Source organism: Pseudomonas tensinigenes (genome assembly GCF_014268445.2).
Lineage (GTDB): Bacteria > Pseudomonadota > Gammaproteobacteria > Pseudomonadales > Pseudomonadaceae > Aquipseudomonas > Aquipseudomonas tensinigenes.
On record NZ_CP077089.1, the window covers coordinates 4,429,079 to 4,543,907 of the forward strand.

Here is a 114,829-nt window from a genome sequence, read left to right on the forward strand (position 1 = left end):
TCGCGAGCAGGCTCGCTCCCACATTAGATTGTCATCACATTAAGTTTTGTCTCAGGCCTGCTTTTCGCGTAGCTCTTCGATGCTGATCTCTCGCATTCTGAATTTCTGAATCTTGCCCGTAACCGTCATCGGAAACTCTTCGACGAACTTGAAGTGCCGCGGCGTCTTGAAGTGCGCGATGCGCTCCTTGCACCAGGTTTGCAGTTCCAACTCCGAAGCGCTGTGGCCGGGATGAAATTTGATCCAGGCAACAATCTCCTCACCGTAGCGCGAGCACGGAATGCCGATCACCTGCACGTCCGCCACCGCCGGGTGGGTGAAGAAAAACTCTTCCAGCTCACGCGGATAAACGTTCTCGCCGCCACGGATGATCATGTCCTTGTTACGCCCGGCAATGTTGACGTAACCCTCCTCGTTCATGCTCGCCAGGTCGCCGGTGTGCATCCAGCCCGCCTCATCGATGGCTTCGGCGGTGGCCTGCGGATTGCTCCAGTAGCCGAGCATCACACTGTAACCACGAGTGCAGAGTTCGCCGATGGTGCCGCGCGGCACGAGGTTGCCGGCTTCGTCGATGATCTTGCTTTCCAGCTGTGGCTGGGTGCGGCCAACGGTGGTCACGCGTAATTCCAGTTCATCGTTTGGCCCGGTTTGCAGCGACACCGGGCTGGTTTCGGTCATGCCATACGCAATCTGCACTTCGCTCATGTGCATCTCGCTGATGACCCGGCGCATCACTTCGATCGGGCACGTCGCGCCGGCCATGATCCCGGTGCGCAAGCTCGACAGATCGAATTCGCCGCGCTGTGGCTGGTCGAGCATGGCGATGAACATGGTCGGCACGCCGTAGAGGCCGGTGGCTTTTTCTTCGGCGACGGTTTGCAGGGTCAGCAATGGATCGAAGGCGTCATTGGGATAAATCATCGTGCTGCCGTGGGTGATGCAGCCGAGGTTGCCCATGACCATGCCGAAACAGTGATACAGCGGCACCGGGATCACCAGACGATCGCGCGGCGTCAGGCCGATGCTTTCGCCGACCATATAACCGTTGTTGAGGATGTTGTAGTGACTGAGGGTCGCGCCCTTGGGGAAACCGGTGGTGCCGGAGGTGTATTGAATGTTCACCGGTTGATCGAAATGCAGGCTGTCGCTGCGTTCGTTTAGTTGTTCTTTGGAGACACTGGCCGCCATGTCGGCCAATTGCAACCACGGTAGGAAACCTGACGGTGGCTGCGCATCGAGGCTGATCACCCCGCGCAACTCGGGCAGACGTTCGCTGCGCAATTGGCCGATGGGTTGCTCGGCCAGTTCCGGCACCAGTCCCTGCAACATGCCGTGGTAGTTGGAGGACTTGAACGCCCCGGCGCAAACCAGCCATTGGCAGCCGGATTGCTTGAGCACGTATTCGAGTTCGGAGCTGCGGTAGGCCGGGTTGATGTTGACCAGGATCACGCCGATTTTTGCGGTGGCGACTTGCGTGATGCACCACTGCGCGCAGTTTGGCGCCCAGATGCCGAGCCGATCCCCCGCTTGCAAACCCAGAGCGAGCAGCGCTCTGGCATGCAGGTCCACCGCATCGGCCAGTTGTCGCCAGGAATAACGCAGTTGCTGATGGCGGACGACGAGCGCTTCGCCGTCGGGATACTGCGCGACGGTCTGGTCGAACTTCTGCCCGATGGTCATCGCCAGCAAGGCTTTGTCCTGAGAGCCACGGGTGTAGCTGCGCTGCGGGTTTGCACTGGATTGATCCATGACGACCCCTATTGTCTTTATTAGTGGGTTTTGCCGGATTTGACCCTGTGGGAGCGAGCCTGCTCGCGAAGAGGCCAGCGAATTCAACATCAACGTTGCCTGATCTGACGCTTTCGCGAGCAGGCTCGCTCCCACGAGGTCTGCTCCGTTTCAATCTTGAACTGTCCCTACTCTCGCTCAAGTTGACGTTAACGTAAAGGGTGATTGACAGCCATCCATCGCAGGCTTACGTTAACGTAAAGGTGAGAGCCGAGTGACCGCCCTCCCCACCCTACAAAAAAGCCAAAAGGTGACCCATGAGCTATCCATCCCTGAACTTCGCCCTCGGTGAAACCATCGACATGTTGCGCGATCAGGTGCAGTCCTTTGTCGCCAAGGAGATCGCCCCGCGCGCGGCGCAGATCGACAGCGACAACCTGTTCCCCGCCGACATGTGGCGCAAGTTCGGTGACATGGGCCTGCTCGGCATCACCGTCCCGGAAGAGTACGGCGGCGCGGGTCTGGGTTACCTCGCGCACGTGGTGGCGATGGAAGAAATCAGCCGCGGCTCGGCCTCGGTGGCGTTGTCCTACGGCGCGCACTCCAACCTCTGCGTCAACCAGATCAACCGCAACGGCAACCACGAACAGAAAACCAAGTATCTGCCCAAGTTGATCAGCGGCGAACACGTCGGCGCACTGGCGATGAGCGAGCCCAACGCCGGTTCCGACGTGGTCTCGATGAAGCTGCGCGCCGACAAGCGCGGTGACCGTTTCGTCCTAAACGGCAGCAAAACCTGGATCACCAACGGCCCTGACGCCAACACTTACGTGATCTACGCCAAGACCGACCTGGAAAAAGGCGCGCACGGCATCACCGCATTCATCGTCGAGCGCGACTGGAAAGGCTTCAGCCGCAGCAACAAGTTCGACAAGCTCGGCATGCGCGGCTCCAACACCTGCGAGCTGTTTTTCGATGACGTCGAAGTGCCGGAAGAAAACATCCTCGGCGTGCTCAACGGTGGCGTCAAAGTGTTGATGAGCGGCCTCGATTACGAGCGCGTCGTACTGTCCGGCGGCCCGACCGGGATCATGCAGTCGTGCATGGACCTGATCGTGCCGTACATCCACGACCGCAAACAGTTCGGCCAAAGCATCGGCGAGTTCCAGCTGATCCAGGGCAAAGTCGCCGACATGTACACCCAACTCAATGCCAGCCGCGCCTACCTCTATGCGGTAGCACAGGCTTGCGAGCGCGGCGAAACCACCCGTAAAGACGCCGCCGGGGTGATCCTCTACACCGCCGAGCGCGCCACACAAATGGCACTCGACGCGATCCAGATTCTCGGCGGCAACGGTTACATCAACGAATTCCCGGCTGGGCGCTTGCTGCGTGACGCCAAGCTGTACGAAATCGGCGCCGGCACCAGTGAGATCCGTCGCATGCTGATCGGTCGCGAACTGTTCAACGAAACCCGCTAAACGGAGCTGGCCATGGCTACCTTGCACACTCAGCTCAATCCTCGCTCGGCGGAGTTCGCCGCCAACAGCGCGGCGATGCTCAAACAGGTCGACGCCCTGCATACCCTGCTCGCCCAAGTGGCGCAGGGCGGCGGCGCGAAAGCCCAGGAACGCCATACCTCGCGCGGCAAACTGCTGCCGCGTGAGCGCATCAACCGTTTGCTCGATCCGGGCTCGCCGTTTCTGGAAATCAGCCAACTGGCCGCCCACGCGGTTTACGGCGAAGACGTGCCGGCGGCGGGTGTGATCGCCGGGATCGGCCGTGTCGAAGGTGTCGAGTGCATGATCGTCGCCAACGACGCAACGGTTAAGGGCGGTTCGTACTACCCGCTGACCGTGAAAAAACACCTGCGCGCGCAGACCATCGCGCAGCAGAATCGCCTGCCGTGCATCTATCTGGTGGACTCCGGTGGCGCCAACCTGCCGCGCCAGGATGAAGTGTTCCCGGACCGCGAGCACTTCGGGCGGATCTTCTTCAACCAGGCCAACATGAGCGCGATGGGCATTCCGCAGATCGCCGTGGTCATGGGCTCTTGCACTGCGGGTGGTGCTTACGTGCCGGCGATGGCGGATGAAGCGATCATGGTGCGCAATCAGGCGACGATTTTCCTTGCCGGCCCGCCGTTGGTGAAAGCTGCGACCGGTGAAGTGGTCAGTGCCGAGGATCTGGGCGGCGCCGATGTGCACTGCAAGATTTCCGGGGTCGCCGACCATTACGCCGAGAGCGACGAACACGCCCTCGCCCTCGCCCGCCGCAGCATCGCCAACCTTAACTGGCGCAAGCTCGGCGAAGTGCAGCAACGCACGCCGATTGCGCCGTTGTACGCCAGCGATGAGTTGTACGGCGTGGTCTCGGCCGACGCCAAGCAACCGTTCGACGTGCGCGAAGTGATTGCGCGACTGGTCGACGGTTCGGTGTTCGATGAATTCAAGGCTTTGTTCGGCACCACGCTGGTGTGTGGCTTTGCGCACCTGCACGGCTACCCGATCGCGATCCTGGCGAACAACGGCATCCTCTTCGCCGAAGCCGCGCAGAAAGGCGCGCACTTCATCGAACTGGCTTGTCAGCGCGGTATTCCGTTGCTGTTTTTGCAGAACATCACCGGTTTCATGGTCGGCCAGAAATACGAGGCCGGCGGCATCGCCAAGCACGGCGCGAAACTGGTAACGGCCGTGGCTTGCGCGAAAGTGCCGAAATTCACCGTGATCATCGGTGGCAGCTTCGGCGCCGGTAACTACGGCATGTGCGGCCGCGCATACGATCCGCGCTTCCTGTGGATGTGGCCGAACGCGCGCATTGGCGTGATGGGCGCCGAGCAGGCGGCGGGCGTGTTGGTGCAGGTCAAACGCGAGCAGGCGGAACGCAGCGGTCAGGCATTCAGTGCCGAGCAGGAAGCCGAGATCAAGCAACCGATCCTCGACCAATACGAAGAGCAGGGTCACCCCTACTATTCCAGCGCACGGCTGTGGGACGACGGCGTCATCGACCCGGCGCAGACCCGCGATGTGCTGGCCCTGGCCTTGTCCGCGTCGCTGAACGCGCCAATCGAACCGAGCCGCTTCGGCGTGTTCCGGATGTGATTTTTTGTGGGAGCGAGCCTACTCGCGAATACGGTTTGTCAGGTAGTGGAAATGTCGACTGATACAACGCTTTCGCGAGCAGGCTCGCTCCCACAGGAACCGTGGAGACGGATGAATATGAGTGACTTCAACACCCTCGAACTGCAAAGCGACCCACGCGGTTTCGCGACGCTGTGGCTCAACCGCGCGGAAAAGAACAACGCGTTCAACGCCGAGATGATCCGCGAGCTGATCCTCGCACTCGACAAGGTCGCCAGTGATGCCAGCCTGCGTTTCTTGCTGGTGCGTGGCCGTGGCAAGCATTTCAGCGCCGGCGCCGATCTGGCGTGGATGCAGCAATCGGCCGAGCTCGATTACCACACCAACCTCGACGACGCCCGCGAACTCGCGGAGCTGATGTACAACCTCGCCAAGCTGAAAATTCCCACAGTGGCCGTGGTGCAAGGTGCGGCGTTCGGTGGCGCGCTGGGGTTGATCAGTTGCTGTGACATGGCGATTGGCGCCGATGACGCGCAATTCTGCCTGTCGGAAGTGCGCATCGGCCTGGCGCCGGCGGTGATCAGTCCGTTCGTGGTGCAAGCCATTGGTGAGCGCGCGGCGCGTCGTTATGCGCTGAGCGCCGAACGTTTTGGCGGCCAACGCGCACGGGAAATCGGTTTGTTGTCCGAAAGCTATCCAGCCGCTGAACTTGATCAGCAAGTTGAACAGTGGATCAACAACCTGTTACTCAACAGCCCCGCCGCGATGCGCGCCAGCAAAGACTTGTTGCGCGAGGTCGGCAACGGTTCGCTGACCCCGGCGCTGCGCCGCTACACTGAAAATGCCATCGCCCGCATCCGCGTCAGCCCTGAAGGTCAGGAAGGCTTGCGCGCCTTTCTGCAAAAACGTCCGCCGAGCTGGCAAGCCGCAACCACCACCAAGGAGCCGCGTTGATGAGCGCACCTGTTCTCACCACCTTGCTGGTGGCCAACCGTGGCGAAATTGCTTGCCGTGTGATGCGTACCGCCAAAGCGTTGGGTCTGACCACCGTCGCCGTGCACAGCGCCACCGACCGCGAGGCGCGACACAGTCGTGAAGCGGATATTCGTGTCGATCTGGGTGGCAGCAAAGCGGCCGACAGTTATCTGCAAATCGACAAACTGATCGCGGCGGCCAAAGCCAGCGGCGCGCAGGCGATTCATCCGGGTTATGGCTTTCTGTCCGAGAACGCCGGGTTTGCACGCGCGATTGAAGCGGCCGGCCTGATTTTCCTCGGCCCACCCGCTTCGGCCATTGACGCGATGGGCAGCAAGTCCGCTGCCAAAGCGTTGATGGAAACCGCCGGTGTGCCGCTGGTGCCGGGTTATCACGGCGAAGCACAGGATCTGGACACCTTCCGCGATGCCTGCGAACGCATCGGTTATCCGGTGCTGCTCAAAGCCACGGCTGGCGGTGGCGGCAAAGGCATGAAAGTGGTCGAGGACGTCAGCCAACTGGCCGAAGCTCTGGCCTCGGCCCAGCGCGAAGCACAATCATCGTTCGGTGATTCGCGGATGCTGGTGGAGAAATACCTGCTCAAGCCACGTCACGTGGAAATCCAGGTGTTCGCCGATCAGCATGGCAATTGCCTGTACCTCAACGAACGGGATTGCTCGATCCAGCGTCGCCACCAAAAAGTCGTTGAAGAAGCGCCGGCCCCGGGCTTGTCCCCGGAACTGCGTCGCGCCATGGGCGAAGCAGCAGTGCGTTCGGCGCAGGCGATCGGTTATGTCGGCGCCGGTACGGTGGAGTTTCTGCTCGATGCGCGTGGCGAATTCTTCTTTATGGAGATGAACACGCGGTTGCAAGTCGAACACCCGGTGACCGAGGCCATCACCGGTCTCGATCTGGTTGCCTGGCAGATCCGCGTGGCGCGTGGTGAGGCATTGCCGATCACTCAGGAGCAAGTGCCGTTGAACGGCCATGCGATTGAAGTGCGCTTGTACGCCGAGGATCCTGCGAATGACTTTCTTCCGGCGACCGGGAGTCTGGCGTTGTATCGCGAATCGGCTGAAGGGCCTGGGCGCAGGGTCGATAGCGGGGTCGAAGAAGGCGATGAAATTTCGCCGTTCTACGACCCGATGCTCGGCAAGCTGATTGCCTGGGGTGAGGATCGTGAACAGGCGCGACTGCGTTTGCTGAGCATGCTCGACGAGTTTGCGATTGGCGGTTTGAAAACCAACATCAACTTTTTGCGGCGGATCATTGCGCACCCGGCGTTCGCAGCGGCGGAGCTGGATACCGGGTTTATTCCGCGTTATCAGGAGCAATTGCTACCCGCCCCGGGCACGTTGAGCGATGCCTTCTGGAGCGCGGCGGCGCAAGCGGTGGCGCAGAGTCTGCCGAAATTGGCGCGTCAGGATGATCCTGCTTCGCCATGGTCTATCAACACCGGACTGCGTGCGGGTCTACCACGGGAAATCACTCTGCATTTGAGTTGCGAGGGACAGGATCGAGCGCTGACGCTGAGTACCGATGATCACGCCAGACTGTCCGGCGAAGCACTCATCGTCGAGCATGACGGCGTACGTCGTACGTTGCGTGCGATCCGCCAAGGGGATTCGCTGTACCTGCAATGGGACGGCGAGTTGCGGCGCATCGAAACGTACGACCCGATCAGCGCTGTCGAAGCCAGTCACAGCCATCAGGGCGGCCTGACGGCGCCCATGAACGGCAGCATTGTCCGTGTGCTGGTCGAGGCCGGGCAATCGGTCGAAGCCGGCGCGCAACTGGTGGTGCTGGAAGCGATGAAGATGGAGCACAGTATTCGCGCGCCGCACGCCGGGGTGATCAAAGCCCTGTATTGCCAGGAAGGTGAAATGGTCGGCGAAGGCAGCGCTTTGGTTGAACTTGAAGAAATGTGAATGTGAGGATCGATCCTACGCCTGGCGAGGATCGATCTGACTAGTAACGCGCCGTTGCCTGAACCACAACACCGATGATTCGACATTCATCGGTCAGCAGCGCCTTTGGCCACGTCGGATTGAGCGGCACCAGGTAACGCTGGCCGCCCTCTTCGTCGAGTTTGCGAAAAATCGCTTCAGGGCTGTCGGGCCATTGGGCGATTACCAGTTTACCGGGCACCGCCTCGGCCGCCGGATCAACCAGAATCAGCATGCCTTCGGCGATGCTCTGGCCACTGGGAGCGGTCATCGAATCCCCCGTCACCGTCAGCCAGAACGCCGGGCCACGCGCGTGGTAATCCGTCAGTTCGAAACGCTGTTTACCTGATGCCTTGGCGTAGGACGCCGCATCGCTCTCGCGCACCTCGCAGGTCGTCTGCCAATCGCTGACCGGGTAACGGAAGTAAGGGTTGTACTTCTGCGCCAGCGGCATGTCGTCGTCAGATGTTATTTGCGGTTCCCGGATCACCAGCACCACTTCCAGAAAATCCATGCCCAGCGCTTGCAGCACGCGATTCATTTCCGTGATGCCGGGTTCGCGACGCTTGTTCAGCCAATGGCCGATCCCGCCCTGGGACATGCCGACGCGCTCTCCGAGCTCTGTTTGAGTGATTTTGAGTTCACTCATCTTGGCCTTGACCAACTCAATCCATTTATCCATGTGCGGCACCTTAGCGGACGCCCTGCGGGCTACAAAACACAAATTGTAGTATTTAAATTTTAGTAATGACTACAACACGTACTATCCTGAGGCTCACGGATTTCCCCTCAACAAGGAGTGCCCTTCATCATGAATATCAGCAGCAAAGACTTGCCCGATCTGCAAATGGACACCACTTTCAGCTCGCCTCAGGGCAATGCGGCAGCCCAGCGAGCGCTGGACTATTACTTGAAACCAGCTGTGTCAGAACCCGAAGTCGACGAACGTTTTTTCGATGTCAGGCGCCATCTGAGCGGCGAAGAAGCCTTGGTGCACGCCTCGGATCTGTTGCGCTGTGCCGCAGCCACGGCGTTCAAGGCAGCGGAAAACCTGCAAGGCGCGAGCCGCGACCTGGCCTTTTCAGTGGTGCACATGGTGGATATGGCGCGGGCGATGGTCGACCATTCGCTCGATGGCGATGAAGCGTGAGGAACGGAAATGCAGACGGACAGGAAAGAATTTTCCAATCGCGCAGATAAAAACATTTGACTTGCAAATGATAATGATTATTATTGCATGCAGCTGGTCGCGAGATCAGTCGATGGACCAGAGACCTTAGGTCGGTCTTCTGGACTATCTCCTCATCAGGCTAATCACGGTTTTTGACCCGGCTTTTTGCCGGGTCTTTTTTTGCCCGTTTTTCGGGCTTGTGGCTTCAGGCTAATGAAGTCTTCAGGTGTTGCAAATTCGATGGCGCGGATAATATCAAAAGAATATCGAATGACAAGCCAACCCCGGCCACATTGGGGCAAACTAATGACAATTAGCACTTGAGAATCAATCGCACACTCTCTAAGCTGCATCCGCGTCATGGAGGACGCCCCCCGCCACACCCCGCAATTCCCCTCGGTTTCAGCCCTGCCTGCGTGTACAGTAACTGCCATAAAAATCATATTCAGGAATCGATTATGACCGTGGCCAAATCTTCGTTCGACATCAGCGCCAACTTCGACAGCGGCAACATCCAAGTCATCGACATCAGCAATCCGCTCAATCCGGTTCTGGCCATTCGCCCGGATACCCGCAGCGCCCATTTCCAGTGGTTTCACTTCAAGGCCAGCGGTCTGCATGTCGGCCAGGAACACTGGTTCCGCCTTAACAACGCCAGCCAGTCCACATACAGCAAAGGCTGGCCCGGTTATCAGGCCGTAGCGTCCTACGATCACGTCAACTGGTTCCGCGTGCCGACCATTTTCGAAGGCGACTGTCTGCGTTTCTGCCTCGAAGCCACCCAGACCCATGCCTGGTTTGCCTATTTCGAACCCTACAGCCGTGACCGTCACGACTGGCTGATCGAGCAGGCGCTGAGCAAGGCCGGCACCGAACTATTGGCGACGGGTAAAAGTGTCGAAGGTCGTGACATTCAGTTGCTGCGCAAAGGCTCGGGCGCCGAAGGCCAGCGCAAAATCTGGATCATCGCTCAGCAACATCCCGGTGAGCACATGGCCGAATGGTTCATGGAAGGCGTGATCGAGCGCCTGGAAAGGCACGATGATCCGGTGCTGAACAAGCTGCTCACCAGTGCCGATCTGTACCTGGTGCCGAACATGAATCCGGACGGCGCGTTCCATGGCCATCTGCGCACCAACGCCATGGGCCAGGATTTGAACCGGGCCTGGCAGAACGCCAGCCAGGAGATCAGTCCCGAGGTGCTCTTCGTCCAGCAGCAAATGGAAAAGTACGGCGTCGATCTGTTCCTGGACGCCCATGGCGATGAAACCATTCCTCACGTATTCACCGCCGGCTGCGAAGGCAATCCGGGTTACACGCCGCGCATCGAGAAGCTCGAAGAGCACTTCCGCAATCACCTGAAACACACCACCAAAGACTTCCAGACCAAGTACGGCTACACCCGCGACGAACCAGGCCAGGCCAACATGACGTTGGCGTGCAACAGCGTCGGCCAGAAATACGACTGCCTGTCGTTGACCCTGGAAATGCCGTTCAAGGATCACGACGACCATCCCGACAAGGAAACCGGCTGGTCGGGCAAGCGCTCCAAACAGCTGGGCAAAGACGTGCTGACAACCATCGCTGACATGGTTGATACCCTGCGCTGATCCCCTCCTCCGTCCCTCAAGAGATCGCGGCTTGTCTGCGATCTTTTGCTTTCTGCCATTCGTACCTTCATGCAAACAGGTTGCAAAATAAAACCTGAATCAATACCGTGATCAAGGTTTTATTTTGAAACCTAAAAGGATGCGGGATATGAAACCTCTCAAAAGCAGCGTCGTTTTGCTTTTCTCTGTGGCCTGTGGGCTGGCCGTGGGTAACGTGTACTACGCCCAGCCGCTGCTGGACGCCATGGCTGAAGCGTTTGCCCTGTCGCCGGCGACCATCGGCATCGTCATCACCCTGACGCAAATCGGTTACGGCATCGGTCTGGTGTTACTGGTGCCCCTCGGCGATCTGCTCAACCGGCGCCGATTGATCGTCACTCAAACCCTGCTGTCGGCAGCGGCGTTGTTGATGATCGCGTTGGCGCCCAGCAGTGTCTGGTTGTTGCTCGGCATGACATTGACCGGGCTGCTCGCCGTAGTGACTCAGGTGCTGGTGGCTTACGCCGCAACACTTGCTGTCCCGGCACAACGCGGTCGCGTGGTCGGAGTGGTCACCAGCGGCATCGTCGTCGGCATCTTGCTGGCGCGCACGGTCGCTGGCGGCATGGCCGATTTGGCCGGGTGGCGAGCGATCTACTTCCTGTCTGCCGGGCTGACACTGTCGATGGCATTGCTGCTGTTTCGCGTTCTGCCCAAGCATGAATCCCCGCAGCCGGCGACTGGCTACATCGCACTGATCGCCTCGGTGTTCAGCCTGTTCAAAGAAGAACCAGTGTTGCGCCAACGCGCGACCCTCGCATTATTGACCTTTGCCAGCGCGATGGTGCTGTGGACGCCGATGGTATTGCCCTTAGCCGCCCCGCCACTGTCCTTATCGCACAGTGAAATCGGTCTGTTCGGACTGGCCGGCGCAGCGGGTGCGCTGGCCGCCGCACGGGCCGGGCATCTGGCTGATCGCGGCCTCGGCCAATGGGTCAGCGGACTTTCACTGTTGCTGATGCTTGCTTCGTGGCTGCCGATCGCCCTGACTCAATCTTCGCTGTGGGCATTGCTGCTCGGCGTAATCACCCTGGACCTGGGTCTGCAAGCCGTACACGTCACCAGCCAGAGCATGATCTACAGTGTGCGCCCCGAAGCGCAAAGCCGCCTCACCGCCGGTTACATGTTGTTTTACTCGATCGGCAGCGCGCTCGGCTCCATCGGCTCGACCGCGATGTACGCGTGGGCCGGCTGGATTGGCGTGTGCCTGCTCGGCGCGGGCATCAACGCCGTGGCGCTCGCGTACTGGTGGCTGACCCTGAAAAGCGGCGCACCGGCTCGATGCGCCACTCAAGCGGGTTAACTGCGATCGCGACCGCGCAACATGCTGTCGAGCACCTCGTCGCGGCGGATCCAGCCATGAAACAGCGCCGCCGCCAGGTGCAACAACACCGTCAGGAACAACAAATAAGCCAGATACCCGTGAGCCTTGCGCAGAAACGCAAACAACTGTGCATCGGCCGGAACAATCGCTGGCAACTGCAGCGTTGTACTGAGCATGACCGGCTCACCCGAAGCGCTGATCATCGCCCAACCGAGCAACGGCAACACCAGCATCAACGCGTACAGCAACAGATGCGAAGCCTTGGCCGCCAGCACTTGCCAACCCGGCAGATCCGCTGGCAGCGGTGGCTGGCGCGTAGTCAGTCGCACCAGCAAACGCACAATCACCAGCGCCAGAATCGCGATGCCCAAGGGTTTGTGCAAATGGATCAGCCATTCATGCCGCTCGGAAACCGAGGTGACCATGCCGGCGCCGATAAACAGCATGGCGATGATCATCAGCGCCATCAGCCAGTGCAGCAGTCGCGCCAACAGGGCGAAATGCGTCGGTTGAGTTCTCATGGGCGAGCCTCCTGTTTGGCAGCGGGCAACTGGCTGACTTCGCTGGTGCGACGCAGATAGGAATCGGCGTAACCGGCGGAACGCGCCGCGAGCAACGGGTCGTCGGAACCTTGAATCCCGGCCGGCAGCACCAGCGGGTCGTAGTTGATGTCACGGCATTCGCCGCTCAGTTGCGGCTGGGTCTTTTCCAGCACCAACGTGCCCGCATTCAACACCTTGCGCCCCTGGGGCCAGGTCTTGCTGGCGTCGTTCACCGGGTCCTCAGGATTGGCCAGAGTGATATTCAACTGAAAGCGCAGCGGCGCGGATGCCAAGCGTTGCACCAGATCCTTCTCGAGAAAATCGCCACCCTCAGGCGCACTGGCGCCCGCAGCATCGCGCGCCAACGGTGTCATGCTCCAGCGCACGGCCTGCTTTTTACCGCTGGCGTCGACCAGATAAAACGCGTTGACGCTGTTGTAGGTTTCGGTGGCGTAACTGGCCGACGGCTTGGCGGTTTTCACCCAGGTCAGAAACGGCACGGCTTCCGGGTGCGAGGCAAAGAATGCAGGCACCTTGCTCGGATCCGGTTTACCGGTGGCCGGATCCGGCGATTGCGCCTGCTGCAATTGATAAAACGCCTCAGGCGTACCGACTGGGAACACCGGCATGCTGTTCATCCCGGTGCGCCACTGCTGTCCATTGGCCTGGGTGAAACGCAGTGCCAAACTGCGAATCGGCACGCTGCTGTCCGGTGCGTACGGATTGCCCGCTGGCAGCGCGAAACGCCCGACCACCGGGGTCTGCGGTTCGTTGAACACCTGCGCAGTGGAAAACACTCGCGCCTCACCACTGCTTTCGAAATGCCCGATCACGCACACACCCTTAGCGTGATTACGCCGGAACCCCGGATGCACGCCGTTGTTCTTCTCCAGCACATCGACCAACGCTTTTGGCGTCAGGCGTTGTGGGTCAAAGTTGCCGTGAACGTAGGCAAACGCCCCGGCCACCGCGGCGACAACCACAGCAATGCCGCCCAGACGCAGAATCAGGCTCGCCGCACTCAGTGGCGGGCGCTGCGGCCCGCCGGGCGGTGCAGCATCGGGTGATGAACGATCAACCATGAAAAACTCCAGGGCCATCGGCCACAAGTAGGAAGAATCAGCAAGACGCACCTCGTCCGGGTTTATTCCACGCGACGGTATTTATTTTTCCGAACGTGGAATAACCTCCAGCGACGGGCGTCTCCCTAGTCCACAGCGTAGTGACTAGTAGAATTTCATGAGCGAATTCGACGAACAGTTGAGAGAAATCATTCCCAGATTGCGCCGCTTTGCCGTGTCACTGACACGCAACAGCAGCAGCGCCGACGATCTGGTGCAGGCCAGCCTTGAGCGGGCGCTGTCGAGTTGGGGCGACAAACGCGCCGACGGCGATTTGCGTGCCTGGTTGTTTGCGATCCTGTATCGGCAGTTTCTCGACGCCCATCGCCGCTCCCGACGCTACGCGCGGATGCTCGAATTCTTCACCGGTCGCGACGATGCCGAACCCTCGGCGGAGCGCACCGTCATTGCCCAGTCGACCCTGCAAGCCTTCGACCGTCTGCCCACCGAACAGCGCGCCTTGTTGCTGATGGTCTCGGTGGAAGGCCTTTCCTATAAAGAGGTCGCCGAGATTCTCGACGCCCCGATCGGCACCGTGATGTCGCGCCTGTCCCGCGCCCGCCAGGCCTTGCGCCAACTCAGCGACGGCGAAATCAGCAGCCCTTCTTTGCGGATACTCAAATGATCAGCCTGCCTCCCAACGAGCGTGACCTGCACGCGTATGTCGACCACCAACTCAGCGACGCCGACCGGCGTGTGCTGGACACCTGGCTAGCCAGTCACCCGGACGAAGCGGCGCAGGTGCGCGCCTGGCAACAGGATGCCCAACAATTGCGCGCGGCACTCAGCGGCGCGTTGCAGCAACCGGCCAATCCGGCGCTTGATCCGGCGATGATTCGCCAGCGCCGTCAGCGTCAGTCACGTCGTCATCTGGCCAGCGCGGCGGTGTTGCTGATCGCGGTCAGCGTCGGCGGATTCAGTGGCTGGCAGGCGCGGGAAATAACCCTTGTGCGCCCGTCCATGTTGCCGATGACCGATGCGTTGCAGGCCTATCGCCTGATTGCCCAGCAAGGCATGCTGCCGGCTGATTACAAGGTGGAGAGTGACGGCGACATGCAGCGTTGGCTCGATCGTTATTTCAACCGGGCCAGTCGTTTACCGGATCTGAAGGCGGCCGGGTTTGAACCGGTCAGCGGACGCTTGCTCAGCACTGACGAAGGCCCGGCAGCGATGGTGATGTATGAGGATGGCAGTGGGCACAAGGTGAGTTTCTATGTGCGCCCGCCGGGGCCGAAGAACACCTTTTTGCCGCGTGGAAGCCGCAGTGATGGCGACTTGCAGGCCGAGTACTGGTCGGGTGGCGGGTACAACTATGCGATGGTCAGCCCGGTCGATACACCGGCGGCGCAACAGCTCAAGCAATCGCTGCAATTCTGAGAGTTCCACCTCTCCCCTGTGGGAGCGAGCCTGCTCGCGAAGGCGCCAGATCAGTCGCATCGTTGCTGGATGACACACCGCATTCGCGAGCAGGCTCGCTCCCACAAGGGATCAGCGTCAGGCTCAGAAACCTACGTCCAAAACCACATTGTCCAGATAAGTACCGGCCGGCGGCGTGCTCTGGTCGGTGTAGATCTTCGCGTTGTAGTTGAAGATCTGGCTGCCCGTGCCCAGCCCGTTTCCCGGATTGACCTCGGCATCGGTACTCGCCCGCCGCGCCGTGCCGACACTGCCCCAGCGCGTGGTGCCGGCACTTTTGAAAATGTCGTAGGCCAGATAATTGCTCCCGGAAATCATCCGTCGCCGGCCGCCGACACTCACCGCGTTCTGCCCGTCACTTAACCCCACCGTGTAAGCACTGCCCTTGGTGCAGGCCAGATTGATCGTCTGTCCGGTCACCGGGGTAAAAGCGCTGACCACCGGCGCGCTGCCGAAGGCGATGTTCGGCGCAGTAATCGTGCAGTCGTTGGACACCGTCAGGTTCACCGTCAACGACGTCGTGCCGCTGGCGATATCGCGCCCGAGACAGATGGCACCGATGCCGATCCCCGAGCAGTAATTCCAGTTCCAGAAAATACTCAGGGTCTCGGTGTACACCCCGGCGGCAACGTTGCTGCCAATGGTTGTGCCGAGATAGAGCGGCACGGTTTTCGGCGTCGTACCGTTGAGCAGGCCCAGGGCATCGATGATGCCGTTGCGCGCAAAGTCATAGGCCGTGCCGCGCGTCAGCGGGTAGCTGGTGCTGTTGTTGGCGTAGATCGTGTAACTGATGACATCGCCGGTCGGCCCGACCAAACCACCTTGAGTCGAAGAAACAGTGCCCCAGAAGTGGTCGTTGCTGGTCAACAAGGACAGCAATGAACCGGTGCAACTCAAACCCGCATTCAATGTGGAACTGGGCTGCGAAGTCGTGCGCACCACAATCGAACTGAGCATACCGAACGCTGCGGGCGTGGTGCTGACCACCGAACACGCGGCCTGCACCGCCCCGGGTATAAGCAGTGCCAGACATAACAGCCATCGCCGGAACATCATTGGCACACCAACGGGCCAATCAACGGCACCTGATTTTGATTCAGATCGACGCTGAACTGCGCCTGACAGGTCTTGCCGTCGGCCAGCGTCACTTGCAACGAGTTCTGCGCCTGCAGGTTTTCCAGATACACCAGCCCATCCCAACCGACCACCGTCCGCGTGCCGCTCTGCTCATGCAGCACGCCCGCACCCAGCGGCAGTTCGCGCTGCTGCGGATCGACCAGCACGATGCTCGCGGCGATCACCCGAGACAGCGGAAACTCCAGCAAATAGCCGCTGCCACGCCGCACCGCGATGCGTTGTTCGACGTTGGGGCTGCGCACGTTGGCCGGCAGATTCAGTGGATCGATTTCATACTTGCCGCGGTAATAGGCACTGCTCCAAGGCACCAACAGGTGCCCATTCTTGTCAGTCTGACCGACCTGCTGGTTTTCGTAGCGCACCGGAATGTCGGCAAAACCATCGGTGCTGACCACCACAAACGCGTCGTCGATGCGGTTGGCAGCAAACACCTGACGGTCCATCCATACCAGCGAACCACTGGCATCGGCCCAACGGGTTTCGGCGTCGGAAGTGCCATAGACACCGGCCTGCAACTGCACCGATTGCAGACGCCAGGTGACGTCGGCCTGACGATAATCGGCGCCGTCACCCTTGGCGTAACCCAGATTGAAACCTACACCGCCCTCGGTCGGCACCGCGCGACTGTAGTTGACCCGCTGCTGGCTCTGCCCGGTTTTACTGCGATCGCTGCTGATCGCCAGGCTGCCGCGCAGATCGAACGGAATCACCAATTGCGCCTGCACCGCCCAGTTGCTGTCGCCGATCTCGCGGTTGGCCGACAAGTAGAAGCTGCTGCTGCGCCACAACGGTTTGCTCCAGCTGAGGTTGAGCAGCCGCGTGCGCGAATCATCCGCCGCGCGCACATCGAAGTAACCGGCGCCGAGACTGCCCCAGCGGTCGAGGTTGAGACTCAGCGTCGCCTGTTCGCTGCGCCGGCTAAGGCTGATATAGGGGCTGTCGACCACAGTCAGGTCGGCATATCGATCGTGGCGTTGCAGGCGTTGGTAGGAAAAGCTGAAACGCTGGTTGCTGTACTGATAACCGAGGCTGACCTGGTGACCGCCCTCGCCATCGAAACGGCTTTGGCTCAACGCACTGTTGAGCACACCAAAGTTACCGAGCTGCCAATTGCCACCGAGGCCGCCGAGTGTCAGCGAGTCGGCCGCTTCGGCATGGCTTTCCAGAGTGAAGCTATCGCTGACGCCATAGCGCAGGCTGCCGGAGGTGACACCCGGTCCGTAGTTGAAATCCTTCAAACCGTAGTCGCGACGCAACGTACCGGCGGCCACAGAAAAATCGCTCAAACCTTTTTGCAGCAAAGTGCTGGTGACATAGAACGGCACCGTGGTCGAAACTTGCCGACCGAGCGCATCAGTGGTCACTACGACGGCTTCGCCCGCACCGTTGATGAACGGAATATTGGTCAGCGTGTACGGCCCGGGCTGCAAATCTGCGCTGCTGGACTTGTAGCCATTGATGAACAGATCCACCGAGGACGGCACCGCCGCTTCACCGGCAAATTGCGGCAACGGATAAGTCACCAGATCCGGGCGCACCGCGAAATCCCGAGAGAACTGCACGCCGCCCAAACGCACCGAACTGCTCCACGGCAACGCACCGCTGATGACGTCACCGGCCTCGTAGGTGAGCATCCGCTCGTCATCGGAGTAACGCCAGGTGGTGTCGTAACGCAGGTAGCCGTTGTCCAGTGTGTTGAGCGAATCACCGGACAAGGTTTGCCGGTATTGCCCGGTGTTGGACAACGTGCCCCAGCTGTCGAACAGCCGCACTTCGTTCCACGCCGCCAGGTAAGTGCCAGCATCGTCGGTGTCATTGAGGTACAGGTCATAGTTGAACAACGCGCCGAAACTGCTCAGCGCCGGCGTTCGCGGATAGCTCTGGCGATTACCGATGAACTGTTCCGGTAGCCAGTCCGGCGGCACGTCCAGCAGCAAGCGTTGACCAACACTGTCGTAATCACTGTGCAGCCCCGCCAGGCTGTCGAGATCGACCTCGGTGCCGAGGCTGTCGGGCAGTTTCATGCCGGTTTCACTCAATGCCGTCGCCGGGACAAACAAGCGCCCGTCGCGCTGCTGCACCGCCACTACGCGCCCGGTATTCATCTGATTGAGCACCAATTCCAGAAACAACTGTGCATCACTCACGGCCTCCATGCCGCTGGGTGGCGGCGGCAGGTCGCCGGCCCCGGATGGTTGAACGAACATCAGGCAACACGCGCCGGTGATGAGCCACAACGGACGCTGAATACGACGAACCCGTCCTGGGCTCATACACGTTTTACGTCCGTCAATGGACTGAATCCTCCCTGATACCGCTTTAGCCGACGCCAGATGCCTGCGCTACGACTCACTCACTTGGCAGGTGTAATGCTCTGCACCTGCGGCGCGCCGTTCACCCGCACCTGCAACGCCGAATCACCGGCCAACGGCCCCGGTGCCGGCCAGCGCATTACCGCCCCCGGCAGCACGTACCCCAGCAGCCCTTCGGCCAGCGGTCTGCTCTGCCCGGCCTGTTTGATTGCCACGTCGGTCAACCGCGCATGCACTGCGCCCTGATTGCGCACTTCCACATAAGGCTTGCCGTCCACCGCCACCGTGCGCCAGCTCAACTGCGGCAGGCCGACACCTTTGGGATCGCGCGCGCGGGTGCTGTCTTCTTTGCTCCACAGCCCGGCGCCATAGGCAAACAGCGGTACCGAGTAACGCATCTGGAAGCGAATCGCCGCAGCGGTTTTTCCGCCGTCAGCGGTGGCTGGTTGCGCGGAGGGAATTTCGTCGATGATGATCCGGTAGGCCAGCTCCTGCCCCGGCGGTACGTCCTTGGTTCGCGTCAGGCGCACCAGTTGTTTCTGCCCCGGCTCGATTTTCGCCACCGGCGGGCTGCCGATCACGTCGCGCTGGTTCTGGTATTGCTCGGCGAAACCACTCTGGCTCCAGCCGAATACGCGGATCTGCAGATTGGCGGTTTCGCTGCCACGGTTTTCCAGCCACAGCGCACTGGCCTGCTGATCAGCCTCCAACACCGGATCGATCGGCCAGATCAGCACCGAACTCGCCGCTTGTGCCTGGCTTGCCCCAAGCATGACCATCGTCCACATCACACAGCGCACGAAAGAATGCCGTGACGTAACTGACCCCATAAACCTGCTCCTTGTCGGCCATTCAACTTCGCCTTACCACGACAGTTGCACCTGCAACACGTCGCTGTACGTCCCCCCAGGCTGATTGCCCGGCAATTGCACCTGACCGTAAATCGGCAGGCTGATGTTGTTCGCATCGCTGTAGGCCACCGCCACGCTCTGGCCAATGCCCAGGCTCTGGCTGTACGCCGCATCGCGAAACAGCGCATACGCCACCCGCGCACTGCCGCTGTTGACCTGCATGTGCCGGCCACTGCTGTTGTACTGGCCGCCATCAACGCTCATGTTCAGCGTTACGCCCGGCGTGCATTGCAGTTGCACCCCGCCGGTCAGCGCGACCTGCACGGTGCCGGTGGCCAGCGCCGAACGTGAACCGAAGTTCAGCCCGCCATAATTCGACACCCCGCCCACCACCAGACACCCGGCAGTGACCGTGGCACTGACCTGAAAGCTCTGGCTCGTCGCTGCGGTCAGCGGCAGCGGTGCACTGCCGGCACAGAGCAGGAGCAGCGCGGCACAGCCATGGCGGCGCATGGCATCAGAACGTCAGTTCAACAGCGACGGTGTCGGTGTACGTCCCCGCCGGCAAACCGGCCTTGCCCACCGCCTGACCGTAGATGTTCACCGTCTGCGCGACACCGGTGCTGGCGGCGAGATTGATCGTCCCGTCGATCGCCAGCAGTTGCGAGTGCCCGGCATCGGTGTACAAGTCGTACGGCACGTAATTGGCCACCCCGTCGTACAACGCTCGGGTGCCGCCCGGTGACATGCCGTCATGGGAACCGGCGCGCACCTTGACCGTCGGCGTAGTGCCGCTGGAGCAGAGAATCGACAGCGCCCCGCCACCACCGCCCAACACTTGCCCGGTGGCCGTGGTGAACAGGCTGTTGGCGGTGCCGAAGTTCAACGCACCGAAGTTCAGCCCGGTGGAACCGCCAGCGCCGTTGACCTGACAACTGCTGATCAGTATCAGGCTGGAAGTGATCTGGCCGGTGACCGTGGTGGCGGCGTTGGCACTGGAAACCAGCGCCAGGCCAAGCAACGACAAACCTATCCTTGATGCAAACGTACGCATGGTGTCCGTCCTCTACGGGGTTACCAGTCGAGCGTCACCGTCAGCGTGTCGGTATAGACACCTGCCGGTACCGCACGGGTATTCGCCACCACCGAGCCAAATACCGGAATGGGTATCTGCGCAGCGCTGGTGACAGCGAAATTGTGTTGCTGGCCGATGCTGTAGCTCCGGGCGCCGGAGGGATCGACGAACAGCTGATAGGGAAGAGTCTGGCGGCCGTTGCTCAGGCGCCGGGTATTGCCGTCACCGTGGGTGCCGCCGTCGATGGTGACGGTGAACCCGGTGACCGAGGGGTTGCAGGCGACGTTGAGCTTGCCGCTGCTGTCACCGTCGAGACTGGCCTTGATCGGTGCGTTCCAGGTGGGCCCCTGAAGGCCGAAATCGAGGGTGCCGAGGGCACTGACCGGACTGTCGGGAGTACTGGTGTTGGTGACTTCGCAGCCGGCAATCAGGATCAGCCGCGCATTGATCTGCCCACTGACCGCCGCTTGCGCCTCGTCTGCGAGCAATGCCAGCGTACCTGCCGCCACCACCATCCAGTGTTTTCCTGTCATCGCGACCGTCCCTGCTCCTTTACGCTGACTCAATCACCGCGCTCATCATTGAACGCCTTCCTTGTGCACCCGCGTCCACCGGTGCCTGTTGCCATCGCGATCACCAGGTGACCGTTACCTTGACCAGATCCGAATAACGCCCGACTCGCGGCACTTCGGCCAATCGCTCGATCCGCGCGTACAGTGGCAGCTCCACTGTGCCGCTGTCCGGCACCCGCCCGCTGACCGGCACATCCACCACCAGCGGCAGCCGTCGCGCCGCGTCCTGATACAAGCGGTACGGAATCGGTTTGCTGCCCGTCGAAGCGGCCATATAGCGGACTTCACCGACACCGCCATGCAAGCCACCGTCGACGCGCATCTGGTACGGCGTGTCCGGATTGCATTCCAGGCGTGGCAGGCGTTGATTGGTCAACGCGGCGGCCAATGGCCCGGCGGGGTCATCGAGGCGTGCGGTGCTGCCGAAGTCGAGCACACCCAGTTGCTCGATGCCGGCGTTACGCTGCTGGCCGACCAACTGGCAGCCGCGCTGCACATCGACGCGCACTTCAACCTGAAGATCTGCCGCATGAACAGGCGCAACGAGTGCCCCCAGCAGGCTCATGACCACATGTACATTCACTGCGCCGTTCCTTGTCAGTGATCACTTGCGACGTCGTTTCTGTGATTGAGGTTAGCAACGGTCGACGATTCCGCCAGTCGATTGGATCCAGGCATCGCCCGGGATATGTTTCGAAAGGTTGGCAACAGGTCGAGCCATGTCGCTGAAAATAGCTGTACGTGCCGCACAAATTTGTTCAATTACCGCCCACTGTCGATCCGCTGTGGTGGCTGGCCAACCCGGCGCCTGGTTACACTGTGTCGCCGCGCTCCCGGGAGCCGGTCTTGACGAACACGGAGACGCCCACAGTGCCTGTCCACCCGCCGAAACGATCGCGACTGATCCAGCGCTGGCCGGCGTTGCGCCGCTGGTTGGGCAAGGGTTTGCCGGCCGGTGCCGGACATGACGCCAGCGCCCAGTCGATCCGCGATTACTTCCGGCACAAGGCTGGTGCTCAGGGTTACACCCTCAGCCACAGCCAGCAGCGCGTCATTGATTGCATGGCGCAGCAGGCCAGTCTGCTGTTTGGCCCCAGCAACCGAACCGCGCCGAGTCTCTATCTGTTCGGCGCCGTCGGACGCGGCAAGAGCTGGTTGCTCGATGGCTTTTTTCAGGCCTTGCCGATCACCCAGAAACGGCGCCTGCATTTCCATCAGTTTTTCGCGCAATTGCATCAGGGCATGTTCAGCCATCGCGAGCAGGACGATGCCCTCGAAGTGACCCTCGACGAACTGCTGGAGGATTGTCGGGTGCTGTGTTTCGACGAGTTTCATGTGCATGACATCGGCGATGCCATGCTCATCACTCGGCTGTTCAAGGCACTGTTCAAACGGCGAATTCTGCTGTTGGTGACCTCCAACTATGCGCCGGAAGGGCTGCTGCCCAATCCGCTCTATCACGCGCGCTTCAAACCGGTGATCGCACTGATCAATACGCGCATGCAGGTGATGGAAGTCGGTGGTCCGCACGATTACCGCAGTCAGGCGCGCCACTCTGCACATCAGATCTTCACTCAGGGGCATTACGTGTGGCCGGCCACGCCAGCGCAACGCATCGCTCTGGAGCTGCCGCCGGCCGATACGCCAGCCATTCGGTTATCCGTCGGCAGCCGGCAGTTTCAGGCTCGATTGTGTGAAGAGCGGCGGGTTGGTTTTACCTTCAGCGATCTGTGTGAACAGCCAACGGCGGTCATGGACTATCTGGAACTGTGCCGACGTTTCGATCGCTGGATCATTGATGATCTACCAGAGCTGGGGGAATGCTCGATCGCCGCGCAACAGCGCTTCATCAACCTGATCGACGTGCTGTACGACCAGGACAAGCATCTGACGCTGCTCGGCCGGCTACCCTTGCGTGAAAGCCTGGACGGCCACGCCATTGACCTGGCGCGCACCCGCAGCCGCTTGGGGCAATTGCAAGAGATGCACAACGACGACTGACCACACAGCTCATGTGGGAGCCTGCTCGCGAAGGCGGGGTGTCAGTCAATACATAAGCGGACGACATTCCGCTTTCGCGAGCAAGCTCGCTCCCACAAAAGGCATCTGAAGTTTCGCCACCTATCCAATTTCAAATCCGGGTATTGCCGTTATCATGTCGCCCATCCTCAGCGCCCCAGCGGCGCGCCCCTGATCAATAGCGAACACCAACATGCACACCCTTGCTCAATTACGCGCCGGCGAGTTGTCGGGCATTACGCGACTGGATCTGTCCTGCGGACTGACCGAGTTCCCGCGCGAGATTTTCGATCTGGCCGATACCCTGGAAATCCTCAACCTCAGCGGCAACCAATTGAGTAGCCTGCCGGATGACTTGCACCGTCTGACACGCCTGCGCGTGCTGTTCTGCTCCGACAACCCGTTCACCGAACTGCCGGCCTGCCTCGGCCAGTGCGCTGCCCTGACGATGATCGGCTTCAAGGCCAACCGCATCGTCAACGTACCCGGCAACGCTCTGCCACCCGCGTTGCGCTGGCTGATCCTGACCGACAACTGCATCGAGAACCTGCCGATCGAACTGGGTGAGCGCCCTGCCCTGCAAAAACTCATGCTGTCCGGCAACCGTCTGCAAACGCTGCCGCCCTCCCTGAGCAACTGCCATCGTCTGGAGCTGCTGCGCATCTCTGCCAACCGCCTGAGCGAACTGCCGCAGTGGCTGCTCAACCTGCCGAGCCTGACCTGGCTGGCCTACGCCGGTAACCCGCTGGAGACCGAGGCGGACGCCGCCGCGCTGGAAGCGACACCACAAATCTCCTGGTCGGCGCTGCGTCTGGAACAGCGTTTGGGCGAAGGTGCCTCGGGGGTCATTTCCCGGGCGAGCTGGCAACGCGCCGATGGCTCAGTGACACCGGTCGCGGTGAAGCTGTACAAAGGTGAAATGACCAGCGACGGTTCGCCGCTGCACGAAATGAATGCCTGTATTAGCGCCGGCCTGCATCCCAATCTGATCCGGGTCGAAGGGCGCATCATTGGCCATCCCGACGGCCAGCAAGGCTTGGTGATGCAGTTGATCGATCCGTCGTTCGGCAACCTCGCCGGTCTGCCCAGCCTGGCGTCTTGCTCACGAGATGTTTACGCCGATGATTGCCGGTTCACTGCCGAGGTCGCGCTGAACATTGCCAAAGGTATCGCTTCGGCAGCCGATCACTTGCACCAGCAAGGCATCACCCACGGCGATCTCTACGGGCACAACATTCTGTTGAATGAGCGCGGCGATTGCCTGCTCGGAGATTTTGGCGGGGCATCGTTCCACGCCATTGCCGATACAGCGGAAACTCGCGCGTTGCAACGCATCGAAGTGCGTGCGTTCGGGATTTTGCTGGGGGAATTGCTGGCGCGCATCGACTCGGGGTTGAGTGATGAGCGGCGTGCGGTGCTTGAAGAGCTGGAGCGGCGTTGCTGTCAGGCGGATGTGCTGGCGCGGCCGGGGTTCGGAGAGGTCATGAAGCAACTTGAAGATCTGTGACCGCTGCGCGGTCAATCGCTAGCAGGCTAGCTCCCACACTGGATCTGTGGCGTTCACAAATCCCCTGTGGGAGCTAGCCTGCCAGCGATGAGGCCATCACTGACGAAGTCGATCAGCCCGCCAGGCCGACAAACATGTCCTGCACGTCATCATGGTTGTCGAGGCCTTCGAGGAACGCTTCAACCTCAGCCATCTGCTCGTCGCTCAAACCGCTGACCGGGTTCTTCGGCTGGTAGCCGAGTTTGGCCGACAGCACGGTGAAGCCTTGCTCTGGCAGCGCTTTCTGCACCGAGTCCAGATCAGTAGGATCGGTCAGGAACAGCGTCGCGCCCTCTTCGCCCGGCTCGAAATCCTGAGCACCGGCTTCGATCGCGGCCATTTCCGGATCGGCGTCCGGAGTGTCCGGCGAGGCTTCGATCATGCCGACGTGGTTGAAGTCCCAGGCCACCGAGCCGGAAGCGCCCAGTTGGCCCTTGCGGAAGGCCACGCGGATTTCCGCGACAGTACGGTTGATGTTGTCGGTCACGCACTCGACGATCAGCGGCACCTGGTGCGGGGCGAAGCCTTCGTAGGTCACGCGATGGTATTGCACGGTTTCACCCAGCAGACCGGCGCCTTTCTTGATCGCGCGATCCAGGGTTTCTTTTGGCATCGAGGCTTTCTTGGCCTGTTCGACCACCAGACGCAGGTGTGCGTTGGTGGTGGTATCGGCACCGTTGCGGGCAGCGATGGTGATTTCCTTCACCAGTTTGCCGAAGATCTTGCCCTTGGCGTTGGCTGCCGCTTCTTTGTGTTTAACCTTCCACTGTGCGCCCATTACTCACTCTCTTGATCTGTGGCGCCGAGACATCTATTGGCCGACGCGTGCCGGCAAGTTTATACGGCCTAAAGTCGGCAATCGACCAAAAAAACAATCTGGAATCGACATCTTCACCAGACCTTGTAGGGCGATTCTGAAAACACCCTTTGACATGACCTTTCGGCGCTGGGGTTTCGTACCCTCTTAAACCCGTATTGCCTGACAGAGCCTGTTCGAATGCTCAATGACAAGGAAAGTCCGTTTACCCTGACCCTGACCAATAGCGGTTTATGCCTGCCGGTGTTGCGCTTTCGCGGCGAGGAAGCGCTCAACCAGCCTTACCGGTTCGACATCGAACTTATCGGTCTGGCCCCCGCCGTGGCGCCGGGTACGCTGTTGCAGCAACCGGTATTCCTGCGCCTGGACGACCATCACGGGATTCACGGGATCATCCACAGCGCCAGTTGTGAACATTGCGGTACCCATCGCATCGGCTATCGCCTGATGATAGTGCCGTCGCTGCAGCGGTTGGCACAGCCGAGCAGACGTCGGGTGTTCGTGCAACAGAGCGTGCCGGAGATTCTCCAGCAGTTGCTCGCGGAAAATGCTCTGCCCGCCGAAGGCTACCGGATTGAAATGACCGTGGGGTGCTATCCGGTGCGGCCGTTCTGCATCCAGTTCGAGGAAAGCGATCTGGCACTGCTGCACAGGCTCTGCGAGGAAGAAGGTATCCACTATCACTTCGAACACCGCGCGGACGGTCACGTCGTGGTTTTCGCCGATGACAGCCTGAGTTTGCCGCAAGAACCGGCCCTGCTGCCGTTCATGGATGAACAGCAAGCGTGCTCACCCTGCGTCAGCGCGCTATTCCAGCATCACCACGCCGCCCCCATGACGACACTGCCCACGGTACGCAATCGGGGGCAGCGGGCCATCGACGAGGACGCTGCCAATCAAAGCCGATCAATGGCCCGGCCGCCGGTGCTTTCTCTGGAACAACGCCACAGCGAACAACGCAGTCGACGGCACTTGGAACGACAACGCTGCCACCTTCGTTCGGTCAATGGCCGCAGCGACTGTATCGGGTTGCTTAGCGGACATTTGCTGCAAGTCAGCGAACATCCGATCAACAGCTTCAACGAACAATGGCGGATCACTGCCCTTAGCCATCAGGGTCAACACCCCTCGATTCTTGACCCGACGCCGACGGTACACCGCTATCACAACGATTTCACTGCCCAACCGTGGTCGACAGACTTTCGCCCGCCGCTTAAACAACAGCGCCCGAGCATCGCCGGGTATCACTTGGCGAACGTACTTGGTGTCGAGGGGCAACCGGCAAGACTCGACGACCAGGGGCGCGTCGCCGTCAGGTTGTGGCCAGCGGATTCAGCACCCGATGCCGATGCCAATGCCGATGCGATATGGCTGCCCATCGCCATGACCAGGGCCAACGGGCGAATCGTCCCTGAGGAGTTACCCTGTGTCGGCAGCGAAGTGTGGGTGAGCTTTCTCGACAGCGATCCGGATCGGCCCATTCTATGCCTGGGCAACTCACGCAAGCCCCCGCCTCGCGAGTCACCGCGCGCCCGCGACAGCAGCTTATTGCTCGACTGGCTGCTCAATAGCGACGCCCATTAGCCCCAATCGGCAGGAGCTGCCGCAGTTCCTGCCTGTGCAGCAGTGCATTAACCTTTGTCAGCCTTGCCGGCCGCTGCGGCGAATTTCGCCAGGCGCACGTCGAGATGCCGAGGGCGCCGCCCGCGATCTTCGGCGCGCTCCTTGCGGCGGATGGCGTTGCGCACCATCAACGAGCCGAGGTAACGGATCGGCTCCGGCGGGAAATAGCCCAGTGGCCCGTTGACCAGCGGCGAGCGGGTCCACGGGTTGTCCAGGCCTTGCACCAGTGACGCGAGAATCTGCCCGCCCATATGGCACGGGCCGACGCCGCTGCCCGAATAGCCGAAACCGTAGAACACGTTGCCCGCGCCGCTCATCTGGCCAAAGAACGGCAAACCGGTGACCGAGCGATCCGACGGGCCGTTCCAGGTGGCATCTACTTTTACATCGGCAAACGCCGGGAAGAAGTCGGCGAGGCTATTTTTCAGCAGGCCGGCATACGGCGATGGCTGATCGAACACCGGCAGCATTCGCCCGCCAAAGGCGAAGGTGTTGCCGCCCTTGCCGAGCATGATCCGGCCGTCCGGGGTGTTGTGGTAGTAGTGCACGAAAATCCGCGAATCAAGCACCGTCACGCCGCTGGTCAAACCGATCTCCTGCAACAGATCCGGGCGCGGTTCGGTGATCAACATATCGCTGGAAACAATCGCCACGCTGCGCTCGAATTGCGGGAAAGCACGGGCCATCCACGCATTCATCGCCAGCACCACGCGATCGGCAACGATACTGCCGTTCGGCGTTTGCAGGCGTGCGGGACGCCCTTCTTCCAGTCCGGTCATCGCGGTGCTTTCGTGGATTTTCACGCCCAGTTGCAACGCCACCCGACGCAAGCCGCGCACCAGTTTGCCCGGCTGCACACTGGCCGCTGCCGGCGAGAACCAGCCTTCCAGATGCTTGCTCGAACCGGCCATGCGCTGCACATCGGCGAGCGGACGCTGGGAGAACGAGTTGATGCCATTACGTTCCAGTGCGGCAATCACCGCATCGGTCGAGCCGACCTGCGCGCGGTTGGTCGCGGTGTACAGCGTGCCGTCGAGACGGTAATCGGCATCGACGCCGTACTGCTCACAGAACTCGCCGATCGCATGAATGCTGCGTTCCGACTCCTTGACCAAGCGCACCGCTTCTTCGACGCCAAACAAGCGCTCAAGGGTGAAATATTTTGCCGACCACGACAGCGCACAACCGCCGTTGCGCCCGCTCGCGCCAGCGCCGCAGATGTCCGCTTCGATCAGCAACACATCGAGCTCGGGGTTCTGTTGCTTGAGCATGATTGCCGTCCACAACCCGGTGTAGCCGCCGCCAACGATGCACACATCAGTGCGGACTTCACCCTGCAACGGCGGGCAGATTTCAGAGGTGTCGGCCTGCAAGGCTTGCTCCAGCCAAAACGGTCTCATGTTTTTCTCCAGTCAGTTGGCCGCGCCACAGCCTGCCGCGAGCGCCGCAGCAGGCCGCGAGGCAAAGGGTTTCAGGAACGCAGGGGTTTGATCGTCAGCGGGCAATTGGGGATCGAGGCACGCGGTTCCATGACACCAACCGGACGGCTGTTCCAGTGCGGAATCAGCACCAGCGCCGAGAACAGCGCGCAACCGGCGAAGACGATGAACACCGTCACCGAATCGAAGTAACCCGGCAGCAAACCACCGAGTACCGCCCCCACCGAGCCGCAGCCGTTGACGAAACCGGCAGCGGTGGCGCCGGCCTTGGCTTTGCCGAAATCGATCGCAGCGGCACCGCTGATCATTGAATCCGGGCCATACAGGGTCAGGCCCATGACGAACAGCAGCGCAACCACCAGCAAGACACTGCCGGTGTGCAACGCAGCCATGAACAGCGCCAGCGTCACAGTGAGCAAGAGCAGACTGATCACGCACGCTGGCATGCGCCGGGCACCGAACAGTTTGTCCGAGGCCAGCCCGATCAGAATCGGCCCGAGCAATCCGGCCAGCTCGAACGAAGTGGGAATGATCGCCGCGCCGACCTTGCCGACACTGGGCATCTGTTCAAAGACAATCACCGGGCCCCACAACAGAATCGCGTAACGCGCCGGTTTCAACATGAAATACGCCAGGCCCAGCACCAGCACCGTGCGGTTACGCAGGATTTCTTTCAGAGGCTCCCAAACGCTGAGTTTGCTGTTAGCTTCGGTTTCTTCCGCCGTCAATACAGGTTCCGGCTCAACCGCCGGCAAACCGACGTCTTCCGGTTTGTTGCGCTGGAAGATAAAGAACAACACCGCCACCACGGCGACCACCACCGCGCTGGAAATGAACGCCGCGTGCCAGGTGCCCATCAAGGTGTACGCCCACCAGCCGGCAAATGGCGACGCCACCAGACCACCAAAGGCGTAGCAGGAACTCCATAACCCGAGCACTCGCCCGCGTTGTTGGGAGGGGAAAAAACTACCGAGGTTTTTGCACAATCCCGACCATCCGGTGGACTGCGCCAAGCCCTGAATCAACATGCAGGTGGCGAAGATCGGCAACGTGGCGTAACTGCCCATCACCAGCGCCGCTGCCGCGGAAATCAGCAGACCACCAAGCACCACGACCCGAGGACCAAAGCGGTCGGCGAGCATGCCCCAGGTGAACTGGCCGAGGGCATAAGCCGCCAGATAAATCGCATCGAGGTTGGCCATGGCCATCTTGTCGAGCATGAAGGTCGGGTCTTCGGCGATGCCGAGTTTGGCCACCGAAAACGCTTTGCGGGTGAAGTAGAAAGCGGCGTAAGCAAGCCAGGTAATCGCGAAAATCTGCACGCGCCAACGCGCAATGGTGCCGATGTGCTTGTTCATGGTGGTTCTGACCTCAGGGTGTGAGTGTGCCGGCAGAATCGTTAAGCAAAACGCCTGTGTTTTTATTGTTGAGCACTGCGATATCACCCCGTCCCTACGGCGATATCGGTCAGATGAGTCCTGCTGTTGCACGCACAGGCTCATGGCCAACGTGCTGCCCGAGCGGACACTCAGCGATGGCGTGAGCCGATCAAAGCAATTACTGTTTAATAAATAAAATCGATTTATCGTATTTCACACATAAGCTCAGCTTGTTACTGACTAAACGATCAGGTGACTTCATGTCGGTGTCTCACGCCCAACTCAAAGCCTTCCACGCCGTGGCCGTGCATGGAAGCTTCACCAAAGCCGCCGGGCGCCTTTTTCTCACGCAACCGGCGATATCCGACCAAGTGCGCAAACTCGAAGAGCGTTTCGGCGTTTTGCTGTTCCACCGCAATAAACGTTCCGTGCGCCTGACCGACTTGGGCGAGCGCTTGCTGGCGATCACCCAGCGCCTGTTTGTGATTGAAGCCGAAGCACAGGAACTGTTGCAGGAATCCCAGGCGTTGCAGACCGGCAGCCTGATTCTCGCAGTGGATGCGCCGGTGCACGTGCTGCCGCAGATTGCGCGGTTCTGCGAACGCTATCCGGGGATCAGCGTGAAGATCGAGACTGGCAACACCGATGAATCGCTGTTTCGCCTGTTCAACTATCAGGCCGATCTGGCGTTGCTCGGGCGTGATGTCAGCGATGAGCGCTTGCTCTGTGTGCCGCTGCGCAATGATCCGATAGTGGCGTTCGTGTCGCGCAATCATCCGTGGGCCGAGCGTGAATCGATCTGCCTGGCAGACCTGGATGACACGCCACTGGTGTTGCGTGAGCACGGTTCGGTGACCCGGCAAACGCTGGAAGAGGAAATGGCGCGGGCGGGGTTTCGCATTCGCCCGGCGATTCAGGTGGAAGGCCGGGAAGCGGCGCGTGAGGCGGTGGTGGTCGGGATTGGTGTCGGCGTGGTCTCAGCGGCGGAGTTTGGTGCGGATTCGCGGGTGTGTGCGTTGCCGATTGTCGACTGCACGCGACGGCTGACGGAGACGCTGGTGTGTTTGCGTGAGCAGAGCAATCGACGGGTGGTGTCGACCTTCCTCGATATGGTTCGCCAGAGTCTTGTGTGAACCGTGATGGCCCCTTCGCGAGCAGGCTCGCTCCCACATTTGGAATGCATATCCCCTGTGGGAGCGAGCCTGCTCGCGAAGGGAGCGCCACGGTGTATCAGGCGGGCGCCAGGCCAAAGAATGCCTGAATCAAGCGCAACTCCCGCCGCCGCTCCATGCAGCCGATCATGTGCCGATTGACCAGCCCCTCGCCGACAATCGGAATCGCCACCACCCTCGGGTCATGACTAACCTCAACCGATGACACCACGCCAACGCCCAACTCAGCGGCAACGGCTTCGGTCACCGCCTCACGGCTATCGAGTTCCAGCAGCACGCGCGGATGAATCGACGCCTGCGCACAGGCCTGATCAAAAGTACGCCGGGTGATCGAACTCGGTTCGCGCAGCACCATGATCACTTGATCCAGTTCCTTGAGTTTCACTTCCCCGGCACGCACCGCCCATGGGTGCCCCGCCGGCACTAGCGCGCAAATCCGCGATTCGCTCAACGCCTGCAGATGCAGGCCTTTGCGCGGCTCCACTTCGGTCAACACCGCCACATCGGCGTGTTCCGACAACAACGCCGCCAAGGTTTCCTGGGCATTGCCCAAACGCAGATTCACCGTGATCCCCGGATAGCGTGCACGCAGGCTGGCCAGCATCGGCATGACCATGTGCGGCCCGTCCGCCGCCACTTCCAGCCGCCCGGTCAGCAATTGCCGGTTGGCTTCAAGCAGGGTTTGCGCCTCTTCCGCCAGGCCGAACATCGCGCGGGTAATCGCCGCGAGTTTGGTGCCCTCCTCGGTCAGTTCCACCCGTCGCGCGGTGCGCCGCAACAAGGTGATCTGGTAGTGCTCCTCCAGCGCCTTGATATGCCCGGTGACCGCCGGCTGGCTGATAAACAAGCGCGCAGCGGCGCGGGTGAAGCTGCCTTCACGGGCCACGGCATCGAAGGCGCGGAGCTGGAACAGGTTCATGGATAACTCTCACTGATGGCTGGCATAACAACAAACAATTTGATTGATGCAACGGCGAATTGCAACGTATGCCCCGTAGCTTCATCCCACAGCGCTATCCGAGGACACACGAATGAGTATCGCCGAACCCATCCTGCTCACTCCCGGCCCGTTGACCACTTCGGCCCGCACCCGCCAGGCGATGATGGTCGACTGGGGGTCATGGGATGACCGCTTCAATCAACTGACCGCCAGCCTTTGCGAACAATTGCTGGCGATCCTCAACGGCGCCGCCACTCACCACTGCGTGCCATTGCAGGGCAGCGGCACCTTCGCCGTCGAAGCGGCGATCGGCACCTTGGTACCACGTGACGGCAAAGTGCTGGTGCTGATCAACGGTGCCTACGGCAAGCGTCTGGCGAAGATTTGCGAAGTGCTCGGCCGCTCGTTCAGCACCTTCGAAACCGCTGAAGACGAACCGACCACCGCCGCTGACGTCGATCGTCTGCTGCGCGCCGACAGCGACATCACCCACGTCGCGCTGATTCATTGCGAAACCAGCACCGGCATTCTCAATCCGCTGGCGGAGATTGCCCAGGTCGTCGAGCAACACGGTAAACGCCTGATCATCGATGCCATGAGTTCCTTCGGCGCATTGCCGGTGGATGCGCAACAAGTGCCGTTCGACGCGCTGATCGCCGCTTCCGGCAAATGCCTGGAAGGCGTACCGGGGATGGGTTTTGTCTTCGCACGTAAAGAGGCGCTGGCCGCTGCCGCTGGCAATTCGCATTCGCTGGCGATGGACCTGTACGACCAGCACGCCTACATGATGAAAACCGGGCAATGGCGCTTCACCCCGCCGACCCACGTGGTCGCGGCGCTGCACGAAGCGCTGCTGCAATACAACGAAGAAGGTGGCTTGCCGGCGCGGCATGCGCGTTACGCCGCCAACTGTCAGGCGTTGATGGAGGAGATGGGCAAACTCGGTTTGCGCAGCTTCCTGCCAGCGGCGATTCAGGCGCCGATCATTGCCACGTTCCATGCGCCGCAAGATCCGCGTTATCAGTTCAAGGATTTCTACGAACGGGTCAAGGCCAAGGGTTACATCCTCTATCCGGGCAAATTGACTCAGGTCGAAACCTTCCGCGTCGGCTGCATCGGCCATGTCAGCCCGGACGAAATGCGCCAGGCCGTCGCGGCGGTCGGCGAAGTGCTGCGCGAGATGGAAGTCCTCGAAATCTAAGAACACCACCAATCCCCTGTGGGAGTGAGCCTGCTCGCGATGAGGCCGTGCCAGTCGACGAAGATGTTGAATGATCAACCGCTATCGCGAGCAGGCTCACTCCTACAGTTTGAATTGCATTGCCAACTCAGGAATTTGATCAACATGAACTACGTCAATCCAAACAAGCTGCAAGCCGCGATCCTCGACTGGGCCGGCACCGTGGTCGATTTCGGCTCGTTCGCGCCGACGCAGATCTTCGTCGAAGCGTTCGCCGAGTTCGACGTGCAGGTCTCCATCGAAGAAGCCCGTGGCCCGATGGGCATGGGCAAGTGGGATCACATCCGCACCCTTTGCGATCAGCCGCAAGTGGCCGAGCGTTATCGCAAGGCATTCGGCCGCACGCCGAGCGATGACGACGTCACCGCAATCTACAACCGCTTCATGCCGCTGCAGATCGAGAAGATTGCCGAGCACTCGGCGCTGATTCCCGGCGCGCTGGAAACCATCGCCAATCTGCGTCAGCAAGGCATCAAGATCGGTTCCTGCTCCGGCTACCCGAAGCAAGTGATGGACAAGGTCGTCGAACTGGCTGCCACCAACGGCTACGTCGCCGACCACGTGGTTGCCACCGACGAAGTGCCGAATGGTCGCCCATGGCCGGCGCAGGCGCTGGCCAACGTGATCGCGCTGGGCATTGACGATGTCGGGGCGTGCGTGAAGATCGATGACACCGTGCCGGGCATTCTCGAAGGCCGCCGCGCCGGGATGTGGACGGTCGCGCTGATCTGCTCGGGCAATGCGCTGGGTCTGGATTACGCCGGTTTCCGCGCTCTGGGCAGCGATGAGCTGGCCAGCGAACGCAAGCGCATTCACGCGCTGTTCGAAGGCTCGCGCCCGCACTACATGATCGACACCATCACTGATCTGCCGGAAGTGATCGCCGACATCAACAAGCGCCTGGCCAACGGTGAGATGCCGCAATCGAGCTGATCCCTGCCGCTTGCTGCCAATAAAAACGCCAGCGTCTGCACGACGCTGGCGTTTTTTATTGGCAAAGCCCTGATTCAGGGCATTGAAAGTCCGATCAGCCTCAGGCAAATCCGCCAAAGCGGATTACAGTTAAAGCATGCCGTCGCACAAGAACGGCCGTTTTGACCCTGATCTGTGAGGAAACACCGTATGCCGTGGACAAGTTCCGAATCCCGTTACAGCACCGTATCGGTCCTGTTGCACTGGCTGATGCTGGTGTTGTTGGTGCTGGTATACGCCAGCATGGAGTTGCGCGGCCTGTTCCCCAAAGGCAGTGGCGGGCGCACGCTGATCCGCGAAGTGCATTACATGCTCGGCCTGACCGTGTTTGTGCTGGTGTGGTTTCGCCTGCTCGCGCGCAGCATTGGCCCAGCGCCGAAAGTCTTCCCCGCCTCACCGCAATGGCAAACCGTGCTGGCGCGGCTGATGCACTGGGCGTTGTACCTGTTCATGATCAGCATGCCGATTCTGGGCTGGCTGATCACCAGCGCCGAAGGACATCAGGTGATGTTCTATGGCTTTGATCTGCCGCTGCTGGTCGCGGAGAACAAGGAATTCGCCAAACAAGTCGAGGGCTGGCATGTACTGATCGCCACTATGGGTTACTGGCTGATCGGGCTGCATGCGCTGGCGGGGCTCTATCACCATTACGTGGTCGGTGATAACACGCTGCTGCGGATGATGCCCAAGCGCGGCTGAATATCAGCGGCTGGCGCTGAACCCACGGCGGCCCTGCAAGCCACCGGTGTGAATAAAGATCAGCCGCGTGCCGGGCGCGAACCTGCCTGCCTCGACCTGTTGCTTGAGTGCCAGCAACGCCTTGCCGGTGTACAGCGGCTCCAGAGGTATGCCGCTGGCTTGCTCGGTTTGTTCGATGAACTCCAGCAACACCGGATCAACCTTGGCAAAACCGCCACGGCTGGCGTCGATCAGTTCATAGCCGGCAGTGGCCAGTCCGGCTGACTGCATAATCGACTCGACCTGCGGCGCCACGCCGTGATCTTCAGGGACAGCCAGCGCACCATAGACCGGGTGCACACCCGCCTCGGCGAGAACCAGCCCGGCGAGTGTCGTCCCGGTGCCGCAAGCCAGCCACCATCCGTGGTAATCGCTCCAGCCGAGCGTGGCCAATTGCGCTTGCGCCTGTTCCTTGATGGCGGCACAACCGAGCGCCCCCGATAAACCGCCACCACCCTCGGGCACCGCATACAACTGCGGATACTGCGCGAGCCAAGGCTCCCAGAATCCCGGCTCGTTTCGTGCGCGGTAGCCGCCGTAACCCAACCAATGCAGTTGCATGCCGAATGCCTGCAAATCCTGCACTGTCGGCGTTTCCTGTGCATGCCCGCGCAACAGCCCCACGGTTTTGAACCCCAACCGTTTCCCCGCCGCCGCCAACGCGTGCAGATGATTGGAATGCGCACCACCGAGACTGATGATGCCCTCGGCACCCGCACGGTCGGCGGCTTTGAGGTGTTCAACGAGTTTGAACCATTTGTTGCCGCTGATCAGCGGGTCGATCTGGTCGAGGCGCAGGATGGCCACTTCAATGCCGGCGGATGTCAGCCAGTCGAGGTGAAGGTGTTCGAGAGGGGCTTGGGGGAGCCAGTTGGCGGGAGGCAAAAGCATGGGCGGCGATTCGATCTGGACAGAGCCCGCATTCTAGTCGCTCATCAGCAGCCATCGCGAGCAGGCTCACTCCTGCATTGGTTGGGTGGTGCTCACCGAATCAGTGAACAACACACCCCCTGTGGGAGCGAGCCTGCTCGCGAAGGCGTCGTGTCAGTTGACAAGTGTATTGGCTGACACTCCGCTTTCGCGAGCAGGCTCGCTCCCACAGGTTCAGCGGCGGAGCTTAAAGTTCAGCGGCGAGGCGCGAGCCCTGGTTGATCGCACGCTTGGCATCCAGCTCGGCCGCGACATCGGCACCACCGATCAGGTGCACATTCTGCCCCGCTTCAACCAAACCATCATGCAGTTCACGCAGCGGATCCTGCCCCGCGCAAATCACGATGTTGTCCACCGCCAGCACTTGCGGCTCGCCGGTTTCGCCAATACGAATGTGCAGGCCTTGGTCGTCGATGCTCAGGTATTCAACGCTGTTGAGCATTTGTACCTGCTTGTTCTTCAGACCGGTACGGTGAATCCAGCCAGTGGTTTTACCCAGACCATCACCGACCTTGGTTTTCTTGCGCTGCAACAGGAACACTTCACGGGCCGGCGCATGCGGTGCGGCTTTGATCCCGGCCACGCCACCACGGGCTTCCAGTTGCGTGTCGATGCCCCACTCTTTCCAGAACGCCGCACGATCCTGACTGGTGGCCACGCCTTCGTGGACGAGGAATTCCGACACGTCAAAACCGATACCGCCGGCGCCGATCACCGCGACACGCTTACCGACCGGTTTGCGCTCAAGGATCACGTCCAGGTAGCTGAGCACTTTGGCATTGTCGACACCCGGAATCGCCGGCAGACGCGGCGCAATGCCGGTGGCGAGGATGATTTCGTCGTAACCGCCTTCAACCAGTTTCGCCACATCGACGCGGGTGTTCAGGCATACCTCAACATTCGTGGTCTGCAACTTGCGCTTGAAGTAACGCAGGGTTTCGAAGAATTCCTCCTTGCCCGGCACGCGCTTGGCGATGTTGAACTGGCCGCCAATTTCACTGGCCGAATCGAACAACGTCACCTGATGGCCACGCTCGGCGGCCACGGTCGCAGCGGACAAACCGGCGGGGCCGGCGCCAACCACCGCAATCTTCTTGATCTGCTGCACCGGCAGGTAGTTCAGTTCGGTCTCGTGGCAGGCACGCGGGTTGACCAGGCAACTGGTCAGCTTGCCGCCGAAGGTGTGATCGAGGCACGCCTGGTTGCAGCCGATGCAGGTGTTGATTTCGTCGGCGCGGCCTTCGGCGGCCTTGTTGACGAAGTCCGGGTCGGCGAGGAACGGCCGCGCCATCGAGACCATGTCGGCATCACCTTCGGCGAGAATCTGCTCGGCGATTTCCGGGGTGTTGATGCGGTTGGTGGTGATCAACGGGATCTTCACCGAGCCGCGCAGTTTGGCCGTGACCTTGCTGAATGCCGCACGCGGCACTTTGGTGGCGATGGTCGGGATTCGCGCTTCGTGCCAGCCAATGCCGGTGTTGATGATGGTCGCGCCGGCCTGCTCGATGGCTTTGGCCAGGGTGACGATCTCATCCCAAGTGCTGCCGCCCTCGACCAGATCGAGCATCGACAGACGGAAAATAATGATGAAGTTCGGGCCGACCGCTTCACGCACGCGACGAACGATTTCCACCGGCAGGCGCATGCGGTTTTCGTAGCTGCCACCCCAGCGGTCGGTGCGGTGGTTGGTGTGCGCGGCAAGGAACTGGTTAATGAAATAACCTTCCGAACCCATGATCTCGACGCCATCGTACTCGGCGGTCTGCGCCAGCACCGAGCAGGTGACGAAATCGCTGATCTGCTTCTCGATGCCTTCTTCGTCCAGCTCTTTAGGCTTGAACGGGTTGATCGGCGCCTGGATCGCACTCGGCGCGACTTGTTTCGGGCTGTAGGCATAACGCCCGGCGTGGAGGATCTGCATGCAGATCTTGCCGCCCGCCTCGTGCACCGCGCGGGTGACGATGCGATGCTTGAGCGCTTCTTCCTCGGTGGTCAGCTTGGCTGCGCCAGAGTAAACGCCGCCCTCGTCGTTCGGGCCGATACCGCCAGTGACCATCAGGCCAACGCCGCCACGGGCACGTTCGGCGAAGTACGCCGCCATGCGCTCGAAACCACCCGGTTTTTCTTCCAGGCCGGTGTGCATCGAGCCCATCAGGGTGCGGTTGCGCAGCGTGGTGAATCCCAGGTCCAGCGGGGCCAACAGGTGCGGGTAATGAGCGGCGGTCATCGGTAACTCCACAACGAGCAATCACGGAAAAGTTGCGGGGGCTCTGCGGCTCCCGTCAGTCATGTTCGACAGACTAAGAGTCGCATCGCTGTCACTCAATGACCGTAACTGACAACTTATTGATCCAAATGCGCAGTGCCCCTTGGCAACCCGGTCCATGGCCCCTACCCTAGTCGCCATACCCTGTACCCGGTAGTTGTTGGTTTACATGCGCAAACTTTTGTATCTGTTCTTCTCCATGGCCCTTGTCGCCGCCCTGACCACCTACGCCATGTGGGCGGCGGATCGGCCGGCGGGGCATTACTTGTCGGACCTGCGTATCAAGCTGGCGGTCGACCAGGGCACGCCCGCCGACCGTGGCAATCTGCTCGGTATCCAGCCCGAATTGTTTCCCACGGACTACCAGAGCCCCGAGCGCCTGCGTCGCAAACTGGCGGCCTACCTGCAGCAAGCGCAGGATCAAGGCTTGTTGAACGACAAAACCGTGGTGGTGTTGCCGGAGAACGTCGGCACCTGGCTGCTGCTCAGCGGCGAGAAAGACGAGTTGTATCAGGCCCCGACCCTCGCCGAAGCAATGAACTGGCTGGCGGCGAGCAATCCGTTATTGTTTGCCCGCGCCTGGCTCAGCGCCAACGGCAAAGACCGTCTCAACGATGCGTACCTGCGCATGAAATCCAAGGCCATGGCCAAGGACTATCAGGCGCTGTTCGGTGGTCTGGCCAAGGAGTTTCATGTGACGCTGGTGGCCGGCTCGATCGTGCTGCCAGAACCGAGCATCCGCGACGGCCAGCTCAAACCCGGCAGCGGCGCGTTGTTCAATAGCAGTGTGGTGTTCAGTCGTGATGGCGTGCCGCTTGGCCAGCCGCAACGGCAGATGCACCCGGTGTTCGATCAGCGAGAAGTGATCGAAGGCGCAGACAAACACTTGCTCAATGTCGTCGATACTCCGGCCGGACGCCTCGGCGTGCTGATTGGCAGCGACAGCTGGTATCCGGATAACTACCGCAAACTCGACGAGCAAGGCGCGCAATTGGTCGCGGTGCCCGCGCAAGTACTCGGTCATCGTGCCTGGAACCTGCCTTGGCGCGGCTACAAGAGTTCCAACACCCCGAGCTCGGTCAGCCTCAAACCCGGCGAACTCACCGAAGGCCAGGCCTGGCATCGCCTGACCCTTACTGCACAACCGCCGAGCAGTCGAGCGATTGCCGGCATGAGCGTTTTCCTGCGTGGGCAGTTCTGGGACAAGGCCAGTTCCGGCCAGAGTTTCCTCAGCAGCAACGGTCAGCAGTTTGCCGATGGCGAGGCCCGTGGCGCGCGTTTGCTGAACATCTGGTTGTAAGCCATGAAACCACTGCCGATGCGCCTCGGGGATCTGTCGGTGGGGTTTGTGCACAGCCTCGCCGATGCGGTGCGCAGTCACGCAGCGGATCCACAGCCGTTGCTCGAGCAATATGGTCTGGACGCCGCGCGACTGGCCGAGGCCGGTGCGCGTTTGTCGATTCCGCGCTATATGCGCCTGGGCCACGCGGCGATTCAGTTGACCGGCGATTCGGCGCTGGGCCTGCGCATGGGCCAGCTCAGTCGCCTGAGTCAGGCCGGGCTGGCCGGCGTCACCGCCGCACAAGCGCCGACTGTGCGTGAGGCCGCGCGCTGCCTGATCCGTTTCGAGGCGTTGTACGGTTCCAACTATCGCGGCCAGTCCAGCTTCCACGAAGATGCCCATGGCGCGTGGCTGCGTTTCTATTCGATCAGCCCGTACAACGCCTATAACCGTTTTGTCGTGGACTCGATCATCGCCGGGTGGCTGCATCAGCTCTCCAGCGTCAGCCGCGAACCGCTGCGCGCTGAACGTATCGAAATCGAATTCGAAGAACCGGATTACCGCGATGCCTATAGCGTGTTGGGCGATTGCCCGATCCAGTTCGGTGCAGAGCGCAATCAACTGCGCCTGAGCCTCGACAGCCTCGCACAGCGTAATCCCGAGCATTGCCCGAGTACCTGGCGGCATCTGCTGCAACTGTGTGAACGGGAACTGGAGCAATTGACCCGAACCCGCAGCCTGCGCGAGCGCATCACTCAGCTACTGGGGCCTTTGCTCAATGGTGGCCGGGAACCCGACCTGGAAGAAGTGGCGGCACGCCTGAAGCTGCCTACCTGGACCTTGCGACGCAAATTGGCCGAGGAAGGTACGCAGTTTCGCGCGATCCTCAACGACACGCGCCGGGATCTGGCGATGACCTACATCCGCGATACCGAACTTGCCTTCGGAGAAATCGCTTATCTGCTGGGGTTTGCCTCAGCCGAAGCGTTCCAGCGAGCCTTCAAACGCTGGAGCGGTCAGACGCCGGGCGAATTCCGCCGCAGTCACCGCAAAACGGCATAAAAGCAGCTGCGAGTTACCAGCTTCAAGCTGCAAGTTAAAGCTCGGTGGCGTCTTCGGCGGGCTCGGGTTGGTCCAGTTCAAAGGCTTGGTACTCGAGCAGCTCTTCTTGATAATCATCCATCGTGTAATCCCCCTGCTGCTCTCTTGAATGGGCCTGAGCAAATGCCCAGTGCCTCGAGCTTAACGTGCTCGTGTGAAGGAAAAGTGAAACCTGGCCTTCATGAATAAAACGTAGCAGGTGGTCAGGAATTTATCGCAGGATTTTTGTCAGGGGAATGTAACGAGATTTTAAGTGCATCAGAAACCACTGTGAGCGAGCCTGCTCGCGAAGGCGTCGGACCCTTCAGCACATAGGTGACTGAAAGTCCGTCTTCGCGAGCAGGCTCGCTCCCACAGGGATTTGCGGTGAGGCTTGATTATTGGCCAGACGCTGGCATCGCCGGAATCGGCTCGGATGGCGGCGGGATGTCCGGGTTGGCCGGTGGCGTGATGGTTTCGGTCGCCGGTGCAGGTTCTGCGCTCGGCGCCGGAGTGATCGGCGCGGCCTCAGCCGGTGGCGCAACCGGTTCAGACGTCACGGGGGCGACTTCAGCAGGCGCGGGAGCCGGCTCCGCTGCAGGCGTCGGGGTTGCGGCGGGCGCAGGCGTTGGAGTCGGCGTTGGCGCCAGCGCTGCCGGAGCAGCCTTCGCCTCAGGCACGCCGAGATCAGCCTTCGGCTTCTCTTCAATGTGCGCAGCTTTCTTTGCTTCCGCTGGCAGGAACAGCTCCACCAACGTGAAGAAGCGCTCATAGAACTTCTGCGAGGTCACCGTCTCACTGGCAACCTTGACCATCGAATCGTCGGACGAGCCGATCGGCATCGACACCGAACCCAACACACCCACGCCGAGGCTGGCCGAGTTGTTGGTCTTCTTCAGCGCATAACGATCCTGCAAGGCGTTGGCGAACATCGTCGCATGGTGCCCGGCACTGCCGTCATCGGCGCAGACCACGTTGAAGCTGATCTCCATGTGGGTGTCGCCGGTTTGCTGGAAACTCTTGTGGCCACTGACCAGTTTCGGGTCACTGCTGGTGATGATGTAACCCTGACTGAGCAACGCACGCCGGGCCGCTTCGCAACTGACCGAATCGGTCACCGGGTAATTGCGCGAAAACGTGCCGGAGTCATCGAAGTTCTCATGCTCATACATCGGCTTGTCTTTCGAACAGCCGCCAACAGCGGTCAACAACAGCGCCAACCCGACAACACGCATGGGAGTGGAAATCAACATTGAACATCCTGAGAGAAAACAGTCCGGGGCGTATTGTGCAACAGATCACGCCCCCGCGGCGCATGGATTAGTGTCTTAAAGCAGTTACAACTCTATCGACCATCAGTTGCGGGAAAAAGTCGCAACGCCAGATGATCGATGAACACGCGCAATTTCGCCGTGGCGTGGCGACTCGATGGCCATAGCACCCAGAACTGCCCGGTGTGCTGTAGATGCGCGTCGAGCACCCGCTGCAAGCGCCCTTGCGCCTCGGCCTCACGCGTCATGAAATCAGGCAGACAGGCAATGCCCATGCCGGCCAGCACGGCATGGCTCACTGCCTCGATCGACGTACTGACCAGCCGAGTCGGCAACGTCGGCTCGGCGGCGCCCTGCGCGCGAATCAACGGCCAGGCTTCCAGTTTGCCGGTGGCATGAAACGTATGCCGAAGGCACGCATGAGTCGCCAGGTCGCCGGGCGTTTGCGGCACACCGCGTTGCTGTAAATAAGCGGGGCTGGCCACCAGCACCATGTGAAACTCGCCCAACGGTCGCGCCATCAGCCGCGAATCCCGTGGTTTACCGGTACGGATTACGGCGTCGAAACCTTCTTCAACCACATCGACCATGCGATCGGTCAAATCCAGATCCAGTTCAATCTGCGGGTACAACGCCATGAACTCGTTCATGACCGGCATCACCAGTCCGTGCACCTGAGGCAGGCTGATGCGCAACTTGCCATGGGGTTTCGCAGCCGCATCGCACAACTCGAACTCCGCCGCCTCGACCTCCGCGAGAATCTTGCGACAGCGCTCCAGAAACAGTGCGCCTTCACTGGTCAGCGTAACGCTGCGAGTGGTGCGTTGAAACAACCGCACGCCGAGTCGCGCTTCCAGCCGCGCGATACTTTTGCCCACCGCCGACGATGACACCCCTTGCAGTCGGCCAGCCTCAGTAAAACTGCGCGTCTCGGCAACCTGAACAAACACCGAAATACTGCCCAGGCTATCCATACCAACCTCCCATTGCTGACATCCGTGTCCGATATGTTCGGAACCTTAACCCGTTTTTCGCCGATGTGCAGCGCCCTACCCTGTGCTCCTCGTCAACTTTGCACATGGATGCCGGCTCATGAACGACGCACAACTCAATTGCCCCACACTTGAACACCCTCTCGATCGCCAAGAGCGATTACCCCTCGGCGCCCTGTTGGCGTTGGCCACCGCCGGATTCATTACGGTCATGACCGAAGCCATGCCCGCCGGCCTCTTACCGCAGATGAGCAGCGGCCTGAATGTGTCCCAGGCGCTGATCGGGCAACTGGTCACGCTGTACGCGATCGGTTCGATACTCGCAGCAATTCCCCTGACGATCGCCACCCGCGGCTGGCGCCGCAGACCGCTGTTGCTATCCGCCATCGGCGGCTTTGCCATCGCCAACAGCATCACCGCCCTGTCGGAGTGGTACTGGCTGACCCTGATCGCACGCCTTATCGCCGGGGTATTTGCCGGTTTGCTTTGGGCACTGCTGGCCGGTTACGCCAGCCGCATGGTCGCCCCGCACCTGCAAGGCCGCGCCATCACTGTGGCCATGCTCGGCGCGCCGCTTGCGCTGTCACTGGGGATACCGGCAGGCACCCTGCTCGGCACCCTCGTCGGGTGGCGCTTGAGCTTTGCCATCATGACCGCGTTGACCGTTGTGCTAGTGGTCTGGGTGCGCTGGCAAGTACCGGACTTCGCCGGCGAACGCGTGGGAAAGCGCATGCCGCTGCGTCAGGTGTTTACCTTGCCGGGCGTGCGATCCGTCTTGTTTGTCACCCTCACCTACGTCGTCGCGCACAACTTGCTCTACACCTACATCGCGCCCTTCCTGCAGCCTTCCGGACTGGACGCCAATGTCGACCGCGTGCTGCTGGTATTCGGCCTCGCCTCAGTGCTGAGCCTGTGGATCGTCGGCAGCCTGATTGACCGCTGGCTGCGCGAACTGGTGTTGATCAGTGCCGGACTGTTCCTGCTGTCCGCGATAGCACTGGGCCTGTGGCGCGACTCGCCAAGCGTGGTTTACATCGCCACCGCTGTGTGGGGACTGGCGTTTGGCGCAATGCCCTCGCTGCTGCAAACCGCCTCGGCGAAAACCGCGAAAGAGGCTGCTGACACAGCGCAATCGATGCTGGTTACGCTGTGGAATGTCGGGATTGCTGGCGGGGGGTTGGTGGGTGGTTTGTTGCTGGGCGACCTTGGCGTGGGGGTATTCCCGTGGATTGTTGCTGGATTGTTGGTGTTGACACTTTATGTGGCGGCAATGGCTCGGGGACATGGTTTTCCAAGAGCCGTATGAGAGCGAATGCGCTGTTGGATTGAGGCCAGACAGCTGGAAATCGGTCGATTGGCAGGCCGCTTTCGCGAGCAGGCTCGCTCCCACAATTGGATTGAGTACATCTGACAGAAGATTGGTCGGCTGGCAGGCCGCCATCGCGAGCAGGCTCACTCCTACAGTGGAACTGAGTACATCAGACAGAAGATTGGTCGGCTGGCAGGCCGCTTTCGCGAGCAGGCTCGCTCCCACAATTGGATTGAGTACATCCGACAGAAGATTGGTCGGCTGGCAGGCCGCCATCGCGAGCAGGCTCACTCCCACAATTGGATTGAGTACATCTGACAGAAGATTGGTAGGCTGGCAGGCCGCCATCGCGAGCAGGCTCACTCCTACAGTGGAACTGAGTACATCTGACAGAAGACTGGCCGGCTGGCAGGCCGCTTTCGCGAGCAGGCTCGCTCCCACAATTGGATTGAGTACATCTGACAGAAGATTGGTCGGCTGGCAGGCCGCCATCGCGAGCAGGCTCGCTCCTACAGTGGAACTGAGTAAATCAGACAGAAGATTGGTCGGCTGGCAGGCCGCTTTCGCGAGCAGGCTCGCTCCCACAATTGGATTGAGTACATCTGACAGAAGATTGGTCGGCTGGCAGGCCGCCTTCGCGAGCAGGCTCACTCCTACAGTGGGATTGAGTACATCTGACAGAAGATTGGTCGGCTGGCAGGCCGCCTTCGCGAGCAGGCTCACTCCCACAGGTTTAATTTGTGTACCGCCCACGCGGCAAAGCCGCCCCACTCAACAGGATGAGCGTTAGCTCGGCTGCAGCTTTTGATCTTAGAGCCCGTCGGCAGGCTGAGTGGAGGGATTGATCCGGGGGGTGGGAGCGCAGCGACCGTTCGACGAAGTCGAACACATCGAGAGGAGGTGCAGCGAAGCAAACCGTAGGCGATGCCCCCGGATCGATCCCGGAGCGAAGGAACCCCGAGCCCCAGCGAGCGGGCCGAACGTCAGGGCACAGACCTTTGGTTACTTTGGGGCGTTTGCCAAAGTGACCCGCCGTAAGGGCGGAACCGCCAGCGGCAACACCCGAAGCAACGGATATTCACCCAAAACCCCAAGAACATGGTCGGCCCAAAGGCCGCCACTACCCAACGCCCCAAAAAAAACCCCGACCATAAGGCCGGGGCTTTCACATCACATAACAGCTCAATCAGACATCAAAACCGCTTGATCTCAGCCTGAGCTTCCAACTGCTTGCGATACGCCGCAAAGTCCTGCTGCCCCTCACGCGAAGCAAGGAAACGACGGTACTGAACCTTCTCTTCATCCGTCGGTGCAGCCGCTTCGTTAACGCCATTCAGACGCACGATCATCAGACTGCCATCCGCCAACGTCACGCTGGTGAACGTCGGCTTATCCTTGGCAGCCGGCTTCGGCATACGGAACAACGCCTGCAGCACCGCCGGATCAACACCTTCCTGACCACGGGTGGCCGCTTCGGTGGCTTTCCAGTTCTGACCCTCAACCGCTTTGTCCAGCGGAGCCTTGCCATCGCGCAGATCAGCAATCAGCTTCTCGGCCTTGGTCTTGGCAGCCGCGCTGGCGTGCTCTTTGGTCAACTGAGTGCGGATCGCCGCATTCACGCTTTCCAGCGGCAGTTGCGCAGGCTTGAGGTGCTCCTTGGAGCGCAGCACGATCACGGTTTCCGGATCCAGCTCGATGGCGGTGCTATTGGCACCCTCGTCGATCACTTCGGTACTGAACGCAGCAGTAACCACGGCACGGTTGGCCGCAACACCTTCGCCACCTTCACGGCCGAACGGCTTGGAGGTGTGCACGGTCAGCTTCAGATCCGCCGCTGGCTGAGCCAGGTCAGACGCTTCGAACGCCGAATCTTCCAGTTGCTTGGTTGCCTCGACGAAACGCTGCTCGACCTGCGCGGCTTTCAGCTCGCGGGTCAGCTTGTCTTTCAGGCTGGCCAGGGTCGGCACTTCAGGCGCTTCGACACCCAACAGCTTGATCAAGTGGTAACCGAAGTCAGTACGAATCGGCTCGGACACCTGGTCTTTCGACAGCGAGTACAGGGCTTTTTCGAACGCTGGATCGTAAACGCCAGGACCTGCGTAACCGAGGTCACCGCCGTTATTGGCCGAACCCGGATCCTGCGAGAACTCTTTGGCCAGCGCTTCGAACTTCTCGCCCTTGGCCAGACGCGCCTGGACTTCGTCGATCTTCGCTTTGGCCTGAGCCTCGGTGGTCTTGTCGTTCACTTCGATCAGAATGTGCGCGGCACGACGCTGTTCCGACAGGTTGGCGATCTCTTTCTGATACGCCGCCTGCAGGTCTTCGTCCTTGACGGCAACCTGATCAAAGAACGAGGACTTCTTCAGCTCAACGTAATCGATGATCACTTGATCAGGAGTCATGAACTCCTTGGCGTGTTCGTCGTAGTAGGCCTTGACCTCGTCGTCGGTCAGTTTGACCGCCGCCGGATCAGCCTTGACGTTCAGGGTGGCGAAATCGCGGGTCTGTTTTTCCAGACGGGCGAATGCCAGCACTTCAGCGTCGGTAACAAAACCACTGCCCGCCACACCGGCGCGCAGTTGGCCGATCAGCATTTCCTGAGCCAGCATCTGGCGGAATTGCATGCGGCTGTAACCCAGTTGACGGATCACCTGGTCGAAGCGCTCGGAGCTGAACTTGCCGTCCACCTGGAATTCAGGTGTCTGCAGGATCACTTGGTCCAGGGCGCCTTCGGAGAAAGCGAATTTCGCTTGTTCGGCGCCTTGCAGCAACAGCTTGCGATCGATCAGACCCTTGAGGGCCGATTCACGCAGCATTTTTTCGTCGAGCAAGGAAGCATCGAAGTCTTTGCCCAACTGTTGCATCAGCTGACGGCGTTGCATGTCAACGGCCTGGCTCAGTTCGTTCTGGCTGATTTCTTCACCGTTGACCTTGGCCGCCTCATTCTTGTGAGTCGTGGCCTGGAAAATGGCGTCGAAACCGGTCAGAGCCATCAGTGCAACGATGACCCCGATAATGGTCTTGGCAATCCAGCCTTGTGAATTGTCCCTGATATTCTGCAGCATGCGTCCCCCAGAAACGGTTGAACTTCAAAATTAGGCAACCGTGGAGCGTGGGTAGAATCCGGATAGAAGAAAGGCGCATCCGAGGATGCGCCTTCTCGTAACTGGCGGAGCGGACAGGGCTCGAACCCTCGATCCCGGCGTTACAGGCCACTGTTTCAGCGACCTGCTCTACCGCTCCGCTGCCAAGTCAGGCATGACCCCGACCCGGATGGGTAAAAACCTGAAAACTTAGTTAACAGCTTCTTTCAGTGCTTTACCGGCTTTGAAACCTGGCTTCTTGGCAGCCGGGATTTCCAGAGTCTTGCCGGTCTGCGGGTTACGACCGGTACGAGCCGGACGATCCGTCACGGAGAAAGTACCGAAACCAACCAGAACAACGGAGTCGCCAGCCTTCAGAGCGCCAGTGACGGATTCGATTACAGCGTCCAGCGCACGGCCAGCAGCAGCTTTCGGGATATCAGCGGATGCAGCGATAGCATCAATCAGTTCCGACTTGTTCACTCTAAGTCCCCTTATATCTATTTTGAGATGATTCTAAGTTTTTTGGTGAAAGCAAAAACGAGTGCTGAATGGCCTACAGACACTTAAGAGCCGCTTTATAACAAGGGCTCTAAAAAACTGTCAAGGAAGCCCCCCAGGCAAAAGCGTATTAATGCGTGCTAATTCTTTCCTTAGAGTCAGACTCACGTTTTTCGTCCTTGGCAACTATCTCCGGAGCCACATCCGGCAAGGGCTCCGGCGCGTATTGCAGCGCAATTTGCAGGACCTCGTCAATCCATTTAACCGGTTTAATCTGCAGATCCTGCTTGATATTGTCAGGAATCTCCTTCAGATCACGCACGTTCTCTTCCGGAATAATCACAATCTTGATTCCGCCGCGGTGAGCCGCCAGCAGTTTTTCCTTCAGACCGCCAATCGCCAGCACTTGACCACGCAGCGTGATTTCGCCGGTCATGGCGACATCGGCGCGCACCGGAATGCCGGTCAACGCCGACACCAGCGCCGTGCACATGCCTACACCGGCGCTAGGGCCGTCCTTCGGGGTCGCCCCTTCCGGCATGTGGATGTGCGTGTCGCGCTTCTCGTGGAAGTCCAGAGGAATGCCAAGGCTCTTGGCACGACTGCGCACCACGGTCAGCGCGGCAGTGATCGATTCGACCATCACGTCGCCCAGCGAACCGGTCTTGATCAATTGCCCTTTGCCCGGCACAACAGCGGCTTCGATGGTCAGCAATTCACCACCAACCTGAGTCCAGGCAAGGCCGGTCACCTGACCGATCTGATCCTGTTGTTCGGCCAGACCGTAGCGGAATTTGCGCACACCGAGGAAGTGTTCCAGCAAGTCAGCTGTCACTTTCACCGAGAAGCGTTTTTCCAGCGCGTGCTCTTTGACGGCCTTGCGGCAGACCTTGGCGATCTGACGTTCGAGGCCACGCACACCGGCTTCACGGGTGTAGTAACGGATGATGTCGCGGATCGCTTCAGCGTCGAATTCCAGCTCGCCCTTTTTCAGACCGTTAGCGGCGATCTGTTTTGGCGAGAGGTATTTGACGGCGATGTTGATCTTCTCGTCTTCGGTGTAGCCCGGCAGACGGATGACTTCCATCCGGTCGAGCAGCGCCGGCGGGATGTTCATCGAGTTCGAGGTGCACAGGAACATCACATCCGAAAGGTCATAATCGACTTCCAGATAGTGGTCGTTGAAATTGTGGTTCTGCTCTGGATCGAGCACTTCCAGCAACGCCGACGCCGGATCGCCACGCATGTCGCTGCCCATTTTGTCGATTTCATCGAGCAGGAACAGCGGGTTGCGAACGCCCACCTTTGTCATCTTTTGAATCAATCTTCCCGGCATCGAACCGATGTAAGTCCGGCGGTGACCACGAATTTCCGCTTCATCACGCACGCCACCGAGAGCCATGCGCACGAATTTGCGGTTGGTAGCGTGAGCAATCGACTCGGCCAGCGAGGTTTTACCCACGCCCGGAGGACCGACCAGGCACAACACCGGGCCACGGATTTTCTTCACGCGTTTTTGCACGGCGAGGTATTCAAGGATACGTTCCTTGACCTCTTCGAGACCGTAGTGATCGGCATCGAGAATATCTTCTGCGCGCGCCAGGTCCAGGCGAACCTTGCTCTGCGCCTTCCAGGGCACTTGCACCAGCCAGTCGATGTACGAGCGCACCACGGTGGCCTCAGCGGACATCGGCGACATTTGCTTGAGCTTGTTCAACTCGGCAGTGGCTTTGGCCAACGCATCTTTCGGCAGACCGGCAGCGTCGATACGCTTTTTCAGGTCTTCGATTTCGTTGTGGCCTTCGTCGCTGTCGCCGAGCTCTTTCTGAATGGCCTTCATCTGCTCATTCAGGTAGTACTCGCGCTGACTGCGCTCCATTTGCTTTTTGACACGGCCACGAATGCGTTTTTCGACTTGCAGCAGATCGATCTCGGCGTCCAGCAAAGCCAGAACGTGCTCGACCCGGGCCGACAAATCGATGATTTCGAGGATTTCCTGCTTCTGCTCGATTTTCAGCGCCATGTGCGCCGCCATGGTGTCGACCAGGCGACCCGGTTCATCGATGCTGTTGAGCGACGACAGGACTTCAGCCGGGACTTTCTTGCCCAACTGTACATATTGTTCGAACTGCGACAGCAGTGTGCGCACGAACACTTCGGATTCGCGCTCGGCGGCGTCGACTTCTTCGATCAACGAGACTTCGGCACGGCAGTGGCCGTCGACTTCGCTGAAGCGTTCGACGGTGCCACGCTGCTCACCCTCGACGAGAACCTTTACGGTGCCGTCAGGCAGCTTCAGAAGCTGTAGAACAGTGGCGATGGTACCTACGCGATAGAGAGCGTCTTCACCGGGATCGTCGTCAGCCGGGTTTCTCTGGGCCAGCAGCAGGATCTGCTTGTCGCCCGCCATCGCGGCCTCGAGGGCTTCGATGGATTTCTCGCGCCCCACGAACAGCGGGATAACCATGTGCGGATAAACCACGACATCACGCAATGGCAGGAGAGGCAATTCGATGGTTGTCTTCATGATTTCGCCTCTACGGCGGCCATATGGCCGTAATCAGATGGAATTGAGCTTGAAACCAAGATGGGGGCTGCCTTGAAAAAAAACAAGCGCAAAGCGGATGTAATAAATGACATAAAAAAAAGAGGCCCGAAGGCCCCTTCTTTATTCCAGCAGACTGGACGCTTACGCGTCCGGCGCTGCCTTGGCCGTCGGCTCACTGTTTTCGTAAATATACAGTGGCTTGGACTTGCCTTCGATCACGCTTTCATCGATCACGACTTTGCTCACCTCGGACTGCGAGGGGATCTCATACATCGTGTCGAGCAGTACACCTTCGAGAATCGAACGCAGACCACGGGCACCGGTTTTACGTTCCAGGGCACGTTTGGCGACCGATTTCAGTGCGTCTGTGCGGAACTCCAGATCCACGCCTTCCATCTCGAACAGCTTGGCATACTGTTTGGTCAGAGCATTTTTCGGCTCGGTGAGGATCTGCATCAACGCAGCCTCGTCGAGCTCGTCCAGCGTCGCGAGGACCGGCAGACGACCGACGAATTCCGGGATAAGACCGAACTTGACCAGATCGTCAGGCTCGACCTCACGTAGGGATTCACCGACTTTCTTGCCTTCTTCCTTGCTGCGCACTTCTGCGTTGAAGCCGATGCCGCCCTTGGTGGAACGGTTTTGAATAACCTTTTCCAGACCAGAGAACGCACCACCGCAGATGAACAGGATGTTACGGGTGTCGACCTGCAGGAACTCCTGCTGCGGGTGCTTGCGACCACCTTGCGGCGGTACGGAAGCGACCGTGCCTTCGATCAACTTGAGCAAGGCCTGCTGCACGCCTTCACCGGAAACGTCCCGGGTAATCGACGGGTTGTCGGACTTGCGGGAAATCTTGTCGATTTCGTCGATGTAGACAATACCCATCTGGGCCTTCTCTACGTCGTAATCGCACTTCTGCAGCAGCTTCTGAATGATGTTCTCGACATCTTCACCCACGTAACCCGCCTCGGTGAGGGTGGTTGCGTCGGCAATGGTGAACGGAACGTTCAGCAAGCGGGCCAGTGTTTCGGCCAGCAGGGTCTTACCGGAGCCTGTCGGGCCGATCAGCAGGATGTTGCTCTTGCCGAGTTCGACGTCGTCAGCCTTTTTGTCACGCTGGTTCAGGCGCTTGTAGTGGTTGTACACCGCTACGGCCAAAACCTTTTTCGCACGCTCCTGACCAATGACGTACTGGTCAAGGATGCCGCTGATTTCTTTAGGCGAAGGCAATTTATGCGCGCTGCTTTCGGCCTGGGCTTCCTGCACCTCCTCACGGATGATGTCATTGCACAGGTCGACGCACTCGTCGCAGATAAAGACCGAGGGGCCGGCAATCAATTTGCGCACTTCATGCTGGCTTTTGCCACAGAAGGAGCAATAGAGCAGCTTGCCGTTGTCCTCGCCGTTGCGGGTGTCAGTCATTCGTTCGATCCAAATCCGATAGGCTTGCAACACAAGATGAAGGCTATTGCGGGCTTTTTCAAGCCCGCCGCTGATCAGACAAGCCGACCAAGCCTATTTTGAGCTGCTTATTTTAAGCTGGGCGCTGGTTGATCACTTCGTCGATCAGGCCATATTCCTTCGCAGCTTCTGCACTCATGAAGTTGTCGCGATTGGTATCGCGCTCGATTTCTTCCAGAGTACGGCCGCTGTGCTTGGCCATCAGCGTGTTCAGACGCTCGCGAATGAAGAGGATTTCCTTGGCGTGGATTTCGATGTCCGACGCCTGGCCCTGGAAACCGCCCAGTGGCTGGTGAATCATCACGCGCGAGTTCGGCAGGCAGAAACGCTTGCCCGGGGCACCTGCGGTCAGCAGGAATGCGCCCATGCTGCAGGCCTGACCGATGCAGGTGGTCGACACGTTCGGCTTGATGAACTGCATGGTGTCGTAGATCGACATGCCCGCTGTCACCGAACCGCCCGGGGAGTTGATGTAGAGATGGATGTCCTTGTCCGGGTTTTCCGCTTCAAGGAACAGCAGTTGCGCGCAGATCAGGTTGGCCATGTAGTCCTCTACCGGACCAACCAGAAAGATCACTCGCTCCTTGAGCAGGCGCGAATAGATGTCATAGGCGCGTTCGCCACGAGCAGATTGCTCGACAACCATCGGGACCAGGCCGCCGGCGGCCTGGATATCAGAGTTCTGCTGAATATAAGAATTACGGAACATGCTCTGCAGTCGCTCCCAAATAGTTATGTCTTGAATACGCATAAGCCAGCTCGAGAGCTGGCTTATGGTGTGTACTTCTTAACGCAAAACCAATCAGTCGGCTGTTGGAGCTTCTACCGGCTTGACTGCTTCTTCGTAAGAGACCGCTTTGTCGGTCACACTAGCTTTCTGCAGAACAGTATCCACAACTTGCTCTTCCAGCACAACCGAACGCACTTCGTTCAGCTGCTGCTCGTTTTTGTAGTACCACGACACAACCTGCTCAGGCTCCTGGTAAGCGGAAGCCATTTCCTGAATCATTTCGCGGACGCGAGCGTCGTCAGGCTTCAGGTCGAATTGCTTGACCACTTCAGCAACGATCAGACCCAGCACAACGCGGCGCTTGGCTTGCTCTTCGAACAGCTCGGCCGGCAGTTGATCAGGCTTGATGTTACCGCCGAACTGCTGAACAGCCTGCACGCGCAGACGGTCAACTTCGTTGGACAGCAGAGCCTTAGGCACTTCGATCGGGTTGGTGGCCAGCAGACCGTCCATTACCTGATTCTTGACCTTGGATTTGATCGCCTGACGCAGTTCGCGCTCCATGTTCTTGCGAACTTCAGTGCGGAAACCGTCGATGCCGCTTTCCTTGATGCCGAATTGAGCGAAGAATTCTTCGTTCAGCTCTGGCAGCTTAGGCTCGGAAACAGTGTTGACAGTTACGGTGAACTCGGCGGTTTTGCCAGCCAGGTCCAGGTTCTGATAGTCCTCTGGGAAGGTCAGGTTCAGAACGCGCTCTTCACCGGCTTTAGCGCCAACCAGGCCTTCTTCGAAGCCTGGGATCATGCGGCCGGAACCCAGTACCAGCTGAGTGCCTTTGGCGGAGCCGCCAGCGAATACTTCGCCGTCAACCTTGCCAACGAAATCGATGTTCAGTTGGTCTTCGTTCTGGGCAGCGCGATCGGCCACTTCAAAACGGGTGTTCTGCTTGCGCAGGATGTCGAGCATTTTGTCCAGGTCAGCGTCAGCCACGTCAGCGCTCAGGCGCTCAACGGTGATGCCGTCGAAACCGGCAACGGTGAACTCTGGGAACACTTCGAACACAGCAACGTATTCCAGATCCTTGCCAGCTTCGAGCGACTTAGGCTCGATCGAAGGCGAACCAGCAGGGTTCAGCTTCTGCTCAACCACAGCTTCGTAGAAGGAGGACTGGATCACGTCGCCTACAGCTTCCTGACGAGCATCAGCACCGAAACGGCGCTTGATTTCGCTCATTGGCACTTTGCCTGGACGGAAGCCAGCAATCTTGGCCTTTTGGGCGGTCTGCTGCAGACGCTTGTTGACCTGAGTCTCGATGCGCTCTGCCGGCACGGTGACGCTCATGCGGCGCTCGAGAGCAGTAGTATTTTCAACAGAAACTTGCATGGATATTCCTCGTTGCACAGACGTTAGCCGGCCGTTTCCGACCCCAGAATCAAGGGCATGCATTCTAGTGGGTCAAACTCAAGAAGTCACCCTACTGAAAACGGGTAAAAAAACAGCAGGCATTTTATCGGGACCGCCACACCAATGCAGCGCGCCCCACAGGCGAATACAACCAATCACGCCAGGGCTCTGCGCCAACCGCTTCTATATATAGAAGAGACTGCCGATCACTCCCTGACGGCCGTTCTTGCAAGCAAGCCCGGCGAGCAGTGCAGCATCATCGAGCAACATAAATACGACGAAGCGCCCTACTCCTGCGTCCCGAAACCGGCCATGCCGATTTTCAAAACCGCAAAACAAAAAAGGCGCCAGACTGTTAAATCTGGCGCCTTTCGAAATATGGGGTGGACGATGGGGATCGAACCCACGACAACGGGAGTCACAATCCCGTGCTCTACCAACTGAGCTACGCCCACCATATTGCGTAACAAAAAAGCCAAACAACTTCTTTGTTGAAACCTCACCAGCCCGAAGACATGAATGAAGCTTTAATTGGTGCGGATGAAGAGACTCGAACTCTTACGCCTCGCGGCGCTGGAACCTAAATCCAGTGTGTCTACCAATTCCACCACATCCGCAGGTGAAGCTTTAAAGCAAAGGCGCCAGACTGTTACATCTGGCGCCTTTCGAAATATGGGGTGGACGATGGGGATCGAACCCACGACAACGGGAGTCACAATCCCGTGCTCTACCAACTGAGCTACGCCCACCATATCGCGCTACTTGTGCCAAAGCTGCCTAATGGCGCACCCGGCAGGACTCGAACCTGCGACCATCCGCTTAGAAGGCGGATGCTCTATCCAGCTGAGCTACGGGCGCCTTATTAATCTGTACTCTTAAAGGACTACAAACTAAGTGCTTTCCAGTGTTGCAGAACCTTGATTCCGCTTCACCTTCTTAACCAGTGCTAGGCTGTGCCCGACAAGTGCGACGAATAGTATAGAGCGCTCCGAAGGTCGTCAAATCCTTTTTGAAAAAAATTCATTTAATTAAAGGAGTTAGAGGAATTTGCTGACCAAGCGCCTTTGCCCTCACCGCTCGACATGCGAGAATGCGTTCTCATTTTTTCCCCTCTCGATGGTTAATCACGCGCAATGACTGCACAACTAATCGACGGCAAATCGATCGCCGCCAGCCTGCGCCAGCAGATCGCCCAACGAGTTGCCGAGCGTCGCCAGCAAGGCCTGCGCACTCCCGGCCTCGCGGTGATCCTGGTCGGCAGCGATCCTGCCTCTCAGGTTTATGTCTCGCACAAGCGTAAAGACTGTGAAGAGGTCGGCTTCCTCTCTCAAGCCTACGACCTGCCCTCCGACACCACGCAAGACGCGTTGACCGATCTGATCGATCGCCTCAACGACGATCCTGCAATCGACGGCATCCTGCTTCAGTTGCCGCTGCCCGAGCACCTGGACGCCTCCAAACTGCTGGAGCGTATCCGCCCGGACAAAGACGTCGACGGTTTCCACCCTTATAACGTCGGCCGCTTGGCCCAGCGCATTCCGCTGCTGCGTCCATGCACGCCTAAAGGCATCATGACGCTGCTGGAAAGCACCGGCGCTGATCTTTATGGCATGGACGCAGTGGTCGTCGGCGCCTCCAACATTGTCGGTCGCCCGATGGCGATGGAACTGTTGCTGGCCGGCTGCACCGTGACCGTGACCCACCGCTTCACCAAGGATCTGGCCGGCCACGTCGGCCGTGCCGATCTGGTGGTCGTGGCCGCCGGCAAGCCGGGCCTGGTCAAAGGCGAGTGGATCAAGGAAGGCGCGATCGTGATCGACGTCGGCATCAACCGTCAGGACGACGGCAAACTGGTCGGTGACGTTGTCTACGAAACCGCCCTGCCCCGCGCCGGCTGGATCACGCCGGTACCGGGTGGCGTCGGTCCGATGACCCGCGCCTGCCTGCTGGAAAACACCCTTTATGCGGCAGAAACCCTGCACGCCTGATCGGTACTTTCAGCAATAAGAAAAACCCGCCTTGTGCGGGTTTTTTCATGCCTGAGAAAAAACTGTAACCGTTCGCCGGAAACCCCTCTTTTTACAGGCCTTTTCACGAGATTTTCAGGTCACTCAAACAACCATCGACAGATCTTCAGCCATACTCCTAGAATGCGACGCTTTGAAGAAATAACCCGTTACAAACTAACGGAATATCCAACTTTTATGAGTTCGCCCGCGTGAAAATTCGTCTTTCGATTCTGAGCCTGTTTTTTGCAGTTTCAGGCACTTTCATCACGCCAACGATCAACGCTGCGGAAACCACCGCTGCCCCACGCGACGCTTCGACCCTGAAGATCGCCTCCGGCAGTGCCCTGCTCATGGATATGCAGACCAACAAAGTCATCTACTCCAGCAACCCTGACGTGATCGTGCCGATCGCCTCTGTCAGCAAGTTGATGACCGGACTGGTAGTGGTTGAAGCCCGGCAGAACATGGACGAATGGATCAATGTCGATATCAGTAACACACCGGAAATGCGCGGTGTGTTCTCCCGAGTCAAACTCAAGAGTGAACTGCCGCGTCGCGAGATGCTGCTGATCGCCTTGATGTCATCGGAAAACCGCGCCGCCGCCAGCCTCGCGCACCACTATCCGGGAGGTTACGCGGCCTTCATCGCGGCGATGAACGCCAAGGCCAAGGCACTGGGCATGACCAGTACACACTTTGTCGAGCCGACAGGCCTGTCGGAGCGTAACGTTTCCACCGCCCGCGACCTGAGCAAGCTGCTGGTGGCCGCGCACAAGTACCCGCTCCTCAGCGAACTCACCACCACCAAGGAAAAAACCGTGTCGTTCCGTAAACCCAATTACACCCTGGGTTTCCGTAACACCGATCACTTGGTCAATAAAGCCGACTGGGACATCAAGATCACTAAAACCGGCTTCACCAACCCCGCCGGGCATTGCCTGGTTCTGGTGACGAAAATGGGCAATCGCCCGGTCGCATTGGTGATTCTCGACGCGTTTGGCAAGTACACCCATTTTGCCGATGCCAGCCGCATCCGCAGCTGGGTGGAAACCGGCCGAAGCGCCAATGTCCCTGCTGTGGCTCAGCAATACAAGGCGCAGAAAAACCTCAAATCGCGCCAGAGCGGCGTGGTGGAGGCCTCCAAATAACCCGTCGCACAAGAAAAAGCCCCGAACCTTCGGGGCTTTTTTTCATCTGTGAATCAGTCATTGGGCAGCGGCATCTGGTCGTCATCAGGGATGCCATCGCCCGCACTCGGGTCCCGCGAAGGCTCCGGGGTCATGATATTGGGCCGGGCCAACGGATCACGCAGCGGGCTGTCCGGATTGAGCACTGGATCAACCTCTGATTCTGGTGTAGTGGGTACGCTGTCCGGTTTTTGGTTATCGAAGCTTGAATCGGTACTCATACGCACCTCGCATCAAGGTTTCAGATTGGCTAACGGGTCATAAGGCTTGGCCGGCTTCTTGGCATCCTCGCCGGGCTCGACGTCGAGAGGCGCTTTGGCGGGACCGACAGGATCGACCTGCGGATCATCAAGATCGGGCGAGTCCGGATCGAAACCCAAATCATCTCCCGAGGAATGCTCGGAGGAATGCGGGCCTTTCGCTGCTGGGGAATCTTTCATATCGCCTCCTGATTCACCCGCAAAACACGGGATGTATAAATAGGAGGCTTGCCGGGCGCCGTCGTGCCCGGCAGATGACGAACGGAAAACTCAGTGTGCGGCCAACGCCTTGCGAGCCTGCGCCGCTTCATTTTCCTGACCGGCCTGGGCCAGTTCATCGGCCGCTTTGAGCCAGCGCTGACGGTCAATGGCTGCCGGGATCTGCGACGGTTTCTGAATCAGCACGGCCCAGCCACCGGATTTCTCCAGTGCCGACTCAAAGGAACTGAAACTCATCAGTTCGCGACGGTTCATCCCGGCACGCAGCAAGACCTTCTGTTTGTTGCGGTCGTAGCCGGACAGGATCGCGTAACGCGGCTCGGCCCAGAACGCCGAGCCCTCGCTGAAGCGCACCATCACCGGATAACCCGCCGCCACCTGCGTCAACAGCGCGGGCAGGTTGCTGTCCAGCGGATAAACCACCATGCCGTACTCACGGGCAAGGTTCTGCAGGTTCTGCTGCAATTTGTCTTCGGCACCCGGCAGATGCAGGGGTTTTTCCAGCAAGCCCGGGGTGATCACGATGCCTTGCTGCGACAGGAGACTGGCCAGCACTTGCGGCCCGCTCTGATTGGCTTCGCCGCGATAGAACGTGCCGCTGAGTTCGACCCGTTCCGGCAGACGTTTGACCTCGGGCGCCACAGTGCCTGCACACCCGGCCAACACGGCCGCACAACCCGCCACCAGCAGTGCCGCACGAATTCGAGAAAATACCTGCACCATCGTCACTCTCTGTTCAGACGCCGGTCATCGTGTTCCGGCAACGCCTGCGATCATAGAGCCGCGTCAGGCTGCGGTATAGCCTTAAGCGGCAGACACATCGATTGCATAGAGCAAACTGATTGGTCGCAATCGACCTTTGGTCAATAGTCTGAAACACCCCATTGTCTAGACTGTCACTGAAACAGAGCGAATTGAAAAAGTGTGGGCCCGATGCAGGGCGAAGAGGAGGCACTGATGAGCCTGACCATGACCATTGTGATGTTGATTGCCGGCTGGCTGGCCGTGGCGGCTGCCATGTTGTGGGGGGTGCTGCGGATTTCGCGGCGCCATCATCACCATCCGGTTCAGCCTGTTGCGGTTGCGAAGACCGAGAAGCACAGCCCGCGTCACGCAGCTGCGCATTGAGGCCAAACTTTAAAAGCAAAAGCCCCTCACCCTAGCCCTCTCCCGGAGGGAGAGGGGACTGACAGAGTCGCTATTGAGAAGTACATCGACGTGAAATATCGAGTCGAACTCAGGTTTAAAAACCACGCAGATCGGCTCCCTCTCCCTCGGGAGAGGGCTGGGGTGAGGGGCTGGTTCTATCCCGCACTGCAAATCTTGATTCAAAAAAAACCGCCTGTTCTCTAAGAGTTCAGGCGGTTTTTGTACTTTAAGCAGTTACGCCTGCTCAGCCAGCTTCTTCTGCTTCGACCGACGCGACATCATGTTCAGCACTTCAATCGAAGCCGAGAACGCCATCGCCGCGTACACATAACCTTTCGGTACATGGGCACCGAAGCCTTCAGCGATCAAGGTCATACCGATCATGATCAGGAAGCCCAGGGCCAGCATCACCACCGTCGGGTTATCGTTGATGAACTTGGCCAGCGGCTCAGCAGCAAACAGCATCACCAGTACCGACACCACTACCGCGATGATCATGATCGGCAAGTGTTCGGTCATGCCGACCGCGGTAATGATGCTGTCGATCGAGAACACCATGTCGAGCATCAGGATCTGGCCAATAGCGGCAGCGAAACCGAGGGTAACCGTCGAGGTCGCCGACTTCGGATCTTCCGGTGCCGGGTCCATGCTGTGATGGATCTCGGTCGTGGCTTTCCAGACCAGGAACAGACCACCAGCAATCAGGATCATGTCCTTCCAGGAGAAGGCCTGACCCAGGATTTCGATCACCGGCGCAGTCAGTTGCACGATGAAGGCGATGGTGCTCAACAGCGCCAGACGCAGGATCAGCGCCATGCCGATACCGATGCGGCGCGCCTTCTGCTGGTACTGCTTGGGCAATTTGTTGGTCAGGATCGAGATAAAGATCAGGTTATCGATGCCGAGCACGATTTCCATCACCACCAATGTGGCCAAAGCAACCCAAGCGGTGGGGCTGGCGGCGAGCTGTAACAGATATTCCATGGGTCAGTCCTGACTCTGTGTAAGACGAATTAGATGGTCTTGGAGGAAGATTCGGATTGTTCCGCGTCTTTTTCCGGTGTTTCTTTTTTCTCGATCAGTCCGCCAGTGGCATCACTCAGGGCTTGTTCGGCGGCCTTGTGGGTGTCGTCGATCGCTTGCTTGGCGCTTTCGGCAGCCTTGCCCATCAGTTGCTGGGCGCTTTTCTCGGCCTGATCGCAACCAGCCAGAAGCAGTAAAGACGTAAACATCAATGCTGGGATTGTATATTTCATAAGGTTTCCTTCGAATGAACAGACAGGCTCATAGACCGGCCGTCGATGGCTGGGCATTCTAGGGAGATGAACACTTCAGGAAAATTCGTATTTTTAGCGGCTATACTTCGGTTTTCACGAACTGTAGAACGTCATGCTCAATTACCGACAACTGCATTACTTCTGGGTCGTAGCCAAGACCGGCAGCATCGTGCGCGCCTGCGAGCAACTGAACCTGACCCCACAAACCATCAGCGGGCAGATTTCTTTGCTCGAACAGACTTACGGCATCGAGTTATTCAGACGGGTCGGCCGGCAACTCGAATTGACCGAGGCCGGAAGACAAGCCCTGCCCTACGCCGAGCAAATGTTTCAACTGGGCGGCGAGCTGGAATTGATGCTGCGCGCGCAACCCAACGAACAACAGATCCTGTTCCGCGTCGGCGTGGCAGACGTGGTGCCCAAGTCCATCGTCTATCGCCTGATCGCGCCGACGATGGAGCTGAACGAACCGCTGCGCATCACCTGCCGCGAAGACAAACTCGAGCGTTTGCTGGCCGATCTGGCGATCCAGCGTCTGGATCTGGTGATTTCCGACAGCCCGATGCCCTCGCACCTCGACATCAAGGGCTACAGCCAGAAGCTCGGTGAGTGCGGAATCAGCTTCTTCGCCACCCCTGAACTGGCAGCCAGATACGGTCAGGATTTTCCACGCAGCCTGCACGGCGCACCGCTGTTGATCCCCGGCGCAGAAACTGTGGTGCGCAGCCGCTTGCAGCGCTGGTTTGCCGAGCAGCAGATCCAGCCGCAAATCGTTGGGGAGTTTGATGACAGTGCCTTGATGCAGGCCTTCGGCCAATCCGGCAGCGGGATTTTTATTGGCCCGAGCGTGATTGCCGATGAGGTGAAGCGCCAGTATGGCGTCGAGTTGATTGGCCAGACTGACGCGGTGACCGAGTCGTTCTATGCCATTTCGGTGGAGCGCAAGGTCAAGCACCCCGGCATCGTTGCGATTACCGAAGGTGCCCGACGCGAGCTGTTTACTGCGTTATGAGGCCTCGGCGCACATTTCGCGCGGCTTGAGAGTCATCAGCACCATGGCGAGGAACACCGACAGCAAGATGAATCCGGCGGCGGCAAAGCCGAGGAAACCCAGCCCTGCGCTGTCGATGACCCGACCACCAACAATGGCGCCTAGGCCGATCCCCAGATTGGCCCCGGCGATGTTCAACGAAGCAGCAAAGGCCGGCGCTTCCGGCGCGGCTTTCATCAGGCGCACATGGCTGACCAGGAACAACGCGGCCTGAGTCACGCCCCAGATCCCCATCGCCACCGCCAGCCCCAGCGGCGAATGAATGTTCGGCACCAGCGAGACCATGCCGGCAATCATGAATGCACAGAACAACACCGACGCCCCCAACGGATGCCGGTCGACCGCACGACCGCCGAGCGAGTTGCCGATCAACCCGACCGCACCGAAGGCCATCAGGCACCAACCGACCACGGTGCCGTTGAAGCCGGCGAGGCGCTCAAGAATGTCGGCCAGATACGTGTAAGCGGTAAACATGCCGCTGAACACCAGAATCGACAGCACGATATGGCCGATCATCAACGGGCTGCGCAGGATCTTGAATTGCGAGCGGAAGCTGACCTGATGCTGGTGCAGACTGGTTTTCGGCAGGTAAACAAACAGCAGCAAGGCTTTGGCAAAGGCGATCACCGCGAGAATGCCGAAAGCACTGCGCCAGCCGAACGCGTCGGAAATCAGCGTACCGACCGGAATGCCGAACACCGTGGCGCAAACAATGCCGAAGCCGATCTTGGCAATCGCGCGACCGGCGAAATCCGGGCCGACGATGTCCACGGCGGTCTCGCTGGCCAAGGCCCAGAACACCGGCAGACCGAGCGCCGGAATCAATCGGGCAATCGCCATTACCCAGATATTCGGTGACAGCGCGGCCACGGTATTGGCCAGGCCAAACATGATCAGGATGCTGATAAACAGTTTGCGTCGCTCGAAGCGGGCGAAATACGCGGTCAGGAAAGGCCCGAACATCGCCACCGTGAAGGCGAACAAAGTTACCAGCAACCCGGCCTGCGGGATGGTGACGGCGAGGTCTCGGGCAATCGCCGGCAACAGGCCGACGATGACGAATTCCGTGGTCAGCACCGTGAACCCGGCAGCGGACAACAGAAGAATGGGCAACAGCATGCGCAACTCCAGCAAAACGACGACACCAGCGTTGACCCGGAGGCCCGCTGGCAGAATTTGAAAATAAGGATGCGCAATCTTAACAGAGTGTGTCCGGACTGACTTGCACAAACCTGTCTATCTGGTTGACTGCTCCGGTGGCAGATCGTCACATGCCTGAAGGATAAGGCCTACGCTGTGATAAAGTCCGCGCCCTGAAAAACGTACAGCCTGTTCAACGACCGGTTTATTGGCGTTGATGTCGCGTCAACACTTTCGGTTCGTGGCGGTGGCCTGCCCCTGTTTTGCCATCGCTTTACGCAACCTTGCACCCTATAAAAAATCAGAGATGCCGCTATGACTGCTTCATCCCCTTCTCTATTGCAACGCCTGAAGAACCTGAGCCTGGTCGCCCAGATCCTGATCGGCCTGATTGCCGGTATCGCCTTGGCGATGTTTGCCCCGGACGTGGCAAAAGACACCGCGTTCATCGGCAAAGTGTTCGTCTCGGCGTTGAAAGCCGTCGCGCCGATCCTGGTGTTCGTGTTGGTGATGGCCTCGATTGCCAACCACAAGCACGGCCAGGAAACCCATATCCGCCCGATTCTGTTCCTCTATCTGCTGGGCACCTTCGCCGCAGCAGTGGTGGCCGTGATCGCCAGCATGGCGTTCCCTTCGCATCTGGTGCTGTCCACCGAAAACGTCGCGGTGACCGCGCCGGGTGGCATTGCCGAAGTTTTGCAGAGCCTGTTGCTGAGCGTCGTGGATAACCCGGTGAATGCACTGATCAACGCCAACTTCATCGGCATTCTGGCCTGGGCGATCGGTATGGGCGTCGCGATTCGCCATGCCGGTGACACCACCCGCGAAGTGCTCGGTGATCTGTCCAACGGCGTGACCTTGATCGTGCGCGTAGTGATTCGCTTTGCACCGCTGGGTATTTTCGGTCTGGTCGCTTCGACGCTGGCCACCTCCGGTTTCGGCGCATTGATCGGTTATGCGCACCTGCTGGCCGTGCTGCTCGGCTGCATGCTGTTCGTGGCGCTGGTGATGAACCCGCTGATCGTGTTCTGGAAGCTGCGTCGCAACCCGTACCCGCTGACCCTCAAGTGCCTGCGTGAAAGCGGTATCACTGCATTCTTCACCCGCAGTTCGGCGGCGAACATTCCGGTGAATCTGGAGTTGAGCAAACGTCTGGGTCTGCATGAAGACACCTATTCGGTGTCGATCCCACTGGGTGCGACCATCAACATGGCCGGTGCGGCGATCACCATTACCGTGTTGACGCTGGCTGCCGTGCACACATTGGGTATTGCCGTGGACATTCCGACGGCGATTCTGCTGAGTGTTGTCGCCGCCATTTGTGCCTGTGGCGCTTCGGGTGTGGCCGGTGGTTCGTTGCTGTTGATTCCGTTGGCATGCAGCCTGTTTGGCATTCCGAGTGAGATTGCCATGCAGGTGGTGGCGGTCGGTTTCATTATTGGCGTGTTGCAGGATTCCGCTGAGACGGCGCTGAACTCGTCGACTGACGTGTTGTTTACCGCAGCGGCGTGTCTGGGTGAAGAAGCGAAAGCCCAGCGCACTGCGTAACCGTCTTACCCTGTGGGAGCGAGCCTGCTCGCGAAGGGGCGGGTCAGTCGACATCGATGTCGCATGACACACTGCATTCGCGAGCAGGCTCGCTCCCACAATGGAAAATGAAAAGCCCGCCGAGGTGTGAACCAGGGCGGGCTTTTTTGTGGCTGAGATCTTTCCCCCCTCACCCCAACCCTCTCCCCCCAAGGGGGGCGAGGGGGAAAGGGGGCAGACCGAGTGTTGTTCAAACCTGAGTTCGACTTGATAGATCAGGTCGGCGTATCTCGAACAGACAACTCGGTCAGTCCCCTCTCCTCTGGGAGAGGGTTAGGGTGAGGGGCTCTTGAAAAATCAGAACGCGCCCATGTAATCACGTTTGCCCACTTCAACACCGTTATGACGCAGCAGTGCATAGGTGGTAGTGACGTGGAAGAAAAACTGCGGCAAGCCATAAGTCAGCAAGTACGACTGACCGCTGAAGCGCTTCTCTTTCGGCGTGCCCGGACGGGTTACGATTTCGATGCCTTCCTTGCCGTCGATCTGCTCTGGCTTGATCTCGCCGATGAAGGCCAGAACCTTGGCGATCAGCGCTTGCAGCTCGGCGAAGGTGGTTTCTGTGTCGTCGTATTTCGGCAACTCAACTTCAGCCAGACGTGCCGAAACACCTTTGGCGAAGTCGACGGCGATCTGCACCTGGCGGGTCAGCGGGAACATGTCCGGGAACAGACGGGCCTGCAGAAACGCGTTCGGGTCGATGTTTTTCTCGGTGGCGTGGGCTTCAGCCTTTTTCAGCACATCGCTCAAAGCGTTGAGCATTTGTTGAAAAACCGGGACGGATGCGGCGTACAGGGAAATGGTCATGGCAGTCTCGTGTAGTGGCTGGGTGGAACAAGGAGGCGATTATAGCCATGCTTGATGACCACACGGCTTGCCTTTTGTTTGGCAAGGATTAGGCTAGGCGCCTTCGACTGCAGAGGGAACGCGCGATGACCACAGAACCAGAATCCACCTTCGACGAGCCACGGCTCAACGCCACGGAAATCCGCATCCTCGGCTCGTTGATCGAGAAACAGGCCACCAGCCCGGAAACCTATCCGCTGACGCTCAATGCGCTGGTCACGGCCTGCAATCAGAAAACCAGCCGCGAACCGGTGATGAACCTGACCCAGGGCCAGGTCGGGCAGAGTTTGCGGGCGCTGGAGGGTCGCGGTTTCGCCAAGCTGGTGATGGGCAGTCGCGCCGACCGCTGGGAGCACAAGGTCGACAAGGCGCTGGAGCTGGTGCCGGCGCAGGTGATTCTGAGCGGATTGATGTTTCTGCGCGGCCCACAAACCGTTAATGAGCTGCTGACCCGCAGCGGGCGTATGCATGAATTTGAAGACACCGAGCAAGTGGTGCATCAGCTTGAGCGTTTGATTGCGCGGGGGCTGGCGGTGTTGATTCCGCGCCAGGCCGGGCAGCGTGAAGATCGTTATACCCATGCCCTCGGAGATCCGGCGGACAGCGAGGCGATCATGGCAGCGCGGCAGAATCCGCAGGATCGCAGTGCCAGCACTGGCGTTTCGGTTGAGCGCATCGAAGAGCTGGAAGCGCGGATTGCCGCGCTGGAAGAGCGCCTGGCCCGCCTCGAATAATCACCACCGTTTTATTGTGGGAGCGAGCCTGCTCGCGAAGAGGTTCTGTCAGCTACATCATTTTTGAATGACACACCGCATTCGCGAGCAGGCTCGCTCCCACAGGGGATCTACAGCGAACACACAATCTGTGTATGACAAAAATTCAACTGTGGGAGCGAGCCTGCTCGCGAAGAGGCCCGCCCAGCCACCACAACCCATCAGCTCCGGGCAAACGCCACCGCCGCCGCAAACTGCTCTTCAGTCGGGCGCACGCCGGTGTACAGGACAAACTGCTCCAGCGCCTGAATCGCTATCACCTCAAGCCCGGTAATCACCCGCTTGCCCTCGGCCCGAGCGCGCACGATCAGCGGCGTCTCCGACGGAATCGCGACCACATCAAATACCGTCTCAGCCGCAGCAATAACTTGAGGCTCAAACGCCAACTGCCCCGCCTCCGGTCCGCCGTCCATGCCCACCGGCGTCACGTTGATCAGCATCTGCGGACGCTCATCACCCAGCTCAGCCTGCCAGCGATAACCCAGCGAATCCGCCAACGCACGCCCTGCCCGCTCATTGCGCGCAACGATCAAACCGTTTTTATAACCACCGTCACGCAGGGCACTGGCCACCGCTTTGGCCATACCGCCGCTGCCACGCAGGGCGAAGGTCGAATCCTTGGGCACCGCGTGGGTTTCCAGCAACTGCGCGACGGCAATGTAATCGGTGTTGTAAGCCTTCAGATGGCCGTCGGTATTGACGATGGTATTGATCGACTGGATCGCCGCTGCCGACGCATCCAGTTCATCGACCAGCGCGATGCACGCTTCCTTGAACGGCATCGACACGCCGCAACCGCGAATGCCCAAGGCACGAATGCCGCCCACGGCACCCGTCAGATCCTGGCTGCTGAACGCCTTGTAATAGAAATTCAGGCCCAACTGCTCATACAAATGGTTATGAAAACGCAGACCGAAATTGCCCGGGCGCCCCGACAGGGACATGCACAGTTGGGTGTCTTTGTTCGGGTTCATCTGCATGAAACTTCTCCTTCAAACGCACTTTCGGATAGACGGGATTAGCCAGCCCATCGGGTTCTGAACGATCATAAAGGCCTGTTTTAAACGTGTTCTGTGGCCCTTGCACGGCCCGGTAAAGAAGCCGGTACAGACCTTACACAAAATTTACCCAGCGGCTGTGCTGATTTTCAGAATTTCGCTGTCTTAGAAGTATCCCCGCGACAACTGTGGGCCTGGTGCAGGCCCTGCCGCCGGGTCGAAGAACCGAGGACTTATCATGATTCGTAAACTCCCCATTCTGGCCTTGTTGATTGGCGCACTCGCTGTCACTGGTCAGGCAGAAGCCGGTGGTGGCCACGGCTGGCAAGGCCCTGCGGTGTTTGGCGCGATCGTCGGCTCGGCCATCATCGGCTCGGCACTGATCAACCAGGATCGGCCAGTGTATGTGCAACAACAGCCGGTTTATGTTCAACCGCAACCGGTCTACGTGCAGCAGCCACCACCACCGGTCTACTACCAGCCGGCGCCGGTGTATGTGCAACAGCCGGTTTACATCCAACAGGCCCCCGTCTACTACGGCCCGCCTCGCGGTTATTACGGCCGGCCACATGGCTATTATGGCGGTCCACGCTGGTAACCAAAAAACAGAGCCCCGCTTTTATAGCGGGGCTTTTTTATGACCGTTGGTCGGCGAGCGTCTGAAAAAATCTCGCCAAGGTCGCTGTGAGGACAGTTTCACCGGCTAAAGTCGGCATGATTGACTCGACCGTTATGTAGATTTCCACAAAACGGTCACTTATTTGTCATGACGGAACCGCAATCTGAATCCGTCCGTAAACAACAGGTTGATAACAACAAGGACGACTGTATGCCAACACAAAACCCGCACCGCATCGTCGGCCTGTGCACCTCAAGCAAGGTGTACAGCGCGCTGACCGAACTCAAGCACCTGGAAGGCCACCGCTGCGCCAAGTTTCTTTCGCTGCTGGCGGAGAATCTGGTGCACAAAGGTTTGCTCAACGAACGCGAAGTCATGCACATGCTTGATCAAGTGGTCGACTGAAGCCTCAATGGCGTCAATGACTACTATCGAAAGCGTTGATTGTCCGTAGAAGCGGCGAATCTCTAAGGTAGCTCCATTGTTAGATGGAGGTACTCGTCATGGCTCAGGTTCAAATCATGTCCGTTATCGGCAGCGCCGTTCCCGCCTCGCTCAGAGCATCGGGCTTGCTCGCCTGCTGGTATCTGATGCGCGACGGTGAAGCGATCAGCGGCCCGCTCACTTCGCTGCCCGCGGCGCAGGCACTGTCGCAGAAGATCGTCAGCGAGCCGTTCCACGCTTAAGGCAGTTGCACCTTGGGCTTGGTCTCGGCGAACAACGCCCAGCTCGACATGAACAGCGCCGCGATCAACGGGCCGATCACAAAGCCGTTGAGGCCGAACACTGCCAGACCGCCAAGGGTCGAAATCAGAATCATGTAATCGGGCATTTTGGTGTCCTTGCCCACCAGAATCGGTCGCATCACGTTGTCCACCAACCCGATCACAAACACCCCGAACAAGCCCAGAACCACGCCTTGCCAGATCATCCCGCTGAGCAGGAAATACACCGCGACCGGCGCCCAGACAATCCCCGCGCCCACTGCTGGCAGCAGCGACAAAAACCCCATCAACACCGCCCAGAGCAATGCGCTGGGGATGTCGAGAAACCAGAAAATCGCTCCGCCCAGCGCGCCTTGAGTCACCGCGACTACGAGATTGCCCTTCACCGTCGCCCGTACCACGCGGTTGAACTTCAACTGCAAGCGCCGCTTGTGGCCTTCCTCCAGTGGCACGGCGGTGCGCACTTTGCGCGCCAGTTCGGCGCCGTCGCGCAAGAAGAAAAACAGCAGATACAACATGATGAAAAAACTCACCACGAACTCGAACGTACCCTGACCAAAACTGAACGCTTGAGTGGCCAGGACCTGACTGCCCTGCATCGCCGATTTGACGATTTTCTCGCGCAGGCCATTGAGTTCGCCCATGCCGAAACGGTCGAGCAAGTGCTGAAAGTATGGCGGCAAGCTGTGCTTGAACTGAGCCAGATACGCGGCAATGTCCAGCTCACCGCTTTCGATATTCTTGTAGACCGCCGCGCCTTCCTGCACCAGCAGCACACTGAGGATGATCACCGGCAGAATCGCAATCACCAGGCAGATCGATAAGGTACACAGCGACGTCAGGTTGCGCTGCCAGCCGAATTTAGCCTGCAGCCGGCGTTGCATCGGCGCAAATACAATGCCGAGAATCACCGCCCAGAACACCGCGCCGTAGAACGGCAAGAGGATCCAGATAAACGCCACCGTGACCAGCAACAGCAGCACGGTGAGGGATTTGAATTGAAGGCTTTTTTCGTTCATGTCCGATCCATGTCAGTCAGGCGTCATGCACGCCCCGATGCTTAGTCAACCGGGGCGTGCACGAGTGCCATCTTTATTCATGGAGCATAGATCCAGATCAACAAACCCTCACCGCATCTGACTTACCCTGCCGCGCTTTTGCGACCGACACCGCCATGACCTCGATCCTCGCCGCCCCCGAACTGCTCGCTCCCGCCGGCACCCTGAAAAACATGCGCTACGCCTTCGCCTACGGCGCCGATGCAGTCTATGCCGGTCAGCCGCGTTATAGCCTGCGGGTGCGCAACAACGAGTTCGATCACGCCAACCTGGCGTTGGGCATTCGTGAAGCCCAGGCGCAGGGCAAGCGCTTCTACGTGGTGGTCAACATCGCCCCGCACAACGCCAAACTGAAAACCTTTCTCAAGGATCTGGCGCCGGTCATCGAAATGGCGCCGAATGCGCTGATCATGTCCGACCCGGGGCTGATCATGCTGGTACGCCGGCATTTCCCGCAGATGCCGATCCACCTTTCCGTTCAGGCGAACACGGTGAACTGGGCGAGCGTCGAGTTCTGGCAGCAACAGGGGCTGAGCCGGATCATCCTGTCGCGGGAATTGTCGCTGGAGGAAATCGGCGAAATCCGCGAACAGGTGCCGGGCATGGAGCTGGAAGTGTTCGTTCATGGCGCGCTGTGCATGGCCTATTCCGGGCGCTGCCTGTTGTCGGGTTACATGAACAAACGCGACGCCAATCAGGGCACCTGCACCAACGCCTGTCGCTGGAAATACTCGGCGCAAGAGGCCACGGAGAATCAGCTCGGCGAGATCGTTCAGACCTTCCAGCCTGAGCCGACACTGGGTCTGGGCGCGCCCACCGATCAGGTGTTTCTGTTGCAGGAAGCGAATCGCCCCGATGAATTGATGCCGGCGTTCGAAGACGAGCACGGCACCTACATCATGAACGCCAAGGACCTGCGCGCGGTGCAGCACGTCGAGCGTCTGGCGCGCATGGGCGTGCATTCCTTGAAGATCGAGGGCCGGACCAAGTCGCACTTCTATTGCGCGCGCACCACTCAGGTGTATCGCCGGGCGATTGATGATGCGGTGGCCGGGCGTGAGTTCGATCGCAGCCTGATGACCGATCTGGAGTCACTGGCGCAGCGTGGCTACACCGAGGGTTTCCTGCGTCGGCATGTGCATGACGAGTATCAGAATTATCAGAATGGCAGCTCGGTATCGGAGCGTCAGCAGTTCGTGGGTGAGCTGACTGGTGAGCGACGGGATCGGCTGGCTGAGGTCAAGGTGAAGAACCGTTTTGCACTGGGTGATCATCTGGAATTGATGACGCCCATGGGCAATTTTCATTTTGATTTGCATGAGTTGCAGAGTGTTAAGGGTGAGGCGATCGACTTGGCACCGGGGGATGGGCATACGGTTTATGTGCCGATTCCGGAGGGGGTGGATTTGCGGTTTGGGTTGTTGATGCGGGATATCGGGAGTGCCTGGAAAAGCCCCTCACCCTAGCCCTCTCCCAGAGGGAGAGGGGACTGATTGGGGGATATTGGAGAAGTTCACCGACCTGACCGTGCTGCGCCGAATCCAAAATCAACTCTTCCGATCAAGCACACTGGACTTGATTTAATCCATAATCGACTCGATTGTTCAGCTTGGCTGAATCCATAATCGACCCGATTGTTCAGCTTGTCTAAATCCATAATCGACTCGGTCGATCAGGTCGACGTATAACGCATGACACCTCGGTCAGCCCCCTCTCCCTCCGGGAGAGGGCTGGGGTGAGGGTAAGCTTTTCCTACGCAACAAACTCCTCCCGCAACATCGCCACAAACGCCTCCCGCGCCGGGTGCACCCCGGCGTTTTCATGCCAGTAAAACAAGTTATCGACGGCCGCCAGCTCCGCAAACTCATACCCCACACACCCAGCCCCTTTCGCGTACTGCTCAAACACGCCCTTGGGCACCAGCGCCACCCCTGCCCCGGCACTCACACACCCCACAATCGCACCATAACTGGCGAGACTGACGATCGGCAGCGACAACCCCTGACGCAACAACCAATGCTCCAGCGCCGCCCGATACGGACAACCCTGCGGCCACATGAACACGGTTTTGTCCTGCAGATCCTCGATGCTGCGCACTGGCCCGAACGAGGTCGACGCGATCAACAGCAATTCCTCGCGATACATCGGCGTGCGCTTGAGCTGCGAACGTTCGACATCCACCGCGACAATCGCGCCATCGAGGCGGTGGCTGACGGTGTCGTCGAGCAACTGCGCCCAAGTGCCGGTGGTGAGTTCCAGCGCGACCTGCGGATAGCGCTTGTGAAACTTTGCCAGCAAGCGCGGCAAGCGCCCGGTCGCCGAAGATTCGATCGCGCCAATGCGCAACGGCCCGGACGGTTCGGATGAAGGATCAACCGCACGTTTGGCCTCGGCGGTCAGCGCCAGAATCTTTTCCGCATAGGCGAGAAACGTCTGCCCCGCCGGACTGATGCGCAACCCGCGTCCCTCACGCAGAAACAGCGCAACGCCCAGTTCCGCCTCGAGCGCCTTGATTCGCGCAGTGATGTTCGACGGCACGCAGAACAGCTTTTCCGCCGCCCGCGCAATGCTGCCGAGCTCGGCTACGGTCTTGAACATACGGATTTGCGCCAGTTCCATAACCATCACTCTGAGTGAACATTGCGAGCAGTATAAGTCAGTTGTGGCGAATGATTGCGCGCCCGGATACTCAGCGCATTCACACTTTTGAGCAGCCGATCATGCCGCACCCTTCCCCACTGAAAATCCTTCTGGCGATGGCGTTTGTCGTCGGCTGCTGGGCCTACTCGCCGACCGGTATTCACATCGGCCTGCAAGCCTACGACCCCGGACATCTGGCGTTGCTGCGGTTTCTCTTGGCGTCGTTGTTCATGGTACTGATCGCCGCGTTCAAGGGCATTCGCCTGCCGCACTGGCGCGATGTGCCGCTGTTGTTCGCCCTGGGTTTTTTCGCCGTCAGCCTGCATCACGTCGCGCTAAACATCGGCCAGCAAAGCGTCAGTGCCGGCGCTTCCAGTGTGTTGGCGCAATCGAGTCCGCTGTTCAGCACGTTGCTGGCGCGGTTCTTGTTCAAGGATCGGGTCAGCGCCTGGCGTTGGGGCTGTGTGTTACTCGGTTTTGTCGGCGTGGTGATTGTGGTCAGCGGCGATAAGGGCTTGGGCGCTATCGATGTGCATGCACTGCTGATCCTGTTGGCGGCGGTTTCATGGAGCGTTTACTTCGCTCTGCAAAAACACCATGCACGGCGTTACGACGGTTTCAGTCTGGCGTGTTACGCGGTGTGGTCGGGGACGTTGATGCTGCTGATTTATCTGCCGGGGCTGAGTGACGCCGTGATAAATGCGCCGCGGCGGGTGCAGTGGGCGGTGTTGGCGTTGGGCGTGTTTCCCAGTGCGCTGGCTTATCTGGCTTGGGGCTTTGTGCTCAAGCATGTGGATTTGAGCCGGGCGACGATGACGTTGTACCTGATACCGCCGACGGCGATGGGGATTGCGTCGATTGGGTTGGGGGAGCGGCCGACGTTGCAGGTGCTGGTGGGGTCGGTGGTGGTGTTGATCAGTGTGTTGGCGTTGAATCTGGAGCGGCGGGTTGGGGTGATTCGGGCTGCCGGGGTCTGATCTCGGATATGTGTTGAAGCCAATTCCGCAATCGCGAGCAGGCTCACTCCTACAATGGGCAGTGGGTGTACATAGAGTCTGTGCATGCCACAAAACCTTGTAGGAGTGAGCCTGCTCGCGAAGGGGCCGGTAAATCCAGCACAACAACCAGGATTCAGCGCCGATCATCCGACAACGGCGTCGGCTCATCCGCCGGCGGCACGTCCTCATCATCCGCCGGCGGATCCTGCCAATCCTCCGGCCGATCAGCATCGCTCAACGGATCACGCCCCGGGTTCATCCCCGGCGGTGCATCATGATCGGCCAGTGTCGGTTCATCGGTACCGGGCAGCGGCCGGGTTGGATCGGTCGGCAGCACACCGCCCTGAAACAGCAAATCATTAGCCATGACACACCTCACTCAGGAGGTCCGGAATACCCGGGCCGTACAACTTGGAATCAGCCCTGTGTACGGCGTGCTATCGAACAGACCAACGGCGCTCAACCCTGCGCGGAAAATCGGTCGCGGCTGTTGGTCAGGTGCAGCCACATGGCTGCCCGCGCCGCATCCGCATCCTGACGCTTGATCGCGTTCAAGATCGCCTCGTGCTCCAGATGAGCCAGTTGCCCGAGCTTGCTCAGATCCGCCGCACCGCGTTCAGCAGCATTGATCCGGTTACGTGGAATCATCGCGCTGCCCAGGTGCTGCATGATTTCACTGAAGCAGACGTTGCCGGTGGCTTCGGCGATCAGCAGATGAAAGCGTCGATCGGCCTCGACGCAACTGTCGTTGTTGTCCAGTAACCGCTGGTAGTCATCCAGCGCCTGACGCATTTGCAGCAATTGCTGCTCGGTACGGCGTTGCGCCGCCAGCGCCGCCGCCTGGGTTTCCAGGCCCAGGCGCAGTTCGAGAATGCTGCGCACACCGAGCGCGGTATCGACATTCAGGCGCAAGCCCTGCTCCGGCGCACGCTCGATGACAAACGTGCCGATGCCGTGGCGCGTCTCCACCAGCCCGGAGGCCTGCAATTTGGAAATCGCCTCGCGAACCACCGTACGGCTGACGCCGTGTTCCTGAACGATGGAATTCTCCGACGGCAGCTTGTCGCCGGGCGACAGCTGACCAAGAAGAATGCTCTGGGTGAGTTTCTCCACCAGATCATGAGCGAGGTTGTGCGCACGTTTGCGAGCGGGGGCGTCGAGGTCTTCTTGCATGGTCGGTTCCGGTGATCGGGTCTTGCCGATCGTAGCATTGCGAGGCTGGCTGACGGGATTGATTCTAACGCCTCAACTTGTATGACAACACTCAAATAAATCGGAAGAAATCAGGACATCTTGAAGATTACTCGTGCGCAGCCGGGGAAATTTATCGCGACCCTAAAGGTGAAAAACCCAATAAACGCTAGGATAAAATACAAAAAAGCATAAGAAACCGGCCTTCCAGAGAAAATTAATAGATCCTCCCCACTTGTAGGACAAAAAATCTCAGTTGTATGATGTCTATCAACAACGCAGTACTCGCCCTACCCCGCATAAAAATAATCAGTGGGAGAAAACCAAGTGAAAACCTCCGTCTCCGGGATAAACGAGGGCGTCGATTCGACACTCGCGTCCGCCATCTCGAAAGTGAAACGCCACGTCCTGCCGCTCTTCGTGATCATGTTCATCGTCAATTACATTGACCGGGTGAACATCGGTTTCGTCCGCACCCACATGGAACACGACTTGGGCATTGGTGCCGCCGCTTACGGCTTCGGCGCCGGTCTGTTCTTCATCGGTTACGCGCTGTTCGAAGTCCCGTCGAACATGCTGCTGCAGAAAGTCGGCGCCCGCATCTGGCTGACTCGCATCATGTTCACCTGGGGCCTGGTCGCCGCCGGCATGGCGTTCATCCAGAACGAAACCCACTTCTATGTGCTGCGCTTTTTGCTCGGCGTTGCCGAGGCCGGGTTCTTTCCCGGGGTGATCTATTACTTCACCCGTTGGCTGCCCGGCGCCGAACGCGGCAAGGCGATTGCGATTTTCCTCAGCGGCTCCGCCGTGGCCTCGTTGATCTCCGGCCCGTTGTCCGGTCTGCTCCTGCAAATCAACGGGTTGGGCATGCACGGCTGGCAATGGATGTACTTCATTGAAGGGATGTTCTCGGTGTGCCTGTGCGTGTTCGTCTGGTTCTGGCTCGACGCCAAACCCCACGACGCGAAATGGCTGAGCCGCGCCGAACAGGATGCCCTGGTCAACGCCATCGACGCTGAACAGAAGGCCCGCGAAGCCGCGACGCCGATCCGGCCATCGATGGGCAAACTGCTCAAGGACCGCCAGATCATCCTGTTCTGCCTGATCTACTTCTTCATTCAGTTGACCATCTACGCGGCAACCTTCTGGCTGCCGAGCATCATCAAGAAAATGGGCGAGATGAGCGACTTCCAGGTCGGCCTGTTCAACTCGATTCCGTGGTTGCTGTCGATCATCGGCATGTACGCCTTCGCCTCGTTCTCGGCCAAGTGGAAACACCAACAGGCGTGGGTCGCCACCGCCCTGTTGATCGCCGCTGCGGGGATGTTCATGTCGACCACCGGCGGGCCGATCTTCGCCTTCGTTGCGATCTGTTTTGCCGCACTGGGTTTCAAATCCGCTTCGTCACTGTTCTGGCCGATCCCGCAGGCGTATCTGGATGCACGCATCGCGGCGGCGGTGATCGCGTTGATCAACTCGGTCGGCAACCTTGGCGGCTTCGTCGCGCCAACCACTTTCGGCCTGCTCGAAGAACACACCGGCTCGATTCAGGGCGGCCTCTATGGCCTGGCCGCAACCTCGATCATCGCCGCAATCATCGTCTTCTTCGCGCGCACCACCCCGAAACCTGCTGCTGATATAGCCGTGGCCGATGCCGCGCCAAAGCACGCCTGACGTCCATTTTTAAAGATTGCGTATTAAAAGGATAAGAACATGACCGCACACGACACCGCCAAAGCCCCGATCATCACCGACATGCAAGTCATCCCGGTGGCCGGCCATGACGGCATGCTGCTCAATCTGAGTGGCGCCCACGGGCCGTTTTTCACCCGCAACATCGTCATCCTCAAGGACAACGCCGGCCACACCGGCGTCGGCGAGGTGCCCGGTGGCGAGCGCATTCGCCAGACCCTCGAAGATGCACGCAGTCTGGTAGTCGGCAGCCCGATCGGCACCTATCAGAAGATCCTCAATCAAGTGCGCCAGACCTTCGCTGACCGCGATGCCGGCGGTCGTGGCCTGCAGACGTTTGACCTGCGCATCACCATCCACGCAGTGACTGGCCTCGAAGCCGCGCTGCTCGATCTGCTCGGTCAGCATCTTGATGTACCGGTGGCGGCGCTGCTTGGCGAAGGCCAGCAACGCGATGAAGTGAAGATGCTCGGCTATCTGTTTTACGTTGGTGATCAGCGCGAAACCGACCTCGCCTATCGCAGCGAACCGGACGCCGACAATGACTGGTTCCGCGTGCGTCACGAGAAGGCCATGAGCGCCGAAGCCGTGGTGCGCCTCGCCGAAGCGGCCCATGCGAAATACGGTTTCAAGGACTTCAAGCTCAAGGGCGGCGTGCTCAGCGGTGATGCCGAAATCGAAGCCGTCACAGCGCTGGCCGAACGCTTTCCCGAGGCGCGCATCACCCTCGATCCGAACGGTGCGTGGTCATTGAAAGAAGCCATTCGTTTGTGCCGCGACCAGCATCAGGTGCTCGCCTACGCCGAAGACCCGTGCGGTGCGGAAAACGGTTATTCCGGCCGCGAAGTGATGGCTGAGTTTCGCCGTGCCACCGGGCTGAAAACCGCCACCAACATGATCGCCACTGACTGGCGCGAAATGGGCCACGCGATCCAGTTGCAGTCGGTGGACATCCCGCTGGCCGACCCGCACTTCTGGACCATGCAGGGTTCGGTGCGCGTGGCGCAGATGTGCCATGAATGGGGGCTGACCTGGGGTTCGCATTCCAACAACCACTTCGATATCTCGCTGGCGATGTTCACCCATGTCGCTGCGGCCGCACCGGGCGAGATCACCGCGATCGACACCCACTGGATCTGGCAGGACGGCCAACGGTTGACCAAGGCGCCGCTGCAAATTGTCGATGGTCTGGTGCAGGTGCCGAAGAAGCCGGGACTGGGCGTCGAACTGGATATGGATCAGGTGGCCAAGGCCCATGAACTGTATAAAGGCATGGGCCTCGGCGCGCGGGATGACAGCGTGGCGATGCAGTTTTTGATTCCGGGGTGGAAGTTCGATAACAAGCGGCCGTGTCTGGTGCGGTAACAGGTTCTCTTCGATCCACCACCCTCCCCTGTGGGAGCGAGCCTGCTCGCGAATGCGGTGTAACAGCCAACATTTTTGTCGACTGACACACCGCTTTCGCGAGCAGGCTCGCTCCCACAGGGGTTATGTATTAACCAGAGATTTGCAGCAGCCAGGTTTTGAAGGCGAGCATCGCCGCCGTTTCGGGGCGCGACTGCAACCGCGTCAACCAGTAACTCCCCGTCGTAATCTCAATCGCAAACGGCTGACAAATCGCCTCCGCCGCCAGTTGCCGGGCGAACATCAGCGGCGGCGCCAACGCCACCCCGCTGCCCTGCAACGCCGCCTCCATCATCGCCAACGATGAATCGAAAACAATGCTCTGCGGCGGCGCTGCATGGGTTGCCAACCCGGCAGCCTGAAACCACTCCGGCCATTCATCGGTGCGATAGGAACGCAGCAAAGTCTGTTGCAGCAAATCCCCCGGCGAATGCAATTGCCGAACGATGTCCGGCACGCACAACACCGACAGCGGCGCCTCCAGCAAACGCGTCGCCTCAATGCCATGCCACGCCCCGGCGCCAAAGCGGATCGCATAATCCAGCCCTTCTGCCGCGACATCCACGCGGTTGTTGTTGGTCGACAGCCGCAAATCTATGAGCGGATGTTTCGCCCGGAAGTCCGCCAGCCTCGGCAACAGCCAACCCACGGCGAAGGTACCGACCGCGCCGACCGTCAACATTTCGCGGTACTGTCCACCGGCGAGGCGTTCGAGAATCTGCGCGATGTGATCGAACGAGGTGCTCAGCACGGGCAGCAAAGTTTCGCCTTCACTGGTCAGCATCAGCCCACGGGGCAAGCGTTTGAACAGGGTGACGTTGAGTTGCGCTTCCAGGCTTTTGACCTGATGGCTGACAGCAGCCTGGGTGACGCACAGCTCCACGGCCGCGCGAGTGAAGCTCAAATGGCGCGCGGAGGCTTCAAAGGCGCGCAGTGCATTCAGCGGCAATTGCGGTCGAATCATGCCCAGTCCCAAATTTTTCTAATGGCTCGTGCGAGTTTTCGTCGTTTGTCGATTGGCGCCGCGCTGACTAGATTGACGGCGCTGATCAGTCGCCCAACTAAATAATCGCCCGCAGTGTAGCGGGATAACATCATCAACACTCATGGAGAGTGGTTCATTCATGTCATCCATTCAATCGAGCAAAGTCATTTCCTGCGCCGCTTTCGGTCTGTTTTTTGGCGCTACATCCTGCCTCGCAGCCGCGCCCGACGCTGCGCAGCTGCAAGCATTGGTCAACGACGCGGTAACGCCCGTGATGCAACAACAGAACATTCCCGGCCTGAGCGTGGCACTGACCATCAACGGTCAGCCGCATTACTTTAACTACGGCGTCGCCAACAAAGACACCGGGCAAACAGTCAGCAAAAACACCCTGTTCGAAATCGGCTCGGTGAGCAAAACCTTCACCGCCACCCTCGCCGGTTACGCCCAAGCGACCGGCAACCTGGATCTGTCGACCAAGGCCAGTCAGCTCTGGCCTGAATTGAAAGGCAGTGCCTTCGACAACATCAGCGTGGTGCAACTGGGCACCTACAGTGCCGGCGGTTTGCCTCTGCAATTCCCGGCGCAATGGGATTCGTCTGACAAGATGCTCGGCTATTTCCAACAGTGGAAACCGGTTTATCCGGCAGGCAGCCATCGCCAGTACTCCAACCCGAGTTTGGGTTTGTTCGGTTATCTGGCCGCGAAAAGCCTGGGCCAACCGTTTGATCAGGCGATGACACAAACCCTGCTGCCGAAACTCGGTTTGCAGCACACCTACCTCAGCGTGCCGGCCGCGCAGATGAGCCTGTATGCCCAAGGCTATGACAAGAACGACAAACCGGTGCGTGTCACCCCCGGTGCGCTGGACGCGCAGGCCTACGGTGTAAAAACCAGCGCCGTGGACATGCTGCGTTACGTGCAGGCCAACCTGAAACCTGAAACGCTGGAAGCTTCCCTGCAAAAAACCATCGCCAACATCCACACCGGGTACTACACGGTTGGCGACATGACCCAAGGTCTGGGTTGGGAAATGTACCGCTACCCGATCAGCCTTGATCGTTTGCTGGCGGGCAACTCGACGGGAATGGTCATGGAGGCGCACAAGGTGCAGTGGCTGAATCCGCCGCAACCGCAGCCGCATGACGTGCTGATCAACAAGACCGGCTCGACCGGTGGCTTCGGGGCTTACGTGGCGTTTGTGCCGAGCAAGGATGTTGGCATCGTGATCATGGCCAACAAGAACTTCCCGATTCCTGAGCGGGTGAAGATCGCCCACAAAATCCTCAGCGCTGTCGCTGACTGAAAATCAAAAGATCGCAGCCTGCGGCAGTTCCTACAAGATCGGGTTCTCACTCGGTCAATGTAGGAGCTGCCGCAGGCTGCGATCTTTTGTCTTTAAAGCTGCGCCTGCAACTTCCAGCCGATGACATCCATCAAGTCGCAACTGTCACGCAACGGGATCGCCATCACCCGGGCGAAATCCTGTAGCAGCAAGGCATCATGTCCCTTGCCGTCACCCAACGTCAGTGTCTCCATCAACTGCGTCACACAGCGCAAACGGTAAGCCGCCGTGCCATGCAGCACATCCACCGGTGCTTCGCGGTCGATCAACAGAGCGGGAATCTTGCAGTCGATCCCGGTCAGCGGAATGTATCGCGTCATGTTTTAACCTCCCTGTTCAATGTTGCGTCGCCGCCGGTGGATCGAGATTGTCCAGCGCACGGTTGACCAGCAACTCGCCGAGTACGGCCAACTGCTGAATCGACAAGGCGAGACTGCGCGGTGAACCTTTCAGCTCTGCGGCGAGGTCAGTGGTCAGGACGTTCAGTGAAGCGAGGGTTTCGCAAGCGTGGCAGAGCAGCGTGGGTGTATCGATATCGGGGAGGATGGTGAAGAGGTGGCTGATGGGATCGGGGTGACGGGGGTTGCGTAAGCGGGGGTTGTTGGCGTCGAAGGATCCTGAATCCATGGGGGATTCGGGAGGGTTTGGAGTGTGTTTTTTCATTAGTAAATCCTCGGGACATTCAGAGAAAAAACTGCCGAACTCACTTCCACGAGAGGGTGGCAGCTTTGCGCAGGTGTGGAAGTCCGGGGAAACCCGAGGAACCCGGTGCACTCGAGAGTGCTCCTGCGCATAGCTGCCATAAGCAAACAATGTTGGCATAAAAACCACCAACATGTGTTTACAGGCGCAATGCGCTCTCGGGAATCACCGGACTTCCACACCCGACCACTGTGTTTTGCAGCGGCCAAAGAAGACTATCCCTCCTCCCCCAACCCCACCAGTTCACCACCGCCGCCGCGACTTGCAGGAAAAATCCACGGGACTTGAAGGGGGTTTGTGTCAGACATTTCCGCCGGCACATGTTGCAACGACTTTGGATTAGCGAATGAATTTGTTGTATCTACACTGCATCGAGTCAATCTTTGGACGAGGATGGCGTCGGGCAAAAAAACAGTCATTCGAAGGGCGCAGTGATGGAAATCAAAAGTTTGAAGCTTACGGATGTCGGACACTTTGGAGACATGGATATTCAGTTTGCCCCTACCCTGACACACCGCTCGAACATCACGGTGTTGGTGGGAAACAACGGCAGCGGAAAAACCACCATTCTTAAATCCCTGAATATCTGTCTGAGCTGGCTGATCGCAAAAATTCGCTCCAATAAAGGCAATGGCAAATACCTTGTCGATGAAGACATTCGCAACGGCGCCTCAGGAGCCGTCCTTTCGATTGGCATCACCGACGTTTCGCACCCGCGCGCAGCTGACAGTGATGCGGGTTCCGAAAACGAATTGTTCGTATGGGGCGCTGCCCGAAGTCGCCAAGAAGGTGCAGTCTCGGGCCGTGAATATTTAAACGAAGTCAGACTGCTTGCAGACCACTACCGCACTCAACTCACCGCCGACGATAGCGCCTCACTCCCGCTGATCGCTTATTACCCAGCCGAACGTTGCGTGGTTGAAGTCCCGCTGAAAATCAGCAGCAAACAAGCCGTCGATCAACTCGACGGCTACGACACCAATTTTCACGGGGGTGCCGATTTTCGCAGTTTTTTCGAATGGTTCCGTGAACGCGAGGACAGCGAAAACGAAGGCGGGATTTCCGATACCGCACTGGCCGAAATGGCGGAAAAATTCGGTACTGACAGCGACGTATGGAAAACCCTGGCCAATGTGAAAGCCTCCACTCGCGATCGCCAATTGACTGCCGTGCGTTCGGCTCTGACTGCGTTCATGCCGGACTTCACCAACCTGCGCGTACAACGCAAGCCCCATCTGCATATGGCAATCGACAAGCATGGCGCGACAGTCAATGTCACTCAGCTCTCGCTTGGCGAAAGGTCGATGATTGCGTTGGTGGGTGATATGGCCAGGCGTCTGGCAATGATGAACCCGTCGATGGACAACCCCCTGCACGGCGACGGCATTGTTCTGATCGACGAAGTGGAATTGCGCATGGATCCGCAATGGCAGCTCGGTCTGATTGCACAATTAAGTACGACCTTTCCCAATTGCCAGTTCGTGTTGACCACGCATTCTCCACTGGTCGTAGGTGATACCAAAGGTGTGCTGATTTACCTGCTTGATGAGGGCGATTTCTACAAACAGAAAAGCAAATGAGATGACAGCAGCATCCTAAAAATCTGACGGCAACCTAAAACTTTGTAGGAGTGAGCCTGCTCGCGATAGCGGGGTGTCAGTCAACAATGGTGGCGACTGATACACCGCTTTCGCGAGCAGGCTCGCTCCCACAGGGAATTTGCGTCGCCCTTAATTAGTCATCCGGCATTTCCGGTGGCTTGGCCGGTTTCGCAGGCTTGGTCGGCTTGGCATTCTTGGCACCTTTCGCCGGTTCCGGCGTAGCAGCGACCGGCGCCTGAGCCGCAGCGGCCGCTTCCTTCTCGGCCATCGGCATGGCGTCGATGGTGTCGAAGATTTTCTTCAGATCCACCGCTTTCGCTTCATCCCCGGACGCCGAGAGTTTGGTCTCGCCGTCCTTGCCCACCAGGAACACTTTCGGATACGCCCCGGCACCCAGCTTCAGCGAGCGCAGCAGCGCCATGGTGTCTTGCTGGCCCATGTCCTTGCCGTCGAGCTGGCCGGCCATGTTGAGGATGGTGTAGACCTTGATGTTGCGGTCGGTGACGCCTTTTTTGTTGGCGGGATCTTCCAGCGACTTTTTCAGGGCCACCCACACAGGGTCGACGGTGCTTTGTGCGATCACGATCAGCGGTCGGGCGCGGCCCATATCCCCGGCGATGGGCGAATCGTTGTCAGCGGCGAACAAGGGGCCGGCAATCGCCAGCAAGAGTGTCAGGGTCAGTGACCTGATGAGCATGCGCATCTCCTTTTGATATCCACGCTCTAATGATTGCGCATCGTGGCGATTGTTCCGGGGCGACCCGGCAAATATCTTCCGCCTAGTCAGAAGCTTAGGACAGGCGCGACATTGCGCAACATATCCGAGGTGATCGCAACGCGGATTTGATTACCTTTTATGACCGCATTAGGGTGGCAGTTCTGCCCATGAAATGGAGTTCACCCGCATGCACATCGATTACCTCTGCGATCACCCCGAATTGATCGAAGAACTGGCCACGCTCAACTTCAAGGAGTGGGGCGAGTTTCGTCCCGGGCAAACCGTCGAGGACCGTATCGAACACATGCGCGATTCCTGCGGCAAAGGTGCCGTGCCGAGTGTCGTGGTAGCGCTAGAGGGTTCGCGGCTGCTGGGCGGTGCGCTGCTGATCGAAAGTGATCTGAAGCTGCGCCCGAACCTGACGCCATGGCTGGCGGGGGTTTACGTCAAGGCAGAGGAACGTGGGCGCGGGATTGCTTCGCAACTGGTCAATCGAGTGGTTGCAGAAGCGGCGGCGCTCGGTGTGCCTGAGTTGTATCTGTACACCGACACGTCGCAGTCGCTGTATGCGCGACTGGGTTGGGAAGTGGTTGAAGAACTGGTCTACGACGATTTGCCGGTGACAGTGATGAAATACGTTATTAAGCGTTAACCGGTGGTGAGGCGGCTCGCGGCAGGCTGTGCCGCCTCACTCCAGCGCTGAATCGAGCGCCGAGAGCAATTGCGAAGGGGCGACGAGTTGTCCACCGAGCTTGAGTTCACCGCTTTCGAGTTCAACGCTCAACCTCACCGACGCCCGATCACCCGGGTATTTGCGCAACACCAGCTCGATGCCATTGGCCGTCTCGTCGGCGGTACCGAGCAAATCCCACAGGCTCTCGCTCAGATCCAGCAGCACTTTTTGCTGCTGCAGATCGACTGCCCGCGGCGCGTACAGCCAATGGCTCATGCGCATTTCACGCGGCTCGACGGTGATGGCGAGGCGGCCATCGCAGTGGACAGTGGTTTCAGTCATGGCCGGATCAGAACGCCAGTTTGTAACCGATCAGCACCAGCATCGTCGCCAGGCACGGGCGCAGCACTTCATCGGAGATGCGTCCGGTCAGGTGGCTGCCGAGCCAGATGCCAGGCAGCGAGCCGACCAGCAAGAAGCCCAGCACACCCCAATCCATGTTGCCCATGCTCGCGTGGCCCAGGCCCGCGACCAGCGTCAGCGGAACGGCGTGGGCGATTTCGGTACCAACCAGGCGCCGGGTCGGCAGCAGCGGATAAAGGATGAACAGCGCGACAGTGCCGAGGGCGCCCGCACCGATCGAGGTCAGCGCAACCATGGTGCCGAGGACCAGACCAGTGATCACGGTCATCACGTTCAGCCGCGAACCACTCGGGTTGTAGTTGCCGCCGGCGCGTTTGTGGGCGAACTCAAGCAAGCGTTTCTTGAAGAAGATCGCCAGCGCTGTGGCGAACAGAACGAAGCCCAGCGCCTGTTTGATGATGGCGTTCATCGCGTCCGGCGCGGTGTGCAGGGTGCTGAGGAACCACAGGGTCATGGCCACCGCCGGCACGCTGCCGAGGGTCAGCCAACCGGTGATGGCCCAGTCGATGTTCTTGTTCTTGCGATGAACAAGGACGCCGCTGGATTTGGTAATGGCGGCGTACAACAGGTCAGTGCCCACCGCCGTTGCCGGGTTGATGCCGAACCACAACAGAATCGGCGTCATCAACGAACCACCGCCGACACCGGTCATGCCGACGATAAACCCTACTACCAGCCCGGCAATCACCAGGCCGAAATTTGCCAATTCCATTAAACCGTCCAGAAAAACGACAGGAAAAATCTGGCCCGCAGCATAGCGATTTTTCTTATAACCACATATATCGATGCGGTCTATCGTTATGCCATATCGAATTCACCACCTTTTCCATTGTGGGAGCGAGCCTGCTCGCGAATGCGGTGGGTCATCCGACATATTTATCGACTGACACAACGTCTTCGCGAGCAGGCTCGCTCCCACAGGTGTTATGGGGTGGCTGATGAATCAGTGCACCCGCCGGCCCGGTTTGAAGCTGTGGTTTTTGTTGATCCACACCGTGGCCAGGGCAATCAGCGACAGAATCAGCAGCGCCCACGGAAACGACATCGCCCCGGCCCGATCCAGCAACAAGCCACCAAACAACCCGCCCCCGGCAATCGCCACGTTCCAAGAGGTGGTGAGCATCGCCTGCACCACGTCGACGTGATCACCGGCCGAGTCAGCCGCCGAGGTCAGCAGCAACGTGGCCGAACCGCCAAACGACAAGCCCCACACCGCCATGCACGCGTAAATAACCAGCGGTGACGGCGCCGCCAGCGCCAAGACCAGTGCCGTCAACGCGAACACCGCGAGGCTGATCAGCGTTAGCCAGCGCAACCAGCGATCAACCAGCATACCAATAATCCAGATCCCCACCAGCGAACACAGGCCAAACACCAGCAGCACCAGATCGACCCGGTCAGCCAGCCCGGCCTGCATCAGAAATGGCGCGATGTAGGTGTAGAGAATGTTGTGCCCGAGCATCCACGTCAGCACCACGAACAACACCGGCCGCACACCCGGCAGGCGCATCGATTCGAGCAGCGGCAGACGCTCGTCACTGGCCTGCCCCGGACGATCCGGCACGGCGATGACAATCCACGCCGCCAGCACCAGAGCCAGCGCCGACATGATCCCGAACGACGCGCGCCAGCCGATCAGATTGCCCAGCCACGTCCCCGCCGGTGTGCCCAGTGACAACGCCACCGGCGTGCCAAGCATGGCAATCGCCAGCGCCCGCCCCTGTTGATGCACCGGCACGATGCCGCGCGCATAACCGGCCATGATCCCCCACGACAAGCCCGCCGCCATCCCGGCGAGGAAGCGCGAGGCCAGGGTCAGGCCGTAATGACTGGAGAATGTGGTGACAGTGTTGAACAGCAGAAACCCGCCGACCGTCATCAATAACACCCGGCGCCGAGGCCAGCCACGCGTGGCGACGGTCAGCGGAATCGCCGCGACAATCGAACCCAACGCGTAGAGCGTCACCAGTTGCCCGGCGAGCACTTCGCTGACGTTGAGCCCGGCACCGATTTGCGGCAGCAGCCCGGCGGGCAGGGTCTCGGTGAGAATGGCGATGAACCCGGTCATGGCGAACGCCAGCAACGCGGCATAGGGCAGTTTGTCCGCACGGGCGGTGCGGTCGACGCGGCTGAAATCGGCGCTGGCGGGGTCGGTCATGACGGGGGCGGCTCCATTTTGATCAATAGCGGTGACGGATTGTATACAAAAACAACCTTCACTATTCGATCAATGTGGGAGCGAGCCTGCTCGCGAATGCGCTCTTTCAGGCACTGAAGTGTTGATTGATCCACCGCTTTCGCGAGCAGGCTCGCTCCCACATTGGATCTCTGCACTCACTGCACTGGCAAGAAATTCAGAAACAGCAAACTCTGCGCGTAGTTAAGGCCGATCCGCCGGTAACGCTCATCAAGCATCTGCGTGATCAGGTCCAGCCGCGCGACGATTTTGCCGAACTCGGTGGCGAAACTCAGGTTGCTGCCCTCCTCAGAGATCTCATTGGAAAACAGCAGCGGCTGACCTTCCTTGTTCTGCCGCTGGGACAAAATCCACGTGGCTTTTTCGATATTGCGTGCAGCGTTGTGAACGAACGTCGGGTTGATCGCATCGGTCATGTAGAACTCGGTGCGATTGCCGTGGGCGGTGACCAGCATGCTGCCGATCGCATAGATGAAGGCGCCGACGCGATCGCCGAGAAACTCCGGGCTCATCGCATAGCTCAGCGCTGCGAGGTCCTTGCGCCCTCCCAGCACCGGCAGCGGTTGTTGCTGCTCAATGGCCTGGCGCACCTGTTTCACCGCGGCATGGATGTTGAGAAAACCGGACTTGCGCAGTTCTTCCGGGTTGCGCAAGTACAACTTGCCCTGCAAGCGATAGAGGCTGTTGAGGTTGTCGCGCATCGCCAGCGTGGCCATGCGGTCGACGCTTGTCTGCAGGAACTCCTGCGGCTTCCCTTCACGCATCTGGTTGAAGAAGCCGTTGCCGTCCTGGTGACTGCAACCGCTGAAAAACAGCGACGACAAACACGCCAGCAACAGACACGGGCGGCGGAAAAAAGCAGTGATCAGGGCAAAAGCTCTCGGCATGAAATCTCGAACAGGCACATTCCTGTGCGGCGGGAGTCACCGCATCCTGGCCATGGATAGAGCCGCCGATTGCGAAAAAGTGCAGTGGTGCGCACGACCAGCCGACCTTCGGCAATGCCTGCCCAACCAATTAGTCTGTCTTTATTGTTGAAATAAACGATTAATCAGCTATAAATCTTCACTGCGCATACAAATAGCATGACTAGTTATTCTGTAGGAGCTGCCGCAGGCTGCGATCTTTTGACTTTGTTTTTAGAGCCAAGATCAAAAGATCGTCCGAACGCGGCCCGAGCCTTCGGCAGCTCCTACACAGCCTCAGCAGCAATTTGAAAACAACAACAAAAAGGAAGGTCAACCATGCTTCAATCCCGTCACCTGCTCTCCGGCCTCGGACTGTCCCTGATGATCGCCACCCTCTCCGCCAACGCGGCCGGCCTCAGCGCCGAACACAAAGCCTTCGGCAAAACCAATGACGGCACGCCCGTCGAGCAATACATCCTGCGCAACAGCCACGGCATGCAAGCCACCGTCATCACCTACGGCGCGACCCTGCAATCGCTGAAAGTGGCGGACAAGCACGGCAAGTTCGACGACGTCGTGCTCGGCTTCGATGATGTGCAGGGCTACCAGAAAGGCACCGCCTATTTCGGCGCGACCATCGGCCGTTTCGGCAATCGCCTCGCCGAAGGCGCGTTCGAACTCGACGGCAAGCGCTATCAAGTGCCGCAGAACGACAAGACCAACGCGCTGCACGGCGGCACGCTGGGCTTCGACAAGAAAGTCTGGAAGGCCCAGGAAACTAAGGACAAGGATTCGGTCGGCGTGACCCTGACCTATCTCTCGGCCGACGGTGAAATGGGCTTCCCCGGTAACCTCACCACCGAAGTGACCTATCGCCTCACCGACAACAACGAACTGCGCATCGACTACAAGGCCAGCACCGACAAACCGACCGTGCTCAACCTGACCAACCACAGCTACTTCAACCTCGCCGGCGCCGGCAATGGCGACATCCTCAAACAGGTCGCCACCCTGCACGCCAGCCATTACACCCCGGTCACCGCCAAACTGATCCCGACCGGCGAACTGGCACCCGTGGCCGGCACGCCGATGGACTTCAGCAAGCCAACCGCGATCGGCACGCACATCAAGGCTGATCATCCGCAACTGAAATTCGCCGAGCCGAAACAGGGTGGGTTTGATTTCAACTGGGCGCTGGATACCAAGGGCGATATCGGCAAAGTTGCGACTGAGGTGAGCGATCCGCAATCTGGTCGCGTGCTGCAGTTGTTCACCACGGAACCGGGTGTGCAGTTCTATACCAGCAACTTCCTAGACGGCACCGTCAAGGGCAAGGGTGGCAAGGTCTATCCGCACTGGGGCGCGTTTACCCTGGAAACTCAGCACTATCCGGATTCACCGAATCAGCCGGACTTCCCGAGTACACGGCTTGATCCGGGGCAGACTTACAGCCACAGCGTCGTGCTGAAGTTCTCCGCCAAATAACCTGCCCGTTGCACCTGATTGTTCCCACGCGCAGCAAAGGCATGCGGCCCAGGACGCTCCGCGTCCCTTGAGGCATTTCATTGCTGCGCGTGGGAACAATCAATCACCAAGGAGATTACAGACCCACACGCTCCAATCCCTGACGCATGCCTTGATCCGCCTGCTCGCACCACTGCTTGAGCGTCAGACTCGGCGGCAGATTGGCCTCCAGGGTTTTGTATTGTCCATCGTCCAATACCTCACCCTTGCGACCATGGGCCTCGTTCTTATCGCCGTCGCTCTTGTCCATCTGCCCTGGAATACCGGCAACAAACGCCACCATTTTATTGGCGTTCGTAGCGCTTTCAGCTTTCAGGAAACCTTTGTCAACGCAATGGTTAATCAGACCGGACATGTTGCGCCCAGTGTCGTACATCGCTTTCAACGTAGCAGCGTCCGGTCCTTCTGCGTGAGCAACATTGACGGTGCCGAGAGTGGCGGTCAGTGCGAGGATCAAAGCGGTGTTCTTCATGTTTATTCCTTTAATGGATGAAGCCAGGTTGTTTACTTGCAGTATTCACGAGGGCGAACGAAAAGCTCAGCCTCGCGGATTCAACTGACCACTGCTCCCTTCGGGCCACTGGCAATCAGCACGGCCCCGCAAGCGGTCTTCATTCCGTCCAACGCGATAGGCGTGCCATCGACGGTGTAGGTACTGCTGCCTTCGGCAATCGGAAAATGCCTTTGCACAGAGGACAGCTGACCTTTTGGCCAACCCCGGCGATGGGCTTGCCGTTTAGGTCGGTCTGGGAAAAGGCTTCGAGGACTTTGCCACCGTGAGTGGTGGAGTCGCCCAAGCGAATGGTGTCTTTCATGTTGTCATTCCTTCGACTACGAGGGTTGACTGCAGCCTCGATCAATTTCGCGTCTTTCGACCACCAATGGCAGAGAGTTTTATCAGAGGCAGGTTGCGTTTAATCAACCTTCAAAAACGTGGCCTGCCCCTGATATATTTCATAAATTTTTAGAGATTAAAAAGTGGCTATTCGGCTGCAATTTGACCGAGAGTCAACCTACACGCGGAAGGCCTCATTTAAGCCAACCTCTTCATCCTCGTCCCCATCTTCAAGACACCTGAAATTTCTTCCATTGAGTGCTGTTTTAAGTAGGGCGTACAGTTCTGCTGATTGGAAATTCACTTGGAGCCACAGGGATTCATCATCCCCATAAATGAGACGAGTATCGTAAGCCCCACTGCTATTCAACGAGTGATCCTTCAAATAAAGATCACCGTCGCCCGAGCGAACACAAGCACTACTAGCTTTAACAATGTCGATGACATGCTGAGCTGTAGAGTTGTCGTCAAACACCAATTTGTATTCATAACTCATGATTCGCGCGACCTCACTCGGACAGCAGGTATTTATCAGGCAGGCCATGCCTATTTAATCCAAAAACCGCAGCACGTCTCCACCCGCGTCAAAAACCCATATACCGCAGTGATTATTCTCCTAAGAGACCGACCATCTTCTTATTAATAGCAACTAAATCCACATGTTTTTGTTTGAGAAATTCTCGACTAAATCTTGTAGATGCATATGCTCTAGCCCATTGATCTCCATTTCGTACGAAGCACTGATCAAGAAAACCCCTAAGGCTCTTATCGTTCCTGGATCAGCGAGAATTGATATTTCGTCAAGCTTGATATTCTGATCACAATCGACTGCAGTGCCATGAATGGAGAAGCCTCTTAGTCTTTTCATAACTTACCCCCTACACTCACGTTTTGCAAACATCAAAAATGGTGTGCCCTGAAGGGTTCTAGAAGAGTTATTGCGCCTTGATCCACGCGGAAATCATTTTCTTTATTTCATCCATCAAGGATAGATTTCCGAATATAACAAGCTCACATCCCGCTTCTTTGTCTTGATACGAGGAAAGCTCATCAACCTCCTCGTCTAATACTATTCTAAGAATCTGACCACTCACTTCATTTCTTACAGAAAAAATTGGATTTCCGTCCATGAACGGTGTGCCATTTGAAAAAATGTATTGTAATAAGGTGCTTTGAATAACTCAGTAACGATTTAGCTTTTCTGAACTTCCAAATGGAAGAAGTTATAAAAATCCTGTTCTAGCCGGAGATAGCGATCCATGCCACTTAGATATTCACCAGACATTAAGCTCAACTCCTCCCCACTTGACAACTCGGCCATCAACATATCTCCATCTATAAATCTAATATCGGGGACACTCTAAGACTCTAAATTAAACCCAGATCATGACCAGATGATAGATTGCCGACTTAATCAGGGACTTTGTTTTATTAAATCTCAACACCTTAGCCTGCCCACAAAAGGGGTGATTTGCGTAGTCGCCCTCGGGCAGTGGGGAATTGCTAGTGGCCGTTTTCCATTCTTTAATGCCTTTGTTAATAATAGGTAGATTTCTAGCATCTCCGACTTTATTCCCTGTCAGACCACGCTTAAAAATCTTCAAAAACGTGGTCTGTCCCCGAGCAACTCCAATTTTGTTCAGTTGGATGGTTCACGGCGCCTAATTCACTTTAGAGTTTTTTTGCTGCCTCGGCGATCATGTTGTCTTCATCTGTCGCAAGTAGCGCTAATAAATCTTTGGGTGTCTTCGGGTTGCATGCAATTCTATGTCTAACCATTTCGGACTTATCAGTTGCCAGCCTCTCAAAAGTACGTCTATTGATACGCCTCTTCATTGCAACATCCCAGCGAACATCTACGTCGTCGCTTAGTGAAAGTTTCTCGAGCACATCAGTAGAAATTGATCCGTTTGCAACAACCAGTCGTGAAAGCTCAGGGTATTTTGAGATAACCTCGAGCCAAACTTCATCTGTCGCAACTTCATTTATCTTTGCGTTTTCTATCTCGTTTTCGCTTTCTGCATAACACTTAAAATCATCAGCGCTGCTAATCATTGGCTTACACCTCAAGCTTTTCGGCACTTCATGTTTTTCATTGACATTATCTTGCCTGTCGGGCCTTTGTGTTTTCCTGTCATGAAGCCTCCGTAAATATCTGCATCATGCTTATGCACTAGATCCGTACCTTGCTGCGCCATTACTTTCCAAGTGGAATCACCATGTGTTTCAGTATAAGCGGACTACCACAACTCCGACGTCGAATCTCGATAGTACTTAACATTTTTTCCATTAAGTTTTCCTTCACAAATCCTATTGTAGCTATTCACCTCCCACTTTTTCCTGCATGGGCATTTCGAGTTTTGATTAGGCTTGCTCGAAATCGGCTTTCTTCCCGCTGCCCCGGGAGCTTTAGTGAAGCCAAGTGGGTCAATCCACTCCACAGGGTTAGGAGCGTAGGCAAAAAAGTTGATTCCACCTGCGAGAAGAATTGGATCTTTAGATACGAACCGCCCAACCCCCGGATCATAGTACTTATACCGATTGTAATGCAGCCCCGTCTCATGATCGTGATACTGCCCCTGGAACCGTATCGGGTTCACAACGCCATGCTGCCGCGCCCACTCCGAACGCTGCTCCGTCACCTGTCCCCATGCTTTGTTTTTTATCGGGACAGACTACGTTTAATTAATTATAAAAACGCAGCCCACCTCCGAAAAATTTCTTTATCCCGACCTGTTCCACGCCCCACTTTAGCGGTTACTCAATCAATGAGCTATTAGAGGCAAAGAAGCCAATGACAGGCACTCCCCCAGACGAGATGATTTAATATGTGAGTGCTGCAGACAAGCATCCTCATATGCAATATTTTCCCCATCAGCAATATCAGACAAATATCTGTCGATCGCGAAAAAATCACAATCCGAGGGGATATTCACTGCAAACAGCGACATTTCCTGACTAACTGAGCACGAGGCACCCAACTGATGAAGATGAGCGATTATTTTACTTCTCTCTTCAGTATCACTGGCAAAAACTCTGACAGTCGAATGGCCACCCTGTTTTGCGACACGCACAGCTATCATCTCATCGCCACTGGACTTTACCTGCACGGAATCTCCCTTACTCACGCCATAAACGTAATAGGGAGTATTGTCTAAGACATGGGTACCATCACCGGCATAGATGCCCCAAATAGACTCAGCGGATACAGGAGGATAACCATCCTCGCCAGGCGTTAACTCAAAGACAATCTTGTGAAAAATTTCGTTCATGTCCATACACTCCGGGTGAGGAGCCGCAGGCAGACTGTGCTTGACTAACAGTCAAAAAACTTGATCTGCCCGTTAAAAACTCTTCATTCGTAAAACTGTTTCATAGTAGGCCTGACCAGCTCTGCGTAACCCTTATCGATTTTTTCCATTTCCAAGAAAGCTTCATCTTCAATGGCCTTGATCAGAGTCATAAAGTGTTTTCTTGACAACCTTTCACTCCAGACATTCAGGTAGCTTAAAGAAAGCGGCGAGTTGTAAAGATCGTTAAATATCGCACAGATCGCGTCAGGAACCTCTTTCATAATATTTTTTATGTATTTATCCCACTCGGATGATGAATACTCCCATCGCTCATGAATTTCTTCCCAAGCAAGATCTGTTTCTGTATCTAAAGGCACTTCCACAAGCTGAGCCTGAATGACTGCTTCGATTAGTTCGTCAGAAATTTCAATCTGAAAGTCATCGGTATTCAACCAATATATTCTGGCAGACACGCTCTTTATAAGTTGAATCGAATTGGCGCTCTGACTTAGTGTTCGCCGGCTAGCAATTGAGTCAAGCTCTGCAAATCTTCCAGAAATTGAATCGCTAAGCGTCGAGAGCTTTTGGAAAAAATCGTTTTTTGTCTTACTTATTCTTTCCTCTCTAAAATCTGCATCGTAGTAATAGTCAGCATCTCCATTCATTAACTCCAGAGTCGTCGCTCTGGCGATATTCTTTATACCATCAACATTATCAGCAAAACGCTCCCCTAAGAGCTTTGCTGAAAAGCAGTCGGTGCTCGCAATAAAAATAATATGATCAAAATTCATTTATCGGCCCGCTGGAGCTGTAGGGATCTTTGTATGATTGGTGCATGCCGTACAGACAAAAGTGCACGTTCACAGACGTAGTGCACGGTGCGACCTGGTTCTCCATCGCTTTGCGTCGGGCTGCGTTCGAAGGTGAGTTTGTCGCCGTCCCAGCGTAACCGGCAAGTTACGCCTCACAGCACCACTACACTGCTCCCTGCCTAGTGATCTTTAAATTCATTTAAATTCAAAATACTCAATCATCATTCTCATTGGCATCGTCATATCTACTTTCAAGAATCCCAGCATCTCAAAAAACCATGAAAGATTGTCTCCCATTACAGAAACATCATCTTCATCATTTGACAGCAGGCAGATAGCTAGCCGCGCCAGTAATACGTCCCTGTCTTGAAAGTCTCGTATTGCGCCTTTCCCATCGAGTTTTGCCCACCAAAACGCAGCCTCAGCCTTACAGGTTTCAATGGGGATCCTGCCATCCACATAGTCCTTAGCAAGACGCAAAGGATCATTCTCGCAATCAGAGAATTTGATATCCAATGCATCCACAACCTTTACCAAAAATCCGATCTGCTGCTTAAGCGCGTCGAAATTATCTGCTGGACGAATAATCGAGCCAACGTTATATCTCTTAAAATCAATTGAATTCATCCCAGCTTTATTCACCCATAGCGCTTTAAGGCCTAAGACTTCGGAAGCTCGACTTGCCAACCCTATTATCTACCTCTTTGGGTACGACAAAGACCCTAATAACTTCCTCATCACATGCGGAGTCATAAAATCCACTTTCATAAAAATCGAAGATAGCTCCACCACCTATTTTATGAAATTTATTGATTACCTCTTTCATTTCTTTCGACACGCCTCCTGCGCTTTTTTCTTTTATCTTATCGATAAATCCAACTGAAGCCGCCCCGGGATAAACAAAAATATTGGGGACAATAATCTCGCGCTCATCCACTCCAAGTCTGATCGAAGTCTTCGATAGACGCCCGGTCGCTATGACGTATTGGTACCGAGTCAGGGTGGCCATTCATTACCGTGCTAGACGTTGAACTTTTGGTAATATCTCTCAAAGATTCAAAAAACCCGGTCTATCCACGAACAATTTAAGCTTTCGAATCAGGCAAACCACGCTTAAAAAACCTTCAGAAACGTGGTCTGTCCCAGAGCAGTTTTACAGCCGCGCTTGCTGTCTTCATCAGCTTGCTAACATCAAGTCTTGGTAACTCGCGGTACAGCAAAGGTTTCCCGTCATGGTTGCTTAAAAACCGTTCGACTATCCTAATTGGAGAAAAAAGCTACCGCACCCGGTTCCTTTTTTCGCTAAAAAATCATCATCTAGGAAAAGATAGCCCATACCATCCGACAGTATGCCTTTGTTGTTGGGGAGAGAAGCATCTAAATCCCCGCCATAAATAGACACCCGCCTGCGCCCGCCACTTGATGATATGGGTGCCTGCAACCAAGCATCTATACCATCCAGTTTAGACGCCAAATTTTCGTCATCATCAGAGTCAGGATTCAACGAAAGCTGAACTTTTCTACAATCGATTATTTTATTAGGTGCTTCATTCCGCTCTTCGCTTGACCGGGAATACCCTACAACTACTGCTTCGGACACTCCATTGAGAGCTCTTAGCTTTCTGTAATGTCCTACCTCTCCCTGTAGGTAAGGAATAAATATTGAAAGCCAAAAATCATCATCTACTAGCGCATCTGAAAACCATGTACCAGGAAAAGAGATCAAATGTGTAAGGGGCTGTCCATCAGCAGACCGAGGCCAAACCACATTACGCGGCAGATAGGCTCCTCCGCCTACATATGCATCAGCTTTCGTAGGTGACTCTCGTGTAAAAACCAACTCATTAAACATCCGTATCTCCCCTTATTTATTAGTCACAGCAGCAGTTAAGCGAGTTTACATATTGACCAGACCGTTTGCGCAGACGCCTAGCCTGCGAAGCTGATATTCCCGATTGACGGATAGCTCCTTGCCAAACGTCCATTTGCCGTTTAGAAGGTTTACCCGTTGTAGGGTCAAAATCAAACTCATTAACGCCCAGGCCTAGATGCGTTCGCGCTAAAGTGGTTTCGTTCGAGTGAATCGCATCATGTCTTGTGGGGTCAACTGCAATTGACGGATTCGCTTTATTACGACGCCTTTTATTCGCACATCCCATCTGGACCAGAGATTCATGCCTGACTAGCTCATGAACCTCTAACTGATCACCTACGTTACTACCGCCATTCATACTACCGTAAGTACCTAACTGTCCATCCGCTGCGAGGCCTAGTGGATCCGTCCAAATGACTGGATTGGACGCATACTGGTAAAAATTCATCCCCCCACCGAAACTAATCGGATCCCTGCTTACAAATCTACCGGTCTGCGGATCATAGTACCGATACCGATTGTAATGCAGCCCCGTCTCATGATCGTGATATTGACCCTGGAACCGTATCGGGTTCATCACGCCATGCTGCCGCGCCCATTCCGAACGCTGCTCCGTCACCTGTCCCCACGCCTTGTACTGCGCGGTCCACGCTATGTTGCCTTGGGAGTCCGTCAATTCCTGCGGCGTGCCGAGGTGATCACACTGGTACCAGGCCAACGCATCAAACGGTAACGCCGTTGCCTTGTGATTCCACATCGGGTCTTCATCGAGGCTGTATTCACCGCTGTAATCCGGCAGCCCAATCAGATCGATTGGCGCGTGCCGTACAGCCTGTGCAACAGGGACAAAAGTCCCCGGTTCGAAGACGTAGTGCACCGTGCGACCCGGTTCGCCATCGCTCTGCGCCGGGCTGCTTTCAAAGGCGAGGTTGTCGCCATCCCAACCATACAAGGTAAAGCCGCAGCCGAGTTCGCGCTGCTTGCGCGCGTGCTCGTTTCTGTTCCAGAGAGAGCCGGCTTCAGGACGTTGTTTGTAATGCGCGCGCGAGTTTTTGTGCAGGCGGCGTCCCAGTGCGTCGTAGGCGAAATCAACGCTCAGGCGCGGGTCTTCGAAATGCACTAGTCGATCAAACAGGTCCCACCGCAGGTCGCTGCGTTGGCCGTTGTGCCAGCGCTGGATCTGGTTGCCGCGTTCGTCGTAGTCGTAGTGCGTGCCAGCGTATTCGCGCAGCAGGTTGTCGACCAGTTTGCTGCGCGATGGCATCAGGTCCAGTGGGCGGCGGATTTCCGTTGCCTTGTCGTCGAGCAGGTTGCCGGCCGGGTCGAAAGCAAAGGTTTCCACGCCTTGACGTGTGGTGGCGCTGAGCAGTCGGCCGACGGGATCGTAGCGATAGGCGAGCGGGCCGCGGCGGCTGTCGTTGATGTCGGTCAGTTGGCCGGCGGCGTCGTATTGGTATTCGCGTTTGAGCAGTGTGGATTTGTCGTCGCTGCGTCCCAGCAATTGCTCCTGCAAGCGACCAACCGGATCCCAGCTTTGGGTTTGCAGCAGGTGGTTGCCTTGATGGCGGGCGACTTCGCGGTGCAGGTCATCACGCTCGTAGCCAACCAGTTCATGATCGTCCAGTCTTAGGCCCAGCAAGTGGCCACTGCCGTAGGTCAACCAACTGACACGGTGGCCGTCTGGACGGGTCGTGGCGATACACTGGTTAAGCACGTCGTATTCATGCCGCCAGACCGCGACCACCGGGCTGTCCAACCCCAGATAGTGTTGGTGCTCAAGCAGAATATTTCCTGCCGGATCATAAAACCATTGCAGGCGGCTGTCGGCGTTGTCGGCCAGCACCAGGTTGCCGTTGCCATCGTAGGCGAAGGTCTCGCTTTGCGACTGCTCGCCCAAGGTGGCGCGACGTTCAGTCAAACGGCCCATCGGGTCGAAGCTCAACGAGACGACGCGTTGGCCATTGATCGATTGCGCGAGGCGTCCGGTGAGCGGGTCGTACTGATAGCGCGTGCTGCGGCCATCGAAACCGCGCTCTTCGAGCAGGCGTCCGACCGGGTCGTAGTGAAAGTGCGCGCGTTGTTCGTTTTCGTTTTCCAGGGCCGTTAGCCGTCCGAGACGGTCCCAGCGATAGCGCAGGGTCTGCTCGGCTGCGTCGACACGTTCGGCGATCAAACCGGCAGCGCTGTAGCTCCACGTAGTGCAACGATCAAGTCCATCAACGTGCGCCAACAACCGACCTTCGGCGTCTCGCTCGAAACGCTCTTCGGTCTTGTCCGGGTGCTTGATCAGCACCAATTGGCCGGCCTTGTATTCGTATTCGGTGGCGTTGCCGGCAGCGTCGGTGAAGCAGATCATCTGCCCCAGTTCGTTGTATTCCCACGCGCTGGTTTTGCCCGAGCAATCGACGTATTCCACCAGTTGCCCAGCATCGTTGTAATCGAGGGTTTTTTCGTTGCCGTTGGCGTCCTTGATCGCGGTGGGCTGGCCGGATTTGTTGTAGGCGTATTCGGTTTTGTTGCCGAGCGGATCGAGCGCTTCGACCAGGTTGCCTTGATCGTCATAGGCGCGCTGCCATTGTCCGCCCTCGGCATCGCTGATCTTGATCAGCAGGTCCTGATCGTCGTAGGCGTAATGCATCACCGTGTGATCGGCGCGAATGTGTTCGAGCAGGTTGCTGCGTCCATCGTAGCTGTAGCGATCGGTGCTGCCGTCGGCATTGACGCGGCGCACGATGTTCTTCGCTTCGTCGCGGAAGAACCATTCCGAACGTTCATCGGCGTAACGGATGCGGTAGGTGTAGCCAAGGATGTCGTAGTAGTGCCAGGTCTCGTTGCCGAGGGCATCGGTGACGTAGGTCAGACGGATGTTTTCGTCCCACTCCAGACGCGTGTCGAAACTGCCGTCATCGGCCCATTCGCGCACGGCTTTGGCCTTGGGGCTCTGGTCATCCCACTGCAGGTTCATGCCGCGCCCGGTGCGGTCGGTGTAGCGGGTGATCAGGTGATGCTGGAACTGATACGACCAGACGGCGCCGTTCTCGTCCTGCGCCTGAATCAGGTCGCCATAGGCGTCGTACTGATAGGCGCAGAGCTGGCGCAGTGGTTCGCCGTCAACGATCTGCCAAAGGCCGATAAACCGGCCGTGATCGTCGATCATCGTGCCGAGGTGCAAATGGACTTTGGTGAAATCGTTTTCCTGATAGGTGATCAGGTCGGAGAGCACCGAGTGTTCGCCGTGACGATGTTCGTAATGCAGCATCATCCCGGCGCCGTTGCGCAGCGAGATATTGCTCAGCACAAAGCGCTGGCCACGGCGGACGTAGGTTTCCTTGCGTTCGAAACCACGGCACAGCAACAGCTGATCTTCGCTGTTGCGGACCAGGGTGATGTCTTCGATGGCGTCGTAGTGGAACAGGCCGACTTTAGGCAACGGATAACTGTGGTCGCGGCCGTCGGCGCCGTAGAACGTCAGGCCATCGTCCACACAGTCAAACCGTGTAGTGAACTCGTTGATCCAGCGGGCACCGAGTTCGCTCTGATCGTAGGCGTCGAGGCGCGAGTTGTAGGTGCGTGTCCATTCGATCGGGAAGGGGCCGGGCAGGCTGAAATCGGTATGGCTGAGGCTTTCCGAACCCAGGGCAAAGTTGATGCTGAATTCAGTGGCGCATTTACAGGGACCTTTCTCCGGATTGGGCGCGCCTTTCGCCGGAGCCTGTTGGCCGTTAGAGGCCAACTGACCCTCTGATGCCGTACGCTTCGCCTGACCGGTTTTCTCAGGGTGGACCGCGGCGTTCTGCCCATGGGCATTACGCTTGCGCCACAAGGTCACGGCGCTGGAGAGGATCAGCAGCAACCAGCCGATCGAGTTCTGCACCGACTCATCGTCGAGCTTGCTCAACTGCGTGCGCAACTCCGGCCCCATCGCCCGCAGTTTTTTGGTTTCGTCGGAAACGGTTTTTTTGAAGTCACCGGGGACGAGGTTTTGCGCCACGCTGTTGGCCAGACCTTTGCCTGCCGACTTCAGGGCGCTGTTGGCAGCCCCGAAAACATTACTGAATGACGCCAGCGGATCATTCTTGAATTGATCGGCTGCGGCGCTCGCCTGGGCGCTGGCCGCATTCAGATCACCTTTGGCATCCAGATTGCCGAACGCCACCGCTTCGATGCCTATTGCAATCTGATCAATGATTTCTTCGCCGAGCTTGCCAGCGTCCGCCAAAATGCCCGGTAACTTGCCTTTGGCCTGTTCAACAAAATCATCCAGCGTGCCGACAATCGAGGCGTTCAGGTGACCGACCAGCACCTCGATTACGGAAGTGCTGAGCAACAACTTGCTGCTGGCCCTCATCTCCTGACGTACCAGAAACAGCGTCGGACGCAGGGTCATGCGCGCCGCTGCCATCGACGGTGGCAAAGGCAATACGCCAATCAGGTTGATACCCAGGCTGGCCCACGCGAGCAAGTCGCGTTGCTTGGCGTTCGACAGCGTGACGATGTCACCCAGCGCATCGACCAACGCCATGATGTTGCCTACCACCGGCAAAAAGCCGGCGTAGTTCTTGATCCGGTCAAGCGTGACCACGCCATCCGTAGCCGATTGCAGCCACGCATCAAAGGTTGCCGCACTGCTGGCGACGTCCTGAATGTCGATGGCATTGAGTGGAACGATGGCAACCTGGGGTTCACGTTTTACAACAGCATTTTCAGTGGTCATGACAGCATCTCACCCGCCAACAGGCCCGGGGTTTTCAAGGAAGGTTTTGGCAGACTCGGTGCAGGCAGACTCGGCAATTTGCCCGCCTTGCTCGCCGCCCCAAGAATCCCCGACGCACTCGGCAATGCCGCACTCGCCAGCTTCGGCAACCCAGCCACCCCGCCCTGCACCACGCCTTTCACTTGCTGCGCCGTCTGCATCGCACTCATCCCTGTTTGCGCCATGTCCTTGCCTTTCTCCAACATGTCCCAGCTCTTGCTCGGCAACACCTGCGCGACCATCGCCTGCACCTGACTCGGCACATCCTCGGCCCCTGGTGGATTCAAAGGCCACTCCGGCTTGCCGATGTAACTGCCATCGCTCCAGGTGTCCGCCGGATCCTTGCCGAACAATACGCGCGCCGGACCCGGTGCAGCCCCGGCGACGCTGGCAAAACCCTTGCCGTCGAGCTTGCCTTTGATGCTTTTGCCCAGCGCATCGATGACTTCGTAATCACCTTCCTTTATGCCCTGACGCCCGGCGTACTGGTTGAACAATTCCAGATTGCCCTTGCCCGGTTTCGGCGGTTCCGGGAACACCCCGGCCAGACTTTTCGCGCCGGTGTAGGCGAAATTCGCCGCGTGTGCGGTGTACGGGCCGCTGGTGGCGTGGGTGATGCCGCCGGCGTTGTAGGTGGTGGCGCTGCCGCCGCCCTGGATCACCAGTTCGGTTTTCGCGGTGATGGTGATGCGATCGGCGTTGGCGGTGATGTTGAGTTTGGCCAGCAGGTTGATGCTGTCCTTCAGTGCGCGCACGTCGATGTCGCCGGACGCTGCGACCAGCCGCCAACCCATGCTTTGCACGAACAGGCGCATGCCACGGCTGGCACTGGCAAGCAGGCGTTTGCCGATCGACAGGCTGGTGTGGCCGGTGCTGCTCAGCGCTAAGTGTTCGCCGGTGGCGATGTGGCTGGAGCGCGGCGTGGTCAGGGCGATGCCGGCGGGACTTGCCAATACCAGATGCGGCTCGGTGAACTCGGGGAATTCGTTGGCGGTGAGGTTCGCCGGACCGCTGCCGAGTACGCCTTGATGCTGGGCGTGCAGCGCTTTGGCGACGTCGTCCTGATCGCCGGCCTCTTGGGCCTGAAGCTCTTTGGCCTGAACGGCAAAACCGTCCTGCTGATCGCTGGCGGTGGCGAGGCGTTCGGCGGTTTCCGGCAGATCCTTGTGATGTTTCGACTCGTTCGGACGCGGCTCAGTGGTGATCAGCAAACCGGCGGCGGCACGCACTGCGCCGTGGCGGTCGGTGCGTAACTCAAAACCTTCACCACGCGGCTGCCCACCGCTCGGTCGCGGGTGAGTCAGATAACCGAGGTTAATCGCACTCGCACCGTGGTCGCTGCGCAGCGCGATGCTGATCTCGCTGGTGGTGTCGTCGATGCGTAATTCGTTGGCGCGGCTGCCCTTGTATTCCTTGCTCTTGACCGTCGCCAGCGTCTTGAAATCCGGCAGTTTATACGGCGGCAGATTGGCGCCGTGGTACAGGCAACCGGTGATCAGCGGCTGGTCGGGATCGCCTTCGAGGAAGGTGATCAACACCTCCATGCCGACCCGTGGAATGTTGATCGAACCGAAGGTTTCCGCCGCCCAGCTCGACGCGACGCGCATCCAGCAACTGGTCATGTCGTCGTGCTTGCCTTCGCGGTCCCAGAAGAACTGCACCTTCACCCGGCCGTACTGGTCGCAGTAAATCTCTTCACCCTCGGGGCCGCAGACCACCGCGCTCTGGGTGCCGAGGACTTTTGGTTTCGGGTGATCAAGCGGCGGACGGTACGGCACGTCCCACGGAATGGCGCTGAAGCGGTTGCGGTAGCCCTGGTGGAAATCGTCTTTGTTGTCGGTGGTGTCGCTGGTCACCGACTCTTCCAGTACCTGCGGCTGTTTGCCTTCGTGGAAGATTTCGGTGAGCAGCCAGAGGTCATTCCACGTCGGGTTGGCGTGGTCGGTCAGGGCGAGGAAATGCCCGCTGACCAGGATCGGCTGATCGCTGTTGCCTTCGGCCAGACGATAGTCGCTGCGATGACGTTCCAGTGCGCGATTGGCCAGGTGTTTGCCACGCTCGCGATCGACGAAACGGCCCGGGTAATCGTAGTCTTCGAGGTCCGGTTGCGCGCTGCTTTTGGCATCGCTTTCCAGCTCGATCTTCGGTTTGACGAAGTCGTAATCGCGGCGTGTCGTGCGGCTGGTGCGGGTGGCCAGACGCAGGCCGAAGCGCTTGACCACCGGTTTGTCGGCGACCAGTCCGGAGTCCTGCTGATAGGCCACCGGCGCAAGTTTCGGGAACACCGTCTGGTCATCGCCGAAGGTCAGTTTGTGGCCGCTCGACGTGTGCTGGAAGTGGTAGTGAATCCCCTCCTCTTCGCACAGGCGCTGGATGAAATCCAGGTCCGATTCGTCGTACTGCACACAGTAAATGCGCTCGGGATAAATCGCGCTGAGCTGGAAGTGGTAATCGCTGGCAAGGATGCCGTGTTCTTCCAGTACCTGGCTGATGATCTGCTGCACGGTCATCTGCTGGAAAATGCGCTGGTTGACCCGGTGCGCGAGGTACGCCAGTTGCGGGCGCAGGGAGATTTTGTAGCGGGTCAGGCGCTTGCCCGCCTCGCCCTGGGCGATGCTGTAGACCAGCCCGTGGATGCCCGTGCCGGTTGGCGACAGCTGAAGAAACGCCAGTTTGTGCAGCACGCTTTCGAGGTTGATCGAGGCCTTTTCGCTGACCAGTTCCAGCTCGAATTCGAACGGCGTGTTGAGTGCCTCGCGACCGGTGAACGACAGCACTTGAAAGTCGCTGTCGATGCCATCGACGGTCAGATTGAAATGAGGCTGGTTGGCCGGTGAGAACATCCCTTGTTCCTCGCACAATGCTGCGACGCGCAACAGCCCTCAAGGGGCTATTGGCAAAAAATTCTTTAGAAGTGAATCCGCCCCGACCAGTCATGCCGATCGGGGCGGTACAACCATCAGCCGCGATTAAACGACTGGAGCACGCCAGTCATCGGAACCCGAAGTACCGGAGACTTCGTGGGTCCAGGTGATTTTGCGGTAGGTGAACTGCACTTCTTCCAGGTGGGTGAAGTGCGCGTTGCCTGGATCCTGGCAGTTGTGCATTTTGTTGTTGATGGCGACGATGATCGCGTCTTCCAGTTTGGTGGTGTAGTAGTGCTCTTGGGTACCTTGAGCAGAAGTACGGAACCACTGGATAACGATTTCGCTCATGCGCTCGCCGGAAGTCAGCGCCGCTTGCAGCAGAGGCGAAGCCTTGTCGTAGACCTTGGTGATCACCACTGGCTTGTGCACGCGCTGACCGGTTGGCTGACCGGACTGTGGGTCACGCGGGATGATTACGTCGTGGGTGAAAGCCTGCACCATGACCTGGTCTTCGTGGCCTTCCTGGTAGGTGTTGCCTACGGAGTCAGCGGTGAAAGCGCCTGCAGTGATCAGGCCTTGTTTTTCGCCGGTAACCGACATGTACGCTGGTGTTGCCATGGGGTGCTCTCCTTGCTTGAAAGACATACCTCTCAGGCACCATTGCCTGAAAAGGATGGCTATGCGCCATCAAAGTTCATGCCAGCTTTTATGCAACCCATACAGATCAAGGCCCCGAGCTCATCGACTGATCTTTTCCTGTGATCAAGCCAATGAAAAACAAGGGAAAGTGCGCAACTTCTTGCGCAGTGGTGTGCAAGAAGTTGCGCACTTGGCTGAAGGGCACGAGCTACGCGGCCTGTAGAAACTTACCCGGGTGAAAACTGGTAAGGCACTGCGCAACTTCTTGCGCACTTGCCCGTGGATGGATAAAGAAGAGCGCCAGATCAAAAGATCGCAGCCTTCGGCAGCTCCTACATGGGAAACCGGTACCCATAAGGAAAGCGCTGCCGAAGGCCGCGATCTCTTTGCTTTTTGAACCCCTGAGCTATCCTGCTGCCCACTAAAAGGTACCGACACATTCAGCAAGGAGGTTTGCATGCGTACCCTCGAACTGGCCGGCGTCCAGGTTCCGATCATTGGCCAAGGCACCTGGCGCATGGGCGAAGACCGCTCGGCGCACAAGCGTGAAGTGGCGGCGCTGCGCACGGGGATCGAGCTGGGCATGACCCTGATCGACACGGCGGAAATGTACGCCGAGGGCGGTGCCGAAAGCTTGGTTGGCGAGGCCATCGCCGGCCTGCGCGATCAGGTGTTTCTGGTGAGCAAGGTCTACCCGCACAACGCCAGCCGCAAAGGTATCCCGCAGGCCTGCGAGCGCAGTCTGCGCCGGCTCGACACCGATTACATCGACCTCTATCTGTTGCATTGGCGCGGCCAGTATCCGCTGGAAGAAACCGTCGAGGCCTTCGAACGCCTGCGCGAGGACGGCAAGATCGGCCGCTGGGGTGTGTCGAATTTCGATGTCGACGATCTCGAAGAACTCTCCAGTTCCGTCTGCGCGACCAATCAGGTGCTCTACAACCTCGAAGAGCGCGGTATCGAATTCGACCTGCTGCCGTGGTGCCAACACCAGCGCATGCCGCTGATGGCCTACTGTCCGATTGGCCAGGGCGGCGCGATGCTGGCTGAACCGGTGCTGAATGAGATTGCCGCTCGTCATGGTGTAACCCCCGCGCAGGTTTCGCTGGCGTGGATTCTGCGTCAGGATGGTGTGATTGCGATTCCCAAGGCTGTGCGGCCGGAACACGTGCAACTCAATGCACAAGCCGCGCAACTGCAACTGGAGGCCGGGGATCTGGCGGCGCTGGACCAGGCGTTTCAAGCGCCACAACGCAAGCAGCGGCTGGCCATGGTTTGAGCCAGCGGCTGGCGAGGGCTTCGCGATGAGAAGCACTGATCAGTACGACCCGTTCAACCTGCAACGTTTTGTCCAGGCCCAGGATTCGGTATTCGAGCGCGTGCAACGCGAACTCGATGAGGGCCGCAAGCGCAGCCACTGGATGTGGTTTGTCTTCCCGCAGTTCGCCGGTCTGGGCGGCAGTGAAATGTCCCGGCGCTTCGCCATCGGTTCGGCCGAGGAAGCCCGGGCGTATCTGGCTCACGAGCTGCTCGGCGCACGCCTGCGTACTTGCACGCAATTAGTGCTGAAGGTGCAACAGCGCTCGATCGCGGAGATATTCGGCCATCCCGATGACCTGAAATTCCATTCATCGATGACGCTGTTTGCTCAGTTTTGCGCTGAAGACAGCGTGTTCAATCAGGCGTTGGAACGCTACTTCCACGGTATTCTCGACGAGTGGACGCTGCAATTGCTCGACTCAAAACAGGCCCAACTGCCCCCCGATCAGGGTTGAGAAATCGTCGTCGACAAACGGCAGAATAGCATCCGCCACCGGTTGCAGTTGCCGGGTGATGTAGTGGTCGTAGTCGATGGCGGCGCGGCGCACTTCCAGCGGTTCGGGACCGGCCAGAGTGATGACGTAGCTGATCCAGCCGCCATTCTGATACTGCCGTGGTCGCCCGTGTTGCGCGTTGTAATCGTCGGCCAGCCGTGCGGCGCGCACGTGGGGCGGTACGTTGCGTTCGTAATCGTCGAGAGTGCGTCGCAGGCGCTTGCGGTAGACCAGGCGATCGTCGAATTCACCGGCGAGGGTTTTACGCACGTAGTCGCGCACGTAATCCTGATACGGCTTGCGCTGGAAAATCCGCTCGTAGAGCTCCTGCTGGAATTGCCGGGCCAGCAACGACCAGTCGGTGCGCACGGTTTCCAGGCCTTTGTAGACCATTTCATCGCTGCCGTCGGCGCGGGTGACGAGGCCGGCATAACGTTTTTTGCTGCCCTCCTCCGCGCCGCGAATGGTCGGCATCAGAAAGCGTTTGTAGTGAATTTCGAATTGCAGTTCGAGGGCGCTTTCCAGGCCATATTCATCACGCACATGCTCGCGCCACCAGTCGTTGACGTGCTTGACCAGCGCATGACCGATGGCCGCCGCCTCTTCCTGCCCATGCGGACGACGCAGCCAGACGAAGGTCGAGTCGGTGTCGCCGTAGATCACCGCGTGGCCCTGATCTTCGATCAGCTTGCGCGTGCGCAGCATGATCTCGTGACCGCGCAGGGTGATCGATGAGGCCAGCCGCGTATCGAAGAAGCGACAACCGCTGGAACCGAGTACGCCGTAGAAGGCGTTCATGATGATTTTCAGTGCCTGCGACAGCGGCGCGTTGTGTTCACGTTTGGCAGTCTCCCGACCTTCGGCCACCCGCGAAACGATCGACGGCAGGCAATGCCGGGTGCGCGAGAATCGGGCGCCACGGAAACCCGGCACCGAGTCGGCGTCGTCCGGGTGTTGCAGGCCTTCGATCAGGCCGACCGGGTCGATCAGAAAGGTGCGAATGATCGATGGATAAAGGCTCTTGTAATCGAGAACCAGCACCGACTCATACAGGCCCGGTTGCGAGTCCATGACAAATCCGCCGGGGCTGGCCTGCGGCGGATTGGTGCCGAGGTTCGGCGCGACAAAACCCTGTCGGTGCATCAACGGCATATACAGATGGGTGAACGCCGCCACCGAGCCGCCGCTGCGGTCTGCCGGCAAACCGGTGACGCTGGCGCGCTCCAGCAGAAAGGTCAGTAACTCGGTCTTGGCGAAGATCCGCGTGACCAGTTCGCAGTCCTTGAGGTTGTACTTGGCCAGCGCCGGTTTGTCCTCGGCGAACATGCGGTTGATTTCGTCCATGCGCTGGTAGGGGTTGTCGATGGACTTGCCTTCGCCGAGCAACGTCTGGGCGACGTTTTCCAGGCTGAACGACGGGAAACTCCAGGTCGCCGAGCGTAGGGACTCGATACCGTCGATGATCAGCCGCCCCGCCGCCGAAGCGAAGTAGTGATTGCGGCTGCCGTGTTCGCGCCATTGCATCTCTTCGCCGCCACGGCCGATTTTCAGCGGCACACCGAGGCGCCGTGCGTGTTCGTGGAGGATGCGCAAATCGAACTGCACGACGTTCCAGCCGATGATCGCGTCGGGGTCGTGACGGGCGAACCAGTCGTTGAGTTTCTTCAGAATGACCGCGCGTGAGTCGCAGTATTCGAGGTCGAAGTCGACGATGCTGTCATCGCCGTTCGGCGCGCCGAGCATGTACACCTGACGCTCGCCGCAACCTTCGAGGGCGATCGAATACAACTCGCCGGTTTCGGTGGTTTCGATGTCGAGCGAGACCAGGCGCAGCTTCGGTCGATAATCGGGGTCAGATTTGAGCTGGGCGTTGAGCAATACGCCGTCAGCATCGGGCGTGCCGCTGAACCGCACCGGCGCGGTGATAAAGCGCTCCATCAGATAGCGTTCCGGCGGGCGCACATCGGCTTCGTAGACGTCGACACTGTTGCGGTTGAGCGCGGTTTCCAGGCGCATCAATTGGCCGTGTTGCTGGCAATACAGACCAAGCACCGGGCGATGCTCGAAATCCTGCAGGGCCAGTGGGCGCAGTTCGACGTTCTTTTCGTCGTGCAGCAGGCGTTCGGCCGCTTCGCGCTGCTCGGCGGGGATAAACGCCACCGACGGCTGATGCGGCAGGCGCACACGGCGCGGCCCGGCGTCGGTCGCCAGCCAGAACTCGACTTCGGTGCCGGCCGGAGTATCGCGCCAATGCCGGGTCAGGACGAAGCCCTGCGGTAAATCCACCACTGCAACCTCAGGAATTGAATCAGAGAGGCATTCTACGCGGCATTGCCTGGGATGACCCTGACGATAAATCGGCGCCAACCACGGAAAAAACCGGCAAATGACGTTTTTTGCGTGTTATCTGCCGCTTTGCCACCTTGCCCTGCGCGCTTGCGTCTACGATGCTTGGATAACAACGACAACACCTGAGTAACCACCATGAAGACCGTCGCCCAACTGCTCAAGCTCAAAGATCAGAAGAATCAGGAAGTGCACCAGATCAAACCCGATCACATGGTGCTCGAAGCGCTGATGAAGATGGCCGAGAAAAACGTCGGCGCCTTGCTGGTGGTCGAAGACGAAAAAGTGGTCGGCATCATCAGCGAACGCGATTACGCGCGCAAACTGGTGCTGCATGGCCGCTCATCCGTGGGCACACCGGTGCGCGACATCATGGTGGCGAACGTGATCACCGTCGACACCCATCAAACCGTCGACACCTGCCTGGGCATCATGTCGGACAAACGCCTGCGCCACTTGCCGGTGGTCGAGAACGGCAAGTTGATCGGTTTGCTGTCGATCGGCGACCTGGTCAAGGAAGCGATTGCCGAGCAGGCGGAGCTGATCAAACAGCTGGAACAGTACATTCGCGGGGAATAAATCCCTCAACACCCCCCCAATCCCCTGTGGGAGCGAGCCTGCTCGCGAAAGCGGTCTGTCAGTAAAAATGCTGCGACTGACAAGACGCTTTCGCGAGCAGGCTCGCTCCCACATTTGGTTTTGTGGTGAATTCAGGACGGCCAATGCCGGGCAAACACCGGCGCCAGCACTGGATGCCGGTCTATCCGCTGCAACCACGCATAAAACCCCGGCCGCGTCTGGCGCAAATGCTCGCGGCTGCCCGCCCAGCGCGTCACTACTGCCGCGAGCACATCCAGCGCCCCCGGCGTTTCGTCATCCAGATACAGCTCGGCAGAAAACTGGTCGGCGAACACCTCCCAACTCCAGTGCAAACGCTCGCGCGCACCGGCCACCAGGTTCTGCCGCGAGGCTTCGTCAGGCATCAGCAGCCAGCGCTCCGGATAATCAATGACGCCGATCGCTGCGTAGCAATTGCTGACGATGTAGACCAGGCCGCGAATCGCCTGATCACGATCATTCGGCTTGGCGGGCAGCAGGCCGGACTTGGGAAACGTCAGGCCCAGATGAATCAGGATCGCCGCGCTTTCGGTGATGGCGCTGCCGTCGGGCAGTTGCAAGGTCGGTATCTGCTTGAGTGGATTGAGCTGGGCCAGCGCCTCGGCGGCTTCGGTGCTGGCTTCGATATCAATGAAACGGTAAGCGATCTGGCACAGCTCCAGCGCCGCTTCGATGGCGGCGGCGCCTGAGTTTCTGTGCCCGTAGAGCTGGTACATATCCAATCCCCCCGAAAAGACCATTGCCACAGGGTAGATGGCTGTAGCGCGGGTGTAGAAATAATCTGCCTGTGTATCGGTTTTGGCACGGTTTTCCCATGCACTCGCGACTGGCGAATTCAAACCTCGCAAAACAGCGCTGGCGGTGCCCATCCCGCACCAAGAGCAATCATCGAACGCTATCCGCGTTCTTGTAAGGTGCGATACCGAACCAAAAGTTCGCGTATCCGAGCTGGCAACAAGGAGTTCACCGCGTGAATCTTCAAACGCTCTGCCGCATCAACCTCTGCTCACCTCTTTGTGCACAACGCCGAGTTCATTCGAACAGTCCCGGCGACCAACGCCTTTACTTTATTACCTGACTCCACGACCGCGCCCTGTGATCGGCAATGACTTATTCGCCGGCAATGGCGTGCTATTTATTTTTTAAATACAACTCACAAAGTTATTGCACAACCAACGTACTAAATGAACACAAGCAGGATTGTCGAACAATAACTTCCAGCGATTTTACAAGTGCACCAAAACAGCTCCAGCGACTTGGACTAAACACACAGCAAACATTGATTTCATTTAAACAAGAACAAGGAACATACGCCGTGACCCGCTAAAACATTGGCCCGCACCAAATCAGTCCGCCGCGCACCAGCAAGTGCCCAGGCCGCAAGTCACGACGCCGCTCTATCCCGCCATTTCGCGGGATACCGCGTAAAGCCTGACTCGCCTCTGAAAAAGCTCCGTTAACCGGAGTAACGGGAATCCGTACGCCGGAGAAAAACCACGGCGATGTCAAAACTTATATAAATGCGACATGGGTAACACTCATGAAATAACCGATCTACATTTCGGCAACATCTGGCACAACGGTTGCAATATGTAACAAGCATGAGACACCGACAGTGCGCTCACGCAATAGAAGAACAACCAGGGAATGGCCAATGAACACTCGAAGTCGATGGCGCTAAGCCAGTAAGTTTGCACAAGCCTTGTTAACCAGATAGTTGAACTATCGGCTTCTGCACACCTTGAAGAAAGTTGCACCCACCCACTCGAATATCCCCTGGATGTTCGGACGGCACCTTATTGCCCTTCATCAACCCGAGGGAGCTTTAATGAACGATGCGGTAAAGCACAGAACCCTGCCGGGGCCGTTGCGGGAAGCGCCAGTCCCGCCGCCACCGGGCAGGCCGGCATTTAAAGCCAATACCTCGCAACCCGGCAGTCTGAATAAACAGCAAATGGTGTTGCTGGTCGCTGTGTCGGCGCTGATACATGGCGGCGCCTGGTGGTTTCTCCAGCAATCCAAAACAGAGCCATTGCCAACGCCACCGCAGATTCCGGAAATGACCGTCGAGCTGACCAGCCCGACGCCACCGGCACCACCCACCCCGGAACCACCACCGCCGCCTCCTCCGCCACCGCCGCCGGAACCTGAGCAACCGGTGGAAGACGAGGACGCGGTCAAGCCACCGCCGAAACCGGTGGAGAAACCCAAGCCGATCGAAAAACCGAAACCGGTCGAGAAGCCGAAACCGGTGAAAAAGGTCGAGCCGCCGAAAGCCCCACCCGCCCCGGCACAACCGGCCGCTCCTGCTGCACCGGCGACACCGAGCGCACCGCCGTCCCCTGCCGCTGCGCCGGGTCCGGTCAAGGAATCAGCAGCGATCTCGGGCCTCGCCAGCCTCGGCAACCCGCCGCCGGAATACCCGTCGCTGGCCCTGCGGCGCAACTGGGAAGGCAGCGTGGTGCTGCGCATTCAGGTACTGGCCAACGGTCGCGCCGGCTCGGTGACGGTGACCAAATCCAGCGGCAAACCGCAACTGGATGACGCGGCTGTTGCCGCCGTGAAGAACTGGAAATTTATTCCGGCCAAACGCGGTGAGACGCCGATCGACGGCTTCGCCACCCAGACCATCGATTTCAAATTGCCGCAATAACCGAACGCTCAATCAACGCACAACCGAATAACGCAAGCGAGGTGTAACCATGAACGATTTGTCTTCGATGATTGTCCCCGGTGTCCTCTGGGGCCTGGTGCTGTTTTCCGTGGTCAGTTGGGCGATTCTGCTGGTCAAGTCGGCGCAGTACCTGCGGCAGAAAGCGCAGAACAAACAATTCACCAAGGCCTTTTGGGGCGCGCCGGATCTGCTTACCGCCGCCGAACACGCCAGCCAGTATCCGGGCTCGCTGGCGCGCATCGCCAGCAGCGGTTTCGAAGCGCTGCTGGTGGAAGATTCGCCGCGCACCACCCAGCAATTGGCGCACACCATCAACCGTTCGGATCGCCTGGAACGCAACCTGCGCCAGCAGATCCAGAAGGAACGCCGCTCGCTGGAAAACGGCCAGGCGATCCTCGCCAGTATCGGCAGCACCGCGCCGTTCATTGGTTTGTTCGGCACCGTGTGGGGCATCATGGAAGCGCTGAAAAGCATCGGCGAAACCGGTTCGGCCAGCCTTGAAGCAGTGGCTGGGCCGATCGGTCACGCGCTGATCGCCACCGGCGTGGGTATCGCCGTCGCGGTGCCGGCGGTGCTGATTTACAACTTCTTCCTGCGCCGCTTGAAACTCGCTTCGGCAGACATGGATGACTTCGCCCACGACTTTGACGCCCTCGCCTCGCGCAGTGCGTTTTCCATCAGCCGTCAGGCCATCGCCAGCAAAACCACGGCCGCCGTGCGGGAGGCCAGCTGATGTCGTTCTCCACTCAAGACAGCGATGAAGTGCTCAGCGAAATGAACGTCACGCCACTGGTCGACGTGATGCTCGTGTTGCTGGTGGTGTTCATCGTCACCGCGCCGCTGATGACCAACGCGATCAAAGTGAATCTGCCGAAAACCGACGCCGTCGCCCCCGCCGAAAAGAAAGACCCGGTGGTGGTCAGCGTCGATCAGGACGGCAAGTTCTATCTGGCCAAGACCGAGTTGGCCCCGGAATCACTGGAAGCCAGCCTCAAGGAGGTCAAGGCCAAGGACGCCGAAGTCCGCGTGCAGTTACAGGCCGACTCCGCCGTCAACTACGGCCAGGTGGCCAAGGCCATGGCGTCGATCGAACGCTCGGGCATCACCAAGATTTCGGTGATGACCACCCACTGAGTGCGGTGGCGGGCGCGCCTTGAGAGACGCGCCCACTACCGCTCGCTGAATCCTGTCGCAATCAGCCGACCGAAAAAACGCCACGCGTCTTCGGAGGGGATCGGCTTGCTTGAAGAAAGTGGTTTTCCGCACGCGGTATCACCGATAGCGGAGCAATGAGGGGCTCACAAGGCCAATTCGATAACGTCTAAAAAGTCGGAAATAACCATGCTGATGAACACTCCACGCTTCACGCTCAAACCCTTGGTGGCAACGATTTCTCGCCACCGTTTTGTTCCGTTGTATCTGGTGGCCATGGGGATGGGCGCCGGCTCCGTGCAAGCGGCTGAGGACGATAACGCTAGCGTCCCGGCAACAGCGGCGGTGGTTGCGCCGACCACGCAACTGCAACGGGTCGAAGTGACGGGCTCGGCGATTCGCCGGGTCGATGCGGAAACGGCGGTGCCGATCACCATTCTCAAGGCCGATGAGCTGCGCAAACAGGGCGTGACCACCACCGCCGAACTGGTGCAGCGCATCACCGGCAGCCAGTCGATCAACAACAGCGCCGGCTCCGTGGGCGCAGCCACTGGCGGCGCCTCATTCGCCGACATGCGCGGCATCGGCGCGAACAAGACGCTGGTGCTGCTCAACGGTCGACGTCTGGCCAACAACGCCTTGTCGGGAACCAACTCGGCCGGCGGCGCGGTGGATCTGAACATGATCCCGTTTGCCGCCATCGAACGCGTGGAAGTCCTGCGTGACGGCGCCTCGGCCCTGTACGGCACCGACGCCATCGGCGGCGTGATCAACTTCATCACCAAGAAATCCCTGACCGACGGCCAGTTGACCCTCGGCGGCGAAACCCCGACCCACAGCGGCGGCGGCCAGACCAAAGACATGAGCGCCAGTTGGGGCTACGGCGATCTGGACGAAGACCGCTTCAACGTCCTCGGCGTGTTCAACTACAACAAGCAGCAGAACCTCGACGCCAACGATCGCTCGTTCGCCACCGATTACGCCCCCGGTCGCGGTCTCGATCAGACCTCCGGCACCGCATTCCCCGGCAACTACAGTCAGAACGGCAACGCCACTAACCCGTTGGCCAACAGCAATTGCAACGGCCCCAACCTGATCGCCCGCGACGGTTTGTGCCGCTTCAGCACCCGCGAATACATCGACCTGGTGCCACAGACCGAGAAGACCTCGTTCTTCGGCAAGACCACCGGCAAGCTTGGCGACGATCACAACGTCAACCTCGAATACTTCTGGTCGCGCAACAACAACGCCACGGCGATCGGCCCTGCGCCACTGACCGGTCTGAGCCTCGATTCTTCGTCGCCCTACTATCCCGGCAACGGCATCACCCCGGCGCCAACCGATTTCGCCCTCGACCCGACCCAACCGGTCGGCGTCAACTGGCGTGAAACCGCTGCCGGCCCGCGGGAATCGAAAGACCAGAACACCAGCCAGCGCTTCCTGCTCAGTTTCGATGGTCTGGTCGCCGGCTGGGATTACAACGTCGGCGCCTCGTACAACCAGAACAAAATCGTTTCCAGCGTCACCAGCGGTTTTGTCAGCGATCAGGCGATGATCAATGGTCTGGCCAGCGGTCTGCTCAACCCGTTCGGCCCGCAATCCGCTGCGGGTCAGCAGTACATCGACGATGCGGCGTACCACGGCGCCTATTCCACTGCTGTGGGCCGTGTAGCCGGTTTCGATGGTCGTATCAGTCGTGAAATCGGCGACTGGTTCGGCGCCGGCCCGTCCGGTCTGGCACTGGGTGGCGAGTACCGCAAAGAGAAATTCCACCAGGACTTCGAGTCGTTCGCTGGCGACATCCAGAGCCTCGGTATCGACCCGGCCGGCAGCGTCGAGGGCGATCGCAGCGTGAAAGCCGCCTACGCGGAAATCAACGTGCCGGTGCTCGACAGCCTTGAACTGTCCGCCGCCGTGCGTCACGACAAATACAGCGACTTCGGCAGCACCACCAACCCGAAATACTCGTTCCGTTATCAGCCATTGAAAGAGCTGGTGGTACGTGGCGCTTACAGTGAAGGCTTCCGTGCGCCGTCGCTGTACGAGCTGTATTCACCGCGCAGCATCACCTTCACCCAGGGCTACTACAACGACCCGGTGCTGTGTACCGGCGGTGTGGTGCAACCGGGTGGCAACGGCGGCCGCGATTGCGGTCAGCAGTTCCTCAACCAGATTGGCGGCAACGAAGACCTGGCCCCGGAGAAGGCACGCAACGTGACCCTCGGCTTCGTCTATCAGCCGATCAACAACCTTTCGGTAGGTCTGGATTTCTGGTGGATTCACATCTCCAACCAGATCCAGCCGTTCCCGGAATCCACCGTGTTTGATCAGGCCGGCTCCTACCCCGATCGCTTCGTGCGCAACGCCGACGGCACGCTTAACTACATCGTCACCGGCAACGCCAACCTCGGCATCGTCGAAACCAACGGTGTCGATGTGTCGCTCGACTATCGCTTCCCGAACACGCCGTACGGTCAGTTCGGTCTGGGCCTGCAAGGCACCTATGTTGACGAGTACGACTTCCAGAGCACCATCAAGGGCCCGTTCACCGACAAGGTTGGCGACTTTCAGGGTGACGGCGTGATCGCGCGCTGGAAGCACAACCTCACCGGCAGCTGGACCTTCGGCGCGGCGCGGGCGGCGCTGACCAACCGCTTCACCACGGGTTACAACGACTACGACCGCGACACCCACGCGCGCGTGGCGTCGTATTCGGTGTGGGACCTGTCGGCCGGCTACACCTTCAACAAGGTGCTGGATGTCGATGCCGGGATGAAGAACGTGTTCGACCGCAACCCGCCGTTCTCCAACCAGGCTTACAACTTCCAGAGCGGCTATGACCCGCGCTACACCGACCCGCTGGGCCGTACCTTGTTTGCGCGCATGACGTACCACTTCTAACCGGAAACAGAACACATCCCCCCTGTGGGAGCGAGCCTGCTCGCGAAAGCGGTGGATCAGCAAGAGAGATGTCGGCTGACAAGACGCCTTCGCGAGCAGGCTCGCTCCCACATTGGGTCCGTGGACTTTCAGGGATTTTCAGGAGTGACTTCATGAGTTTTTTGCGCAACATGGCGGGCCTGCTGTTGGGCAGTGCGCTGCTGTGCACCGGCACCTCGGCGCTGGCCGGCGGCAGCTATGCGCTGACGGTGTACGGCGAGGCGCCGAAGTATCCGGCGAACTTCCAGCACTTTGATTTCGTTGATCCCAAGGCGCCCAAGGGTGGTTCACTCAGTCGCGCGTCGATGGAAATCGGCCAGTACAACTACATCAGCCCGTACGCCGATCAGGGCATTTCCGTGGTGCAGGTCAACGACTGGGTGTACTCGCCATTGGCGTTCCGATCGCTCGACGAGCCCTACACCGTTTACGCATTGGTCGCGCAACAGATCGAGCGCGATCCGGATGGCTTGTGGGTGCGTTTCACCCTCAATCCAAAAGCACGCTTCGCCGACGGCACGCCGATCACCGCCGAAGACGTGCGCTACACCTTCAACCTGCTGATGACCAAGGGCAGCCTGAGTTATCGCCAGCAATACGCCGATGTGCAGGACGTGCTGATCGAAGGCCCGCGGCAGGTGCGTTTCACCTTCAAGAACAATCTCAACCG

104 protein-coding genes, 4 tRNA genes and 2 pseudogenes (1 of these 110 only partly in view) are annotated in these 114,829 nt (G+C 58.7%); 44 read left to right on the forward strand and 66 right to left on the reverse strand.

All coding sequences use genetic code 11. The features are described 5' to 3' along the window. Nucleotides 1–51: 51 nt before the first annotated feature. On the reverse strand, nt 52–1,749 hold the full coding sequence (locus HU718_RS19520) for an AMP-binding protein (RefSeq protein WP_186616204.1): 1,698 nt from the start codon (nt 1,747–1,749) through the stop codon (nt 52–54). A 296-nt stretch (nt 1,750–2,045) separates the two neighbouring features. Between HU718_RS19520 and HU718_RS19525 the strand changes: the two genes are divergently transcribed. From HU718_RS19525 to HU718_RS19540, 4 genes are all read left to right on the forward strand, one after another. Next, on the forward strand, nt 2,046–3,209 hold the full coding sequence (locus HU718_RS19525) for an isovaleryl-CoA dehydrogenase (protein WP_186616205.1): 1,164 nt from the start codon (nt 2,046–2,048) through the stop codon (nt 3,207–3,209). 12 nt (nt 3,210–3,221) lie between these two features. Further along, complete coding sequence (locus tag HU718_RS19530; RefSeq protein ID WP_186616206.1) at nt 3,222–4,829, forward strand: carboxyl transferase domain-containing protein; 1,608 nt, start codon at nt 3,222–3,224, stop codon at nt 4,827–4,829. A gap of 117 nt (nt 4,830–4,946) precedes the next feature. Then, the gene (locus HU718_RS19535; RefSeq protein ID WP_102901260.1) at nt 4,947–5,762 is read left to right on the forward strand and encodes a gamma-carboxygeranoyl-CoA hydratase; all 816 of its coding nucleotides are present in this window, start codon (nt 4,947–4,949) and stop codon (nt 5,760–5,762) included. After that, nucleotides 5,762–7,711, forward strand: coding sequence for an acetyl/propionyl/methylcrotonyl-CoA carboxylase subunit alpha (locus HU718_RS19540; RefSeq protein ID WP_186616207.1), 1,950 nt, complete (start codon nt 5,762–5,764; stop codon nt 7,709–7,711). Before HU718_RS19535 ends, HU718_RS19540 begins: the two co-directional genes overlap by 1 nt. A gap of 40 nt (nt 7,712–7,751) precedes the next feature. On the opposite strand, the gene HU718_RS19545 is transcribed toward HU718_RS19540, so the two are convergent. Then, nucleotides 7,752–8,411 (reverse strand): LexA family protein, encoded by a 660-nt coding sequence (locus HU718_RS19545; protein ID WP_102901258.1) that lies wholly within the window; start codon nt 8,409–8,411, stop codon nt 7,752–7,754. A gap of 129 nt (nt 8,412–8,540) precedes the next feature. Between HU718_RS19545 and HU718_RS19550 the strand changes: the two genes are divergently transcribed. After that, entirely contained in the window at nt 8,541–8,879 is a 339-nt protein-coding gene (locus tag HU718_RS19550; RefSeq protein WP_016983927.1) for a DUF6124 family protein, read from the forward strand. Nucleotides 8,880–9,043: 164 nt separating this feature from the next. Here the strand turns inward: HU718_RS19550 and HU718_RS19555 are convergent, their stop codons facing one another. Beyond that, entirely contained in the window at nt 9,044–9,262 is a 219-nt protein-coding gene (locus tag HU718_RS19555) for a hypothetical protein (RefSeq protein WP_110719485.1), read from the reverse strand. A gap of 96 nt (nt 9,263–9,358) precedes the next feature. Here HU718_RS19555 and HU718_RS19560 point away from each other — a divergent pair, with 96 nt between their 5' ends. Both HU718_RS19560 and HU718_RS19565 read left to right on the forward strand, forming a co-directional pair. Further along, nucleotides 9,359–10,510 (forward strand): M14 family metallopeptidase, encoded by a 1,152-nt coding sequence (locus HU718_RS19560; protein ID WP_186616208.1) that lies wholly within the window; start codon nt 9,359–9,361, stop codon nt 10,508–10,510. 148 nt (nt 10,511–10,658) lie between these two features. Further along, the gene (locus HU718_RS19565) at nt 10,659–11,852 is read left to right on the forward strand and encodes an MFS transporter (protein ID WP_186616209.1); all 1,194 of its coding nucleotides are present in this window, start codon (nt 10,659–10,661) and stop codon (nt 11,850–11,852) included. Here HU718_RS19565 and HU718_RS19570 read toward each other — a convergent pair. Further along, nucleotides 11,849–12,394, reverse strand: a complete 546-nt coding sequence (locus HU718_RS19570; protein ID WP_102901254.1) for a cytochrome b — start codon at nt 12,392–12,394, stop codon at nt 11,849–11,851. The genes HU718_RS19565 and HU718_RS19570 overlap by 4 nt on opposite strands. Beyond that, entirely contained in the window at nt 12,391–13,497 is a 1,107-nt protein-coding gene (locus tag HU718_RS19575; protein ID WP_186616210.1) for a catalase family peroxidase, read from the reverse strand. Before HU718_RS19575 ends, HU718_RS19570 begins: the two co-directional genes overlap by 4 nt. A gap of 157 nt (nt 13,498–13,654) precedes the next feature. Between HU718_RS19575 and HU718_RS19580 the strand changes: the two genes are divergently transcribed. Both HU718_RS19580 and HU718_RS19585 read left to right on the forward strand, forming a co-directional pair. After that, entirely contained in the window at nt 13,655–14,161 is a 507-nt protein-coding gene (locus HU718_RS19580; RefSeq protein WP_034154707.1) for a sigma-70 family RNA polymerase sigma factor, read from the forward strand. After that, on the forward strand, nt 14,158–14,913 hold the full coding sequence (locus tag HU718_RS19585; protein WP_150708112.1) for an anti-sigma factor family protein: 756 nt from the start codon (nt 14,158–14,160) through the stop codon (nt 14,911–14,913). The genes HU718_RS19580 and HU718_RS19585 overlap by 4 nt, the downstream gene beginning before the upstream one ends. A 123-nt stretch (nt 14,914–15,036) precedes the next feature. Here the strand turns inward: HU718_RS19585 and HU718_RS19590 are convergent, their stop codons facing one another. From HU718_RS19590 to HU718_RS19620, 7 genes are all read right to left on the reverse strand, one after another. Beyond that, nucleotides 15,037–16,008, reverse strand: coding sequence for a Csu type fimbrial protein (locus HU718_RS19590; RefSeq protein WP_150708111.1), 972 nt, complete (start codon nt 16,006–16,008; stop codon nt 15,037–15,039). Next, the gene (locus tag HU718_RS19595) at nt 16,005–18,362 is read right to left on the reverse strand and encodes a fimbria/pilus outer membrane usher protein (protein ID WP_186616211.1); all 2,358 of its coding nucleotides are present in this window, start codon (nt 18,360–18,362) and stop codon (nt 16,005–16,007) included. The genes HU718_RS19590 and HU718_RS19595 overlap by 4 nt, the downstream gene beginning before the upstream one ends. Nucleotides 18,363–18,442: 80 nt before the next feature. Next, nucleotides 18,443–19,231, reverse strand: coding sequence for a fimbrial biogenesis chaperone (locus HU718_RS19600; protein WP_186616212.1), 789 nt, complete (start codon nt 19,229–19,231; stop codon nt 18,443–18,445). A 33-nt stretch (nt 19,232–19,264) separates the two neighbouring features. Then, the gene (locus tag HU718_RS19605) at nt 19,265–19,765 is read right to left on the reverse strand and encodes a Csu type fimbrial protein (RefSeq protein ID WP_016983916.1); all 501 of its coding nucleotides are present in this window, start codon (nt 19,763–19,765) and stop codon (nt 19,265–19,267) included. 4 nt (nt 19,766–19,769) lie between these two features. Then, nucleotides 19,770–20,306: a Csu type fimbrial protein gene (locus tag HU718_RS19610; RefSeq protein WP_034154702.1), complete on the reverse strand. Its 537-nt coding sequence runs from the start codon at nt 20,304–20,306 to the stop codon at nt 19,770–19,772. A 20-nt stretch (nt 20,307–20,326) separates the two neighbouring features. Then, a complete protein-coding gene (locus tag HU718_RS19615; protein ID WP_034154701.1) occupies nt 20,327–20,860 on the reverse strand; it encodes a Csu type fimbrial protein in 534 nt (177 codons plus the stop codon). A gap of 100 nt (nt 20,861–20,960) precedes the next feature. Then, nucleotides 20,961–21,464, reverse strand: coding sequence for a Csu type fimbrial protein (locus HU718_RS19620; RefSeq protein ID WP_186616244.1), 504 nt, complete (start codon nt 21,462–21,464; stop codon nt 20,961–20,963). A gap of 305 nt (nt 21,465–21,769) precedes the next feature. Here HU718_RS19620 and zapE point away from each other — a divergent pair, with 305 nt between their 5' ends. Continuing rightward, a complete protein-coding gene (gene zapE, locus HU718_RS19625; RefSeq protein WP_186616213.1) occupies nt 21,770–22,900 on the forward strand; it encodes a cell division protein ZapE in 1,131 nt (376 codons plus the stop codon). Between the two features lie 211 nt (nt 22,901–23,111). Beyond that, on the forward strand, nt 23,112–24,425 hold the full coding sequence (locus HU718_RS19630; protein ID WP_186616214.1) for a leucine-rich repeat-containing protein kinase family protein: 1,314 nt from the start codon (nt 23,112–23,114) through the stop codon (nt 24,423–24,425). Nucleotides 24,426–24,537: 112 nt separating this feature from the next. On the opposite strand, the gene HU718_RS19635 is transcribed toward HU718_RS19630, so the two are convergent. Next, complete coding sequence (locus HU718_RS19635; RefSeq protein ID WP_038362748.1) at nt 24,538–25,242, reverse strand: YebC/PmpR family DNA-binding transcriptional regulator; 705 nt, start codon at nt 25,240–25,242, stop codon at nt 24,538–24,540. Nucleotides 25,243–25,461: 219 nt separating this feature from the next. Between HU718_RS19635 and HU718_RS19640 the strand changes: the two genes are divergently transcribed. Beyond that, on the forward strand, nt 25,462–26,865 hold the full coding sequence (locus tag HU718_RS19640; protein WP_186616215.1) for a type VI secretion system Vgr family protein: 1,404 nt from the start codon (nt 25,462–25,464) through the stop codon (nt 26,863–26,865). A gap of 47 nt (nt 26,866–26,912) precedes the next feature. On the opposite strand, the gene HU718_RS19645 is transcribed toward HU718_RS19640, so the two are convergent. Both HU718_RS19645 and HU718_RS19650 read right to left on the reverse strand, forming a co-directional pair. Further along, nucleotides 26,913–28,304, reverse strand: coding sequence for an FAD-dependent oxidoreductase (locus HU718_RS19645; protein ID WP_186616216.1), 1,392 nt, complete (start codon nt 28,302–28,304; stop codon nt 26,913–26,915). Between the two features lie 71 nt (nt 28,305–28,375). Beyond that, nucleotides 28,376–29,701, reverse strand: a complete 1,326-nt coding sequence (locus HU718_RS19650) for an MFS transporter (protein WP_186616217.1) — start codon at nt 29,699–29,701, stop codon at nt 28,376–28,378. A 281-nt stretch (nt 29,702–29,982) separates the two neighbouring features. Between HU718_RS19650 and HU718_RS19655 the strand changes: the two genes are divergently transcribed. Continuing rightward, the gene (locus tag HU718_RS19655; RefSeq protein ID WP_186616218.1) at nt 29,983–30,855 is read left to right on the forward strand and encodes a LysR family transcriptional regulator; all 873 of its coding nucleotides are present in this window, start codon (nt 29,983–29,985) and stop codon (nt 30,853–30,855) included. Between the two features lie 97 nt (nt 30,856–30,952). Here HU718_RS19655 and HU718_RS19660 read toward each other — a convergent pair whose 3' ends face one another. Further along, nucleotides 30,953–31,813: a LysR substrate-binding domain-containing protein gene (locus HU718_RS19660; protein ID WP_186616219.1), complete on the reverse strand. Its 861-nt coding sequence runs from the start codon at nt 31,811–31,813 to the stop codon at nt 30,953–30,955. 112 nt (nt 31,814–31,925) lie between these two features. Here HU718_RS19660 and HU718_RS19665 point away from each other — a divergent pair, with 112 nt between their 5' ends. The 3 genes from HU718_RS19665 to HU718_RS19675 all read left to right on the forward strand — a co-directional run bounded on the left by HU718_RS19665 (nt 31,926) and on the right by HU718_RS19675 (nt 34,745). After that, complete coding sequence (locus tag HU718_RS19665) at nt 31,926–33,035, forward strand: 2-aminoethylphosphonate--pyruvate transaminase (protein ID WP_186616220.1); 1,110 nt, start codon at nt 31,926–31,928, stop codon at nt 33,033–33,035. Between the two features lie 144 nt (nt 33,036–33,179). Continuing rightward, entirely contained in the window at nt 33,180–34,007 is an 828-nt protein-coding gene (gene phnX / locus HU718_RS19670) for a phosphonoacetaldehyde hydrolase (protein ID WP_186616221.1), read from the forward strand. 189 nt (nt 34,008–34,196) lie between these two features. Then, nucleotides 34,197–34,745: a cytochrome b gene (locus HU718_RS19675; RefSeq protein ID WP_186616222.1), complete on the forward strand. Its 549-nt coding sequence runs from the start codon at nt 34,197–34,199 to the stop codon at nt 34,743–34,745. A 3-nt stretch (nt 34,746–34,748) separates the two neighbouring features. Here the strand turns inward: HU718_RS19675 and HU718_RS19680 are convergent, their stop codons facing one another. After that, nucleotides 34,749–35,675, reverse strand: a complete 927-nt coding sequence (locus HU718_RS19680; RefSeq protein WP_186616223.1) for a 1-aminocyclopropane-1-carboxylate deaminase/D-cysteine desulfhydrase — start codon at nt 35,673–35,675, stop codon at nt 34,749–34,751. A 226-nt stretch (nt 35,676–35,901) separates the two neighbouring features. Further along, nucleotides 35,902–37,941, reverse strand: coding sequence for an NADPH-dependent 2,4-dienoyl-CoA reductase (locus tag HU718_RS19685; RefSeq protein ID WP_186616224.1), 2,040 nt, complete (start codon nt 37,939–37,941; stop codon nt 35,902–35,904). A 208-nt stretch (nt 37,942–38,149) separates the two neighbouring features. Between HU718_RS19685 and HU718_RS19690 the strand changes: the two genes are divergently transcribed. Both HU718_RS19690 and HU718_RS19695 read left to right on the forward strand, forming a co-directional pair. Further along, the gene (locus HU718_RS19690) at nt 38,150–39,280 is read left to right on the forward strand and encodes a carbon-nitrogen hydrolase family protein (protein WP_186616225.1); all 1,131 of its coding nucleotides are present in this window, start codon (nt 38,150–38,152) and stop codon (nt 39,278–39,280) included. A gap of 3 nt (nt 39,281–39,283) precedes the next feature. Next, entirely contained in the window at nt 39,284–40,324 is a 1,041-nt protein-coding gene (locus HU718_RS19695) for an AraC family transcriptional regulator (protein ID WP_095118163.1), read from the forward strand. A 416-nt stretch (nt 40,325–40,740) separates the two neighbouring features. On the opposite strand, the gene HU718_RS19700 is transcribed toward HU718_RS19695, so the two are convergent. Both HU718_RS19700 and HU718_RS19705 read right to left on the reverse strand, forming a co-directional pair. Next, nucleotides 40,741–41,595, reverse strand: a complete 855-nt coding sequence (locus HU718_RS19700; protein ID WP_186616226.1) for a DUF2242 domain-containing protein — start codon at nt 41,593–41,595, stop codon at nt 40,741–40,743. Nucleotides 41,596–41,687: 92 nt separating this feature from the next. Next, nucleotides 41,688–42,587: a LysR family transcriptional regulator gene (locus HU718_RS19705; RefSeq protein WP_186616227.1), complete on the reverse strand. Its 900-nt coding sequence runs from the start codon at nt 42,585–42,587 to the stop codon at nt 41,688–41,690. 118 nt (nt 42,588–42,705) lie between these two features. Here HU718_RS19705 and HU718_RS19710 point away from each other — a divergent pair, with 118 nt between their 5' ends. Further along, complete coding sequence (locus HU718_RS19710) at nt 42,706–43,911, forward strand: MFS transporter (RefSeq protein ID WP_186616228.1); 1,206 nt, start codon at nt 42,706–42,708, stop codon at nt 43,909–43,911. A gap of 1,196 nt (nt 43,912–45,107) precedes the next feature. On the opposite strand, the gene HU718_RS19715 is transcribed toward HU718_RS19710, so the two are convergent. From HU718_RS19715 to HU718_RS19760, 10 genes are all read right to left on the reverse strand, one after another. Continuing rightward, a complete protein-coding gene (locus tag HU718_RS19715) occupies nt 45,108–46,979 on the reverse strand; it encodes a SurA N-terminal domain-containing protein (protein WP_186616229.1) in 1,872 nt (623 codons plus the stop codon). Nucleotides 46,980–47,207: 228 nt separating this feature from the next. After that, the gene (locus HU718_RS19720; protein ID WP_003183171.1) at nt 47,208–47,480 is read right to left on the reverse strand and encodes an HU family DNA-binding protein; all 273 of its coding nucleotides are present in this window, start codon (nt 47,478–47,480) and stop codon (nt 47,208–47,210) included. 148 nt (nt 47,481–47,628) lie between these two features. Continuing rightward, entirely contained in the window at nt 47,629–50,025 is a 2,397-nt protein-coding gene (gene lon / locus HU718_RS19725) for an endopeptidase La (RefSeq protein ID WP_095123372.1), read from the reverse strand. A 162-nt stretch (nt 50,026–50,187) separates the two neighbouring features. Further along, nucleotides 50,188–51,471: an ATP-dependent Clp protease ATP-binding subunit ClpX gene (gene clpX, locus HU718_RS19730; RefSeq protein ID WP_003223632.1), complete on the reverse strand. Its 1,284-nt coding sequence runs from the start codon at nt 51,469–51,471 to the stop codon at nt 50,188–50,190. Nucleotides 51,472–51,583: 112 nt separating this feature from the next. Further along, complete coding sequence (clpP, locus tag HU718_RS19735; protein ID WP_007951559.1) at nt 51,584–52,219, reverse strand: ATP-dependent Clp endopeptidase proteolytic subunit ClpP; 636 nt, start codon at nt 52,217–52,219, stop codon at nt 51,584–51,586. Between the two features lie 93 nt (nt 52,220–52,312). Further along, nucleotides 52,313–53,623: a trigger factor gene (tig, locus tag HU718_RS19740; protein ID WP_016986883.1), complete on the reverse strand. Its 1,311-nt coding sequence runs from the start codon at nt 53,621–53,623 to the stop codon at nt 52,313–52,315. A gap of 400 nt (nt 53,624–54,023) precedes the next feature. Beyond that, nucleotides 54,024–54,099 (reverse strand) — tRNA-His (locus tag HU718_RS19745). Nucleotides 54,100–54,176: 77 nt separating this feature from the next. After that, a tRNA-Leu gene (locus HU718_RS19750) sits at nt 54,177–54,261 on the reverse strand. Nucleotides 54,262–54,317: 56 nt separating this feature from the next. Further along, a tRNA-His gene (locus HU718_RS19755) sits at nt 54,318–54,393 on the reverse strand. Between the two features lie 32 nt (nt 54,394–54,425). Then, nucleotides 54,426–54,502 (reverse strand) — tRNA-Arg (locus HU718_RS19760). A 275-nt stretch (nt 54,503–54,777) separates the two neighbouring features. Here HU718_RS19760 and folD point away from each other — a divergent pair. Beyond that, nucleotides 54,778–55,632, forward strand: coding sequence for a bifunctional methylenetetrahydrofolate dehydrogenase/methenyltetrahydrofolate cyclohydrolase FolD (gene folD / locus HU718_RS19765; RefSeq protein WP_038362797.1), 855 nt, complete (start codon nt 54,778–54,780; stop codon nt 55,630–55,632). Between the two features lie 230 nt (nt 55,633–55,862). Beyond that, nucleotides 55,863–56,801, forward strand: a complete 939-nt coding sequence (gene pbpG, locus HU718_RS19770; protein WP_122597355.1) for a D-alanyl-D-alanine endopeptidase — start codon at nt 55,863–55,865, stop codon at nt 56,799–56,801. A gap of 53 nt (nt 56,802–56,854) precedes the next feature. Here pbpG and HU718_RS19775 read toward each other — a convergent pair whose 3' ends face one another. From HU718_RS19775 to HU718_RS19785, 3 genes are all read right to left on the reverse strand, one after another. Then, nucleotides 56,855–57,061, reverse strand: a complete 207-nt coding sequence (locus HU718_RS19775; protein WP_186616230.1) for a hypothetical protein — start codon at nt 57,059–57,061, stop codon at nt 56,855–56,857. A 12-nt stretch (nt 57,062–57,073) separates the two neighbouring features. After that, nucleotides 57,074–57,280: a DUF6021 family protein gene (locus tag HU718_RS19780; RefSeq protein WP_034154676.1), complete on the reverse strand. Its 207-nt coding sequence runs from the start codon at nt 57,278–57,280 to the stop codon at nt 57,074–57,076. A 90-nt stretch (nt 57,281–57,370) separates the two neighbouring features. Then, complete coding sequence (locus tag HU718_RS19785) at nt 57,371–58,042, reverse strand: peptidase C39 family protein (RefSeq protein WP_095123380.1); 672 nt, start codon at nt 58,040–58,042, stop codon at nt 57,371–57,373. A gap of 234 nt (nt 58,043–58,276) precedes the next feature. On the opposite strand from HU718_RS19785, the gene HU718_RS19790 reads away from it, so the two are divergent. Beyond that, the gene (locus tag HU718_RS19790) at nt 58,277–58,447 is read left to right on the forward strand and encodes a hypothetical protein (protein ID WP_186616231.1); all 171 of its coding nucleotides are present in this window, start codon (nt 58,277–58,279) and stop codon (nt 58,445–58,447) included. Between the two features lie 255 nt (nt 58,448–58,702). Here HU718_RS19790 and HU718_RS19795 read toward each other — a convergent pair whose 3' ends face one another. Together HU718_RS19795 and HU718_RS19800 are read right to left on the reverse strand one after the other, a co-directional pair. Beyond that, complete coding sequence (locus HU718_RS19795) at nt 58,703–59,452, reverse strand: TerC family protein (RefSeq protein ID WP_077573695.1); 750 nt, start codon at nt 59,450–59,452, stop codon at nt 58,703–58,705. A gap of 29 nt (nt 59,453–59,481) precedes the next feature. Next, nucleotides 59,482–59,724: a hypothetical protein gene (locus HU718_RS19800; protein ID WP_122597351.1), complete on the reverse strand. Its 243-nt coding sequence runs from the start codon at nt 59,722–59,724 to the stop codon at nt 59,482–59,484. A 133-nt stretch (nt 59,725–59,857) separates the two neighbouring features. Here HU718_RS19800 and nhaR point away from each other — a divergent pair, with 133 nt between their 5' ends. Then, entirely contained in the window at nt 59,858–60,757 is a 900-nt protein-coding gene (gene nhaR, locus HU718_RS19805) for a transcriptional activator NhaR (protein WP_038362809.1), read from the forward strand. Here nhaR and HU718_RS19810 read toward each other — a convergent pair. Next, entirely contained in the window at nt 60,752–61,915 is a 1,164-nt protein-coding gene (locus tag HU718_RS19810; RefSeq protein WP_186616232.1) for an MFS transporter, read from the reverse strand. The two genes, nhaR and HU718_RS19810, sit on opposite strands and share 6 nt — an antisense overlap. 336 nt (nt 61,916–62,251) lie before the next feature. Here HU718_RS19810 and sstT point away from each other — a divergent pair, with 336 nt between their 5' ends. Beyond that, the gene (gene sstT / locus HU718_RS19815) at nt 62,252–63,484 is read left to right on the forward strand and encodes a serine/threonine transporter SstT (RefSeq protein ID WP_110719312.1); all 1,233 of its coding nucleotides are present in this window, start codon (nt 62,252–62,254) and stop codon (nt 63,482–63,484) included. Nucleotides 63,485–63,820: 336 nt separating this feature from the next. Here the strand turns inward: sstT and HU718_RS19820 are convergent, their stop codons facing one another. After that, nucleotides 63,821–64,330, reverse strand: coding sequence for a DUF1993 domain-containing protein (locus tag HU718_RS19820; protein WP_102901659.1), 510 nt, complete (start codon nt 64,328–64,330; stop codon nt 63,821–63,823). Between the two features lie 125 nt (nt 64,331–64,455). Here HU718_RS19820 and HU718_RS19825 point away from each other — a divergent pair, with 125 nt between their 5' ends. After that, complete coding sequence (locus HU718_RS19825; RefSeq protein WP_150708964.1) at nt 64,456–65,103, forward strand: YceH family protein; 648 nt, start codon at nt 64,456–64,458, stop codon at nt 65,101–65,103. Nucleotides 65,104–65,303: 200 nt separating this feature from the next. Here the strand turns inward: HU718_RS19825 and HU718_RS19830 are convergent, their stop codons facing one another. After that, nucleotides 65,304–66,122 carry a shikimate 5-dehydrogenase gene (locus HU718_RS19830; RefSeq protein ID WP_186616233.1) on the reverse strand — a complete coding sequence of 273 codons (819 nt, stop codon included), beginning with the start codon at nt 66,120–66,122 and terminating at the stop codon, nt 65,304–65,306. Nucleotides 66,123–66,378: 256 nt separating this feature from the next. On the opposite strand from HU718_RS19830, the gene HU718_RS19835 reads away from it, so the two are divergent. The 3 genes from HU718_RS19835 (at nt 66,379) to HU718_RS19845 (ending at nt 67,445) form a co-directional block, all read left to right on the forward strand. Beyond that, complete coding sequence (locus tag HU718_RS19835; RefSeq protein ID WP_007917357.1) at nt 66,379–66,738, forward strand: hypothetical protein; 360 nt, start codon at nt 66,379–66,381, stop codon at nt 66,736–66,738. A 231-nt stretch (nt 66,739–66,969) separates the two neighbouring features. Next, on the forward strand, nt 66,970–67,164 hold the full coding sequence (locus tag HU718_RS19840; RefSeq protein ID WP_016984641.1) for a hypothetical protein: 195 nt from the start codon (nt 66,970–66,972) through the stop codon (nt 67,162–67,164). Nucleotides 67,165–67,262: 98 nt separating this feature from the next. Beyond that, nucleotides 67,263–67,445, forward strand: coding sequence for a hypothetical protein (locus HU718_RS19845; protein WP_007917359.1), 183 nt, complete (start codon nt 67,263–67,265; stop codon nt 67,443–67,445). Here the strand turns inward: HU718_RS19845 and HU718_RS19850 are convergent. After that, the gene (locus HU718_RS19850) at nt 67,442–68,503 is read right to left on the reverse strand and encodes an AI-2E family transporter (protein ID WP_095121184.1); all 1,062 of its coding nucleotides are present in this window, start codon (nt 68,501–68,503) and stop codon (nt 67,442–67,444) included. The two genes, HU718_RS19845 and HU718_RS19850, sit on opposite strands and share 4 nt — an antisense overlap. Before the next feature lie 155 nt (nt 68,504–68,658). Between HU718_RS19850 and trhP the strand changes: the two genes are divergently transcribed. Further along, nucleotides 68,659–70,008, forward strand: a complete 1,350-nt coding sequence (trhP, locus tag HU718_RS19855; RefSeq protein WP_186616234.1) for a prephenate-dependent tRNA uridine(34) hydroxylase TrhP — start codon at nt 68,659–68,661, stop codon at nt 70,006–70,008. A gap of 286 nt (nt 70,009–70,294) precedes the next feature. Here trhP and HU718_RS19860 read toward each other — a convergent pair whose 3' ends face one another. Further along, nucleotides 70,295–71,161 carry a LysR family transcriptional regulator gene (locus tag HU718_RS19860; RefSeq protein ID WP_150708968.1) on the reverse strand — a complete coding sequence of 289 codons (867 nt, stop codon included), beginning with the start codon at nt 71,159–71,161 and terminating at the stop codon, nt 70,295–70,297. Between the two features lie 101 nt (nt 71,162–71,262). Between HU718_RS19860 and HU718_RS19865 the strand changes: the two genes are divergently transcribed. Then, nucleotides 71,263–72,159 (forward strand): DMT family transporter, encoded by an 897-nt coding sequence (locus tag HU718_RS19865; protein ID WP_186616235.1) that lies wholly within the window; start codon nt 71,263–71,265, stop codon nt 72,157–72,159. Between the two features lie 154 nt (nt 72,160–72,313). On the opposite strand, the gene HU718_RS19870 is transcribed toward HU718_RS19865, so the two are convergent. Then, the gene (locus HU718_RS19870; protein ID WP_186616236.1) at nt 72,314–72,547 is read right to left on the reverse strand and encodes a hypothetical protein; all 234 of its coding nucleotides are present in this window, start codon (nt 72,545–72,547) and stop codon (nt 72,314–72,316) included. 92 nt (nt 72,548–72,639) lie between these two features. Then, nucleotides 72,640–73,353 (reverse strand): FadR/GntR family transcriptional regulator, encoded by a 714-nt coding sequence (locus HU718_RS19875; RefSeq protein ID WP_095121179.1) that lies wholly within the window; start codon nt 73,351–73,353, stop codon nt 72,640–72,642. Nucleotides 73,354–73,698: 345 nt separating this feature from the next. Between HU718_RS19875 and HU718_RS19880 the strand changes: the two genes are divergently transcribed. Both HU718_RS19880 and gudD read left to right on the forward strand, forming a co-directional pair. Further along, a complete protein-coding gene (locus HU718_RS19880) occupies nt 73,699–75,045 on the forward strand; it encodes an MFS transporter (RefSeq protein ID WP_134178303.1) in 1,347 nt (448 codons plus the stop codon). Between the two features lie 39 nt (nt 75,046–75,084). Next, on the forward strand, nt 75,085–76,428 hold the full coding sequence (gene gudD / locus HU718_RS19885) for a glucarate dehydratase (protein ID WP_150731218.1): 1,344 nt from the start codon (nt 75,085–75,087) through the stop codon (nt 76,426–76,428). A 130-nt stretch (nt 76,429–76,558) separates the two neighbouring features. Here the strand turns inward: gudD and HU718_RS19890 are convergent, their stop codons facing one another. Further along, nucleotides 76,559–77,431, reverse strand: a complete 873-nt coding sequence (locus HU718_RS19890) for a LysR family transcriptional regulator (protein WP_186616237.1) — start codon at nt 77,429–77,431, stop codon at nt 76,559–76,561. A 160-nt stretch (nt 77,432–77,591) separates the two neighbouring features. Here HU718_RS19890 and ampC point away from each other — a divergent pair, with 160 nt between their 5' ends. Continuing rightward, entirely contained in the window at nt 77,592–78,758 is a 1,167-nt protein-coding gene (gene ampC, locus HU718_RS19895) for a class C beta-lactamase (RefSeq protein WP_150731220.1), read from the forward strand. Nucleotides 78,759–78,850: 92 nt separating this feature from the next. Here the strand turns inward: ampC and HU718_RS19900 are convergent, their stop codons facing one another. Together HU718_RS19900 and HU718_RS19905 are read right to left on the reverse strand one after the other, a co-directional pair. Further along, the gene (locus HU718_RS19900) at nt 78,851–79,117 is read right to left on the reverse strand and encodes a hypothetical protein (protein ID WP_150708976.1); all 267 of its coding nucleotides are present in this window, start codon (nt 79,115–79,117) and stop codon (nt 78,851–78,853) included. Nucleotides 79,118–79,133: 16 nt separating this feature from the next. Further along, nucleotides 79,134–79,460 (reverse strand): DUF6124 family protein, encoded by a 327-nt coding sequence (locus HU718_RS19905; protein ID WP_186616238.1) that lies wholly within the window; start codon nt 79,458–79,460, stop codon nt 79,134–79,136. 422 nt (nt 79,461–79,882) lie between these two features. Here HU718_RS19905 and HU718_RS19910 point away from each other — a divergent pair, with 422 nt between their 5' ends. Next, nucleotides 79,883–81,079, forward strand: a complete 1,197-nt coding sequence (locus HU718_RS19910; protein ID WP_225936813.1) for an AAA family ATPase — start codon at nt 79,883–79,885, stop codon at nt 81,077–81,079. A gap of 154 nt (nt 81,080–81,233) precedes the next feature. Here HU718_RS19910 and HU718_RS19915 read toward each other — a convergent pair whose 3' ends face one another. After that, on the reverse strand, nt 81,234–81,797 hold the full coding sequence (locus tag HU718_RS19915) for a DUF4174 domain-containing protein (RefSeq protein ID WP_150708979.1): 564 nt from the start codon (nt 81,795–81,797) through the stop codon (nt 81,234–81,236). Between the two features lie 208 nt (nt 81,798–82,005). Between HU718_RS19915 and HU718_RS19920 the strand changes: the two genes are divergently transcribed. Continuing rightward, on the forward strand, nt 82,006–82,470 hold the full coding sequence (locus HU718_RS19920; protein ID WP_095121171.1) for a GNAT family N-acetyltransferase: 465 nt from the start codon (nt 82,006–82,008) through the stop codon (nt 82,468–82,470). A gap of 36 nt (nt 82,471–82,506) precedes the next feature. Here the strand turns inward: HU718_RS19920 and HU718_RS19925 are convergent, their stop codons facing one another. The 4 genes from HU718_RS19925 to HU718_RS19940 all read right to left on the reverse strand — a co-directional run bounded on the left by HU718_RS19925 (nt 82,507) and on the right by HU718_RS19940 (nt 85,998). Further along, nucleotides 82,507–82,833, reverse strand: a complete 327-nt coding sequence (locus HU718_RS19925) for a hypothetical protein (protein WP_186616239.1) — start codon at nt 82,831–82,833, stop codon at nt 82,507–82,509. 7 nt (nt 82,834–82,840) lie between these two features. After that, nucleotides 82,841–83,626, reverse strand: a complete 786-nt coding sequence (locus HU718_RS19930; RefSeq protein WP_077573721.1) for a sulfite exporter TauE/SafE family protein — start codon at nt 83,624–83,626, stop codon at nt 82,841–82,843. Nucleotides 83,627–83,857: 231 nt separating this feature from the next. Next, a complete protein-coding gene (locus HU718_RS19935) occupies nt 83,858–85,072 on the reverse strand; it encodes an MFS transporter (protein ID WP_186616240.1) in 1,215 nt (404 codons plus the stop codon). Nucleotides 85,073–85,248: 176 nt separating this feature from the next. Next, on the reverse strand, nt 85,249–85,998 hold the full coding sequence (locus tag HU718_RS19940) for a hypothetical protein (RefSeq protein WP_102901676.1): 750 nt from the start codon (nt 85,996–85,998) through the stop codon (nt 85,249–85,251). Nucleotides 85,999–86,355: 357 nt separating this feature from the next. On the opposite strand from HU718_RS19940, the gene HU718_RS19945 reads away from it, so the two are divergent. Then, complete coding sequence (locus HU718_RS19945; RefSeq protein ID WP_150751157.1) at nt 86,356–87,504, forward strand: aldose epimerase family protein; 1,149 nt, start codon at nt 86,356–86,358, stop codon at nt 87,502–87,504. Between the two features lie 115 nt (nt 87,505–87,619). Here the strand turns inward: HU718_RS19945 and HU718_RS19950 are convergent, their stop codons facing one another. The 14 genes and pseudogenes from HU718_RS19950 to HU718_RS20015 form a co-directional block, all read right to left on the reverse strand. Next, nucleotides 87,620–88,015, reverse strand: a complete 396-nt coding sequence (locus HU718_RS19950; protein WP_110719291.1) for a hypothetical protein — start codon at nt 88,013–88,015, stop codon at nt 87,620–87,622. Between the two features lie 80 nt (nt 88,016–88,095). Further along, nucleotides 88,096–88,358: pseudogene (locus HU718_RS19955) on the reverse strand (PAAR domain-containing protein). A gap of 198 nt (nt 88,359–88,556) precedes the next feature. Next, entirely contained in the window at nt 88,557–88,874 is a 318-nt protein-coding gene (locus tag HU718_RS19960; protein WP_150693835.1) for a hypothetical protein, read from the reverse strand. 439 nt (nt 88,875–89,313) lie between these two features. Beyond that, on the reverse strand, nt 89,314–89,508 hold the full coding sequence (locus tag HU718_RS19965) for a hypothetical protein (protein WP_186616241.1): 195 nt from the start codon (nt 89,506–89,508) through the stop codon (nt 89,314–89,316). Between the two features lie 541 nt (nt 89,509–90,049). Further along, a complete protein-coding gene (locus tag HU718_RS19970; protein WP_186616242.1) occupies nt 90,050–90,433 on the reverse strand; it encodes a hypothetical protein in 384 nt (127 codons plus the stop codon). A 353-nt stretch (nt 90,434–90,786) separates the two neighbouring features. Continuing rightward, nucleotides 90,787–91,035 (reverse strand): annotated as a pseudogene (locus HU718_RS30010) (RHS repeat-associated core domain-containing protein); the annotation flags it as partial. A 108-nt stretch (nt 91,036–91,143) separates the two neighbouring features. Beyond that, nucleotides 91,144–91,650, reverse strand: a complete 507-nt coding sequence (locus HU718_RS19980) for a DUF4265 domain-containing protein (RefSeq protein ID WP_224795243.1) — start codon at nt 91,648–91,650, stop codon at nt 91,144–91,146. An 83-nt stretch (nt 91,651–91,733) separates the two neighbouring features. Further along, on the reverse strand, nt 91,734–92,462 hold the full coding sequence (locus HU718_RS19985; protein ID WP_150731229.1) for a hypothetical protein: 729 nt from the start codon (nt 92,460–92,462) through the stop codon (nt 91,734–91,736). A 216-nt stretch (nt 92,463–92,678) separates the two neighbouring features. Next, nucleotides 92,679–93,110, reverse strand: coding sequence for a hypothetical protein (locus tag HU718_RS19990; protein WP_150731234.1), 432 nt, complete (start codon nt 93,108–93,110; stop codon nt 92,679–92,681). Nucleotides 93,111–93,135: 25 nt separating this feature from the next. Beyond that, complete coding sequence (locus HU718_RS19995; RefSeq protein ID WP_150731230.1) at nt 93,136–93,492, reverse strand: hypothetical protein; 357 nt, start codon at nt 93,490–93,492, stop codon at nt 93,136–93,138. A gap of 246 nt (nt 93,493–93,738) precedes the next feature. Continuing rightward, nucleotides 93,739–94,335 (reverse strand): YwqG family protein, encoded by a 597-nt coding sequence (locus HU718_RS20000; RefSeq protein WP_186616243.1) that lies wholly within the window; start codon nt 94,333–94,335, stop codon nt 93,739–93,741. A 19-nt stretch (nt 94,336–94,354) separates the two neighbouring features. After that, the gene (locus HU718_RS20005) at nt 94,355–99,070 is read right to left on the reverse strand and encodes an RHS repeat-associated core domain-containing protein (protein ID WP_225936814.1); all 4,716 of its coding nucleotides are present in this window, start codon (nt 99,068–99,070) and stop codon (nt 94,355–94,357) included. Further along, complete coding sequence (locus tag HU718_RS20010) at nt 99,067–101,952, reverse strand: type VI secretion system Vgr family protein (RefSeq protein ID WP_217868231.1); 2,886 nt, start codon at nt 101,950–101,952, stop codon at nt 99,067–99,069. Before HU718_RS20010 ends, HU718_RS20005 begins: the two co-directional genes overlap by 4 nt. 126 nt (nt 101,953–102,078) lie before the next feature. Continuing rightward, on the reverse strand, nt 102,079–102,594 hold the full coding sequence (locus tag HU718_RS20015; protein WP_016983993.1) for an Hcp family type VI secretion system effector: 516 nt from the start codon (nt 102,592–102,594) through the stop codon (nt 102,079–102,081). Nucleotides 102,595–103,072: 478 nt separating this feature from the next. Between HU718_RS20015 and HU718_RS20020 the strand changes: the two genes are divergently transcribed. Beyond that, a complete protein-coding gene (locus HU718_RS20020; protein ID WP_186616657.1) occupies nt 103,073–103,894 on the forward strand; it encodes an aldo/keto reductase in 822 nt (273 codons plus the stop codon). Between the two features lie 25 nt (nt 103,895–103,919). Continuing rightward, nucleotides 103,920–104,390, forward strand: coding sequence for a DUF1810 domain-containing protein (locus tag HU718_RS20025; RefSeq protein ID WP_186616658.1), 471 nt, complete (start codon nt 103,920–103,922; stop codon nt 104,388–104,390). Here HU718_RS20025 and HU718_RS20030 read toward each other — a convergent pair. Continuing rightward, the gene (locus tag HU718_RS20030) at nt 104,355–106,715 is read right to left on the reverse strand and encodes a DNA polymerase II (RefSeq protein ID WP_186616659.1); all 2,361 of its coding nucleotides are present in this window, start codon (nt 106,713–106,715) and stop codon (nt 104,355–104,357) included. The genes HU718_RS20025 and HU718_RS20030 overlap by 36 nt on opposite strands. Before the next feature lie 198 nt (nt 106,716–106,913). Here HU718_RS20030 and HU718_RS20035 point away from each other — a divergent pair, with 198 nt between their 5' ends. Beyond that, entirely contained in the window at nt 106,914–107,354 is a 441-nt protein-coding gene (locus HU718_RS20035; protein ID WP_007918278.1) for a CBS domain-containing protein, read from the forward strand. A gap of 131 nt (nt 107,355–107,485) precedes the next feature. Here HU718_RS20035 and HU718_RS20040 read toward each other — a convergent pair whose 3' ends face one another. Beyond that, nucleotides 107,486–108,109, reverse strand: a complete 624-nt coding sequence (locus HU718_RS20040; protein ID WP_186616660.1) for a glutathione S-transferase — start codon at nt 108,107–108,109, stop codon at nt 107,486–107,488. 1,112 nt (nt 108,110–109,221) lie between these two features. On the opposite strand from HU718_RS20040, the gene HU718_RS20045 reads away from it, so the two are divergent. From HU718_RS20045 to HU718_RS20065, 5 genes are all read left to right on the forward strand, one after another. After that, nucleotides 109,222–110,046, forward strand: a complete 825-nt coding sequence (locus HU718_RS20045; RefSeq protein ID WP_186616661.1) for an energy transducer TonB — start codon at nt 109,222–109,224, stop codon at nt 110,044–110,046. Nucleotides 110,047–110,113: 67 nt separating this feature from the next. Further along, complete coding sequence (locus HU718_RS20050) at nt 110,114–110,800, forward strand: MotA/TolQ/ExbB proton channel family protein (protein ID WP_371857975.1); 687 nt, start codon at nt 110,114–110,116, stop codon at nt 110,798–110,800. Beyond that, nucleotides 110,800–111,201: an ExbD/TolR family protein gene (locus HU718_RS20055; RefSeq protein ID WP_007918272.1), complete on the forward strand. Its 402-nt coding sequence runs from the start codon at nt 110,800–110,802 to the stop codon at nt 111,199–111,201. Before HU718_RS20050 ends, HU718_RS20055 begins: the two co-directional genes overlap by 1 nt. A gap of 207 nt (nt 111,202–111,408) precedes the next feature. Further along, the gene (locus HU718_RS20060) at nt 111,409–114,120 is read left to right on the forward strand and encodes a TonB-dependent receptor (RefSeq protein WP_186616662.1); all 2,712 of its coding nucleotides are present in this window, start codon (nt 111,409–111,411) and stop codon (nt 114,118–114,120) included. Between the two features lie 152 nt (nt 114,121–114,272). Continuing rightward, nucleotides 114,273–114,829, forward strand: the 5' portion of a protein-coding gene (locus tag HU718_RS20065; RefSeq protein WP_186616663.1) for an extracellular solute-binding protein. The gene runs 1,309 nt beyond the window's last position; 557 of the gene's 1,866 nt are visible here — the first part of the coding sequence; its start codon is at nt 114,273–114,275; its stop codon lies beyond the right edge, outside the window.

Excerpts from the sequence above, each read along its gene's own strand:
- HU718_RS19605 (WP_016983916.1), bottom strand. The coding sequence starts at position 19,765 with ATGCGCCGCCATGGCTGTGCCGCGCTGCTCCTGCTCTGTGCCGGCAGT.
- HU718_RS20040 (WP_186616660.1), bottom strand. The coding sequence starts at position 108,109 with ATGTACCAGCTCTACGGGCACAGAAACTCAGGCGCCGCCGCCATCGAA.
- gudD (WP_150731218.1), top strand. The coding sequence starts at position 75,085 with ATGACCGCACACGACACCGCCAAAGCCCCGATCATCACCGACATGCAA.
- HU718_RS19675 (WP_186616222.1), top strand. The coding sequence starts at position 34,197 with ATGCCGTGGACAAGTTCCGAATCCCGTTACAGCACCGTATCGGTCCTG.
- HU718_RS19700 (WP_186616226.1), bottom strand. The coding sequence starts at position 41,595 with ATGTTGATTTCCACTCCCATGCGTGTTGTCGGGTTGGCGCTGTTGTTG.
- HU718_RS19600 (WP_186616212.1), bottom strand. The coding sequence starts at position 19,231 with ATGGGGTCAGTTACGTCACGGCATTCTTTCGTGCGCTGTGTGATGTGG.
- HU718_RS19995 (WP_150731230.1), bottom strand. The coding sequence starts at position 93,492 with ATGGCCACCCTGACTCGGTACCAATACGTCATAGCGACCGGGCGTCTA.
- HU718_RS20035 (WP_007918278.1), top strand. The coding sequence starts at position 106,914 with ATGAAGACCGTCGCCCAACTGCTCAAGCTCAAAGATCAGAAGAATCAG.
- HU718_RS19775 (WP_186616230.1), bottom strand. The coding sequence starts at position 57,061 with ATGAGTACCGATTCAAGCTTCGATAACCAAAAACCGGACAGCGTACCC.
- HU718_RS19945 (WP_150751157.1), top strand. The coding sequence starts at position 86,356 with ATGCTTCAATCCCGTCACCTGCTCTCCGGCCTCGGACTGTCCCTGATG.
- HU718_RS19905 (WP_186616238.1), bottom strand. The coding sequence starts at position 79,460 with ATGAAAAAACACACTCCAAACCCTCCCGAATCCCCCATGGATTCAGGA.
- HU718_RS19615 (WP_034154701.1), bottom strand. The coding sequence starts at position 20,860 with ATGACAGGAAAACACTGGATGGTGGTGGCGGCAGGTACGCTGGCATTG.
- HU718_RS19875 (WP_095121179.1), bottom strand. The coding sequence starts at position 73,353 with ATGCAAGAAGACCTCGACGCCCCCGCTCGCAAACGTGCGCACAACCTC.
- trhP (WP_186616234.1), top strand. The coding sequence starts at position 68,659 with ATGACCTCGATCCTCGCCGCCCCCGAACTGCTCGCTCCCGCCGGCACC.
- HU718_RS19640 (WP_186616215.1), top strand. The coding sequence starts at position 25,462 with ATGCTCAATGACAAGGAAAGTCCGTTTACCCTGACCCTGACCAATAGC.
- HU718_RS19890 (WP_186616237.1), bottom strand. The coding sequence starts at position 77,431 with ATGATTCGACCGCAATTGCCGCTGAATGCACTGCGCGCCTTTGAAGCC.
- HU718_RS19660 (WP_186616219.1), bottom strand. The coding sequence starts at position 31,813 with ATGAACCTGTTCCAGCTCCGCGCCTTCGATGCCGTGGCCCGTGAAGGC.
- HU718_RS19655 (WP_186616218.1), top strand. The coding sequence starts at position 29,983 with ATGTCGGTGTCTCACGCCCAACTCAAAGCCTTCCACGCCGTGGCCGTG.
- HU718_RS19850 (WP_095121184.1), bottom strand. The coding sequence starts at position 68,503 with ATGAACGAAAAAAGCCTTCAATTCAAATCCCTCACCGTGCTGCTGTTG.
- clpP (WP_007951559.1), bottom strand. The coding sequence starts at position 52,219 with ATGTTCCGTAATTCTTATATTCAGCAGAACTCTGATATCCAGGCCGCC.
- HU718_RS19665 (WP_186616220.1), top strand. The coding sequence starts at position 31,926 with ATGAGTATCGCCGAACCCATCCTGCTCACTCCCGGCCCGTTGACCACT.
- HU718_RS19845 (WP_007917359.1), top strand. The coding sequence starts at position 67,263 with ATGGCTCAGGTTCAAATCATGTCCGTTATCGGCAGCGCCGTTCCCGCC.
- HU718_RS19970 (WP_186616242.1), bottom strand. The coding sequence starts at position 90,433 with ATGATTAGCAGCGCTGATGATTTTAAGTGTTATGCAGAAAGCGAAAAC.
- HU718_RS19705 (WP_186616227.1), bottom strand. The coding sequence starts at position 42,587 with ATGGATAGCCTGGGCAGTATTTCGGTGTTTGTTCAGGTTGCCGAGACG.
- HU718_RS20055 (WP_007918272.1), top strand. The coding sequence starts at position 110,800 with ATGTCGTTCTCCACTCAAGACAGCGATGAAGTGCTCAGCGAAATGAAC.
- HU718_RS19565 (WP_186616209.1), top strand. The coding sequence starts at position 10,659 with ATGAAACCTCTCAAAAGCAGCGTCGTTTTGCTTTTCTCTGTGGCCTGT.
- HU718_RS19695 (WP_095118163.1), top strand. The coding sequence starts at position 39,284 with ATGAAACCACTGCCGATGCGCCTCGGGGATCTGTCGGTGGGGTTTGTG.
- HU718_RS20045 (WP_186616661.1), top strand. The coding sequence starts at position 109,222 with ATGAACGATGCGGTAAAGCACAGAACCCTGCCGGGGCCGTTGCGGGAA.
- HU718_RS19560 (WP_186616208.1), top strand. The coding sequence starts at position 9,359 with ATGACCGTGGCCAAATCTTCGTTCGACATCAGCGCCAACTTCGACAGC.
- HU718_RS19635 (WP_038362748.1), bottom strand. The coding sequence starts at position 25,242 with ATGGGCGCACAGTGGAAGGTTAAACACAAAGAAGCGGCAGCCAACGCC.
- HU718_RS19980 (WP_224795243.1), bottom strand. The coding sequence starts at position 91,650 with ATGAACGAAATTTTTCACAAGATTGTCTTTGAGTTAACGCCTGGCGAG.
- HU718_RS19520 (WP_186616204.1), bottom strand. The coding sequence starts at position 1,749 with ATGGATCAATCCAGTGCAAACCCGCAGCGCAGCTACACCCGTGGCTCT.
- HU718_RS19860 (WP_150708968.1), bottom strand. The coding sequence starts at position 71,161 with ATGGAACTGGCGCAAATCCGTATGTTCAAGACCGTAGCCGAGCTCGGC.
- HU718_RS19555 (WP_110719485.1), bottom strand. The coding sequence starts at position 9,262 with ATGACGCGGATGCAGCTTAGAGAGTGTGCGATTGATTCTCAAGTGCTA.
- HU718_RS19610 (WP_034154702.1), bottom strand. The coding sequence starts at position 20,306 with ATGCGTACGTTTGCATCAAGGATAGGTTTGTCGTTGCTTGGCCTGGCG.
- HU718_RS19825 (WP_150708964.1), top strand. The coding sequence starts at position 64,456 with ATGACCACAGAACCAGAATCCACCTTCGACGAGCCACGGCTCAACGCC.
- HU718_RS19570 (WP_102901254.1), bottom strand. The coding sequence starts at position 12,394 with ATGAGAACTCAACCGACGCATTTCGCCCTGTTGGCGCGACTGCTGCAC.
- HU718_RS19580 (WP_034154707.1), top strand. The coding sequence starts at position 13,655 with ATGAGCGAATTCGACGAACAGTTGAGAGAAATCATTCCCAGATTGCGC.
- HU718_RS19835 (WP_007917357.1), top strand. The coding sequence starts at position 66,379 with ATGATTCGTAAACTCCCCATTCTGGCCTTGTTGATTGGCGCACTCGCT.
- HU718_RS20025 (WP_186616658.1), top strand. The coding sequence starts at position 103,920 with ATGAGAAGCACTGATCAGTACGACCCGTTCAACCTGCAACGTTTTGTC.
- HU718_RS19585 (WP_150708112.1), top strand. The coding sequence starts at position 14,158 with ATGATCAGCCTGCCTCCCAACGAGCGTGACCTGCACGCGTATGTCGAC.
- HU718_RS19715 (WP_186616229.1), bottom strand. The coding sequence starts at position 46,979 with ATGCTGCAGAATATCAGGGACAATTCACAAGGCTGGATTGCCAAGACC.
- HU718_RS19800 (WP_122597351.1), bottom strand. The coding sequence starts at position 59,724 with ATGAAATATACAATCCCAGCATTGATGTTTACGTCTTTACTGCTTCTG.
- HU718_RS19540 (WP_186616207.1), top strand. The coding sequence starts at position 5,762 with ATGAGCGCACCTGTTCTCACCACCTTGCTGGTGGCCAACCGTGGCGAA.
- HU718_RS20020 (WP_186616657.1), top strand. The coding sequence starts at position 103,073 with ATGCGTACCCTCGAACTGGCCGGCGTCCAGGTTCCGATCATTGGCCAA.
- HU718_RS19785 (WP_095123380.1), bottom strand. The coding sequence starts at position 58,042 with ATGGTGCAGGTATTTTCTCGAATTCGTGCGGCACTGCTGGTGGCGGGT.
- HU718_RS19645 (WP_186616216.1), bottom strand. The coding sequence starts at position 28,304 with ATGAGACCGTTTTGGCTGGAGCAAGCCTTGCAGGCCGACACCTCTGAA.
- HU718_RS19525 (WP_186616205.1), top strand. The coding sequence starts at position 2,046 with ATGAGCTATCCATCCCTGAACTTCGCCCTCGGTGAAACCATCGACATG.
- HU718_RS19920 (WP_095121171.1), top strand. The coding sequence starts at position 82,006 with ATGCACATCGATTACCTCTGCGATCACCCCGAATTGATCGAAGAACTG.
- nhaR (WP_038362809.1), top strand. The coding sequence starts at position 59,858 with ATGCTCAATTACCGACAACTGCATTACTTCTGGGTCGTAGCCAAGACC.
- HU718_RS19590 (WP_150708111.1), bottom strand. The coding sequence starts at position 16,008 with ATGATGTTCCGGCGATGGCTGTTATGTCTGGCACTGCTTATACCCGGG.
- HU718_RS19620 (WP_186616244.1), bottom strand. The coding sequence starts at position 21,464 with ATGAGCCTGCTGGGGGCACTCGTTGCGCCTGTTCATGCGGCAGATCTT.
- HU718_RS19870 (WP_186616236.1), bottom strand. The coding sequence starts at position 72,547 with ATGGCTAATGATTTGCTGTTTCAGGGCGGTGTGCTGCCGACCGATCCA.
- HU718_RS19575 (WP_186616210.1), bottom strand. The coding sequence starts at position 13,497 with ATGGTTGATCGTTCATCACCCGATGCTGCACCGCCCGGCGGGCCGCAG.
- phnX (WP_186616221.1), top strand. The coding sequence starts at position 33,180 with ATGAACTACGTCAATCCAAACAAGCTGCAAGCCGCGATCCTCGACTGG.
- HU718_RS19950 (WP_110719291.1), bottom strand. The coding sequence starts at position 88,015 with ATGAAGAACACCGCTTTGATCCTCGCACTGACCGCCACTCTCGGCACC.
- HU718_RS20010 (WP_217868231.1), bottom strand. The coding sequence starts at position 101,952 with ATGTTCTCACCGGCCAACCAGCCTCATTTCAATCTGACCGTCGATGGC.
- HU718_RS20000 (WP_186616243.1), bottom strand. The coding sequence starts at position 94,335 with ATGTTTAATGAGTTGGTTTTTACACGAGAGTCACCTACGAAAGCTGAT.
- HU718_RS19900 (WP_150708976.1), bottom strand. The coding sequence starts at position 79,117 with ATGACGCGATACATTCCGCTGACCGGGATCGACTGCAAGATTCCCGCT.
- HU718_RS19990 (WP_150731234.1), bottom strand. The coding sequence starts at position 93,110 with ATGAATTCAATTGATTTTAAGAGATATAACGTTGGCTCGATTATTCGT.
- HU718_RS19795 (WP_077573695.1), bottom strand. The coding sequence starts at position 59,452 with ATGGAATATCTGTTACAGCTCGCCGCCAGCCCCACCGCTTGGGTTGCT.
- HU718_RS19960 (WP_150693835.1), bottom strand. The coding sequence starts at position 88,874 with ATGAGTTATGAATACAAATTGGTGTTTGACGACAACTCTACAGCTCAG.
- HU718_RS19685 (WP_186616224.1), bottom strand. The coding sequence starts at position 37,941 with ATGACCGCCGCTCATTACCCGCACCTGTTGGCCCCGCTGGACCTGGGA.
- tig (WP_016986883.1), bottom strand. The coding sequence starts at position 53,623 with ATGCAAGTTTCTGTTGAAAATACTACTGCTCTCGAGCGCCGCATGAGC.
- HU718_RS19680 (WP_186616223.1), bottom strand. The coding sequence starts at position 35,675 with ATGCTTTTGCCTCCCGCCAACTGGCTCCCCCAAGCCCCTCTCGAACAC.
- HU718_RS19690 (WP_186616225.1), top strand. The coding sequence starts at position 38,150 with ATGCGCAAACTTTTGTATCTGTTCTTCTCCATGGCCCTTGTCGCCGCC.
- HU718_RS19830 (WP_186616233.1), bottom strand. The coding sequence starts at position 66,122 with ATGCAGATGAACCCGAACAAAGACACCCAACTGTGCATGTCCCTGTCG.
- HU718_RS19710 (WP_186616228.1), top strand. The coding sequence starts at position 42,706 with ATGAACGACGCACAACTCAATTGCCCCACACTTGAACACCCTCTCGAT.
- HU718_RS19780 (WP_034154676.1), bottom strand. The coding sequence starts at position 57,280 with ATGAAAGATTCCCCAGCAGCGAAAGGCCCGCATTCCTCCGAGCATTCC.
- HU718_RS19935 (WP_186616240.1), bottom strand. The coding sequence starts at position 85,072 with ATGACCGACCCCGCCAGCGCCGATTTCAGCCGCGTCGACCGCACCGCC.
- HU718_RS20005 (WP_225936814.1), bottom strand. The coding sequence starts at position 99,070 with ATGACCACTGAAAATGCTGTTGTAAAACGTGAACCCCAGGTTGCCATC.
- HU718_RS20060 (WP_186616662.1), top strand. The coding sequence starts at position 111,409 with ATGCTGATGAACACTCCACGCTTCACGCTCAAACCCTTGGTGGCAACG.
- HU718_RS19965 (WP_186616241.1), bottom strand. The coding sequence starts at position 89,508 with ATGGACGGAAATCCAATTTTTTCTGTAAGAAATGAAGTGAGTGGTCAG.
- HU718_RS19650 (WP_186616217.1), bottom strand. The coding sequence starts at position 29,701 with ATGAACAAGCACATCGGCACCATTGCGCGTTGGCGCGTGCAGATTTTC.
- HU718_RS19790 (WP_186616231.1), top strand. The coding sequence starts at position 58,277 with ATGAGCCTGACCATGACCATTGTGATGTTGATTGCCGGCTGGCTGGCC.
- HU718_RS19940 (WP_102901676.1), bottom strand. The coding sequence starts at position 85,998 with ATGCCGAGAGCTTTTGCCCTGATCACTGCTTTTTTCCGCCGCCCGTGT.
- HU718_RS20050 (WP_371857975.1), top strand. The coding sequence starts at position 110,114 with ATGATTGTCCCCGGTGTCCTCTGGGGCCTGGTGCTGTTTTCCGTGGTC.
- HU718_RS19925 (WP_186616239.1), bottom strand. The coding sequence starts at position 82,833 with ATGACTGAAACCACTGTCCACTGCGATGGCCGCCTCGCCATCACCGTC.
- HU718_RS19535 (WP_102901260.1), top strand. The coding sequence starts at position 4,947 with ATGAGTGACTTCAACACCCTCGAACTGCAAAGCGACCCACGCGGTTTC.
- HU718_RS20015 (WP_016983993.1), bottom strand. The coding sequence starts at position 102,594 with ATGGCAACACCAGCGTACATGTCGGTTACCGGCGAAAAACAAGGCCTG.
- HU718_RS19810 (WP_186616232.1), bottom strand. The coding sequence starts at position 61,915 with ATGCTGTTGCCCATTCTTCTGTTGTCCGCTGCCGGGTTCACGGTGCTG.
- clpX (WP_003223632.1), bottom strand. The coding sequence starts at position 51,471 with ATGACTGACACCCGCAACGGCGAGGACAACGGCAAGCTGCTCTATTGC.
- HU718_RS19820 (WP_102901659.1), bottom strand. The coding sequence starts at position 64,330 with ATGACCATTTCCCTGTACGCCGCATCCGTCCCGGTTTTTCAACAAATG.
- HU718_RS19530 (WP_186616206.1), top strand. The coding sequence starts at position 3,222 with ATGGCTACCTTGCACACTCAGCTCAATCCTCGCTCGGCGGAGTTCGCC.
- ampC (WP_150731220.1), top strand. The coding sequence starts at position 77,592 with ATGTCATCCATTCAATCGAGCAAAGTCATTTCCTGCGCCGCTTTCGGT.
- HU718_RS19930 (WP_077573721.1), bottom strand. The coding sequence starts at position 83,626 with ATGGAATTGGCAAATTTCGGCCTGGTGATTGCCGGGCTGGTAGTAGGG.
- HU718_RS19545 (WP_102901258.1), bottom strand. The coding sequence starts at position 8,411 with ATGGATAAATGGATTGAGTTGGTCAAGGCCAAGATGAGTGAACTCAAA.
- HU718_RS19550 (WP_016983927.1), top strand. The coding sequence starts at position 8,541 with ATGAATATCAGCAGCAAAGACTTGCCCGATCTGCAAATGGACACCACT.
- sstT (WP_110719312.1), top strand. The coding sequence starts at position 62,252 with ATGACTGCTTCATCCCCTTCTCTATTGCAACGCCTGAAGAACCTGAGC.
- HU718_RS19865 (WP_186616235.1), top strand. The coding sequence starts at position 71,263 with ATGCCGCACCCTTCCCCACTGAAAATCCTTCTGGCGATGGCGTTTGTC.
- HU718_RS19840 (WP_016984641.1), top strand. The coding sequence starts at position 66,970 with ATGCCAACACAAAACCCGCACCGCATCGTCGGCCTGTGCACCTCAAGC.
- HU718_RS19630 (WP_186616214.1), top strand. The coding sequence starts at position 23,112 with ATGCACACCCTTGCTCAATTACGCGCCGGCGAGTTGTCGGGCATTACG.
- HU718_RS19595 (WP_186616211.1), bottom strand. The coding sequence starts at position 18,362 with ATGAGCCCAGGACGGGTTCGTCGTATTCAGCGTCCGTTGTGGCTCATC.
- lon (WP_095123372.1), bottom strand. The coding sequence starts at position 50,025 with ATGAAGACAACCATCGAATTGCCTCTCCTGCCATTGCGTGATGTCGTG.
- HU718_RS19985 (WP_150731229.1), bottom strand. The coding sequence starts at position 92,462 with ATGAATTTTGATCATATTATTTTTATTGCGAGCACCGACTGCTTTTCA.
- HU718_RS19915 (WP_150708979.1), bottom strand. The coding sequence starts at position 81,797 with ATGCTCATCAGGTCACTGACCCTGACACTCTTGCTGGCGATTGCCGGC.
- folD (WP_038362797.1), top strand. The coding sequence starts at position 54,778 with ATGACTGCACAACTAATCGACGGCAAATCGATCGCCGCCAGCCTGCGC.